Annotated in this window: 99 protein-coding genes, 3 pseudogenes and 1 riboswitch (2 of these 103 running past the window's edge); of the genes and pseudogenes, 47 read left to right on the top strand and 55 right to left on the bottom strand. The window is 71.3% G+C overall.

Annotation, left to right across the window (positions count from 1 at the left end; all coding sequences use genetic code 11):
• Positions 1–1,410, top strand: the 3' portion of a protein-coding gene (locus O7597_RS25780; protein ID WP_269741274.1) for a DUF6493 family protein. The gene continues 1,224 nt to the left of window position 1, outside the view; only the last 1,410 of its 2,634 coding nucleotides appear in the window; its start codon lies off the left edge, out of view; it ends in the stop codon at positions 1,408–1,410.
• Positions 1,411–1,541: 131 nt separating this feature from the next.
• Here O7597_RS25780 and O7597_RS25775 read toward each other — a convergent pair whose 3' ends face one another.
• From O7597_RS25775 to O7597_RS25760, 4 genes are all read right to left on the bottom strand, one after another.
• A complete protein-coding gene (locus O7597_RS25775) occupies positions 1,542–3,803 on the bottom strand; it encodes a catalase (protein WP_281580986.1) in 2,262 nt (753 codons plus the stop codon).
• A gap of 103 nt (positions 3,804–3,906) precedes the next feature.
• Positions 3,907–4,404 carry an SRPBCC family protein gene (locus O7597_RS25770; protein WP_269741272.1) on the bottom strand — a complete coding sequence of 166 codons (498 nt, stop codon included), beginning with the start codon at positions 4,402–4,404 and terminating at the stop codon, positions 3,907–3,909.
• On the bottom strand, positions 4,401–4,763 hold the full coding sequence (locus tag O7597_RS25765) for a metalloregulator ArsR/SmtB family transcription factor (protein ID WP_269741271.1): 363 nt from the start codon (positions 4,761–4,763) through the stop codon (positions 4,401–4,403). The genes O7597_RS25770 and O7597_RS25765 overlap by 4 nt, the downstream gene beginning before the upstream one ends.
• A gap of 21 nt (positions 4,764–4,784) precedes the next feature.
• On the bottom strand, positions 4,785–5,117 hold the full coding sequence (locus tag O7597_RS25760) for a hypothetical protein (protein ID WP_269741270.1): 333 nt from the start codon (positions 5,115–5,117) through the stop codon (positions 4,785–4,787).
• 435 nt (positions 5,118–5,552) lie between these two features.
• Here O7597_RS25760 and O7597_RS25755 point away from each other — a divergent pair, with 435 nt between their 5' ends.
• Both O7597_RS25755 and O7597_RS25750 read left to right on the top strand, forming a co-directional pair.
• Positions 5,553–5,996, top strand: a complete 444-nt coding sequence (locus O7597_RS25755; RefSeq protein WP_269741269.1) for a MerR family transcriptional regulator — start codon at positions 5,553–5,555, stop codon at positions 5,994–5,996.
• Positions 5,969–6,262 (top strand): hypothetical protein, encoded by a 294-nt coding sequence (locus O7597_RS25750; protein ID WP_269741268.1) that lies wholly within the window; start codon positions 5,969–5,971, stop codon positions 6,260–6,262. The genes O7597_RS25755 and O7597_RS25750 overlap by 28 nt, the downstream gene beginning before the upstream one ends.
• A gap of 127 nt (positions 6,263–6,389) precedes the next feature.
• Here O7597_RS25750 and O7597_RS25745 read toward each other — a convergent pair whose 3' ends face one another.
• Positions 6,390–6,548 (bottom strand): hypothetical protein, encoded by a 159-nt coding sequence (locus O7597_RS25745; RefSeq protein ID WP_269741267.1) that lies wholly within the window; start codon positions 6,546–6,548, stop codon positions 6,390–6,392.
• A 199-nt stretch (positions 6,549–6,747) separates the two neighbouring features.
• Here O7597_RS25745 and O7597_RS25740 point away from each other — a divergent pair, with 199 nt between their 5' ends.
• From O7597_RS25740 to sthA, 5 genes are all read left to right on the top strand, one after another.
• Positions 6,748–7,707 (top strand): TIGR03557 family F420-dependent LLM class oxidoreductase, encoded by a 960-nt coding sequence (locus tag O7597_RS25740; protein WP_269741266.1) that lies wholly within the window; start codon positions 6,748–6,750, stop codon positions 7,705–7,707.
• 97 nt (positions 7,708–7,804) lie between these two features.
• A complete protein-coding gene (locus tag O7597_RS25735; protein ID WP_281580985.1) occupies positions 7,805–8,197 on the top strand; it encodes an SCO5389 family protein in 393 nt (130 codons plus the stop codon).
• A complete protein-coding gene (locus tag O7597_RS25730; RefSeq protein WP_281580984.1) occupies positions 8,187–9,332 on the top strand; it encodes an LLM class flavin-dependent oxidoreductase in 1,146 nt (381 codons plus the stop codon). The genes O7597_RS25735 and O7597_RS25730 overlap by 11 nt, the downstream gene beginning before the upstream one ends.
• Positions 9,333–9,353: 21 nt before the next feature.
• Entirely contained in the window at positions 9,354–10,322 is a 969-nt protein-coding gene (locus O7597_RS25725) for an ATP-binding protein (RefSeq protein WP_281580983.1), read from the top strand.
• A gap of 133 nt (positions 10,323–10,455) precedes the next feature.
• Positions 10,456–11,859 (top strand): Si-specific NAD(P)(+) transhydrogenase, encoded by a 1,404-nt coding sequence (sthA, locus tag O7597_RS25720; protein WP_269741262.1) that lies wholly within the window; start codon positions 10,456–10,458, stop codon positions 11,857–11,859.
• Positions 11,860–11,928: 69 nt separating this feature from the next.
• Here sthA and aceB read toward each other — a convergent pair whose 3' ends face one another.
• A complete protein-coding gene (aceB, locus tag O7597_RS25715; RefSeq protein WP_269741261.1) occupies positions 11,929–13,539 on the bottom strand; it encodes a malate synthase A in 1,611 nt (536 codons plus the stop codon).
• On the bottom strand, positions 13,536–14,807 hold the full coding sequence (gene aceA, locus O7597_RS25710) for an isocitrate lyase (RefSeq protein ID WP_281580982.1): 1,272 nt from the start codon (positions 14,805–14,807) through the stop codon (positions 13,536–13,538). Before aceA ends, aceB begins: the two co-directional genes overlap by 4 nt.
• A 217-nt stretch (positions 14,808–15,024) precedes the next feature.
• On the opposite strand from aceA, the gene O7597_RS25705 reads away from it, so the two are divergent.
• Both O7597_RS25705 and O7597_RS25700 read left to right on the top strand, forming a co-directional pair.
• Complete coding sequence (locus O7597_RS25705; RefSeq protein WP_281580981.1) at positions 15,025–16,419, top strand: short-chain fatty acyl-CoA regulator family protein; 1,395 nt, start codon at positions 15,025–15,027, stop codon at positions 16,417–16,419.
• Between the two features lie 58 nt (positions 16,420–16,477).
• Positions 16,478–17,323 carry an endonuclease/exonuclease/phosphatase family protein gene (locus O7597_RS25700; RefSeq protein WP_281580980.1) on the top strand — a complete coding sequence of 282 codons (846 nt, stop codon included), beginning with the start codon at positions 16,478–16,480 and terminating at the stop codon, positions 17,321–17,323.
• 12 nt (positions 17,324–17,335) lie between these two features.
• Here the strand turns inward: O7597_RS25700 and O7597_RS25695 are convergent, their stop codons facing one another.
• The 3 genes from O7597_RS25695 to O7597_RS25685 form a co-directional block, all read right to left on the bottom strand.
• Entirely contained in the window at positions 17,336–18,193 is an 858-nt protein-coding gene (locus O7597_RS25695) for a DUF4253 domain-containing protein (RefSeq protein ID WP_281580979.1), read from the bottom strand.
• A gap of 98 nt (positions 18,194–18,291) precedes the next feature.
• A complete protein-coding gene (locus tag O7597_RS25690) occupies positions 18,292–18,972 on the bottom strand; it encodes a TrkA family potassium uptake protein (RefSeq protein WP_281580978.1) in 681 nt (226 codons plus the stop codon).
• Positions 18,965–20,266: a TrkH family potassium uptake protein gene (locus O7597_RS25685; protein ID WP_281580977.1), complete on the bottom strand. Its 1,302-nt coding sequence runs from the start codon at positions 20,264–20,266 to the stop codon at positions 18,965–18,967. The genes O7597_RS25690 and O7597_RS25685 overlap by 8 nt, the downstream gene beginning before the upstream one ends.
• A gap of 336 nt (positions 20,267–20,602) precedes the next feature.
• Between O7597_RS25685 and O7597_RS25680 the strand changes: the two genes are divergently transcribed.
• Both O7597_RS25680 and O7597_RS25675 read left to right on the top strand, forming a co-directional pair.
• A complete protein-coding gene (locus tag O7597_RS25680) occupies positions 20,603–21,589 on the top strand; it encodes an RNA polymerase subunit sigma-70 (RefSeq protein ID WP_269742734.1) in 987 nt (328 codons plus the stop codon).
• 66 nt (positions 21,590–21,655) lie between these two features.
• A complete protein-coding gene (locus O7597_RS25675) occupies positions 21,656–22,498 on the top strand; it encodes an SgcJ/EcaC family oxidoreductase (RefSeq protein ID WP_269741255.1) in 843 nt (280 codons plus the stop codon).
• Positions 22,499–22,554: 56 nt separating this feature from the next.
• Here O7597_RS25675 and O7597_RS25670 read toward each other — a convergent pair whose 3' ends face one another.
• From O7597_RS25670 to eda, 3 genes are all read right to left on the bottom strand, one after another.
• Positions 22,555–23,112: a hypothetical protein gene (locus O7597_RS25670; RefSeq protein WP_269741254.1), complete on the bottom strand. Its 558-nt coding sequence runs from the start codon at positions 23,110–23,112 to the stop codon at positions 22,555–22,557.
• 148 nt (positions 23,113–23,260) lie between these two features.
• Positions 23,261–24,364, bottom strand: coding sequence for a sugar kinase (locus O7597_RS25665; RefSeq protein ID WP_269741253.1), 1,104 nt, complete (start codon positions 24,362–24,364; stop codon positions 23,261–23,263).
• Positions 24,361–24,999, bottom strand: a complete 639-nt coding sequence (gene eda, locus O7597_RS25660; protein WP_269741252.1) for a bifunctional 4-hydroxy-2-oxoglutarate aldolase/2-dehydro-3-deoxy-phosphogluconate aldolase — start codon at positions 24,997–24,999, stop codon at positions 24,361–24,363. The genes O7597_RS25665 and eda overlap by 4 nt, the downstream gene beginning before the upstream one ends.
• 46 nt (positions 25,000–25,045) lie before the next feature.
• Here eda and O7597_RS25655 point away from each other — a divergent pair, with 46 nt between their 5' ends.
• Entirely contained in the window at positions 25,046–25,822 is a 777-nt protein-coding gene (locus O7597_RS25655; protein ID WP_281580976.1) for an IclR family transcriptional regulator, read from the top strand.
• Positions 25,823–26,222: 400 nt separating this feature from the next.
• Here the strand turns inward: O7597_RS25655 and O7597_RS25650 are convergent, their stop codons facing one another.
• From O7597_RS25650 to O7597_RS25635, 4 genes and pseudogenes are all read right to left on the bottom strand, one after another.
• Entirely contained in the window at positions 26,223–27,599 is a 1,377-nt protein-coding gene (locus tag O7597_RS25650; RefSeq protein WP_281580975.1) for a glycosyl hydrolase family 18 protein, read from the bottom strand.
• Between the two features lie 172 nt (positions 27,600–27,771).
• Positions 27,772–28,938: pseudogene (locus tag O7597_RS25645) on the bottom strand (cellulose binding domain-containing protein).
• Positions 28,939–29,309: 371 nt separating this feature from the next.
• Positions 29,310–30,683: an endo-1,4-beta-xylanase gene (locus O7597_RS25640; RefSeq protein WP_281580974.1), complete on the bottom strand. Its 1,374-nt coding sequence runs from the start codon at positions 30,681–30,683 to the stop codon at positions 29,310–29,312.
• Positions 30,684–30,921: 238 nt separating this feature from the next.
• Positions 30,922–32,592, bottom strand: a complete 1,671-nt coding sequence (locus O7597_RS25635) for a cellulose binding domain-containing protein (RefSeq protein ID WP_281580973.1) — start codon at positions 32,590–32,592, stop codon at positions 30,922–30,924.
• 543 nt (positions 32,593–33,135) lie between these two features.
• Here O7597_RS25635 and O7597_RS25630 point away from each other — a divergent pair.
• The 4 genes and pseudogenes from O7597_RS25630 to O7597_RS25615 all read left to right on the top strand — a co-directional run.
• Positions 33,136–33,735: a DUF4956 domain-containing protein gene (locus tag O7597_RS25630; RefSeq protein ID WP_269741246.1), complete on the top strand. Its 600-nt coding sequence runs from the start codon at positions 33,136–33,138 to the stop codon at positions 33,733–33,735.
• A complete protein-coding gene (locus tag O7597_RS25625) occupies positions 33,732–34,562 on the top strand; it encodes a polyphosphate polymerase domain-containing protein (protein WP_281580972.1) in 831 nt (276 codons plus the stop codon). The genes O7597_RS25630 and O7597_RS25625 overlap by 4 nt, the downstream gene beginning before the upstream one ends.
• Positions 34,563–34,627: 65 nt before the next feature.
• A pseudogene (locus tag O7597_RS25620) lies at positions 34,628–36,238 on the top strand (CotH kinase family protein); the annotation flags it as partial.
• Positions 36,239–36,268: 30 nt separating this feature from the next.
• Positions 36,269–36,733: pseudogene (locus tag O7597_RS25615) on the top strand (cellulose binding domain-containing protein); the annotation flags it as partial.
• Between the two features lie 148 nt (positions 36,734–36,881).
• Here the strand turns inward: O7597_RS25615 and O7597_RS25610 are convergent.
• The 3 genes from O7597_RS25610 to O7597_RS25600 are packed head-to-tail and all read right to left on the bottom strand — an operon-like array spanning position 36,882 to position 39,159.
• Positions 36,882–37,850 (bottom strand): transporter, encoded by a 969-nt coding sequence (locus O7597_RS25610; protein WP_281580971.1) that lies wholly within the window; start codon positions 37,848–37,850, stop codon positions 36,882–36,884.
• A complete protein-coding gene (locus O7597_RS25605; protein WP_281583324.1) occupies positions 37,847–38,743 on the bottom strand; it encodes an ABC transporter ATP-binding protein in 897 nt (298 codons plus the stop codon). The genes O7597_RS25610 and O7597_RS25605 overlap by 4 nt, the downstream gene beginning before the upstream one ends.
• A gap of 11 nt (positions 38,744–38,754) precedes the next feature.
• Positions 38,755–39,159: a GntR family transcriptional regulator gene (locus O7597_RS25600; RefSeq protein ID WP_269741243.1), complete on the bottom strand. Its 405-nt coding sequence runs from the start codon at positions 39,157–39,159 to the stop codon at positions 38,755–38,757.
• Between the two features lie 61 nt (positions 39,160–39,220).
• On the opposite strand from O7597_RS25600, the gene nudC reads away from it, so the two are divergent.
• The 3 genes from nudC to O7597_RS25585 all read left to right on the top strand — a co-directional run bounded on the left by nudC (position 39,221) and on the right by O7597_RS25585 (position 43,715).
• On the top strand, positions 39,221–40,201 hold the full coding sequence (gene nudC / locus O7597_RS25595; protein WP_281580970.1) for an NAD(+) diphosphatase: 981 nt from the start codon (positions 39,221–39,223) through the stop codon (positions 40,199–40,201).
• A gap of 89 nt (positions 40,202–40,290) precedes the next feature.
• Positions 40,291–41,967: an ABC transporter ATP-binding protein gene (locus O7597_RS25590; RefSeq protein WP_281580969.1), complete on the top strand. Its 1,677-nt coding sequence runs from the start codon at positions 40,291–40,293 to the stop codon at positions 41,965–41,967.
• Positions 41,964–43,715, top strand: a complete 1,752-nt coding sequence (locus tag O7597_RS25585) for an ABC transporter ATP-binding protein (protein ID WP_281580968.1) — start codon at positions 41,964–41,966, stop codon at positions 43,713–43,715. Before O7597_RS25590 ends, O7597_RS25585 begins: the two co-directional genes overlap by 4 nt.
• A gap of 24 nt (positions 43,716–43,739) precedes the next feature.
• Here O7597_RS25585 and O7597_RS25580 read toward each other — a convergent pair whose 3' ends face one another.
• Genes O7597_RS25580 through O7597_RS25535 form a run of 10 tightly spaced genes read right to left on the bottom strand, consistent with a single transcriptional unit; the run spans position 43,740 to position 53,906 of the window.
• On the bottom strand, positions 43,740–44,723 hold the full coding sequence (locus O7597_RS25580) for an LLM class flavin-dependent oxidoreductase (protein WP_269741239.1): 984 nt from the start codon (positions 44,721–44,723) through the stop codon (positions 43,740–43,742).
• A complete protein-coding gene (locus tag O7597_RS25575; protein WP_164447174.1) occupies positions 44,720–45,046 on the bottom strand; it encodes a TIGR04076 family protein in 327 nt (108 codons plus the stop codon). The genes O7597_RS25580 and O7597_RS25575 overlap by 4 nt, the downstream gene beginning before the upstream one ends.
• Positions 45,043–45,417, bottom strand: a complete 375-nt coding sequence (locus tag O7597_RS25570) for a nuclear transport factor 2 family protein (RefSeq protein WP_281580967.1) — start codon at positions 45,415–45,417, stop codon at positions 45,043–45,045. Before O7597_RS25570 ends, O7597_RS25575 begins: the two co-directional genes overlap by 4 nt.
• Before the next feature lie 5 nt (positions 45,418–45,422).
• On the bottom strand, positions 45,423–47,096 hold the full coding sequence (locus tag O7597_RS25565) for a DUF885 domain-containing protein (RefSeq protein ID WP_281580966.1): 1,674 nt from the start codon (positions 47,094–47,096) through the stop codon (positions 45,423–45,425).
• Complete coding sequence (locus O7597_RS25560; protein ID WP_269741236.1) at positions 47,093–48,331, bottom strand: amidohydrolase family protein; 1,239 nt, start codon at positions 48,329–48,331, stop codon at positions 47,093–47,095. Before O7597_RS25560 ends, O7597_RS25565 begins: the two co-directional genes overlap by 4 nt.
• A gap of 10 nt (positions 48,332–48,341) precedes the next feature.
• A complete protein-coding gene (locus O7597_RS25555) occupies positions 48,342–49,310 on the bottom strand; it encodes an ABC transporter ATP-binding protein (protein ID WP_281580965.1) in 969 nt (322 codons plus the stop codon).
• The gene (locus O7597_RS25550) at positions 49,307–50,287 is read right to left on the bottom strand and encodes an ABC transporter ATP-binding protein (RefSeq protein WP_269741234.1); all 981 of its coding nucleotides are present in this window, start codon (positions 50,285–50,287) and stop codon (positions 49,307–49,309) included. The genes O7597_RS25555 and O7597_RS25550 overlap by 4 nt, the downstream gene beginning before the upstream one ends.
• A 1-nt stretch (position 50,288) precedes the next feature.
• Positions 50,289–51,206, bottom strand: coding sequence for an ABC transporter permease (locus tag O7597_RS25545; protein ID WP_269741233.1), 918 nt, complete (start codon positions 51,204–51,206; stop codon positions 50,289–50,291).
• Positions 51,203–52,288 carry an ABC transporter permease gene (locus tag O7597_RS25540; RefSeq protein ID WP_281580964.1) on the bottom strand — a complete coding sequence of 362 codons (1,086 nt, stop codon included), beginning with the start codon at positions 52,286–52,288 and terminating at the stop codon, positions 51,203–51,205. Before O7597_RS25540 ends, O7597_RS25545 begins: the two co-directional genes overlap by 4 nt.
• A gap of 10 nt (positions 52,289–52,298) precedes the next feature.
• Complete coding sequence (locus O7597_RS25535) at positions 52,299–53,906, bottom strand: ABC transporter substrate-binding protein (RefSeq protein WP_281580963.1); 1,608 nt, start codon at positions 53,904–53,906, stop codon at positions 52,299–52,301.
• Between the two features lie 310 nt (positions 53,907–54,216).
• Between O7597_RS25535 and O7597_RS25530 the strand changes: the two genes are divergently transcribed.
• Together O7597_RS25530 and O7597_RS25525 are read left to right on the top strand one after the other, a co-directional pair.
• On the top strand, positions 54,217–54,753 hold the full coding sequence (locus O7597_RS25530; RefSeq protein WP_269741230.1) for a cupin domain-containing protein: 537 nt from the start codon (positions 54,217–54,219) through the stop codon (positions 54,751–54,753).
• Between the two features lie 66 nt (positions 54,754–54,819).
• Positions 54,820–55,776, top strand: coding sequence for an acyltransferase domain-containing protein (locus tag O7597_RS25525; RefSeq protein WP_281580962.1), 957 nt, complete (start codon positions 54,820–54,822; stop codon positions 55,774–55,776).
• Here O7597_RS25525 and O7597_RS25520 read toward each other — a convergent pair.
• The 11 genes from O7597_RS25520 to O7597_RS25470 all read right to left on the bottom strand — a co-directional run bounded on the left by O7597_RS25520 (position 55,703) and on the right by O7597_RS25470 (position 70,532).
• Entirely contained in the window at positions 55,703–56,599 is an 897-nt protein-coding gene (locus O7597_RS25520) for a DUF4184 family protein (protein WP_281580961.1), read from the bottom strand. The genes O7597_RS25525 and O7597_RS25520 overlap by 74 nt on opposite strands.
• Positions 56,600–56,706: 107 nt before the next feature.
• Entirely contained in the window at positions 56,707–58,032 is a 1,326-nt protein-coding gene (locus tag O7597_RS25515) for a cellulose binding domain-containing protein (RefSeq protein ID WP_281580960.1), read from the bottom strand.
• Between the two features lie 317 nt (positions 58,033–58,349).
• Positions 58,350–59,573 (bottom strand): low temperature requirement protein A, encoded by a 1,224-nt coding sequence (locus tag O7597_RS25510; RefSeq protein WP_281580959.1) that lies wholly within the window; start codon positions 59,571–59,573, stop codon positions 58,350–58,352.
• 31 nt (positions 59,574–59,604) lie between these two features.
• The gene (locus O7597_RS25505; RefSeq protein WP_269741225.1) at positions 59,605–60,153 is read right to left on the bottom strand and encodes an NUDIX domain-containing protein; all 549 of its coding nucleotides are present in this window, start codon (positions 60,151–60,153) and stop codon (positions 59,605–59,607) included.
• A gap of 40 nt (positions 60,154–60,193) precedes the next feature.
• Complete coding sequence (locus O7597_RS25500; RefSeq protein WP_281580958.1) at positions 60,194–60,727, bottom strand: AAA family ATPase; 534 nt, start codon at positions 60,725–60,727, stop codon at positions 60,194–60,196.
• An 80-nt stretch (positions 60,728–60,807) separates the two neighbouring features.
• A complete protein-coding gene (locus tag O7597_RS25495; RefSeq protein WP_281580957.1) occupies positions 60,808–61,689 on the bottom strand; it encodes a hypothetical protein in 882 nt (293 codons plus the stop codon).
• Between the two features lie 129 nt (positions 61,690–61,818).
• Entirely contained in the window at positions 61,819–63,786 is a 1,968-nt protein-coding gene (locus O7597_RS25490; protein WP_281580956.1) for a copper resistance protein CopC, read from the bottom strand.
• Positions 63,787–63,905: 119 nt separating this feature from the next.
• Positions 63,906–64,928, bottom strand: a complete 1,023-nt coding sequence (locus O7597_RS25485) for a hypothetical protein (RefSeq protein WP_281580955.1) — start codon at positions 64,926–64,928, stop codon at positions 63,906–63,908.
• An 87-nt stretch (positions 64,929–65,015) separates the two neighbouring features.
• Positions 65,016–65,648: a hypothetical protein gene (locus O7597_RS25480; protein WP_281580954.1), complete on the bottom strand. Its 633-nt coding sequence runs from the start codon at positions 65,646–65,648 to the stop codon at positions 65,016–65,018.
• 36 nt (positions 65,649–65,684) lie between these two features.
• Positions 65,685–68,096: a family 43 glycosylhydrolase gene (locus O7597_RS25475; RefSeq protein ID WP_281580953.1), complete on the bottom strand. Its 2,412-nt coding sequence runs from the start codon at positions 68,094–68,096 to the stop codon at positions 65,685–65,687.
• A 75-nt stretch (positions 68,097–68,171) separates the two neighbouring features.
• A complete protein-coding gene (locus O7597_RS25470; protein WP_281580952.1) occupies positions 68,172–70,532 on the bottom strand; it encodes a glycoside hydrolase 43 family protein in 2,361 nt (786 codons plus the stop codon).
• A 355-nt stretch (positions 70,533–70,887) separates the two neighbouring features.
• Here O7597_RS25470 and O7597_RS25465 point away from each other — a divergent pair, with 355 nt between their 5' ends.
• The 4 genes from O7597_RS25465 (at position 70,888) to O7597_RS25450 (ending at position 74,065) form a co-directional block, all read left to right on the top strand.
• Positions 70,888–71,310: a TOBE domain-containing protein gene (locus O7597_RS25465; RefSeq protein ID WP_281580951.1), complete on the top strand. Its 423-nt coding sequence runs from the start codon at positions 70,888–70,890 to the stop codon at positions 71,308–71,310.
• Positions 71,307–72,077, top strand: a complete 771-nt coding sequence (gene modA, locus O7597_RS25460; RefSeq protein ID WP_281580950.1) for a molybdate ABC transporter substrate-binding protein — start codon at positions 71,307–71,309, stop codon at positions 72,075–72,077. Before O7597_RS25465 ends, modA begins: the two co-directional genes overlap by 4 nt.
• Positions 72,078–72,080: 3 nt before the next feature.
• Positions 72,081–72,926 carry an ABC transporter permease gene (locus O7597_RS25455; RefSeq protein ID WP_281580949.1) on the top strand — a complete coding sequence of 282 codons (846 nt, stop codon included), beginning with the start codon at positions 72,081–72,083 and terminating at the stop codon, positions 72,924–72,926.
• A 65-nt stretch (positions 72,927–72,991) separates the two neighbouring features.
• Complete coding sequence (locus tag O7597_RS25450) at positions 72,992–74,065, top strand: ABC transporter ATP-binding protein (protein ID WP_281583323.1); 1,074 nt, start codon at positions 72,992–72,994, stop codon at positions 74,063–74,065.
• A gap of 44 nt (positions 74,066–74,109) precedes the next feature.
• Here O7597_RS25450 and O7597_RS25445 read toward each other — a convergent pair whose 3' ends face one another.
• Positions 74,110–78,318, bottom strand: a complete 4,209-nt coding sequence (locus O7597_RS25445) for a HEAT repeat domain-containing protein (RefSeq protein WP_281580948.1) — start codon at positions 78,316–78,318, stop codon at positions 74,110–74,112.
• 210 nt (positions 78,319–78,528) lie between these two features.
• On the opposite strand from O7597_RS25445, the gene O7597_RS25440 reads away from it, so the two are divergent.
• Complete coding sequence (locus tag O7597_RS25440; protein ID WP_269741213.1) at positions 78,529–79,569, top strand: SCO2521 family protein; 1,041 nt, start codon at positions 78,529–78,531, stop codon at positions 79,567–79,569.
• Here the strand turns inward: O7597_RS25440 and O7597_RS25435 are convergent, their stop codons facing one another.
• From O7597_RS25435 to O7597_RS25410, 6 genes are all read right to left on the bottom strand, one after another.
• The gene (locus O7597_RS25435) at positions 79,570–80,538 is read right to left on the bottom strand and encodes an SCO2522 family protein (RefSeq protein ID WP_269741212.1); all 969 of its coding nucleotides are present in this window, start codon (positions 80,536–80,538) and stop codon (positions 79,570–79,572) included.
• A complete protein-coding gene (locus O7597_RS25430) occupies positions 80,538–81,467 on the bottom strand; it encodes an SCO2523 family variant P-loop protein (protein ID WP_164447204.1) in 930 nt (309 codons plus the stop codon). The genes O7597_RS25435 and O7597_RS25430 overlap by 1 nt, the downstream gene beginning before the upstream one ends.
• Positions 81,468–83,309, bottom strand: coding sequence for an SCO2524 family protein (locus O7597_RS25425; RefSeq protein ID WP_281580947.1), 1,842 nt, complete (start codon positions 83,307–83,309; stop codon positions 81,468–81,470). It lies immediately after the preceding gene.
• 204 nt (positions 83,310–83,513) lie between these two features.
• Positions 83,514–84,308: an SCO2525 family SAM-dependent methyltransferase gene (locus O7597_RS25420; RefSeq protein ID WP_281580946.1), complete on the bottom strand. Its 795-nt coding sequence runs from the start codon at positions 84,306–84,308 to the stop codon at positions 83,514–83,516.
• 229 nt (positions 84,309–84,537) lie between these two features.
• Positions 84,538–85,215, bottom strand: coding sequence for a hypothetical protein (locus O7597_RS25415; protein WP_281580945.1), 678 nt, complete (start codon positions 85,213–85,215; stop codon positions 84,538–84,540).
• Positions 85,216–85,576: 361 nt separating this feature from the next.
• Positions 85,577–86,197: an L-threonylcarbamoyladenylate synthase gene (locus tag O7597_RS25410; protein WP_281580944.1), complete on the bottom strand. Its 621-nt coding sequence runs from the start codon at positions 86,195–86,197 to the stop codon at positions 85,577–85,579.
• Positions 86,198–86,283: 86 nt separating this feature from the next.
• Between O7597_RS25410 and O7597_RS25405 the strand changes: the two genes are divergently transcribed.
• The 18 genes from O7597_RS25405 to O7597_RS25320 all read left to right on the top strand — a co-directional run bounded on the left by O7597_RS25405 (position 86,284) and on the right by O7597_RS25320 (position 103,317).
• A complete protein-coding gene (locus O7597_RS25405) occupies positions 86,284–86,682 on the top strand; it encodes a hypothetical protein (RefSeq protein WP_269741207.1) in 399 nt (132 codons plus the stop codon).
• A 132-nt stretch (positions 86,683–86,814) separates the two neighbouring features.
• Positions 86,815–87,915, top strand: coding sequence for a ThiF family adenylyltransferase (locus tag O7597_RS25400; RefSeq protein WP_281580943.1), 1,101 nt, complete (start codon positions 86,815–86,817; stop codon positions 87,913–87,915).
• Positions 87,912–89,219, top strand: coding sequence for a hypothetical protein (locus tag O7597_RS25395; protein WP_281580942.1), 1,308 nt, complete (start codon positions 87,912–87,914; stop codon positions 89,217–89,219). Before O7597_RS25400 ends, O7597_RS25395 begins: the two co-directional genes overlap by 4 nt.
• A gap of 219 nt (positions 89,220–89,438) precedes the next feature.
• On the top strand, positions 89,439–90,026 hold the full coding sequence (locus O7597_RS25390) for a DUF6879 family protein (protein WP_281580941.1): 588 nt from the start codon (positions 89,439–89,441) through the stop codon (positions 90,024–90,026).
• A gap of 58 nt (positions 90,027–90,084) precedes the next feature.
• Entirely contained in the window at positions 90,085–90,771 is a 687-nt protein-coding gene (locus O7597_RS25385; protein ID WP_281580940.1) for a helix-turn-helix domain-containing protein, read from the top strand.
• Positions 90,768–91,427 carry an arsenate reductase ArsC gene (locus O7597_RS25380; RefSeq protein WP_348650769.1) on the top strand — a complete coding sequence of 220 codons (660 nt, stop codon included), beginning with the start codon at positions 90,768–90,770 and terminating at the stop codon, positions 91,425–91,427. Before O7597_RS25385 ends, O7597_RS25380 begins: the two co-directional genes overlap by 4 nt.
• 23 nt (positions 91,428–91,450) lie before the next feature.
• Positions 91,451–92,194, top strand: coding sequence for an MIP/aquaporin family protein (locus O7597_RS25375; RefSeq protein ID WP_281580939.1), 744 nt, complete (start codon positions 91,451–91,453; stop codon positions 92,192–92,194).
• A gap of 55 nt (positions 92,195–92,249) precedes the next feature.
• Positions 92,250–92,657 carry an arsenate reductase ArsC gene (locus tag O7597_RS25370; protein WP_281580938.1) on the top strand — a complete coding sequence of 136 codons (408 nt, stop codon included), beginning with the start codon at positions 92,250–92,252 and terminating at the stop codon, positions 92,655–92,657.
• A gap of 130 nt (positions 92,658–92,787) precedes the next feature.
• The gene (locus tag O7597_RS25365; protein ID WP_281580937.1) at positions 92,788–93,183 is read left to right on the top strand and encodes a DUF1330 domain-containing protein; all 396 of its coding nucleotides are present in this window, start codon (positions 92,788–92,790) and stop codon (positions 93,181–93,183) included.
• Between the two features lie 90 nt (positions 93,184–93,273).
• On the top strand, positions 93,274–93,849 hold the full coding sequence (locus tag O7597_RS25360; protein ID WP_281580936.1) for a GNAT family N-acetyltransferase: 576 nt from the start codon (positions 93,274–93,276) through the stop codon (positions 93,847–93,849).
• 57 nt (positions 93,850–93,906) lie between these two features.
• Positions 93,907–94,620, top strand: a complete 714-nt coding sequence (locus O7597_RS25355; RefSeq protein ID WP_281580935.1) for a siderophore-interacting protein — start codon at positions 93,907–93,909, stop codon at positions 94,618–94,620.
• Between the two features lie 25 nt (positions 94,621–94,645).
• On the top strand, positions 94,646–95,815 hold the full coding sequence (locus tag O7597_RS25350; RefSeq protein ID WP_281583321.1) for a siderophore biosynthesis protein: 1,170 nt from the start codon (positions 94,646–94,648) through the stop codon (positions 95,813–95,815).
• The gene (locus O7597_RS25345; RefSeq protein ID WP_281580934.1) at positions 95,812–97,434 is read left to right on the top strand and encodes an IucA/IucC family siderophore biosynthesis protein; all 1,623 of its coding nucleotides are present in this window, start codon (positions 95,812–95,814) and stop codon (positions 97,432–97,434) included. The genes O7597_RS25350 and O7597_RS25345 overlap by 4 nt, the downstream gene beginning before the upstream one ends.
• Entirely contained in the window at positions 97,431–99,128 is a 1,698-nt protein-coding gene (locus O7597_RS25340) for an IucA/IucC family protein (RefSeq protein WP_281580933.1), read from the top strand. Before O7597_RS25345 ends, O7597_RS25340 begins: the two co-directional genes overlap by 4 nt.
• On the top strand, positions 99,125–100,282 hold the full coding sequence (locus O7597_RS25335; RefSeq protein WP_281580932.1) for an alanine racemase: 1,158 nt from the start codon (positions 99,125–99,127) through the stop codon (positions 100,280–100,282). The genes O7597_RS25340 and O7597_RS25335 overlap by 4 nt, the downstream gene beginning before the upstream one ends.
• A gap of 137 nt (positions 100,283–100,419) precedes the next feature.
• Entirely contained in the window at positions 100,420–101,517 is a 1,098-nt protein-coding gene (locus O7597_RS25330) for an iron ABC transporter permease (RefSeq protein WP_281580931.1), read from the top strand.
• A 25-nt stretch (positions 101,518–101,542) separates the two neighbouring features.
• Positions 101,543–102,529, top strand: coding sequence for an ABC transporter substrate-binding protein (locus O7597_RS25325; protein ID WP_281580930.1), 987 nt, complete (start codon positions 101,543–101,545; stop codon positions 102,527–102,529).
• Positions 102,526–103,317 carry an ABC transporter ATP-binding protein gene (locus tag O7597_RS25320; RefSeq protein WP_281580929.1) on the top strand — a complete coding sequence of 264 codons (792 nt, stop codon included), beginning with the start codon at positions 102,526–102,528 and terminating at the stop codon, positions 103,315–103,317. Before O7597_RS25325 ends, O7597_RS25320 begins: the two co-directional genes overlap by 4 nt.
• A 79-nt stretch (positions 103,318–103,396) precedes the next feature.
• On the opposite strand, the gene O7597_RS25315 is transcribed toward O7597_RS25320, so the two are convergent.
• The 5 genes from O7597_RS25315 to O7597_RS25295 all read right to left on the bottom strand — a co-directional run bounded on the left by O7597_RS25315 (position 103,397) and on the right by O7597_RS25295 (position 109,243).
• Complete coding sequence (locus tag O7597_RS25315; RefSeq protein ID WP_281583320.1) at positions 103,397–104,392, bottom strand: ribonucleotide-diphosphate reductase subunit beta; 996 nt, start codon at positions 104,390–104,392, stop codon at positions 103,397–103,399.
• A gap of 35 nt (positions 104,393–104,427) precedes the next feature.
• Complete coding sequence (locus O7597_RS25310) at positions 104,428–106,800, bottom strand: ribonucleoside-diphosphate reductase subunit alpha (RefSeq protein ID WP_281583319.1); 2,373 nt, start codon at positions 106,798–106,800, stop codon at positions 104,428–104,430.
• A gap of 141 nt (positions 106,801–106,941) precedes the next feature.
• Positions 106,942–107,148: riboswitch (cobalamin riboswitch) on the bottom strand.
• Between the two features lie 153 nt (positions 107,149–107,301).
• On the bottom strand, positions 107,302–107,649 hold the full coding sequence (locus O7597_RS25305; protein WP_281580928.1) for a hypothetical protein: 348 nt from the start codon (positions 107,647–107,649) through the stop codon (positions 107,302–107,304).
• Positions 107,646–107,795, bottom strand: coding sequence for a hypothetical protein (locus O7597_RS25300; RefSeq protein WP_281580927.1), 150 nt, complete (start codon positions 107,793–107,795; stop codon positions 107,646–107,648). Before O7597_RS25300 ends, O7597_RS25305 begins: the two co-directional genes overlap by 4 nt.
• Before the next feature lie 209 nt (positions 107,796–108,004).
• Positions 108,005–109,243, bottom strand: coding sequence for a helix-turn-helix transcriptional regulator (locus O7597_RS25295; protein ID WP_281580926.1), 1,239 nt, complete (start codon positions 109,241–109,243; stop codon positions 108,005–108,007).
• 207 nt (positions 109,244–109,450) lie between these two features.
• Here O7597_RS25295 and O7597_RS25290 point away from each other — a divergent pair, with 207 nt between their 5' ends.
• On the top strand, positions 109,451–109,990 hold the full coding sequence (locus tag O7597_RS25290) for a hypothetical protein (RefSeq protein ID WP_281580925.1): 540 nt from the start codon (positions 109,451–109,453) through the stop codon (positions 109,988–109,990).
• Between the two features lie 995 nt (positions 109,991–110,985).
• Here the strand turns inward: O7597_RS25290 and O7597_RS25285 are convergent.
• Complete coding sequence (locus O7597_RS25285; RefSeq protein ID WP_281580924.1) at positions 110,986–111,525, bottom strand: hypothetical protein; 540 nt, start codon at positions 111,523–111,525, stop codon at positions 110,986–110,988.
• A gap of 146 nt (positions 111,526–111,671) precedes the next feature.
• Between O7597_RS25285 and O7597_RS25280 the strand changes: the two genes are divergently transcribed.
• Complete coding sequence (locus O7597_RS25280; RefSeq protein WP_281580923.1) at positions 111,672–111,851, top strand: hypothetical protein; 180 nt, start codon at positions 111,672–111,674, stop codon at positions 111,849–111,851.
• A gap of 55 nt (positions 111,852–111,906) precedes the next feature.
• Here O7597_RS25280 and metH read toward each other — a convergent pair whose 3' ends face one another.
• A protein-coding gene (metH, locus tag O7597_RS25275) for a methionine synthase (RefSeq protein WP_281580922.1) crosses the window boundary here: on the bottom strand, positions 111,907–115,343 show its 3' portion. 79 nt of this gene lie beyond the right edge of the window; only the last 3,437 of its 3,516 coding nucleotides appear in the window; the start codon falls outside the window, past its right edge; the stop codon is at positions 111,907–111,909.

Below are 115,343 nucleotides of genomic sequence, written 5' to 3'. Positions count from 1 at the left end.
GACCCGATCAACGACGTGGACGAGTTGACCGAGGAGGTCGCCGCCCTGCTGGGCACGCCGTACCAGGGGGCACCCCTGGAGCGGATCCTCGACGGGCTGGTCCGGCTCACCGCGGCCGACGGGCCCCGGGTACGCGCCGCACTCGACCCGGTGATCGAGCGGCGGCACTGGTCGTGGGCCAACGAACACCGGTGGGATCCGCTCTGTCTCTGCGAGACGGTGGTCGAGGTGTTCCGCAGCGCCGGAGTCAGCCGCACCGACCGGCGCCGGGAGCGGTGGGAGAAACTCCTGACGGCGGTACACCGACCCGGCGCGACACCGGAGCTGGCGGTCACCGATCCCAAGGTGCCACCGGTCCACCGACTGTTGCGGGCCCGGCTGGCCGAGATCGGCGCGTACCTCAATGAGCCGGGACAGTCCGGCCTGCTGGCACTGCCCACCTCGACCAACGGCCTGCTCGACCCGATGGCCCTCCTGGAACGGCTCACCGCGCTCGGTGACCGCGAGCCCGGGCAGTGGGATCTCACCCAGGCGTTGCTGCGGCTACCCACCGAGGCCGACGAGAGCCTCGCCGCGAAGGCGGCGGCGCTCGGCACGGCAGCCGGTCAACGGCTCGCCGCCTGGCTGCGCGACGGCGGCCTGCCCCAGCCGGTCATCCGGTCCCGCACCGTCACCCGCGACCCGCGCCGGGGCAACCGCCACTGGGAGTGGGCGTACATGCCGGCCGAGCGGATCCTTGTCGACCTGACACCACCGGCCGGCACAGTCGACCGGTACGGGCTGCTGACCGCGCCGGCCACTCCACTCGGCGGCGACCACTCCGGGTGGGTGCACCTGTGGCCGTCGCTGCTGCCCAGCCACCGGGGCGCGGTCACCGCGTACGCCCTGCCGCTGGTCGCCGGTGCCGCGGACATGGACGAGCGCGGCGGCGCGGCGGTGCTGCCCCTGCTCGCGGAGGTTGGTGGCCCGGGCGGGGTGGCTCTCGACCTGGCGGTGGCCTACGGGCTCGCGGCCCGGCACGGCCCGGACCGGGTGGCGACGGTGGACGCGCTGCTCGCCCTCGCCGCCGCCGCTGACTTCGACGCCGCCGGCACCGGGGAGCAACTCGGCACGCTGGCCGCCCGGCAACTGGTGAAGCTGTCCCGGGTCGTCGAACCGCTGCGCGACGCGGCGCAGGCAGGCGCGCCGCTGACCGTGTGGCGGCTGCTCGCCGCCGCGCTCCCGGCGGTACTGGCCGCGCCCACGCCACCGCGTGGCGTACCGGACCTGCTGACCCTGGCAGCGGAGACGGCCACCGCGACCGGCGTCCGGATCGAGGTACCCGGCCTGGCCGACGTCGCCGGACGGGGCGGATCGAGCCGCCTGGTCACCGAAGCCCGCCGCCTGCACAAGGCGCTGGCCGAGGCGTGACGCCCCGGAACGCCTCGGACCTGCCGAGCCCAGCGTGGTCGCTGGCACGAGCGTGGACAATGTGAATCGTGGTCCGTGAGCACCCTCCTGGGGGCGCTCACGGACCACGATCTTTACGGCGTGGAGCCGGGTCAGGCGACGGACGCGGGGAAGCGCTGCCAGACGCGGTGGTCGGCCATCAACTGCTGGACGGCGGTCAGGACGTCGGTGGCGGAGTCGGCGGTGACCACGCCGGGTGTGCCGGCGACACCGGCTTGGTCCAGCACCGTGACGCCGGTCCCCCACGCGCCGATGGCCTTGGCGTGCCGCCAGCACTCCTCCACCATCAGCAGCACCCGGGGGTCGACGGTGGCCGAGCCGGCCGCGCCCGCCTTGGCGTCCCGGGCCGGCAACGCGTCCGGTGCCGGCGCGGGCGCCGAGGCGAGCAGGAGCGCGTCGAGTTCGACCGAGCGGCCGGTGGCGAAGCTCCGTTGCGCGGGCAGGTCACCGATCGTTCCGCCGTGCGGCGCGATCAGCAGCGGGACCATGTCGGCGGCGAAGACCGCCTCGCGGGCCGCCCGGACGCTGTCGAGGTCGGCCTCGGGGTCGACGACGATGCCGACCATCCGGCCGTCGGCCGGCCACTGCCGCCCGACCTGGGACAGCGCCGGGCTGGGCTCGACGTCCGCCAACGGCACCGTCGGCTCCGGCGCGGGTAGACCGAGGCCGGTGGCCACCTGGGCGCAGAGCACCGGGTCGATGTTGGCCAGGCACTGGAGCTGTCGTTCCTTGGTCGCCTGGTGGTAGCACTTGCCCAGCTCGAAGGTGTACGCCCGGATGATGTGTTCCCGCTCGACCGGGGACATGCTGAGCCAGAACAGGCGGACCTGGCTGAAGTGGTCGTCGAACGAGGCGGGGTTGGCGCGTACCTTGGGCGCCTGCGCGACCTGCACCGGCACGTCGACGAACGGGTGGTCGTCGTCGCCGGCCGGGAAAGGATTGCCACCGTCCAGGGAGTTCGGCCGGTACGGTGCCACGCCCGCGTGCACGGCCTGCTGGTGGAAGCCGTCGCGCAGCATGTCGTTGACCGGGGCGTGCGGCCGGTTGATCGGGATCTGGGCGAAGTTCGGCCCGCCCAGCCGGGTCAACTGCGTGTCGACGTACGAGAAGAGCCGTCCCTGCAGCAGCGGGTCGTTCGTGACGTCGATGCCCGGCGGCAGGTGCCCCACGTGGAAGGCGACCTGCTCGGTCTCGGCGAAGAAGTTCGTCGGAGTGCGGTTCAGGGTGAGCTTGCCGACCGGCTGCACCGGTGCCAGTTCCTCCGGCACGATCTTCGTCGGGTCGAGCAGGTCGATGCCGGCGAAGGTCTCCTCGGGCGTGTCGGGGAAGACCTGGAGGCCGAGTTCCCACTCGGGGAACGCGCCGGCCTCGATGGCGTCGTAGAGGTCACGCCGATGGAAGTCCGGGTCGAAGCCGCCGAGCAGCTGGGCCTCCTCCCAGGTCAGCGAGTGCACGCCCAGCTTCGGCTTCCAGTGGAACTTGGCCAGCACCGTCTCACCCGCGGCGTTGACCAGCCGGAAGGTGTGCACACCGAAGCCCTCCATCGTCCGGTAGGAGCGGGGGATGCCCCGGTCGGACATGTTCCACATGGTGTGGTGCTGCGCCTCGGTGTGCAGCGAGACGAAGTCCCAGAAGGTGTCGTGCGCGCTCTGGGCCTGCGGGATCTCCCGGTCGGGGTGCGGCTTGCCGGCGTGGATGATGTCGGGGAACTTGATGGCGTCCTGGATGAAGAAGACCGGCATGTTGTTGCCGACCAGGTCGAAGGTGCCCTCGTCGGTGTAGAACTTGGTGGCGAAGCCCCGGGTGTCGCGGACGGTGTCGGCCGAGCCCCGGGAACCGAGCACCGTGGAGAAGCGGACGAAGACCTCGGTGGTCCGGCCCTTGGCCAGGAAGCCCGCCCGGGTGACGGCCTCGGCGGTGCCGTAGGCGGTGAACTCGCCGTGGGCGCCCGCGCCACGGGCGTGCACCACCCGCTCGGGGATGCGCTCGTGGTCGAAGTGGGTGATCTTCTCCCGCAGGTGGTGGTCCTGCAGCAGGACAGGCCCGCGCGGGCCGGCCTTGAGGGAGTGGTCGGTATCCCGTAGCCGGGCACCCTGTGCGGTGGTGAGGAAGGCACCCTGCTGGCCGTTGGCGGTGGCCGGCGCGCCGGTCTCGGCGCCGGTCGGCGTACGGGTCTGCGGGGCGCCCTGCTCGGGCTTCGGCGGCAGCGGTTCGTGTGGTGTGGTCGGCTCGTCGCCTGGCGGCGGTGCGCTGCCCGGCGCACCGGGCACCTGCGGGGTGCCGGCGTCGGTCACCTTCTCCGCCGCGGCTTCCACGACATTCCTTACCGCCTCGGCGGGGTTGCGGGCGTTCATCTCGACGGGTACCTCCCTGGGGCACGAGAGCCAGATGACCAGGGCGGTACCCGGGGTGGACCGAGCAAAACGGAACGAATGGCACGGATATAGGTATCTTCCGTCACTCCGGCCGGAGCTGCTCGTAGTACGCCTTCATCGGCGGGTGGTAGTCGTCGAACGACGGCAGCGCCGTGTCGTCGCGGGCGGCCACCAGACAGTCGAGGTAGTACTCCCAGCCCGGCCCGACCTCGCCGATGCCGGTGGCGTCGTCGAGATGCTGGACGAAGCGCAGCTCGGTGCGCTCGCCGTGCGAGGTCAGCAGCAGTTCCAGCACCCAGTGGCCGTACTCGTCGCGCATGGACACGGCCAGCCGCCGGGGCGGCTCACACGCATCGATCCGCAGGTCGGACCAGGGCGCGTCCTCCTCCATGGCCATCTGGACCCGGACGGTGCGGCCGGGCGCGGCGTCACCCTTCCAGGGCCCGAACCATCGGGCCGTGCGTTCCGGCTCGGTGAGGCTGGCCCACACGTCGTCGATCGGAGCCGGGAAGGTGCGAGTGAGGACCAGGTCGACGCCGTCCTCGGCGCCGAAGAGTCGGCCGGTCGGGATTCGGGTCATGCGGTGCGCTCCTGAGTGGCGGATGGCGAGTCGCCGGTACGGCGGTCGCGGCGGGCACGGTAGACCTCGGTCTCCAGGGCGTCGAGGTGACGTTCCCAGAGGTCGGTCCGGGTGAACGGGGTCAGCCACCGGCTCAGCTCGGCGAGCCGGGTCGGATCCAGTTCGTAGAGTCGCCGGCGGCCGACGACGGTGTCGCGGACCAGGCCACAGTCGCGCAGTACGCGCAGGTGTCGGCTGATCGCGGGCCGGCTGATCTCGAACTCCTCGGCGATCCGCCCGGCCGGCAGCCGACGCTCCCGCAGCAGTTCGAGGATGCGCCGCCGCACCGGGTCCGCGATCGCGGCGGCCACGTCGTCCACGGCCAAAGCGTAACCCATCAGTTACGCTTTCGCTCGCGCTGGGCACCCCGGGCGGCAGTGGCCGGACCACCCACCGTTGCGCAGGCGCCAGCCCAGCGTTCCGTACCAGATCATGAGCGGCAGGTGCAGGAGGTAGCCGAACTGCTCCAGCGTCGCCGACGGCCCGGCCACACCCGTGGTCCAGGGCAGCATCACCGCGGCGAGGCCGACCATGGCGGTGAAGGCACCGACGCGCCGCAGCCCGGCCGGCATCGGTACGCAGACCACGGCGGTTGCCGTGGCGGCGACCCAGAGCAGCCCGGCCAGATTGACGGTCCACTTGGCGGTCAGCAGGATCGCCCCGGCCGCGGCCACGACCGACGGATCGGTGCGATCGGCGGACAGCTGGGTGACGGCCAGGTTCCCCGCGTCGTGCAGCAGACCCGCCAGGGCCAGCCGCGGCCAGCAGTCCGGCCGGCAGCACCGCCAGGTGCTGCCCGGTGCGGACGATGGCGGCCAACGCCGAGAGGGCCGCGCCGGTCAGCGCGAGCCACCCGACGACGTCGAGGGCCAACTCGGTCAGGTGCAGTCCGGCCCGGGCGTGCACGGCGGACAGCGTGGCCGCCGGCTCGGCCGGATTCAGGGTCAGTCCGGATGGCACGGCGACGGCCGCACCGGCAACCATGGTCAGCAAAGAGGTCAGCAGCAGGGCACCGGTCAGCCGGGCCGGATCGATCTGGTGAGCCCATCTCATGGGCGCCGACGCTAGAACCTTGTCGCAGAGGCAAGGTCAAGCCACGAGGAGGACCGGTGTGGCGCATCGGTGAGCTGGCACGGATGTCCGGGGTGTCGGAGCGCACCCTGCGCCACTACGACAAGGTCGGGTTGCTGCGACCTGCGGCGGTCGATGCGACCACCGGCTACCGGTGGTACGGCGTGCCCGAGCTGACCCGGCTGGAACACATCAGGGGCCTGCAACGACTGGGCCTGTCGCTGCGCCGGATCGCCGAGCTGTCGGACGCACCCGACGCACAGCTGCGTCAGGCGTTGGCCGAGACGGTGACGGCCCTGCGCCGCGACATCGCCACCATGGTCGAGACGGTGGCCGCGGTCGAGGACCGGCTCGCGACGGACAGCCCACTGTTGCCCCAACGGGCCCGCGTGGCTCCGCGACAGCTACGCGTACGCCGCGTGGAGGTGGCCGACGCGGTCGAGGTGGCGGCGCTGTGTACGCTGCGCCGGCCACCCTGGTGACCTGGCTGTCCGGTGCCCCTTCCGGCGCCTTCACGGTCGCCGTGACCGACGTGCGGGGCACGACGCTCACCCTGCCGGCCCGCACCGTCGTCCGGGCGGTCGTGCCACCGGGGTGTGGTGTGGCCCGCGCCGGGCGGGACCTCTTCGACTGGTTGTGCCGGCACCGCCTCTCGCCCGTCGGCCCCACCACGGAGGACCATGTCGTCGACGGTGACGGCATGAACGCCATCGTGCTGGAGATCCCGGTCCAGCGTTTGGCCGGTTGAGGTCCCGGGGTTGTCGATGCGCGACCGTGCCGGTGTCGTCACGCCAACGACGAGGAGGCACGGTCACCCGGGTCGCCGACGGACGGTGGGGCGGCATCCACCCCGACGCCACCCACCACCGTTTGCCTCAGCGCTTGGCCTGATGCTTGGCCATCTGCGGCTGCTCACCCTTGCCGACCCGCCGCAGCGCATCACGTAGCTGGTCCTCGGTCATCTTGGAGTTGCCCTCGATGCCCGCGTCGTGGGCCTGCTGCCGCAGGTCGTGCAGCTTCTGCTGGTCACCCATGTCGACCTCCCCGTAGTCGGGTGCCTGACGGACGCCGCCTCCGCACCGGAGCCGTCGCCCCTCCGCACCGCATCTGGCCGAGGATTCCCGGGCCGGTGGCCGACAAACGGCAGCGGCGCTCGCCGGATTTCCTCCTACGAAACGGGCTTACTAGTGCAAAAGTGGCAGAGACGGACTGGTTTCATGATCGGGAGATCTGATGCGGATCGGGTACAAGCTGTCCAGCGAGGGCTTCGGGCCGAACGAGATCATTCGGCAGGCGGTGCGCGCCGAGCAGGTGGGGTTCGACTTCGTCGAGATGAGCGACCACTTCCACCCCTGGCTGGACAGCCAGGGTCACTCGTCGTTCACCTGGACGGTGCTCGGGGCGATCGCCGCCCGGACCGACCGGATCGAACTGGCGACCGGGGTCACCTGCCCGAGCGTGCGGTACCACCCGGCGATCATCGCGCAGGCCGCCGCCACGCTCGCCCTGGTCTCCGACAACCGGTTCACCCTCGGCGTCGGTGCGGGCGAGCGCCTCAACGAGCACGTGGTCGGCCAGGGCTTCCCGGGAGCACGGGGACGGCACGAGCGGCTCCGCGAGGCACTGGAGATCATCCGGCTGCTCTGGTCCGGCGGCTACCACTCGTACGAGGGCAAGCATCTCCAGTTGGACGACGCCCGGGTGTTCGACCTCCCGGAGGAGCTGCCCGTCATCGCCGTCGCCGCCAGTGGAGAGGTGTCCGCGACCATCGCCGCGGAACTCGGTGACGGCCTGTTCGCCACCGAACCCGAGGCCGACCTGGTGCAGACCTACCAGCGGCTCGGCGGACAGGGCCCCCGCTACGCCGAGGTTCCGCTGGCCTGGGCACCCGACGAGGCGCAGGCCGTGCAGGCGGCCTGGCAGACCAGCCGCTGGTCGGTCACCGGTTGGAAGGTGATGAGCGAACTGCCGAACCCGGTGAACTTCGACGCGGCCTCGCGCACCGTCACCGAGGACGACATCCGCCAGCAGTTCGCCGTCGGTCCCGACCCGGACGTGCACGTCGAGGCGGTGCGGACCTACGTCGACGCGGGCTTCGACCACGTGGTGCTGCAGAACGCCGGCCCGGACCCGGACGGCTTCCTCGACTTCTTCCAGGACACCCTCGCCGTTCGGTTGCGCGCCCTCGGCTGACCGGGTCCGGCGCGGCGGCATTGACACTGCCGACAGTGACGTGATGTGCTCGGCACGTAGCGGTAATGACAACCGTGATCGTTAGCCGAGGAGGAGCATGTCTCTCACCGTGCCGCCGAGCCTGCTGCGGGCCGCCGAGTCCGGCCCCGTCGACGACGAGGCATTCGCGGCCTGCGTCCGCGAGTCACTGCCCTACGCCTGGCAGACGGTCAGCCGGGTGGCGTCGGAGCTGGCGTCCTCCGACGCCGAGTTCGCCGACAACCAGGTGCCGCCGCCAAGCGAGGCGGAGCGGGGCCAGCTGTTGCGCGCCCTGGCCAGTGACGCCATCCGGTCCAGCCTGGAGCGTCACTTCGGCGTCAAACTCGCCTTCCAGAACTGCCACCGGATCGCGGCGTTCCGACTGTCCGCCGTCGACTCCGACACCTACCGCCGGTTCACCTCGACGCGGGGCCAGCTGCTCAACCAGTCCCCCGAGCTGCGTGACTGTTGATTCCAGCGGAGCCCGGCGGGCCGGTCGGGGCGTACGCGCGCACCTGTTCCTGCTCGCCGGGCAACGCCCCGGTGACTCGCACACCGAGGCACTGCTCACCGCCCACCACTACGGCCACGCGGCCGAGGCCGCCGGGTTCGCCGGGGTGTGGATCGCCGAGCACCACTTCATCTCCTACGGTGTCTGCCCGTCGGCGACCACCTTCGCCGCGCACCTGCTCGGGGCCACCCGCCGCATCACGGTGGGCACCGCCGCGTGCATCCTGTCCAACCGGCACCCGGTGGCGTTGGGTGAGGAGGCGGCGCTGCTGCACGAGCTGTCCGGCGGCCGGTTCCGGCTCGGCGTCGGCCGGGGTGGCCCCTGGGTGGATCTGGAGGTCTTCGGCACCGGGACGGAGCGGTTCACGAACGGGTTCGACGACTCGCTGGAGCTGTTGACCCGCTGGCTGTCCGGGCAGCCGACGGTGGCCGGGAACCGTCATTTCCCGTTCCGTCCGGTGCCGGTGGTGCCGCGACCGCCCGGCCGGCTGCCGGTCTGGGTCGCGGCGACCTCGACCGGCACGGTCGATCTCGCCGCCCGGCACGGCCTGCCGCTGCTGCTCGGCCTGCACGCCGATCTCGCCGAGAAGGTCGAACTGCTCGACCGCTACGCCAGGGAGGCCGAGGCGCACGGGCAGGATCCCGCCGACATCGAGCATGCCAGCGCCCATCTCGCCCAGGTGGCGGAGACGGACGCGGAAGCGGCCCGGCTGGTCGGCAGCGGACTTCCCCCACTGCTGGCCGGCACCCGGGAGTACGTCCGACTGGACGGCGCACCGGCCGGACCACGGGATCCGGCCGGCTACGTCGAGCATCTGATCGACATCCATCCGGTGGGCGCGCCGGACCGCTGCCGACAGGCGGTCGCGCGGGCGGCGGCGCTGCCCGGCGTACGCCACCTGCTGTTCATGGTGGAGGCCGGCGGCGGCCCCGAGGTCGGCGTGGCCAACATCCGCCGGCTGGCCACCGACGTGCTCGATCTCGCACCGGTCGGCGATGACGGGCGGGACACACCGATGCCGGCGAGTCAGGCGGGTTCGGCGTCGGGCGACGCGATGGCCCGCTACCATGCCTCTCATGGAAACGGTTACCGTTAGCAACTGGGTGGAGGGGTGCCGATGAAGATCGCCTTCGTCGGCAAGGGTGGCAGTGGCAAGACCACCCTCGCCGCGCTCCACGCCCGCCAGCTCACCGCCGAGGGGCGCCCCGTGCTGGCCATCGACGCCGACATCAACCAGCATCTCGCGGTGGCCCTGGGTGGTCCGGGCGCCGTGAGCGCGGCGCGGCCGTTGAGTGAACACCTGCCGGCGATCAAGGAGTACCTGCGCGGCGACAACCCGCGCATCGTTTCGGCGAAGCAGATGGTGAAGACCACCCCGCCCGGACGGGGTTCCCGGCTGCTGCGAATGGCGGAGGAGAACCCGATCTGGGCCGAGTGCGTGACCACCGTCGGCGACGTCCGGCTGGCGGCGACCGGCGAGTTCAGCGCCGAGGATCTGGGGGTGGCCTGCTACCACGCCAAGGTCGGCGCGGTGGAGTTGCTGCTGAACCACCTGCTCGACGGGCCCGGCGAGTACGTCGTGGTGGACATGACCGCCGGTGCCGACTCGTTCGCCTCGGGACTGTTCACCCGCTTCGACCGCACCTTCCTGGTCTGCGAACCGACGGTGCGCAGCGTCAGCGTCTACCGGCAGTACGCCGGCTACGCCCGCGACTACGGGGTGGCCCTGTCGGTGATCGGCAACAAGGTCGAGGACGCCGCCGATGTGGCGTTCCTCCACGAACACGTCGGCGCGGACCTGCTCGCCTGGATGAGCCGATCGGCCTACGTGCGCCGCGCCGAGCGTGGCACGGTCGGCCCGCTGCACGACCTCGAGAACGCCAACCGCGCGGTGCTGGGCCTGATGACCGACGCCGTCGACGGCACCACGCAGGACTGGGCGGCGTTCACCCGGTGGGCCCACGAGTTCCACCGGCGCAACGCCGGGGCCTGGGCCAACGAGCGCACCGGGGTGGATCTCACCACGCAGATCGACCCGGACTTCCAGATGGGACCGGCCGCGCTCGCCGGCACCACGGCCGGCTGAACGGTCGACGACGGTGCGCTGCCGGGCCAGGTGCCCGGCAGCGGCACCGTGTTTGTTCCAACCTGGTTAACGTCACCTGCCGGGTACGCGACGGGTCTGGTGCTGGCCGCGACATCTTGCGACGCTGGTGATCGTGTATGACTACGACCTGTTGGTGCTGGGCTCCGGGCCCAGCGGTCAGAAGGCCGCCATCGCCGCGGCGAAGCTCGGCCGGCGGGTCGGCCTGGTGGAACGGCGCGACATGCTCGGCGGGGTGTGCATCAACACCGGCACCGTGCCGTCCAAGACCCTCCGCGAGGCGGTGCTCTACCTGACCGGCCTCAGCCAGCGGGACCTCTACGGCAGCAGCTATCGGGTCAAGGACGAGATCACGGTCAGCGATCTGGCCGCCCGGACCCAGCACGTCATCAACCGGCAGACCGACGTCATCCGTAACCAGCTGGCCCGCAACCGGGTCGCGATCATCACCGGCACCGGGCGGTTCGCCGACGCCCACTCGGTCTGGGTCGACGGCGATTCGGGACGCGAGTCCAAGGTCACCTTCGACAAGGCCATCATCGCCGCCGGCACCCGGCCGGCGCGCCCGGAGAGCGTCGACTTCGACGACCGGACCATCGTGGACTCCGACGGCGTCATCAACCTGCAGGCCGTACCCCGCAGCATGGTCGTGGTCGGCGCCGGCGTGATCGGCATGGAGTACGCCTCGATGTTCGCCGCGCTCGGCACGAAGGTCACCGTGGTCGAACGACGCGAGCGGATGCTCGACTTCTGCGACGAGGAGGTCGTCGAGTCGTTGAAGTACCACCTGCGGGACCTGTCCGTGACGTTCCGCTTCGGCGAGGAGGTGGCCTCGGTCGAGAAGCACCAGACCGCCGCGCTGTGCGTCCTCAAGAGCGGCAAGAAGATCGTCGCCGACACGGTCATGTACTCGGCCGGCCGGCAGGGCCAGACCGACGGGCTGGACCTGGCCGCGGCGGGGTTGACCGCGGACCGACGCGGTCGCATCGAGGTCGACGCCAACTACCGCACCGCCGTGGGGAACATCTACGCCGTCGGCGACGTCATCGGTTTCCCGGCGCTGGCCTCGACGTCGATGGAGCAGGGGCGGTTGGCCGCGCAGCACGCCTGCGGCGAGCCGGACCGCCCGATGCACGAGTTGCAGCCCATCGGCATCTACACCATCCCGGAGATCAGCTTCGTCGGGAAGACCGAGGAGGAGTTGACCGACAGCGCGACGCCGTTCGAGGTGGGCATCGCCCGCTACCGCGAGCTGGCGCGCGGCCAGATCGTGGGTGACTCGTACGGCATGTTGAAGCTGCTCGTCTCGCCGGAGGACGGCCGGCTGCTCGGCGTGCACGTCTTCGGCACCGGCGCCACCGAGATCGTGCACATCGGGCAGACGGTGATGGGCTGCGGCGGCACGGTGGACTACCTGGTCGACACGGTGTTCAACTACCCGACACTGGCCGAGGCGTACAAGGTGGCCGCCCTGGACGCCTCCAACAAGATCCGCAACATCACCCGGATCGACGGCTGACGGGACGCGACGGCGCCGGCCGGGGGTCCGAGCCCCCGAACCGGCGCCGTCGCGTCGGGACGATCAGCCTCAGCCCGCCGCCAGCGCGAGCGCCCGCGCCGGCCCCAGGTGCCGGGCGTACGCGCTGGTGGTGAAGAACGACGGGAGGTCCTCGCCGAGCGCCGTCTCCTCGACGATCCGGGCGGCCTGCTCGGCGCGTTCCCGCTCGGCGTCCGCCCGCCCCTCGGTCACCGTGGCCAGCTCCTGGGCGAGCATCGAACGGACCAGTTCCTCGGTCACCGCTCCCCCGCCGGCCAGCGGGGTGCCGTGGTGCAGCCACTGCCACAACTGGCAGCGGGCGATCTCGGCGGTGGCCGCGTCCTCCATCAGGTTCCACAGCGCCACCGCCCCCGCGCCGCCGAGCCAGGCGTCGATGTAGCGCAGCGCCACCGCGACGTTGGCGCGCACCCCCGCCTCGGTGACCTGTCCCGGGGTCTTGTCCACCGAGAGCAGCTCGGCGGCGGTCACCGTCACCTCGTCACGACGCCGGTCGAGCTGGTTCGGGCGCTCGCCCAGCACCCCGTCGAAGACCTCGCGGCAGGTCGCCACCAGGCCGGGGTGGGCGACCCAGGAGCCGTCGAAGCCGTCGCCGGCCTCGCGCTGCTTGTCGGCCCGCACCTTGCCCAGCGCCATCTCGTTGACCTGCGGGTCACGAGCCGGGACGAAGGCGGCCATCCCGCCGATCGCGTGCGCGCCACGCCGGTGACAGGTGCGCACCAGCAGTTCGGTGTACGCACGCATGAACGGCACGGTCATCGTCACCTCGGCCCGATCCGGCAGGACGAAGTCCGGCCACTGGCCGAAGTTCTTGATGATGCTGAAGATGTAGTCCCACCGCCCGGCGTTCAGGCCCGCCGAGTGCTCGCGCAGCTCGTAGAGGATCTCCTCCATCTCGAACGCGGCGGTGATCGTCTCGATCAGCGTGGTGGCCCGGATGGTGCCCTGCGGCAGCCCCAGGTAGCGCTGCGCGAAGACGAAGATGTCGTTCCACAACCGCGCCTCGCGGTGGCTCTCCAGCTTCGGCAGGTAGAAGTACGGACCCTTGCCGGCGTCGAGCTGCCGCCGGGCGCAGTGGAACAGGTACAGCCCGAAGTCGACCAGGCTGGCCGAGATCGGTCGGCCGTCGACCACGATCCCCTTCTCCACCAGGTGCCAACCGCGCGGTCGCACCACGATCGTGGCCAGGTCGTCGCCGAGCGCGTACCGCTTGCCCCGCGCGTCGGTGAAGTCGATCCGGCGGTCCAGGGCGTCGATCAGGTTGAGCTGGCCGCCGATGACGTTCTGCCAGGTCGGCGCGGTGGCGTCCTCGAAGTCGGCGAGCCACACCTTGGCGCCGGAGTTCAACGCGTTGATGGTCATCTTGCGGTCTGGTGGCCCGGTGATCTCGACTCGCCGGTCCTCCAGGCCGGGTGCGGGCGCCGCCACCTGCCAGGTCGGGTCGTCGCGGACCGCCGCGGTCTCCGGCAGGAAGTCGGGCAGCTGGCCGGTGGCGTAGCGGTCGCGGCGGGCCCGGCGGGTGTCCAGCAGGGCCACCCGGCGGGCGGCGAACTCGCTGTCCAGCGCGACCAGGAAGTCCAGCGCCTCGCCGGTGAGGACCTCGTCGAAGCGTTCGGCCATCGGGCCGATGATCTCGTATCTCATGCGAACTGCTCCTCTTCGGTGGAGCCACGCAGCGCGGTGGTCTCGGCGGCCGGGTTGAGCACCGTGCTGATCAGGTCGAAGTAACCGGTACCCACCTCGCGCTGGTGCTTGACCGCGGTGTAGCCGGCCGGCTCGGCCGCGAACTCGCGCTCCTGGAGCGAGACGTACGCCGACATCCCGTCGGTCGCGTAGCCCCGGGCCAGGTCGAACATCGAGTAGTTGAGGGCGTGGAAGCCGGCCAGGGTGATGAACTGGAACTTGTATCCCATGTGGCCGAGCTCCCGCTGGAACTTCGCGATGGTCGCGTCGTCGAGGTGCTTGCGCCAGTTGAACGACGGCGAGCAGTTGTAGGCGAGCAGCTGGTCCGGGTACTCCGCCTTGACCGCCTCGGCGAAGCGGCGGGCGACCTCCAGGTCCGGGGTGCTGGTCTCCATCCAGAGCAGGTCGGCGTGCGGCGCGTACGCCAGGCCACGGGCGATGCACGGCTCGACGCCGTTGCGGACCCGGTAGAAGCCCTCGGCGGTGCGCTCGCCGGTGACGAACGGCTGGTCCCGCTCGTCGACGTCGGTGGTGAGCAGGGTGGCGGCCTGGGCGTCGGTGCGGGCGATGACCACCGACGGCACGCCCGCCACGTCGGCGGCCAACCGCGCCGCCTCCAGGGTGCGGATGTGCTGGCCGGTGGGGATGAGCACCTTCCCACCGAGGTGACCGCACTTCTTCTCGCTGGCGAGCTGGTCCTCCCAGTGCACGCCGGCGGCCCCGGCCGCGATCATCGCGTTCATCAGCTCGTACGCGTTGAGCACACCACCGAAGCCGGCCTCGGCGTCGGCGACGATCGGCGCCAGCCAGTCGATGCCGGACGGGTCACCCTCGGCGGTGGTGATCTGCGCGGCGCGCAGCAGGGCGTTGTTGATCCGACGCACCACCGCGGGCACCGAGTTGGCCGGGTACAGGCTCTGGTCGGGGTAGGTGTGCCCGGCCAGGTTCGCGTCGGCGGCCACCTGCCAGCCGGAGAGGTAGATCGCCTTGAGCCCGGCCCGGACCATCTGCACGGCCTGGTTGCCGGTGAGGGCACCGAGGGCGTGGATGTAGTCCTCGCTGTTCAGCAACCGCCACAGCCGGTTCGCGCCGTGCCGGGCCAGGGTGTGCTCCTCCTGGATCGCACCACGCAACCGCACCACGTCCTCGGCGCGGTAGCTGCGTCGCACACCCCGCCAGCGAGGGTTGGTGTCCCATTCGTGCTGCAACTGCTCGACCGCGGTAACCATCGTTTCTCATTCCCTTCGAATTCCGTCGTCACCTGGTGACGCTGCGCGAGACGCCGGGCCGCCGGGTGTGCAGCCAACGGTCACATGGCAGGCCGGAGCTGGTCGAGGGACGGAAAAAGCCAATTATTGAAAAGTCAACGGGCGATTCTGCGAAGTTGTGAAAGCGGCCATTCGCAGCAGTGCTAATGTGACCGGACCCGGTCGCCGGAGCAGGGAGGTGAGGACGGTCGCCAGGACGTTCGCCGGCGCGCGGCTGCGCCGGATGCGTGAGGAGCGCGGGCTGAGCCAGACGGAGCTGGCCCGGCACCTCAGCATCTCCCCGAGCTACCTCAACCAGATCGAGCACGACAGCCGCCCACTGACCGTGCCGGTGCTGTTACGCATCACCGAACTGTTCGGCGTCGACCCGACCGTGTTCGCCGCGCACGACACCCCTCGGCTGGTCGCCGGGCTACGCGAGGCGCTGCCCGGACGCGCCGGCCTGACCGAACTCACCGAACTGGCCACCCGGCTGCCGGAGGTGGCGGCGGCGGTCATCGAGCTGCACCGGCGCTACCAGCAGGCCGACGAGCAGCTCGCCGAGCTGGTCGGTGACCGCGAGCGGATCGGCCGCAGCCCGCACGACCAGGTCACCGAGTTCTTCTACCGGCGGCAGAACTACGTGCCGGATCTCGACGAGGAGGCCGAGCGGCTGGCCGGACGGATGGAGCTGCGCCGCGGCGAGGTCCGCGCCCTGCTCCGCGACCGGCTGGCGCAACGGCACGGCGTGCACGTGGCCCGCGAGGACGCCGCCGCCCTCGGTGGCGAGCTGCACCGGTACCGCCCGCAGACCCGCACCCTGCACCTGTCCACGTCGCTGCGCGCCGGGCAGGAGGCGATGCGGATGGCGGCACAGATCGCACTGCTGGAGTTCGCCGACGTCATCGACGAGATCGTCGAGTCGGAGGAGTTCGACGATGTGCAGACCCAGATCCTCACCCGGGTCGGTCTGGCCAACTACTTCGCGGCGGCGCTGCTGCTGCCGTACGAACACTTCCTGGCCGCCGCCGAGCAGCGTCGGTACGACATCGACCTGCTCACCCAGCACTACGCGATGGGCTGGGAGACGGTCTGCCACCGGCTCAGCACGTTGCAGCGGCCCCGGGCACGCGGCGTGCCGTTCTCCTTCGTCCGGGTCGACCGGGCCGGCAACATGTCGAAACGACAGTCGGCCACCGGCTTCCCGTTCTCGCGCACCGGTGGCACCTGTCCGTTGTGGACGGTGTACGAGGCGTTCGGGGCGCCGGGGCGGGTGGTCACCCAGGTCGCCGCCATGCCGGACGGGCAGCGTTACCTGTGGATCGCCCGCACCATCACCCGCCACCACGGCGGCTACGGCCAACCCGGCAAGGTGTACGCCATCGGGCTGGGCTGCGAGGTGCGGCACGCCAGCCGGCTGGTCTACTCCACCGGGATGGACCTGCACGCGGCCGAGGCCGCGACCCCGATCGGACCGGGCTGCAAGACCTGCGAGCGGATGACCTGCCCGCAGCGGGCCGCGCCCCCGATCAGCCGGAAACTCGACGTGGACGAGAACCGCAGCACCTTCATCCCGTACCCGCTGCGGACCTGAGCGCCGTCCCGCCGGTACGGATACACTTTCAGCCCCTCCGCGAGCCCAGGGCTGGTGCATGGTTTCTCGTCCGACAGTTCCGCGGCCACTGGTGGCCGCCGCCGCCCTGGTCTCGGTCGCCGTCCTGCTGGCCGGCTGCTCCGTCGTCGCACCGGTCGCGCCGGCACCGCTGCGGGTGCTCCAACTGAACCTGTGCAACAGCGGCATGGCCACCGGGTGCTACACGGGTCGCGCGGTGGCCCGGGCCGCCGAGGTGATCCGGGCCGAGGCCCCCGACGTCGTCACCCTCAACGAGATCTGCTCCGGCGACGTGGACACCCTGGAACGGGTGATGACCGACGTGCACGCCGGCACGGTGGTGGCCGCCTTCCAGCCGGCACGCAACGGCCGCACCGGCGAGCCGTACCGCTGCGTCAACGGACAGCGGTACGGCGTCGGAGTGCTGACGCACATCGCCGCGCCCGACGCCGGGCACGAGGTGCACGCCGGCATCTACCCGGCACAGGACCCGGCCGACCCCGAGCAACGGGCCTGGCTCTGCGTCGAGGCCCGCACCCTCTTCTTCGCCTGCACCACCCACCTGGCGTACACCAGCTCGACCCTGGCCCTCGCCCAGTGCTCCCACCTGGTCGGCACGGCGATCCCGCAGCTGCACGCCGACGGCCGCTACCAGCCCACGGTGATCAGCGGCGACCTCAACCTGCGGCAGGGTGGCACACCCGACGTGCGTTCCTGCGTACCGGCGGACTACCGGCACCGGCACGACGGCGGGGTGCAGCAGTTCATGGCCACGGCGGACCTGCCGATCGAGTCCACCAGGTCGGTCAGCATGGAACGGACGACCGACCACGCGGCGTTCCTGGTGACGCTCACGCTGCCCGGTCAGGGCGACCCGGCCCACTGAGGACCACCCGGGTCAGTCCCACCAGAAAGCCCAGGTCGGCGCGTCGACGATCCGTTCGGCGTACGCGGCCAGGGTGCATGGTCGCTGCCCCTGCCAGACGTTGTCCGGGCAGAAGGCGAAATGCTCGGCGGCCACCCGCAGCGCCTCGGTGGCCTGCTCCGGCGGCGCGGCGACGCTGAGGTACAGCTCGGCGAAGCCGACCCCGATCACCCGGGCGCCGAACCGGTCCTCCCAGCTGCGCAGCACGGCCGACAGCCGGCCGGGATCGGCTGTGTGGTTGATCGCGCCCAGCCAGCCGAGGACGGCCAGGGCGTCGCTGCCCCGCTCGGCGGGAACCAGGCCGAGGCGCATGGCCGGTTGGGCCAGCCGCAACTGCTCGGCCCAGTGGTCCGCGTGCCGCTGCGGCGTCGTCCACGGCTCGCCGGGCGGCGCCAGCCCGGGCCAGTCCCGCCCGTACGGGGCGGTGACGGCGGCCCGCCGGTCGTTGGACAGCTGGTCGTCGCCGTCGTAGGGAGTCGTCTGGTCGGCCCACCAACCGGCGAGCAGCCGCTCCGGATCATGCTCGGCCGGCGACGACCCGCGCCCGGGCCAGAACTCGCCGTCCTGCCAGGGCCGCGTCGGCTCACCGTCGTAGCCGTCCAGCAGCAACGGCCACAACCCCGACTCCCGGTGGGCGGCGTGCAACCGCGGCCACAGCCCAGCCGGAGGCGGGTCATCGCTGAGCCACAGCGTCGGCCGGTCGGCGCCGCCCTCATCGCCGCGGACCGTCCGGCCGGGCGGGAGCGGCACGGACAACGTCCGGGGGCGCGCAGCGGCGTCCGCGAACAAGTCCAGCAGGTCGGGCGGCATCTCGTTCAGCTGTGCGGTCACGACGCGTGAGGATAGTCGCCAAGTCCGACAATCCTCCGCAACAGGCCGGTCGGTGGACGCAGCGGAGAAGTCGGACCGCCGTCAAGTGTTGGGCCCGCTCACTCCGCAGCGGCGAACCTCTCGACGTTGTCGACCGGGCCGACCACCAGGATCAGATCTCCGTAGCTCAGCACGGTGTCGGGGGTGGCGTGGGTGAAACCGGGCCGTCGTCCGCCGACGGCCGCTTCCGGCTTCACCGCCACCACGGTCACCCCCCACCGGCTGCGCAGCCGGGACTCGCGCAGTGGCATGCCCACCACGTCGCCCGGCGGTTTGGTCTTGATGACGGCGAAGTCCGCGTCCACCTCCACGTAGTCGAGGATGCGGCCGGTGAGCAGGTGGGCGGTGCGTTCGCCCATGTCGTGCTCGGGCGCGATGACGTGGTGGGCGCCGACGCGGGTCAGGATGTTGCGGTGCTGCCCAGTGATCGCCTTGGCCCAGATGTCGGGGATGCCGAGTTCGGCGAGCAGGCTGGTGGTCAGGATGCTGGCCTGGATGTCGGTGCCGATCGCCACCACCGCCCGGTGGAAATCGCCCACGCCGAGCTGCCGCAGCGCCTCGATGTCGGTCGAGTCGGCGGTGATCACATGCGGAAGCTGCCCCACCATGCTCTGCACGATCTTCGGCTGGCTGTCGATGGCGAGCACCTCGGTACCCCGCCTGGCCAGTTCGAGAGCCAGCGCGCTGCCGAAGCGGCCCAGACCGATCACGACGACCGGCTCGTTACGGATGTCAGCCAACGATCGTCCTCTCCTCGGGTAGCTCGAAACGCCGGTTACGGTCCCGCAGCGCCAGCGCGGAGGCCAACGTGAGCGGTCCGATCCGGCCGGCGAACATCAGCATTACGAGCAGCACGTCGGCCTGCGGCGGCAGGTCAGCCGTGATGCCGGTGGACAGGCCGACGGTGGCGAAGGCCGACACCACCTCGAACAGGACCGCGTCGAGCCGGTACGGGGTGATGGCCAGGAGCACGAAGGTGGCCACGGCGACCGCGCCGGCACCGAGCAGGACGATCGCGAGGGCCTGCCGCTGGTTGCTGGCCGGAATCCGCCGGTGGCCGACGTTGACCTGGGTCTCGCCCCGCATCTCGGACCACAGGACGAAGGCGAGCAGCCCGAAGGTGGTGACCTTGATGCCGCCGGCCGTGCCCGCGCTGCCACCGCCGATGAACATCAGCACGTCGCTGGCGAGCAGGCTCTCCGGACGCATCGCACCGATGTCGACGTTGTTGAAACCGGCGGTACGGGTCATCGCGGAGGCGAAGAACCCGGCGAGCAGCTTCTGCGGACCGTCGAGCGGGCCGAACGTGGCCGGGTTCGAGTACTCGGCGAGGGTGAACGCCACCGTGCCGAGGGCCAGCAGTGCCACGGTCAGCGCGACGGTTATCCGGGTCGTCACCGACCAGTACGCCGGGCGCCGCCAGGAGCGGACCAGCTCGAACACGACCGGGAACCCGAGGCCACCGAGGATGACCGCCACCGCGACGGTCACGGTGATCCAGGGATCGGTCACGTACCCCATCAGGTTGTCCGCGTACGTGGAGAAGCCGGCGTTGTTGAACGCGGAGATCGCGTGGAAGACACCCTCGTAGAGCGCGGCGCCGAACGGGCGCTGGTACGTGGTGGCGAGCCGGATGGTGAGCAGCGTGGCCACCACCGCCTCGCTGACCAGACTGAACACGACGATGCGACGCACCACGCCGCGCACGTCGCCCAGGTTGAGGCTCTTGGTCTCGGCCTGGGCGAGAAAGCGGGCACGCAGCCCGAGCCGACGGGACAGCAGCACGGTGAACAGCGTGGCCAGGGTCATGATGCCGAGGCCGCCGATCTGGATGAGCAGCAGGATGACCGCCTGCCCGAAGCCGGACCAGTAGCTGCCGGTGTCGACCGTGACCAGGCCGGTGACGCACACCGCCGAGGTGGCGGTGAACAGCGCGTCCACCAGGTCGGGCGGGTCTCCCGATCGGGTTGCCCAGGGCAACGACAGCAGACCGGTGCCCACCACGATCGCACCGGCGAATCCCACGGCGATCATCTGCGCGGGGTGTCGGAAACGGTCACCGCGTCGCTGCCACGCGGGCCGCCGGGTCACCGGACGCACGGCGGCCCGCCCGATCCACCCCGTCCGGCCCACCGTGCCGTCGGCCGAGCCGGGATGCCGACGACCCAACCGACGGACCGGCCCGCCGGTCGCGACTGGCCAGCAGCGATCAACACAGGGCGCATCGTCGCACGGTCGTACCAGCCCGGGTCCGGCACCCGGCAGGCGGAGTGACCGACACACCGAGGCTCGGCGGCGTACCGTGCCGGTGTGGAGCTGGATCGGACGCCCGGGCAGCGACCGCGCCGGGCGGACGGGTCGGACGCGGAGCTGCTGGCGGCGGCGCGGGCCGGCGATGGTGAGGCGTTCGGTCGTCTCGTCGGGCCGCTGCGGGACGAGTTGCGGGCGCACTGCTACCGGATGCTGGGCTCGCTGCACGACGCGGAGGACGTCGTACAGGACACGCTGGACCGGGCCTGGCGCGCTCTGGAACGCCTCGACGACCACGCCGGGATCCGGCCCTGGCTGTACCGGATAGCGACAAATCGGGCGCTGACGCTAATCGGGCTGCGACGGCGTCGGGAACTGCCCACCGACCTGCGCGCCGACCCGGCGACCGAGGTGGCCTGGTTGGAGCCGTACCCGGATCGGCTGATGGCCTGGGCCGACCAGCTGAACCCAGCGGCCCGGGTGATCGCCCGGGAGAGCGTCGAGCTGGCGTTCGTCGCCGCGCTGCAACATCTGTCGGCCCGGCAACGCGCGGTCCTGCTGCTGCGTGACGTGCTCGGCTATCCGGCCCGCGAGGTCGCCGGACTGCTGGACACCACGGTCGTGGCGGTCAACAGCGCGTTGCGGCGGGCCCGCGCGATACTCGCCGGCCTGCTGCCGGACCGCAGCCAGCACCGGGCCCTCGGCACGCTCGGCGACCGGGCGCGGCGCGATCTCGCCCGGCGGTACGCGGCTGCCTGGGAGACCGGCGACGTCGAGACCCTGGTAACGATGTTGACCGACGAGGCGCGGTACTCGATGCCGCCACAGCGGGTCTGGTACCAGGGCCGCGACGCGATCCGCGGTTTTCTCGTCGAGGCGGTCCTGGCCCACCGCTGGCGATTTCTGCCGGCCCGGGCGAACGGGCAGCTCGCGTTCGGCACCTACCTCTGGGACGTCACCCGGCGAAGTTACCGGCCAGCGGGTCTGGACCTGCTGGCGCTCGACGGTGCCCGGGTCACCGAGGTGGTCTCCTTCCTCGACGCCCCGTTCGCGACTTTCGGCCTGCCCGACCGACTTTCCGAGGACGAAACCGCCGCCCGGCGGTGAGTTTCCGCTCCGGCCGGGGTTGTAGGTGTGACGGAGCCGATCAACCCCGGAAGGACCGAGCCGAGCATGGCCACCGATGAAGAACAGATCCGCGAACTGATCGAACGCTGGGCCAGGGCCGTACACCAGGGGGACCTCGCCACAGTGCTCGCCGACCACGCCGAGAACATCGTGATGTTCGACGTGCCGCCGCCGCAGCAGGGGGTGCGTGGCCTCGACGCGTACCGGCAGACCTGGCCGCCGTTCTTCCGCTGGCAGGCCCAGGGTGCGTCGTTCGACATCGAGTCGCTGGAGGTCACCGCCGGCGACGACGTGGCGTTCGCGTACGCCCTGCTGCGCTGTGGCACACCGGCGGACCTGGCCGAGGCGCCTGACCGGCGGTTGCGCCTCACCCTGGGCCTACGCCGTGACGACGGTCGGTGGGTGGTCACCCACGAGCATCATTCGTTCGCCCTCGACCCGGTGGCCGACCGCAACTCCGCCGCCGACGAGAGGGAACTGCACGAGCTGCACGAGCGGTGGTTCGCCGCGACGGCGGACAAGGACCTCGACGCCCTGATGGAGCCGATCGCCGCCGACGTCGTGTCGTACGAGCACGAGGCGCCGCTGCGGTATGTCGGCGAACCGGCGGTACGTGAGATCTGCCAGGCCGGCCTGGACGCGTCGGGTGATGGCGCGGTGAGCTGGGAGGTGCCCGACCAGACGCTCGTGGTCGACGGTGATCTCGCCGTGTCCTGGGGCCTGAACCGGGTACGGGTGACCCCGCCCCGTGACGGGACCGTCGAGAGCTGGTCGCGCGGTACCCGGGTCTTCGCGCGCCGCGACGGCCGTTGGCAGCTGGTGCACCAGCACCTGTCCTACCCGTTCGACCCGGCCACCGGTGCCGCCCGGACCGATCTGCTCCCCTGAGCGGACCGGTCCGGTCCCGGGTGCGGCGTCTACCGTCCGCTGGACCTGAAACCAGGCTAGTTGCCGGGCTGCTCCGGGTTGAACAGGTACACGATCTTGCCGCTGGCCCAGGCGTCGATGACCGTCGACAGGTCCTGGCCCGGATACCGCTCGCCGGTGTCGGAGTACGAGAAGAGGTTCAGCCGGATGGCGCTCTTCGTGAACTCCTCGAGCGCCTCCCGGCGGTTGATCGCGTCGGAGCTTCGCGGGATTCCGCCACTGACGCAGGCAGCCACGAATTCGACCTGGTCGCCCCGCTCTCCGCCGTCCGGCCGTGGCACCCAGCTCGGCAGCCTGATGAGCGTCTTGTAGAACAGTTTGTTCAGCTTCTCGTTGCCGGGCCCCCGGAAATAGAGATTGTCCCGGAGTCCGTCGATCAGCTCCTCGACCGACCTCCGATCCTCCACATCGCGGGGCCTGTCGACAAAGTAGACGTCGGCCTTCTGGAAGTACTCCTGGAGAAGCTCCCTGGAATAGGGTTCTCTCGCCAGGCCGGCGAGCGCTTCCGGGGGCAGCAGCTCGATGACATCGAAGCGAAGTTCCTCGGGTACGCCCATGATGAATTCGTCCGGCATGACCGGCACTCCTCTCCGGAGGTCGGTCAATCGAATGACTTGTCACTCATGCAGCTCATCGTTCGGCCGTCCGGCCGGGACCACAACACGTGTGTCAATTTCCGCACTGACGCCAACCGAACACGAATGGCGCTCCGAAGCGACCGGGTCAGCGTCGCACCCGGGCGCCGGCGCCACGCACCAACGCCTCCACCTCGGCCAGGCTGGCCATGGACGTGTCGCCCGGCGTGGTCATCGCCAGCGCGCCGTGGGCGGCACCGTACTCCACCGCGATGGCCAGATCGCCGTCGCGTTCGAGCAGGCCGTAGATCAGCCCGGAGGCGAAACTGTCACCGCCGCCGACCCGGTCCAGGATCTCCAGGCCGGGTCGGTGGGTGGCCTCGGCGAACGCGCCGCCCGCCCAAGCCACGGCACCCCAGTCGTTCACCGTCGCGCTGCGTACCCCGCGCAGCGTCGTCGCCACCACCTTGAAGTTGGGGTACGCCTGCACGACCGACTCGATCATCGCCTTGAAGTTGCCGGCGTCCAGCGCACCGCTGTGGATGTCCGTGTCCGGCACCGGGAAGCCCAGGCAGGCGGTGAAGTCCTCCTCGTTGCCGATCATCACATCCACCAGCCGGGCGAGCCGGGTGTTCACCTCCCGCGCGCGGTCCTGGCCGCCGACAGCCTTCCAGAGGCTGGGTCGGTAGTTCAGGTCGTACGAGACGAGGGTGCCGTGCCGACGGGCCGCGGTCATCGCGGCCTCGGCGGTCTGCGCGGCCGTGTCGGACAGGGCGGCGTAGATGCCGCCGGTGTGCAGCCACCGCACCCCGAGCGTGCCGAAGAGGTGGTCCCAGTCGACGTCGTCCGGCTTGAGCTGGCTGGCCGCGGAGTGGCCCCGGTCGGAGGTGCCGACCGCGCCACGGACGCCGAAGCCGCGCTCGGTGAAGTTCAGTCCGTTGCGGACGGTGCGGCCGATGCCGTCGTACGGCAGCCAGGTGATCAGGCTGGTGTCGACGCCGCCCTGGAGGATCAGATCCTCCAGCAGCAGGCCGACCTCGTTGCGGGCGAACGCGGTGACCACCGCGGTCCGCAGGCCGAAGCAGCGGCGCAGACCCCGGGCGACGTTGTATTCGCCGCCACCCTCCCAGACCCGGAACTGACGGGCGGTGCGGACCCGACCCTCACCGGGGTCGAGCCGCAGCATGACCTCACCGAGCGAAACCAGGTCGTACCGGCAGTCGGCCTTCGGCCGGGGGTCCACCGCGCTCACGCCGCACCTCCGGCCGCTGCCAGTGCCGCCCGGGTGCGGGTGGCGATCTCGTCCCACTGCTCACCGGCGATCAGGTCGGCCGAGACCATCCAGCTCGCTCCGACCGCCAGCACCGCCGGCAGGGCCAGGTAGTCGGCGATCACCTCGGCGGTGATGCCGCCGGTGGGGATGAACCGGACGTCGCGGAACGGTGCCGCGAGAGCCTTGATCATCGCCGCGCCGCCAAGCTGCTGGGCGGGGAAGAACTTGACCACGTTCAGGCCGGCGTCGAGGGCCATCTGGATCTCGGTCGCGGTGGCCGCGCCGGGCACCACCGGCACGCCGGCCTGCTGGCAGGCGCGGACCACGGCCGGCGCGAAGCCGGGGGTCACCACGAACCGGGCACCGGCCCCGATCGCCCGCTCGGCCTGCTCGACGGTGAGCACCGTGCCGGCGCCCACGGTCAGGTCGTCGCGGGCGGCGAGCGCCGCGATGGCGTCCAGCCCGGCGGCGGTACGCAGGGTCACCTCGACGGCGGTCAGACCACCCTTGACCAGGGCGTCACCGAGCGGGTCGGCGAGCCGTGCGTCGTCGAGCACCACCACGGGCAGCACCCGACCGACCGGCAACTGTTCAGAACTATGAACGTTGGTCACGTACGTGACCTTACTGGAGGGGTACGCCCTTCGCTAGAGTGGCCGCGTGCCCACCGCGCCCGAGGATTTCCAGCCCGTGAAGTCGGCCGGGCGCACCCTCGACCTGCTCGAACTGCTCGCCGAGCGGCCACAGCACTGGGCGCTGGGCGACCTGGCCCGCGCCCTCGGCATACCGAAGAGCAGCCTGCACGGCCTGCTCCGGACGCTCGTCGGTCGCGGCTGGGTGCAGACCGACGAGAGCGGCACCCGGTTCCGCCTCGGCCTACGCGCGCTGCGGGTCGGTGCCGCCTATCTGGACGGCGACGAGCGGGTCGGCCTGCTGTCCGGCGTGCTGGACGAGCTGTCCCGTCGCTTCGGCGAAGCCGTGCATCTCGGCCGACTCGACGGCGACCAGGTCGTCTACCTCGCCAAACGGGAGTCGGTGCACCGGCTGCGGCTGTACAGCGCGATCGGCCGCCGGCTGCCGGCACACGCCACCGCGCTGGGCAAGGCCCTGCTGGCCGAGCATCCGGACGCCGACGTCGACCGGATGCTGACCTGGCCGCTGGCTCGCCTCACGCCGCACACGGTCACCGACCCCGAGTCCCTGCACGCCGCCCTGGCCACGGTGCGGACCACCGGGCACGCGGTCGACCGGGAGGAGAACGCCGAGGGCATCCGCTGCGTGGCGATGGCCGTACCGCTGGCCCGCCCGGCGGTCGACGCGGTGAGCGTCTCGGTTCCGGTCAGCCGACTGAGCCCGGAGCTCGAAGCTGCGATCGTCGCGGCGTTGCGGGAACTGGTGGGTGGACTCGCCCAGGCCCGGAGCATGCTGACCCGTTAGGCCGACCGCCGCACCATGGCCGCTTCACCCGATCGCCAGCCGCCCATGGTCAGCCTTCGCCGCAGGTGACTCAGTATCCGTCACGGTCAGCAACTTAATCTCGCCCCTCCCCGTACGTCCTCGACGCCTTTGCTCTGCTTCAACCCACGCAACGGTTACCTTCAGTGTCCAAGCTGGGCCTCCGCCGGCTCCTGTTCGGCCGCATCGTCGCAGCTCAGCTGCCAGTGCGTCGGGTGAAGCAGAGCAAAGGCGGGAAAGGGCAAACCTGGGGGTCAGTGGCATCCTCACGTTCCGTCACTAATCGCGACGACGCCGGCTGCTGTGACGAAACGTCACTGTCGGGAGCGGCCGGCCAGCGTCCTCACTGGCCGGCCGCCGGTCGGAACCTTGCCGCGGAGGCTCAGGCCGGGAGACGCCAGACCTGGTTGGCGCCGCCGAAGCAGTCCCAGATCTGGAGCCGGGTGCCGTCGGCGGAGCTGTTGCCGGTGGCGTCGAGGCACCTGTTCGACACCGGGTTGCGTAGCGTGCCGTTGGACTGGGCCTGCCAGGCCTGGGCGCCGGTGCCGTTGCAGTCCCAGAGCTGGATCGGGGTGCCGTTGGCGGTGCCGGCGCTTGTCACGTCCAGGCACTTGCCGAGGGCGCGCAGGGTGCCGTCGCCGGCCACGGTCCAGCGCTGTGCGTTGGTGCCGTTGCAGGTGTAGAGCTGGATCGCGGTGCCGTTGGCGGTGCCGGCGGCGGCGACATCGACACACTTGCCGGCGATGCCGGTGATCTGGCCGGTCCGACCGGCCGGCGGCGGGGAGCCGCCCATCACGGTGTCGTAGATCGCGCTGACCAGCGAGGTCGAGCCGCCGGTGTCCTGGGTCAACTCCCAGTTCATCATGCCGCCGGCGTTCGCCATCGCCCACTGGGTCTTGCGCTTGACCGTCGGTACGCCGTTGTAGCACTGCTGGGCGCCGCCGACGGTGGTGCAGTCCCGGTTGGCGTTGGCCGGGTCCATGCCGACCAGCTGGGTGTAGGTGTAGTAGCCGGGCCGGCTGTAGAAGGGCACGCCCAGGATGGCCTTGCTGGCCGGCAGGCCCCGGGCCTTCCAGCCGTTCACCGCGTTGATCGACCAGTCGTAGTTGGCGTGTGGGCTGCCGCCGTCGTACGCCATGATGTTGAGGAAGTCGACGTGGTTGAAGACCGACGTCGGTACGCCGTCGCGGTAGTAGCCCTCCGCGACGACCGCCGCGGTGAGCAGCTTGCCCTGCGGGCGCAACGCGTTGCTCAACTGCTGCATCAGCAGGCTGAAGTTGTTGGCCGAGGCGCCCGGGTCCGGGTACTCCCAGTCCATGTCGACGCCGTCGAGGCCGTACTGGTTGACGAAGTTGACCACGCTGTTGACGAACGTGGTGCGGGTACCGGCGTTGGCCGCGAGGGCCTCGAAGGCGGAGTCGTCGCCGTCGTTCCAGCCGCCGACGGCGATGGAGACCTTCACGTTGTTCGCCCGGGCCAGCGACACCAGCGAGGTGAGCTTGCTCGGGTTCTCCACCGCGCGCAGGGTGCCGTTGCTGTTCGGTAGCACGAAGGCGTAGTTGATGTGGGTGAGCTTGGTGTACTGCACCGAGTTGACGTTGCCGGTCCAGGACGGCAGATAGCCCACGCTCTTGAAGTTGTCGGGCAGCACCACCGCCTGGGCGGCGGTCGGGGTGACGGCGAGAGTGGCACCGGCGGTGACCAGCGCGAGCAGACCGGCGGCCAGGGCCGAGCGCGGCCGGGGACGTGGTGAGGACATCGAGGACCTTCCCGTGGCAGGTGCGGGTGCCGTGCCGCCACGGCCGGTCGTTGTGGAGCCGCCGATGACCGGCCGTGGCGTACGGTGCTGGGTTCCTCGAGGCAGCCAAATCTTAAAGAGTGTTAACGGTAGCGGTCAATGATGTCCTTCGATCAGCACCCATCGGTCCGGTTCAGCCGACGGTCACCTGGTACGACGTCGTGTTGACCTCGCCGCTGCCGGTGAAGATCTCCGGTCCCGCCTGGACACTTGTCAGGTACTTCGAGCTGCTCATCCAGCCCCGGGAGACCACGTCGTTGGTGAAGTCGCGGAGGTTGAGGGTCGCGCTCGTGGTGTTGCTGGTCCGCACGTAGGAGTAGACGTTCTAGGCGCCCACGTAGCCACGCCAGACCTCCCAGGTGGTACCCGCGATGGTGACGGTGCCCTGGCGGCTGCCGGCCGGCGACGCGTTGGAACGGTAGAGCCAGATCATCAACTCGTCGGTGGGCTGGTCCGCGGAGCCTGGATCGGCCATCGGATGGAACCACATGTCGTACGCGACGTTCATGTTCGACGAGCCGTTGGTGGTGACGTTGAACCGCCAGTTGGTGGTCACGTCACGGTTCGCCGAGATCTGCACCGGCAGCCCGGTGTTCGGCCGCCGCCAACCCCAGTGCCAGCCGAGGATCGCCGCCGCGTACGACTTGACGCTGCTCGGATCGCCGCTCCACGTGTAGCTGGTCCCCCAGTAGATGGGGTTCCCCGGGCCTCCGTTGGACCAGATGCACTGGCTGCCGGTGGCACCGGTGGCGCCCCACTGGTTGTTCGGAATCCAGTACTTCCCGATCTCGATCAGATCGTCGCTGTCGCACAGCCGACCGGTGGGGGGATAGTCGGGTATCGGCGGGGCGGTGGTGCGGGTCGGCGTCGGGGTCGGACCGGGGTTGCCGGAGCCGGTGCAGGTCACCCCGTTCAGCGCGAACGCGGTCGGCACCGGGTTGCTGCCGCTCCACGAGCCGGTGAGACCGAAGTTCGCGGTGCCGTTGCGGCCGATCGTCGCGTTGTACGGCATGTTCGCCGCGGTCACCTGCGCGAGGTCCTGCGTCACGGTCGCGTTCCACGCCTGCGTCACCCGCTGTCCGCCGGCGTAGGCCCAGGTCAGGCGCCATGACGACACCGGGTCGCCGAGGTTGGTGATGGTCACGTCGGCGTTGAATCCGCCCGGCCACTGGGCGGAGACCGTGTACCGCACCGCGCAGGCGACCGTCGCGGCGTGTGCCACCGCGACCCCGACGACGGCGGTGACGAGCGTGCTGGCCACCGCGGCGGCGAGCAGGGCGATGCGCTTCCGTTTCACCATTTGCTCTCTCCTTCAGTCCTGGCCGCGGTCGGGGCGACCGGAACTGTTCGCGTTCACAACCGGATCCTGCCGGGCAGGTTGTGATCACGTACCGAGGCGGCAGCCGGCAGCGGCGTGTGCGTGGCCGGACCGTGCCTGCGGCGCTGGCCCGGCCGTCGCGGCCCATCGCGCCCGGCGACCGTGCCCTGGAAGTCGCCCGGCGGACACGGGCGCCGGCTCGGTCGCCCTGCCCATCATCGATGGCTGACGCTGCGACGGTATGACGACAGCCAGACGGCCGTCAATGAACTGCTCCGGATCACCGGGCTCGCCGGACAAAGCACACCGGCCGTGCGGGGCAAGCCCCGCACGGCCGGTGTGGCTCGACCAGGTCAGCCTGCGGTGCAGGACCTGATCTGCGGTCGGGCGCTGGAGTTGCCGTTCATCATCGTGGTGAAGCCGAACGTGTTGCCGCTGCCGTTGGAGCGCATCGTCATCACGTTGCCGCTGCTGTCCCAGGTGGGGCTGCCGCTCCAGGTGGCGGAGATCTTCTGCGGCGCGGTGATGGCGACGACCACGGACCAGGTGCTGGCCCCACTGACCGTCACGGAGGTGTTGTAGCGGTCACCCCAGACCTGGCCGGGCGTCACCGTCGCGGTGCACCCGCCACTGGGCGGCGGAGTGGTCGGGTTGCCGGTGGGCGGCGGAGTGGTCGGGTTGCCGGTGGGCGGCGTGGTGCCGTTGTTCAGCGCGGCGAGCACGGCGTCGTACGCCGGCTTCTTCTGGCCACTGCCGTTGAACAGCAGCGGGTTCTCGCTGGAGCGCCACGAGTCGGAGTCGCGGATGCCCCACACGGTGATGCCCTTGCAGCGCGCGACGGCGAGGCAGTCGTTCACCACGTTGCGGTACGCGTCGGTCGGGGCGTTGCGGATGTCCAGTTCGGTGATGTGCACGTCGACGCCGAGGGCGGCGAAGCTGGACAGCGTGGTGCGGTAGTTGCTCGGGTAGTTCGAACCGCCGGTGAAGTGCGACTGCAGGCCGACGCAGTCGATCGGCACGCCGCGGCTCTTGAAGTCCTGGACCATCCGGTAGACGGCCTGGGTCTTGGCGTCGTTCCAGTTGTCGATGTTGTAGTCGTTGTAGCACAGGTCGGCGTTCGGGTCGGCCTGGCGAGCGGCCCGGAAGGCCGCCTCGATCCAGTCGTTGCCGGTGCGCTGCAGGTTCGAGTCGCGCCGCGCGCCGCTGCTGCCGTCGGCGAACGCCTCGTTCACCACGTCCCACCACTCGATCTGGCCCCGGAAGTGGGTGGCGACCTGGGTCACGTGGTTGAGCATCGCGTTGCGCAGGGTGGTGCCGGACATGTTCTGCATCCAGCCCGGCTGCTGCGAGTGCCACGCCAGAGTGTGTCCGCGGACCAGCATGCCCTGGCTACGGGCGTGCTGGACCAGCCGGTCGGCGTTGCCGTAGTTGAACTGCCCCTGGTTCGGCTGGAGCGCGTCGATCTTCATCTCGTTCTCGGCGGTGACCTGGTTGAACTCGCGGTTCAGGATGGTCGTGTACGCCGAGTCGTTGAGCCTGCTCACCGCGACCGCGGTGCCGAAGTAACGGCCGCGCTCCGCCGCGGAGGCACCGAGGGTGCTCGCGGCGCTGGCGCTGCCGGGCAGGACCACGGCGCCCGCGGTGGCGAGCAGGCCGACGGCAGCCGAGACGACGAGCGCGGCGCGCAGTCGCCTGGACCGTCCGGGTGCTCGGGAAGAGTTGGCCATGACGCTCCTTCCGGGGTCCGGTGGCCCGCGCTGGGCAGCATGAATCCGGACGCGTATGGGCGAAAAGGATGAGTGAGGCGTATCCCGGCCAAAGGGATCGCATCGGCCTTACTGGGCCGAAGTATTGCAGCGAGGTTTCACGCACGTCAATGATTTCCGGAAGTTCTCCCGGAAGTTTCGGAGAGTTACTGGACCCGCGACCTTCGCCGCCGCGCCCTCACCTGCGGCGGTGCCGCGGCTACCGGGCCGAGCAGGCGGGGACCATCCCACCACCGGTGCCGGTGCCCTGGAAACCGAACTCGGTCGACTGCCCGGCGGCGATGGAGCCGTTGTAGCTGACGTTGCTGAAGGTGACCGCGCCGCTGGAGCCGCTGCGCTGGGCGTTCCAGGCGTTGGTGACGCTGGCACCGGAGGGCAACGTCAGGGCCACCGTCCAGCCGTTGACCGCGGCGGTGCCGGCCGTCACCCGTACGGTGGCGACGAAGCCACCCGTCCACTGGTTGATCGACACCGACGCCGAGCAGGCACCACTCGACGGTGGCGTGGTGGGCGGGGTCGTCGGCGAAGTCGTCGGAGGCGTGGTGGGTGGCGTCGTCGGCGGCGCGGAGGTGGGCGGCGTGGTCGGCGGGCTGGTCGGGCCGTCGGCGAGGGTCGGCGTCTGCCAGTCCCGCCACTCCGACAGGCTGCCGGCCTTCCGGCTGGAGATCCGGAACACGCCCGTCGAGCTGCCCGTGTTGAGCAGGAACTTCTGGATGTTCTGCTGCAACGGGGTACGCCACTCGGGCCGGGAGGCGCAGTGCGTGCCGTCCTGGACGTCGGACCAGTAGCTGATGTTGTCACCCGCGCCGAGTGCCCGGTAGACCTCCGCTCCGGCCAGCGCGGCGACACTGGAGGATCGGGCGGCCAGCCAGTCGATGTGCGGATTGTCCATGATGAGCAGTCCACGCGGCGCCACCAGGGCCACCGTCTGGTGCGTGTCGATCGGCAGGTTCGCCGGGTTGCCGGTGTACGACCCGAAGGCGTCGCCCAGCCACGGCTGCTCGCCGTACGCGCTGCTCAACGGCTGGGCGCCGGCCTCGCCCGGGATGCCGCGGAAGATCGGCGAACCGGCACTGCCCGACTCGATGGGCATGGTCAGGGCGATGCGCTGGTCGAACGCGCCCGTCACGAAGGCACCCTTGCCGTAGCGGGAGCAACCCGTGACGCCGGTCGCGTCCGCGCGCAGGATGGTGCCGCCCGACTGCTCGATCACGTCGATGATCCGGCTGACCCCCCAGGCCCAGGCGACCAGCAGCCCGGTGCTGCTGGACGAGCCGTAGATGCTGTAGAAGGCGCCCTGCTTGTTGCTGCGGGGCGTACCCTCCCGACCGACCGCGAGCGGGTCGTAGCTGATCACGGCAGCGCCGGCGGACCGGATGGTGGCCGTGTCCGCGCCGAACCCGCCCAGCACCACCACGGCCGGATACGGCCCGCTACCACCGCTGGGCAGTTGCACGCTCGCGGAGAAGCTGGCGGTACGGCCGTTGTGCGACACGTTCACCGTGATGCTGGTGCTCGAGACCGTACCGCTGACGGTCTGCGGTTTCGCCGGCTTGTCGCCGTAGACGTACCGCTGCGCCAGTTGCTTGGTCTCCGCCCGGTGACAACGCCAGTCGGACCTGGCCGAGATCCGGCTGCCGTCGAGCCGCCGGAACGGGTCGGGCAGTCTGGGATTGGCCGAGGGCGTTCCGGGATTCGACGTCGGGCAGTCGACACCCTCGTCCTCCACCGACGAGACGGTCGCGAGGCCGGCGGCGGCGCGGGCCGCACCGCCCTCGGCCATCGACCAGGTCGCCGCCACGAGGGTGAGTGCCGTCACCGCCAGCACCAGCATCGAACGGTTACGGGAGCGGCCCAACCTGCTGATCATTCGGGCCCCCTTCCGGGAGACGGCGAGACACCATCGGACTCAATCGATCAACGTCGATAGACGTTGGGTAAGTTTCGAACACAAAAACGAAACATGTCAATACGGTTTCGGTGATTATCGGTCCCCGCCACCCGGTCGGTCCACCCGGTCGGGGACTCGCGGCACGCCCTCGCGGGCCGACCGGAACGACGACCCACCGGCGCGGCCCGGTGGCTGGCCGGACGCACCCGCGACGAACGGCGTGCCGCCAGGGTTGTTTACCCTCGATTCACCCCTGGTACATGATGGGTTCACCTGCGGGCGATCCACCGTCGGGCCGGGCGACCAGTCGCGAGCCGCCGACCACGACGGCGTCGAGCGCGCCAAAAGTCCAGGTTGGCACGACATGACCATTGACCTACTTCAATGCGTGCCATTACGCTTCCCGGAATAGTTCCCGCAAGTTTACCGAGATTTTCGGTTGCGTTCGGTCGCCTGACCGCAGCTCGTGCCGACGAGATGAGACGGGGCCGGCGCGACAGCGATCCAGGAGGAAGACAGCAGATGTCGCAGCTCATCCTGTTCGCGATCGACATCGGCGCGGTGGTGCTACTCGTCTTCGGGCTCTACTTTCCGAGGCACCGCCGCCGCGATCTCGTGGTCGCCTACCTCGGCGTCAACGTCGGTGTCCTCGCGGTGGCCAGCGCGCTCAGCGCCAGCAACGTCGGCGCGGGGCTGGGGCTCGGGCTGGCGTTGTTCGGCGTACTGTCGATCATCCGCCTGCGGTCGACGGAGCTGGACCAGCACGAGGTCGCGTACTACTTCTCCGCCCTGGCGCTGGGCATCCTCGGCGCGTTGAGCACCACCTCGATCTGGCTCAGCGCCGGACTGATGGGTCTCCTCGTCGTGGTGATGTTCCTGGGCGACCACCCTCGGCTGCTCCGCCACTACCGGCACCAGATCATGGTGCTCGACTCGGCGGTGACCGACCACGTGACCCTCGTGGCCCAGTTGGAGCAACTGCTCGGCGCCCGCGTGCACGTCGCCACGGTGCAACGACTCGACCTGGTCAACGAGACCACCGTGGTCGACGTCCGGTACTCGGTCAAGGGCCGCGCCACCAGGGCGTCCGCGACTCCGGCGACGGCGGGAGCCGCCCGATGAGCATCCAGCCGATCACCGCGCCGCTGACGGCCATGGACCCGATCGGGCTGGCCGAACTCGTCGACCGGGCCGCGCTGCAGACCCGGGTGGACCGCAAGTACCTCGTCCCCCTCGACCGGTTGCCCCACCTGCTGGACCAGCTCACCCCGTACGCGCGGGTGTTGGACATCGACGGCGCGCGCAGCTTCCGCTACGAGTCGGTCTACTTCGACACCCCGCTGCTGGCCAGCTACCACTGCGCGGCCTACCGGCGGCGACGCCGCTTCAAGGTGCGTACCCGCACCTACCTCGACTCGGCGCAGTGCTGGCTCGAAGTGAAGATCAGCGGAGCGCGCGACAGCATTACCAAGCACCGGTTGCCGTACGAGCCGCATGACCGCACGACCGTGGTCCCCGGCCGCGAGTTTGTCGACGAGGCACTCGTGCGGGAGGCGATCTGCCCGCCCACCGGCAGCGCCCTCGATCCGGTGCTGGTCACCAGCTACCGGCGGGTGACGCTGCTGCTACCGGCGACCGCCAGCCGGATCACCATCGACACCGGGCTCTCCTGGCAGGCCGGTGACACCGCACTGCACCTACCGGACCTGGCCGTGGTCGAGACCAAGACCAGCGCCGCCGCGTCGCCCGCCGACCGGCTGCTGTGGCAGCGAGGGCTGCGCCCGGCCCGCATCTCCAAGTACGCCACGGGCCTGGCGGCGCTGCGCCCGGAGCTGCCGGATTCACCCTGGCGCCGGACACTCCGTCGGCACTTCCGCACCACCCCGTCGGTGGGCACGGCACCGACCGCCACCACCCACCGTCCCGTCCAGGAGGCATCGTGCGTCTGACCGACCCCAGCGTCGGCACCTCGACGGCACCCCGCTTGCGCATCGCGGGGATCGCGGCCGTCGCCATGCTGGTCACCGCGTTTCTCGTCCCGTCGCCGGCACCGGCCGGTGCCGAACCCCTCGCCGACACGTCGAGTTCCACCACACCGGTCGACCGGACCGCCGCGGACGCCGCCGCCGCTGCGGACGCCGCCGAGGACCTGGTCGGCGACATCGGCTTCTCGGTACCCAGTGGCACCTTCTCCGGTGAGGTCTCGGTGTCGCTGAGCACCACCGTCAGCGGTGCCCAGATCCGTTACACCACCGACGGAGCGCTACCGAACGCACAGTCGCCGCTCTACTCCGGATCGGCGTTGCGGTTCACGCGTACGACGCAACTGCGGGCCCAGGCGTTCGTCGGGCAGACCGCCTCGGGTGCACCCGGCACCGCCATGTACGTCGCACGCAACACCAGCACCGCACACGACCTGCCGGTCGTCCTGATCGACTCGTACGGTGCCGGCCGGCCGGACCGGGAGTACTTCGACGCCACCACGATGATCTTCGAGCCGGGTGGCGGCAGCACCTCCCTGGCCGCCGCACCCACGGTGGCCACCCGGGCCGGGTTCCGGCTGCGCGGGCAGTCGTCGGCGATGTTCGCCAAGACGCCGTTCCGGCTCGAATTCTGGGACAACGCCGACGACGACGCCGACTACCCGGTCCTCGGTATGCCGGCCGACTCCGACTGGGTACTGCGCGGGCCGTTCAGCGACAAGTCCCTGATCCGGGAGGCGTTCGTCTACGACCTCGGCCGGCAGATGGGCCTGCCGGCGCCCCGGTACGCCTTCGCGGAGTTCTACCTGAACACCGACGCCGGCCCGGTCGGTTCCGACGACTACATGGGTGTCTACATGATCGTCGAGACGATCAAGAACTCCAAGGACCGTCTCGACCTCAAGCAGCTCCGCGAGGACGACCGGACCCTGCCGCGGATCACCGGCGGCTACATCTGGAAGTTCGAGTGGATGGCCGCCGAGGAGCCGACGCTGCCCTGCACCGGGCCGGCGGCTAGCTGCTGGAACTACCTCGAGGTCGCCGACCCGTCGCCGCTGCAACCCGAGCAACGCGACTGGCTGCGCAACCACATCCAGGAGTTCCACAACGTGCTGCGGGCACCCAACTTCGCCGATCCGACAACCGGCTACCGGGCGTACATCGACGTGGGCTCCTTCATCGACCAGCTCATCATCAACGAGCTGAGCCGGGAGATGGACTCGTACATCCGCAGCGCCTACTTCTACAAGGACCGCGACACCAAGATCTTCGCCGGGCCGCTCTGGGACTACGACCTCAGTTTCGGGGTGGGCGGCTTCTTCCAGAACGACCAGACCGCCGGCTGGCAGTACCAGCAGGTCCGCCAACCGGTGGCCAACGACTGGTACCCGCAGTTGATGCGCGATCCGGCGTTCGTCAACGAGGTGCGGCTGCGCTGGCAGACGCTGCGCCGGGGCCCGCTGTCCGACGCGTCGCTGCAGTCGCGGATCGACGCCCTCACCGGGCCGCTGGCCAACGGGGCACAGCGCAACTTCCAGCGCTGGCCCAACCTCAGCACCCGAATGGTCGGCCCGTTCATCACGCCGACCGCGCCGACCTGGCAGGGGCAGGTCCAGTTCATGCGGGACTGGATGCTGCGCCGCGCCGCCTGGCTGGACTCGACCGCCGGCTGGGGCGGGTCCACCACTCCCCCGCCGACCACTCCCCCGCCCACCACGCCTCCGCCGACCACTCCCCCGCCCACCACGCCTCCGCCGACCACTCCCCCGCCCACCACGCCTCCGCCCACCACGCCGCCGCCGAGCAGCCCACCGCCCACCACGCCGCCGCCCGGCGGTAGCGGCTGCACGGCGACCTACACGGTGACCAACCAGTGGTCCGGCGGCTTCCAGGGCGAGGTCCGGGTCACCGCGGGTGGCTCGGCGATCCGTGGCTGGACCGTGACCTGGACGTACCCGGCCGGGCAGACGGTCACCCAGGCATGGAACGCGACCGTCACCAGCCAGGGATCGACGGTGACCGCCCGCAACGTCAGCTACAACGGCAGTCTCGCCGCCGGTGCCAGCACCTCGTTCGGTTTCCTCGGCGCCACCACCGGCACGCCGAGCACACCGACACCGACCTGCACGGCCAGCTGATCGACGTAGCCGTCCGGCACCGGTCCGTCCAGCGGACCGGTGCCGGACGTCGGGGTGGACGGTGGTTACGTCGCCGCGATCCTGCCCTGACCGCACGGCGGTCCGTGGGTCCGGTTGGTGCCCCTCGTCGGGGGCACCAACCGGATGCTCAGGCGATCCGACGGACCCGCCACACGGCGAGACAGAGCAGGATCGCGGCAAGCGCGACGAAGACCCCGGTCTCGATACCCTGGAACAACCAGTACCGGTCGGCCGGTTGGTAGAGCACCCAGTTGTACGCGCCCGCGCCGAACTCACCACCGCACGGCCCGCCTGTCGGCGCGGTGGCGCCCGGTGGACACATGATCTGGGCGCCCGGCGCCACCATCGCTCCGCTGCCATCCCGGATGCCGTTCGAGATCGTCCAGGCGCCCCGCAGGGCGGTCTCGTCCAGGCCGGCGGCGGAGACGAGCGGCGTGGCGTGTTCACGGCCGGGAAGGTAGTGCGGCCGGGCCAGGACCGTCAGCGCCACGCGTACGGCGGCGAACCCGGCCAGGGTCACCGCCATGGCCGGCAGCATGCGGGGCCACACGGTCCCGGCGAAGACCCCGAGCGCGACCGCGAAGAGGGTGTAGCCGATCGGTGCCACGCCCTGCATGTCGAAGAAGAGCACGTCGAAGCGGCTCCGGCCACCGCCCGCCACCAGCGGCGACAGCCACCACGCAATGCCCAGCCCGTACCCGACGGCCGCGCCCAGCGTGAGCGCGCCGACCAGCCCGAACTTGGTCGCCGCCCACCGCGTTCGGCTGACCCCCTGCGTCCAGACGAACCGGTGGGTGCCCTGCTCGACCTCCCGGGAGACCAGCGGCGCGCCCCAGAAGAGCCCGACCAGCAGCGGCAGTACGAGGAAGAGGATGCCGACCAGGAGCGTCGTGTCGTGCTGGCTGTTGAACTGGTTGAAGGCCCGGACGCACTCAGCCGTCTCGGCGTCCTTGCGCAGACACTGCGGCAGGCCGAGTTCGGCGAACCTGCCCCGGATCGCCAGCCCTGTCGGGACCAGCACGGCAGCCAGGACGGCGAGCCCGATCAGCGTGACCAACGCCTGCCTGCGGTGCTGGCGCCAGGCGACCCACATCATGCCGGAACTCCCCACGCCTCGTGGCTGGCCGACGCCGTCTCGCCATCGGTGAGATAGGCCAGGATCAGGTCCTCCAGGGCGACGTCGCGGACCGTCCACTCCGGATCGATGGGGTCTCCGTCGCCTCTGACCAGCAGGGTCGACTGCCGGTCGGTGTGACTGGCCCGTACCACCGCCGCGACCCCGGCGATCGGACGCTCACCGGCCGCGCGCGGCCCGGTCAGCTGCCGGTGGTCGTCGAGCAGTTCCTCCACCGGGCCGGCGAGCTTCACCTCTGCGGAGTGCAGCACGATGAGGTAGTCGCAGACCCGTTCGAGGTCGCCGAGGATGTGCGAGGAGAGCAGTACCGTGGTGCCGGACTCGGCGACACTGCCCATCAGTGACTGCATGAACTCGCGGCGGGCGAGCGGATCCAGGCTGGCTACCGGCTCGTCGAGCAGCAACAGCCGGGGCCGCTTGGCCAGCGCGAGGGCGAGCGCCACCTGGGCCCGTTGCCCACCGGAGAGCTTGCCGACCGGCCGACCGGGCGGGATGCCCAGTTGCGCGAGCCGGGTCCGCACCAGGGTCGCGTCCCACCGCCGGTTGAGCCTGCCGCCCATGATGACCAGCTCTTCCGGCGTGAGGTCCCGATAGATCGGGGTGTCCTGCGCGACGAATCCGATTTCCGCCAGCAGCTCCGTGTTGCCGTACGGCACCTGACCGAAGACCCGTACCTCGCCGGCGTCCGGCCGGGACAGGCCAACCGCGAGGTGCAGCAACGTGCTCTTGCCGGCCCCGTTGGGCCCGACGAGCGCGGCGACCCGCCCGGCCGGCAGCCGCAGCGAGCAGTCGCGCAGCGCCCAGGTGCCGCCATATTTCCGGCCGAGCCCGTCGGCCTTGAGCACCAACTCCATACTGCTTCCTCTCACGCGGGTTCCTCCGTCACCGAGGCGGGAAAGGTGGCCCGCATCGTCGTCGCCACCAGGGCGGTGACCTCCTCGGCCGTGAGCCCCACCGCCTGCGCCCGACGCACCCAGTCGACCAGCTCAGCGCGCAGCTCGGCCTGATTGACCAGCGCCTCACGATGCAGTGACGCGGTGATGAACGTGCCGACACCTGGCCGCCCCTCCACCAGTCCTTCGAGCTCCAACTCGCGGTACGCCTTGAGCACCGTGTTGGGGTTGATCGCCAATGACTGCGCCACCTCGCGGACCTTCGGCAGCTGGTCGCCGGGCGCCAGCAACCCCACCCGTAACGCCTGTTTGACCTGCTGCACCAGCTGTACGTAGGTGTTCACCTTGGTCCGGCCGTCCAGTACGAATTCGATCACCGACGCTCCTTTACCTCTTGTACTACGTCCATAGTACAGGAGGTAAAGGAGCGTCGAGCCGGTGACCGTGCCACCAAAGGCGTCCGGCACGATCGGCAGCATGGTGTTTCACGGGCTCGCGTACACCGCGACAACGCACGACCGGGCGGCGAGCCGGCGCGCCGACCCGGCTTGGGTCGCCGACCTGCTCGGCCGCGACGACAGCCAGGTGCTACCGATGTGGCGCGATCGGCCACTGCTCACGGCCGACGGCAGGCCGGTGCGGCTCACCGGTCCGCCCGCCCGCACGCTGGTGGCGGCGGCCGGTCAGACCGCCCTGCTCGGCCTCGACGGCGCCACGGCGAGCTTCGCCGCCGATCTCAGCGAGGTCGAGGAGACCGAGGCACTGCGCCTGGCTGCCGCGCACGGCAGCGCTGACCTGCGCCCGCTGGCCACCACCCTGCCCGAGCCGCTCGCCGCGACCCTGGCGTACGCGCGCGGCCTGCTCCACTGGAACCGGCACGCCAGATACTGCGGCACCTGCGGCGCGACCACGGTCAGCGCCGACGCCGGTCACCTGCGGGTATGCCAGGGCGCCGACTGCGGCCGGCAGCTGTTCCCCCGGATCGAGCCCGCCGTCATCGTGCTGGTGGAAGACCCCGGCCCGCAGCCACGCTGCCTGCTCGCCCGCCATCACGGTGCCGGCCCGGACGGCTTCTCGCTGCTCGCCGGCTTCGTCGAGATCGGCGAGAGCCTGGAGGGCGCCGTCCGCCGCGAGGTCGGCGAGGAGGCCGGGGTGACGGTCAGTGTGGTCACCTACCAGGGTTCCCAGGGCTGGCCCTTCCCCTCGGGTCTGATGGTCGGCTTCGTCGCCCGGGCCGTCGACGACACGATCGCCGTGGACGGACGGGAGCTGACGGAGGCCCGGTGGTTCACCCGCGCCGAGATCGTCGAGCGGGTCCGTAACGGTCCCGGCTCGGGGCCGGCCGACTCCATCGGCGGTCGGCTGCTGCGCTCCTGGGCCGGGCTCGACCGGCCGCCGCTTCCGCACTCCGAGGTCTGAGACCTGGGCAGCACTGTGCACCCCGCGAATGGCGATCAGCGAGGACAGCAGGTTAGCCTGCCCTAACTCATCGAACGTGAGGCGGGGGCATGACACGGACCACGGGGCGACTGATCCGCCGGATGTTCTGGCGGCAGCGTCGCGACACCGCCCTGTGCGCCGCCTTCTGGTCACTGCACCAGCTGTGTGAGGCGCTGGTCCCGGTGGCCATCGGCCTGGTCATCGACCAGGCCGTCGGAACCGGATCGACCTCGGCGATGCTCTGGTCCGTGCTGGGCATCTTCGCGCTGTTCACCGCCCTCACCATGGGCTGGCGGTCAGGCTTCTGGTTCCTGTCCCGGGCGGTCACCGAGGAGTCCCACGAGCTGCGGATGCGGGTGGTCCGGCGGGTGGTCGGTGGTCACGGGATCAAGACCAGCCGCCAGAGCGGGGAGCTGCTCTCGATCGCCACCTCCGACACCCAGTCCGCCGCCGAGCTGCTCGAACTGGGCACCCGGGGGGTGAGCGCGCTGGTCGGGCTGACGGTGTCGACGGTCGTGCTGCTGCGGATCGACTGGTCGCTCGGGCTCGGCCTGGTTTTCGGCGTGCCGATCCTGGTGCTCGGGCTCAATGCGCTGGGCCCGGTCGTGGGACGCCGCACATCCGCGCAGCAGCAGGCGGTCGGTCGGGCCGCCGCCGTCGCGTCGGACCTGCTGCGCGGGCTGCGACCGCTGCGCGGGTTCGGTGGCGTCGACGAGGCCGTGCACCGCTACCGCACGGCCAGCCGGACGTCGCTGCGCGCCGGCATCGGCACGGTCAAGGCCGGTGCCACCTTCGTCGGTGCGTCCACGTTCACCACCGGCCTGCTGATCACCGCCGTCGCCGCTCTGGCGGGCTGGTACGCCCTGGCCGGGCGGATCACGGTCGGCCAGCTCATCACGATCGTCGGGCTGGCCACCTTCCTCACCGACCCGGTGCTCAACCTCGCCGACTGCGTCTTCCGGCTGGCCACGGCACGGGCCAGCGCGGCCCGCGTGGCCGAGGTGCTCGCCGCACCGGAGCGGGTGCCGTCCGGGACGCTCCCGGCCCGGCCGGGGGCGTTGCGCCTCGACCGGGTGCACGCGCCGGGCCTGGACGGCGTCGACCTCGCCGTGGCCCCCGGAGAGCTGCTCGGCATCGTCACCGCGGAGACCGGCACCGCCGACGACCTCACCGATCTGCTCGCGGGGGCACGGTCGCCGGAGCGGGGCGAGGTGCGGCTGGCCGGCACGCCGATGCGGGAGCTGGACCTCGCCTCGGTGCGCCGGACCGTGCTCGTCGAACCCCACGGGGTCGACCTGTTCGGCGCCACCCTGCGGGAGGTGCTGCAGACCGGCGACGACCGGGACGACGCCGCCCTGCGCGCCGCGCTGGCCGCGGCCTCCGTCGGTGACCTGCTCACCGACGACGCCGGATTCGACCGGGAACTCGTCGACCACGGCCTGAACCTCTCCGGCGGCCAGCGGCAGCGGCTCGCCCTCACCCGAGCGCTGCTGGCCGATCGACCGGTCACCGTCTTCCGGGACCCGACCACGGCGATCGACGCGGTCACCGAGCACGCCATCGCCGACGGCATCCGGGCGTACCGCAGCGTCGACGACCGGGCGACCGTGCTGGTGACCACCAGCGCGCCGCTGCTCGAACGGTGCGACCGGGTGGTGTTCCTCCGCGCCGGCCGGGTGGTGGCGGTCGGGCGGCAGCGCGACCTGCTCGCCGACTCGGCGTACGCGGAGGTGGTGCTGCGATGACCTCCGCTGCCACGATCCTGCCGGTGGCGACCGGCCGGGTGACGTTCGCCGCCTTCTGGCGTGCCCTGCGGCGCTACCCGACGCTCGCCTGGACGTCGGTGGCGGCGGCGACGGCGGCGAGTGTCGCGGCCGTCGTCGTGCCGATCCTGCTCGGCCGGCTGGTCGACCTGGTGGTGGCCGGCGGCACCGTCGGCTCGTTGCTGCTCACCTCGGGGTTCATCCTCGGCGCGGGCCTGGCCGCCGCGGTCCTCACCGGCACCGCCAACTGGCTGGTCACCGAGTGGGGCATGCGGGCCTGCGCCGATCTCCGCGAGGAGGTGCTGGACCGGGCGCTGCGGATGGACGCGACCCGGTTGGAGAGCGCCGGCTCCGGTGACGTGGCGTCCCGGGTCACCGAGGACGTGGAACGGGTGACCGACTCGGTGCGGCTGGCGGCCGGCATCTTCACCGCACTGGTCACCGTCGTCATCACCTTCGCCGGGTTCGCGACGCTCGACTGGCGCATCGCCGCCGCGTTCCTGGTCGTCTTCCCGGTGTACGTGCTGAGTCTGCGCCGTTTCGTGCCGCAGGCGAAACGGCTGTACGCCGCCGAGCGGGAAGCCGCGGCGGTGCGGACCCAGAGCCTGCTGACCACCTTCACCGGTGCCCGGACCGTGCACGCGTACGGCATGCAGGACCGCCAGAGCCGACGGGTCGAGCAGACCTCCCGGCAGGCGGTGGTGGCCCGCCTGCGCGCGGTGCGCGGTTTCCTCTGGTTCGCGAACACGATGAACTACGCGGAGGCGCTCGGACTGACCGCCGTGCTGCTCACCGGCTTCCTGCTGGTACGGGCGGGCGACAGCACGGTCGGCGACGTCACCGCCGCCGCGCTGCTGTTCCACCGACTCTTCGGCCCGCTGGGCCTGTTGCTGATGTCGTTCAACGACGTCCAGTCGGCCGGCGCGGCGCTCGCCCGGCTCGTCGGTATCGCCGGGCTCGACGTACCCCGGTCGCGGCCGGCCGGACCGGTTTCCGGACGGCTGCCGACGAGCGTGACCGCCAAGTCGGTGTGGCACCGCTACCCGGGCGGTCCCACCGTCGTGCGGGACGTCTCGATCGAGATCGCCGAGGGCGAGTCGTTGGCGATCGTCGGCGAGAGCGGTGCCGGCAAGACGACCCTCGCGGCCATCCTCGGTGGCGTCTTCCCCGCCGCCGAGGGTGAGGTGTGGCTGGGCGACCGTCCGATCGGTGAACTGTCCGCGGTCGAGCTGCGCCGCACCGTCGGCGTGGTCACCCAGGAGGTCCACGTCTTCGCCGGCACCCTCGCCGAGGACCTGCGGCTGGCCGCTCCGGACGCCGCCGACGAGGAGCTGCACACCGCGTTGCGGCTGGTCGGAGCCGACGGCTGGGTCACCGCCCTGCCCGACGGGTTGGCCACCCGGGTCGGCGACGGCGAACACCCGCTCACCGCCGGTCAGGCGCAACAGCTGGCACTGGCCCGGATCGCGCTGACCGATCCGCCGATCGTCGTCCTCGACGAGGCCAGCGCCGAGGCCGGCAGTGCGGGAGCCCGGCAGCTCGAACAGGCCAGCGCCGCTCTGACCCGGGGCCGCACGGCGGTGGTCGTCGCCCATCGGCTCAGCCAGGCGCACGCCTGCGACCGGATCGCCGTGATGGCGCACGGCCGGATCGTCGAGATCGGCACGCCGGAGGAGCTGATCGCGGCCGGCGGCCGGTACGCGGACCTCTGGTCGGCCTGGCGGCACTGAACCTCCGGCCCGCGGGGTCGACCGTCAGGTGCGCAGCAGTGGCAGCACCCGCCGGCCCAGCAGGTCGATCCCGCGCTGCGGGGTCAGGCCGTGCGGGGTGCCGAACTCCACCCGGCTCGCCCCGGCGTCGAAGACCGCCGCGGCCTGCGCGGCGACCTGCTCCGGGGTACCGGAGAACGCGAACAGGTCGAGCAGGTCGTCGCCGATCAGCGCGCCGGCCAGGTCGTCCTCGCGGCGGGTGACGTGCCGCTGGATGCGGGCCAGCAGCTCCGGGTCGACCTCGACGGTGGGATCGAGGGCGGCGACCACCGCGAGGTACATGGCGACCTCGGTCCGGGCCATCCGCCGGGCCAGCGCCCCGTCGGTGTCGACCACGGTGACCGCGCCGAGCACCACCCCGGTGTCCCGGCCCGAGGCCGCCTCGTCCAGCCACGCCCGCATCGTCTTGGCCATCGCCGGGTTCGCCGACCCGCCGACCTTCACCTCGTCGGCGAACGCGGCGGCGGACCGGGCGGTCTGCTGGCCCCAGGTGCCCACCAGCACCGGCACGTCCGGCCGGGCCGGGGTGTACCGCAGCGCGGTACCGGGGGCCACGGTGAACTCCCGGCCGACGAATCCACCGTCGTCGCCGGCGAGCAACCGCCGGACGATCTGCACCGTCTCCGCGATGCGGCGCAGCGGCCGGGTCTGCGCCACTCCGACCTGCTGCAACCAGGTGCCCCGGGCCAGGCCGAGGTACGCGCGGCCGTGCGAGGCCAGGTCGAGGGCGGCCACCTGGCCGGCCACCTCCACCGGGTGCAGGGTGAACGGGTTGAGGCAGGCCGCGCCGAGCCGGATCCGTCGGGTGTGCCGGGCGGCCACCAGCAGGGGGAACAGCGGCGGTTGGTACATCAGGTCACCGAAGACGGACAGCACGTCGAAGCCGTGCCGTTCGGCCAGCTCGGCCAGCACGGCGTACTCGTCGGCGGACTTGTCCGACTGCAGGCCGATGCCCACCAGGCGGGTCACGTCAGCTCCTCGGTGGGGATCTGCCGCCGGCCGGTGCGTTCGATACGCATGATGAGCCGCTCCTCCGGGTCGGGGCAGGCGACGTGGCTGTCCCGGGCCATCCAGTCCCCGTCGTCCAGGGCCCGCTGCTTGGCCGGCAGCAGCGGCAGGCAGGCGGCCAGCGCGTACAGGCAGAAGTGCTGGCCCTCGGGGATGCGCAACCGGCACGACTCGGTCAGCTCCACGTGGTCGCCCGGCTTCATGCCGCACACCGAGCGTCCCTCGATGCGTTCCACCACGACCCGCAGGTCGTAGACGTCGGTGGTGGGCTGCTCGTCGCTCATCGCACGGCCTCCGCGTGGTGGTGCACGATCCGCCAGCCCGCGTCGTCGCGCCGCAGCACGTCGGTGACCCGGAAGCAGGTGTCCGGTCGGTCGTCGGCGTGCCGGGCGCGCAGCACGTACCGGACCAGCCCGGTGCCGTCCCACGACTCGGCGCGCAGCTGTTCCGGGGCGACGGTCACCGGTGCCGGGCCGGTGGCCTCGGCGGCCCGCCGGTCGCGCAGCGCGTCCAGGTCGGCCAGGCCGGTGAGCAGCCGGTCGGCGTCGGACTCCCAGATGGTCAGGTCGGGGTGCAGGTGGGTGTCGAAGGCGGACCGATCCCCCAGTGATCGGTACATGTCGGTGATCGTGGCGGTGAGTTCGTCGATGCTCATCGGGGTCACTTCCGGTCGAGGGAGTCGGCAGCGGGTCGGAACGTCTCGGCGAGGCGGTCACGCAACGGGTCCAGGCCCATCGGCCCGAGCGCCAGCGCGGTGTGGTGGAACCGTTTGCGGTCGAAGGCGGCACCGGCGCGGCGCTCCGCGTCCCGGCGGGCCTGCTGCCACAGCCGCGCGCCGACCTTGAAGGCGAGCGCCTGCGCCGGCCAGCCGAGGTAGCGGTCGACCTCGAACCGGGCGGTCGCGGCGTCCAGCCCGGCGACCCGGGTGAGCAGGTCCACGGCCACCGGGTGGCTCCAGCGGGACGCGTCGGTGAACCCGTTGCCCGCCGGGATCGGCAGGTCGAGATGCAGGCCGAGGTCGACGACCACGCGGGCGGCCCGCCACATCTGCCCGTCCAGCATGCCGAGCCGTTCCGCCGGGCCGGCGTAGAGGCCGAGTTCGTCGGCGAGCCGCTCGGCGTAGTGCGCCCAACCCTCGGCGTACCCGTGCACCTGGCAGAGCGTGCGCTGCCACGGGTGCAGGTCGGCGGTGGTGAGCGTGATGGCGTGCTGGAGGTGGTGGCCGGGCAGCCCCTCGTGGCAGAGCGTGCCGACGTGCCGCCACACCGGCACCGTCGACTCCCCCGGCGGCACCGACCACCAGATGCCAGCGGGTCGGGTCAGCCGCGCGTCGGGTGGGGTGTAGTACATGACCCCGGAGGTGGCCGGACTGATCCGGCACACCACCCGGCGGGTGGCGGCGGGGATGTCGAAATGCGTCCCGTCGAGCAGGTCCGTCGTCAGCGCGGTCCGCCTGGTCAGCCACTCCTCCAGGGCGGGACCGACCGGCACCCGCCCGTCCGGGTCGGCGTCCAGCGCCGTCCGGGCGGCGGCCACGTCCGGATGGCCGCAGTCGGCCGCCGCCGCCCGCAGTTCGGCGGCGGTGCGGGACAGTTCCGCCCAGCCGTACGCGTACAACTCGTCCAGGTCGACGGTGGCGCCGAGGAAGGCGCGCGCGGTGACCTGGTAGAGGTCGCGGCCCACGCCGTCGACGTCGGTGGCGGCGGGAGCCAGGTCGGTACGCAGGAACGTGGCGAACCCCGCCGTGGCGGCGGTGGCCCGCCAGGCCCCCTCGGCCAGCCGCTCGGCCAGCGGCCCGCCCCGGTGACCGGCGACGAGACCGCCGAAGAAGTCGGCGTCGACCCAGGCGGCGCACTGATCGGCGACGGTCAGCACCTGCCGGCGGGCGACCACCTGGCCACGCCCGGCGGAGCGCCGCAGCGTGGCGGCGTACTGGTCGAGGGTGGTGGGCAGCCGGTGGAGGTGCTCGGCGACCACGGCCCAGTCGTCGGCGGTGGTCCGGGGCAGGTTGTCGAACACCTGCCGGGCCAGGTGCACCGGGGTGGCCAGCGGGGCGAGCAGCCGGGTGGTGAAGCCGGCGTCGTGCAGCGCCACCTCGCTGGCCAGCCGGTCGGCCAGGGCAGCGGCGAGGGCACGCTCGGCCGGGGCGGTCACCGTGGCGGTGGCCACGGCGGTCGCGGTCGCGCGGGCCAGCTCCGCGCGGGCGTCGAAGCCGTCCGGCGACAGGTCGGCCAGCCGCCACTGCGGCGTACGTCCGGTTGCCTCGGCGGCCTCCGGGTCGAGCGTGGCGAGGGCGCGCAGGTACCCGTCGGCGACCGTGGTGACGTCGGTCATCGGGGCACCCGGACGCGGTGGTGGTCGTCGCGGTAGACGACGCCGCCCTTGATGACCGCGTGCAGGGTGCGCAACGCGGAGACGGAACGGGTCGGGTCGTCGCGCAGCACCAGCAGGTCGGCGTGCTTGCCGGCCTCGACGCTGCCGAGCGTGTCGGCCTGGTCGAGCCATTCGGCGGGACGGATGGTGGCGGCCTTCAACGCGTCGGCGACCGACATCCCGGCGTCCACCATGAACTCCAGCTCACGCACGGTCGCGCTGGTCTCGTCGTAACCGGCGTGCGGCGGCATGTCACTGCCCAGGGCGATCGGCACCCCGTTGCGGATGGCGTGCTGGAGGCTCTCCCAGTGCCGGGGGCCGGCGGCGAGTGCCCGGTCCATCAACCAGCCGGGCACTCCGGAGTCGCGGAAGAACTGTTCGCAGCGGCTCACCACGATGGTGGGCACGTACCAGACGCCCCGGTCGGCCATCAGGCGGGTGACCTCGTCGGTCAGCTCGTAGCCGTGTTCCACGCAGTCCAGGCCGAGTTCGACGGCCCGGCGTACGGTGTCGGCCGGCCCGGCGTGCGCGGTGACCTTGCGCCCCCAGTCGTGGGCGACCCGGATGACGGCGGCCATCTCGTCGTCGAGCAGTTGCGGGGTGTCGATGGCCTCGAACTGACCGGCGATCCCGCCGGAGACGCACACCTTGATCAGGTCGGCGCCGGCCCGGATCTGCGCCCGGGTGAGCCGGCGGAAGCCGTCGGCACCGTCGGCCTCCAGGGCGTCGGCCTCCCAGCCGTGGCCGCCGGTGCAGCACAGCGCGTGCCCGGCGGTGAAGATCCGGGGGCCGTCCACCGCGCCGGCCTCGATGCCCCGGCGCAGCGCGAAGTCGGCGTAGCGTCCCTCGCCGACCAGTCGGGCGGTGGTGACCCCGGCGTGCAGGGTACGCCGGGCCGAGTCGGCCATCAGCAGCACCAGTTCGGCCAGGTTGGACCGGTGCACCGTGTCGGCGAGGTGGCCGGGCAGCCCGAGGGAGAGGTGCACGTGCATGTTGGTCAGGCCGGGCATCACCACGTCCCCGCCGAGGTCGACCACGCGGGCGTCGCCGGCCTCGGCGAGCACGTCGTCGACGGCTCCCACGGCCTTGATCATCCCGTCGGCGCCGACCCAGACTCCCCGGTCGGGTTGGAGGTGGTCGGCGACGCCGTCGTAGAGGGCGAGGTTGACCAGGACCTGTTCGGTGGCGGTGTGCATGACGACGTCCTCAGTTCGCGGGCACGGTGGCCGGGGCCATCGTGGGGTCGTTGAGCCAGCAGGCGGCGCTGCGGCCGCCGAGGTCGAGGGTTGGTGGCTGGTCGCCGCAGGGGGCGAAGGCGTGCGGGCAGCGCGGCCGGAACCGGCAGCCGGTGGGGGCGTTGGCGGGGTCGGGCACCTCACCGGCCAGGGTGGCGGGCAGCCGTGGGGTGGGGCCGATGCGGGGCACCGCGTCGATCAGCGCCCGGGTGTAGGGGTGTCGCGGACTGCGCCACAGCTCGCGGGTGGGCGCGCTCTCCACGATGCGGCCCAGGTACATCACGGCGGTCACGTCGGCGATCTCGTGCACCAGGGCGAGGTCGTGGGAGATGAACAGCATGCCCATGTCGAGGTCGCGGACCAACCCGACGAGCAGGTTGACCACCTGGGCCTGGGAGGAGGCGTCCAGCGCGGTGACCGGTTCGTCGGCGATGATCATGCGGGGTTGCGGGGCGAGCGCCCGGGCGATGGCGAGGCGTTGCCGCTGACCGCCGGAGAACTGGTGCGGGTACCGTTCGGCGGCCGTGCTCGGCATGCCGACCCGGTCCAGCAACTCACGCACCCGGTTTCCGCGGGCCGCCGCGCCGGTCACCGTCGCCGGGACGCCGTCGAGCAGTTGCGCGCCGATGGTGCGCCGGGGATTCAGCGACGCGTACGGGTTCTGGAAGACCATCTGCAGGCCGATCTCGGTGTCCGGTCGGCGCCGCCAGCCCAGCGGGGTGACCGGCTGCCCGGCGAAGCGGACCGCCCCGGCGCTCGGCGGGGTCAACCCCACGGCCACCCGGGCCAGTGACGACTTGCCGCAGCCGGACTCGCCGACCAGGCCGACGATCTGCCCGGCCGCCACGTCCAGGCTGACCCCGGCGACCGCGAGCACCCGGCCGCGTCCCCGTGAGCGGTACTCGACCTCGACGTCGCTGATGTCCAGCAGGACGGTCATCGGGCTGTCACCTCCAGGTGCGGGCGGACCACGCAGGCCACCGACCGGTCGGCCGCCACCGGAGCCAGGGGCGGCGGCGCGGTGCCGCAGGTCGGCTCGGCGTGCCGGCAGCGGGGTTGGAACGGGCAGCCCGGCGGCGCCTCGCCCGGGGCCGGTGGGGCGCCGGGGATGGGCCGCAGCGTGCCGACGGCCTGGGTGCCGTGCGGCCGGGCGCCCAGCAGCGCCGCCGTGTACGGGTGGGTGGGTGCGGTGAGCAGCGCCCCGGTGGGGCCGGTCTCCACCACGCGACCGGCGTAGAAGACGTAGCCACGGGTGGTCAACGCGCTGAGCACCCCCAGGTCGTGGGTGATGAAGGCGACGGCCAGCCCGGTCTCGGCGCGCAGCCGGTCGAGCAGGGCGAGGATGCCGGCCTGCACGGTGACGTCGAGGGCGGTGGTCGGTTCGTCGGCGATCAGCAGTCGGGGCCGCGCGGCCAGGGCGATGGCGATGGCCGCCCGTTGCCGCATGCCGCCGGAGAACTGGTGCGGATAGGCGCGCAGGGCGCGCTCCGGGTCGGGGATCCTGACCTGGTCGAGCAGTTCCACCGCCCGGCGGGTCGCGGACCGCCGGTCCATTCGCAGGTGTACCCGCATGTGTTCGGTGAGCTGACGGCCGACGGTGAGCATCGGGTGCAGGGCGGCGGACGGGTCCTGGAAGACCATGGCGATGCCCGCGCCCCGGATCCGCTGCCAGCCCCGGTTGTCCAGGCCGAGCAGGTCGGTGCCGGCGAACCGCGCCGTGCCGGTGACGGTGGCGCCGGCCGGAAGCAGGCCGAGCAGGGTCTGCGCGGTGAGGCTCTTGCCGCAGCCGCTCTCCCCGGCGATGCCGACGAGTTCACCCTCGTCGACGCTGAGCGACACGTCGTGCAGGATCGGCAGCGGCCCGCGCGGGCCGGGCAGGGTCACCGCGAGGGAGTCGACGTCGAGCAGCGGCGCCATCTCAGCGTCCCTTCGCGTAGCGGGGGTCGAGTCGGTCGCGCAGCGCGTCGCCGAGCACGTTGAAGGCCATCACGACGGTGAGGATGGCCAGGCCCGGGAAGACGCTGACCCACCACATCGACAGGTCCTGGGAGCCGAGCGCGACCATCGAGCCCCACTCGGCGGCCGGTGGGCGCGGCCCGAGCCCCAGGAAGGAGAGCGCGGCGAGCAGCAGCACCGCGTTGCCGAGTTCCAGGGTGGCCAGCACGATCGCCGGACCGATGCTGTTGGGCAGCACGTCGCGGCGCAGTGCCCGGACCGGTCCGACGCCGAGCAGACGGGCGGCGTTGAGGTAGTCGTCGCCCCGCATGCTGAGCACGGCGCTGCGGATGACCCGGGCGTAGACCGGCCAGGAGACGATGACCAGCGCCAGCACCGCGTTGCGGGTGTTCGGGCCGAAGGCGGCGGTGACCGCCATGGCGAGGATGATCTGCGGGAAGGCGAAGACCAGGTCGGTCAGTCGCATCAACGCCTCGTCGGCGAGCCGGCCCAGATATCCGGCGACCAGCCCGAGCAGACCGCCCACGAGCAGGGCCAACGAGACGATGGCCAGCGCCAGCGGGATAGACAGCCGCGCGCCGTACACGACCCGGCTGAAGATGTCCCGGCCGAGGGAGTCGGTGCCGAACCAGTGCACCGCCGAGGGTGCCACGTAGGTGTCCGCGCTCTGGGCGAGCGGGTCGTACGGGGCGACGAGCGGGGCGAGGATCGCCACCAGCAGCCAGCCACCGAGGATGGTGAGCGCGACCACGGCGATCGGCTGTCGCCAGACCGGCCGGCCGGTCGAGCCGCCGCGCAGTCGACCGAGCCAGCGACGGCGGGTCAGCGCCCGGTCCACCTTCGGGTCGGGGGCCACCGGATCGGGTGCGATCATCGTCATGACAGGCGGATCCTCGGGTCGATGAGCCCGTACAACAGGTCGACGGTCAGGTTGACGAGCGTGTAGACGAGCGCCACGAACAGGCTGACCCCGAGAATCGCGGGCAGGTCGAGGGCGGTGGCGCTGCGGTAGGCGTACTGACCGACGCCGGGCCAGCCGAAGATGCTCTCCACCAGCACCGTCCCGGACAGCAGTGAGGCGAAGGCCAGGCCGGAGACGGTGACCACCGGGACCAGGCCGGCGCGCAGCAGGTGCCGGCGCAGCACCACCCGGGCCGGCAGGCCCTTGGCGTACGCGGCCCGGATGTAGTCCTGCTGGAGCACCTCGAGCATGGCGGAGCGGACGAAGCGGACCAGCAGCGCCACGGTCAGCGAGGTCAGCACCAGCACCGGCAGGGTCAGGTGCTGTGCCGCGTCCCAGGCCACGTCCCACTGACCGGCCAGCGCCGCGTCCACCGTGTACATGCCGGTGACCGTCGGCGGCGGGCTGAACCCGGTGGAGAGGCGGCCTCCGCTGGGGGCCAGACCGAGTTGGTAGAAGAACACGTAGAGCACCACGAGCGAGAGCCAGAACGGTGGCGTGGAGAGCCCGAGCAGGGCGCCGACCCGGACGAGTTGGTCGGTGACCCGGCCGTTGCGCACTGCGGCGAGCATGCCGACCCCGGTGCCGATCAGCAGCGCCAGCACCATTGTGGGGATGGCCAGTTCCATCGTGGCCGGCACGTACCGGACCAGGTCGTCCAGGACCGCCCGGCCGGTCTGCTGGGAGATGCCCAGGTCGCCGCGGACCAGGTTGCCCAGGTAGTGCAGGTACTGCTGCCAGAGCGGCTGGTCCAGCCCCCACTTCTCGCGGAAGGCGGCCACCGTGGCCGGGTCGTTGAGGGCCTGGTCGGACAGGTTGGCGGTGACCGGGTCGCCGGGTACCACGTTGACCAGTCCGAACGTCACCACGGTGACGCCCAGCAGCAGTCCGGCGGTGATCGCCAGCCGCTTGGCCAGAAAGGCGAACAGTGGATGGGCGCGGCGGGGCCGGGGCGCGGTCGTGGTGACCGCGCCCGGCTCGCCGTTGTGGACCGTCGTCATGGTGCTCCGACTACCGACGACCGACCGCGGCCACGTCGACCTGCCAGCCGGCGGCGGAGTAGTCCGCGCCGGTCAGGTCGGCGGTCGCCACCACCGTGGAGGAGTTGCTGGCCAGCACGATGTACGGGGAGGACTGGTTCATCAGCCGCTGCCACTCCTGCATGGCGGTGGCCCGGGCGGCGAGATCGAGGGTCTCGTTGACCTTCTCACCGGCGGCCACGATCGCCGGGTCGGCCCGCTCGACGGTCCAGCCCGAGCGCAGCGCGGTGGCCTGACCGGGTGCCATGTTGTTGATCAGTGAGTCGGCGACCGGGTAGTTCAGGCTCTGCGGGGTGAAGCCCAGCGGCGACTTACCGCTGCGCATCTCGTCGAGGAAGGTGGTCAGCGGCTGCGGGTTCAACTCGAGCGTGATGCCGGCCTCGGCGGCGTCGCCCTGCACCTTGGTCGCCACGGTGCCCAGGTCCACGCCCTTGTAGGTGATGGCCGGGTAGTTGAACTTCACTGTCGGGTCGGTCAGCCCGGCCTCCGCGAGCAGCGCCTTGGCCTTCGCCACGTCCCGGGTCGACGCCTCGCTCGCCGGCAGGGTGCCGGGGAAGGCCGGTGCGACCAGACCGGCGCCGGGCGCGGCACCCTCGCCGTACAGGGCGGCGATGCCCTGGTAGTCGATGGCGGCGCGCAGCGCCTGGTTGAACTTCGGGTTGGCGGTCACCGCCGACACCGCCGGGTCGGCGTTGAGGAAGAGGAAGTAGACGGTGTCCTGCACGCCGGAGGTCTGCAGGCTCTCCGGCAGTCCGTCGAGCAGCTTGCCGGAGATGTCCAGCGAGATCTCGGCGCTCTCGGCGCGCTGCATGGTCAGCTTCTGGGTCTGCACGTCCATGTTGCGCAGCACCACCCGCTCGAACTGCGGCTTGTCGCCCCAGTAGTTCGGGTTGGCCTCCAGCACCACCTGCGACTCCGGCTCGTACGACTTGAGCACGTACGGGCCGCTGCCGATCGAGTTGGTGTCGAGGTACTGCTGGGCGGTGTCGCCCTGCGCGGCGTCCGCGCCGTCCTTGGCGCCGTTGTCCCGGGCGACCTCGGCGTTGAGCACACCGGTGGAGGGCATCGCCAGCACCACCGGCACGTTCGGGTTGGGCGTGGCCGAGGTGACCACGACGGTGCTGTCGTCGGTCTTGCTGACGCTCAACTCGCTCACGGTGACCGCCGGGCTGCCCTTGATGTTCTTCAACCGGTTGAGGGAGAACACCACGTCGTCGGCGGTGAGCGGGCTGCCGTCGGCGAAGGTCACCCCGGAGCGGAGCTTGAAGGTGAAGGTCTTCGCGTCCGGGGACGCCTCGTACGACTCGGCCAGCGCCGGGACGGGGGTGCCGACGTCGGAGCCTTCGAAGGTGAGCAGGGTGTCGTAGAGGGCGTGCACGGCGGTCAGGCCGGTGGCTTCGTAGACGCGGCCGGGGTCGAGGGTCTTGAGCACGAACGACGTGTTGACGGTGAGGGTCTTGGCCTCGCCGCCGTTCGCGTTGCCACCGCTGCCGCCGGCCGTGCAGGCGGTGGTGGAGATGATGGCCAGCGTCGCCAGAGCGAGCGCTCCGGCGCGGAGCCGGCGGGGGGACACCGACATGCTGTTCCTACCTTCGTATGGCGCGGCCCGCTGCGCGGGATCCGCGGGGCATCGACGTCCGGCGGCACCACCACCGGCCGGGCCCAGACGGCCGATGCCGGTGTTCCGGGTTCTCTCGGGGTGCGTCGGGTTCTCGGGGTGCGTCGTCGCAGGGTTGGATGTAGCCGGACTCGCATTCGTCCGGTTCATGTCTGGACGCGGCGTGTCCACCAGTACCAAACACTGCCGCCCTCGTGTTTGACCACCCTAAACACGGCCGTGTAGCTTGGTCAAACATTTTTAGCCACACTGTTATCGGATCGAGGTTCACATGCTCGGTGACCGGCTCCGCGTCCTGCGCCAGCAGCACTCCCTCACGCTGCGGCAGCTCGCCACAGCCGCCGACGTGTCACCCGCCCTGCTGAGTCAGATCGAGAACGGGGCGACCGACCCGAGCCTGGCCACCCTGCGCAAGCTCGCGCAGGTCTTCGACACCTCGATCGCCGAGCTGTTCTCCGAACCGGAGGCACCGGCGGTGCACATCAGCCGGGCCGGCAGCCGCAGCCTGCTCACCGCTCCCCCGGGCCAGATCACCTACGAGCGCCTGACCCCGGGGCGCGGCGATCTGGAGGTGCTCCAGGCCCACCTCGCCCCGGGCGACGCCAGCTCGGCCGAGCCGTGGGCACACCCATCCACCGAGTGCGCCATCGTCATCAGCGGCGAGGTGGTCGCCGACATCGGCGGCGAGGCGTACACCCTCACCACCGGCGAGGCCGTCACCTTCGACTCACGCCTGGCCCACCTCTACCGCAACGCCAGCGACCAGCCGGCCCACCTGATCATCGCGGTCACCCCGCCCAACCCCTGACCAGGCCCCGGGGCAGCGCGGGCGGGGCCTGTCGCGGCGGCCGCGCCGGTCGCTAGTGTCGTCCGCGTGAATCTGGACGACATCGCCACCCGGCTCGGCGTACCCGTCGGGGACATCGACCGCGTGCACCGGCTCGCCGGCGACCACCCGTCGGCGCCGGTGCCCGCCCGAGCCGACGCGCCCGCGCTGCTCGACCGGCTCGCGGTGCGACCGGACGACGCCGCCGAGATCCTGGCGGGCTGGCCCGACCCCGACTCCACCCAGTGGACCCCCGAGCTGCGCTGGCTGCTCGACCGCTCGATCGCCCTGGTCCGCGCGGATCTCGGGGGCCACGAGTGGCTGCCGCCCGGTCCGGCGCTGCCACGCGAGCGGGGGCCCGCCTGGCGGCACCTCTACGTCTACGCGTACCTGGCCCTGGTCGAGGTGGTCCGGGAGTACCACCGTGACCACGGTGTCCCCGACACCGTCTCCTGGGTGACCCTCGCGGACCTGGGCCGCAACCTCGCGATCGACCGACGGATGCGGGGCGAGGGTTGGTCGGTCATGCAGAGTTGGCTGACGCTGCACGTGCGCGGCAGCGTCTACGAACTCGGCCGGCTCCAGCACCATCGCGGCGGCACCGCCATCGAACTGCACATCCCCGACTCGGGGCCGCTGACCCCGGCGGCGGTCGAGGCGTCACTCGACGAGGCCCGCGCGTTCTTCCCACGCCACTTTCCCGACGAGCACTACCCGGCCTTCGCCTGCGGCTCCTGGCTGCTCGACCCGCAACTGCGGGACTACCTGCCGGCGGACTCCAACATCGTCCGCTTCCAGCGACGATTCGAGCTGGAGCCCTACCAGGAGCCGGACGGGCTCGACGCCGACGTCGAAGTGGTGCGGTTCGTGTTCCGTACCCTGACCACTCCGCTGGACCAACTGCCGCGCGACACCGTGCTGCAACGCGCCGTCATCGACCACCTGAAGGCCGGCCGCCACTGGCGGTGGTGCCGCGGCCGCTTCCCGATCGAGCCGAATCGCTGACGCGGCGGCAGTTCGACTCAGCACCTGCTTGCGGTGCGTGCGACGATCCGGCGTCGGCTCCCGGCCGCCCGTGACCCGCACCGGATCGCCGGGACCGGATCCGGACTGCGATGGCGCCGGCCACCAGAGCCAGACCAGCGACGTGCAGCGACCGGACAATCGTCGCGGCGAGGGCGCTGGCGCCGGGCAGCAGCGGTACGAGCGCCAGGCCGGCGGCGGCCACCAGCGCGGCGACGCTCCAGAACAGCGCCGGACGGCGAGGCGACGGTGCGACCCGACAGACGCCGACCTTCGCCGCTTCCCGCCGGCCGAGGCGCGCGGCGAGCACGACGGCGAGCAACGCACCGACGAGGGTGCTCGTCAGATCCGAGACGGTCCACCAGGCGACGTCCGTGACGCTCGACCACTGGAGACCGAACACCCCCCGAAGCCAGCCGTCGGTGTGGGTGAGCCAGTCCCAGCCGAGGTGGCTCGCGGCACCGAGGAGCGCCGAGCTGATCGTGATCCACCAGCGGTACGGCCACCGGGTCAGGGAGCCGTGCCCACCCCAGCCGAACCAGGAATCGCCGGGCAGGTGAGCCAGGATGGCGTCGGCGCAGGACCGGAAGACCGCGGCGTACGCCAGCGCCACCGGCAGACACCACCAGAGCAGCGCCGGCCAGGAATGGGTGTCGGCGAAACTCCGGCCGGTCGGGCCGGTGGTCAAATAGACGACGTCCGGCGACATCGCGCCGGTGCTCAGCGTCACGCCGTCGAACCACCGGGGCCGCCACAGCTTCAGCGCCAGCACCGGCGCGAGATGCGAAGGGAAGGTCAGCGGCACGTGCGGAGCATAGAGCTCGTCGTCCTCGTCGTCGGCCCGGAACCGGATCGGCGGCCGGGTCCGGGCGCGGACAGGGATGGGATCCGCGCCCGGACAGGCCGTACCGGTCAGCCCACGGTGCAGGCCGCGCCGTTGAGGGTGAACGAACCCGGTTCGGCGGTGTTGCCGGTGTGGGTGGCCTGGAAGCCGATGCTGACCGACGCGTTCGGGGCGATGGTGCCGTTGTACGACACGTTGCGGGCGGTCACCTGCCCGGAGGTCGGTGAGTAGCTGGCGTTCCAGCCGCCGGTGATGGTCTGCCCGCCGGGCAGCGTGAAGACCAGCGACCAGCCGTTGACGGTGACGCTGCCGGTGTTGGTGATGGTGATCTGCTCGGTCAGCCCGGTGTTCCAGGCGTTGACGTCCGCGGTGACCCGGCACGCCCCGCCACCCGGCGGCGGCGTGGTCGGGCTCGGGGGCGGGGTGGTCGGGCCCGGCGGCGGGGTGGTCGGGCTCGGCGGCGGGGTGGTGCCGCCGAACTGGGTGAAGAAGCGCCAGGTCTCGCCCGGCAGCCAGGTACGGGAGCCGCTGTCGCCGGGTGCGCCGTCCTGCGGGGCGGCGATGTGTCCCTCGTCGAAGGCCGCCCAGACCACCGGGTAGCCGGACGCGCAGCCGGAGTACGTGGTGCTGCGGTGGGTGAGGCTGCCCTGCGACGGTTCCGGCGGGCTCTGCGCGGTGCAGCCGTTGTTGCGGACGAACCGGTCCCGCAGCGACCGCCCGTTGGAGATGTTGAGCACGCTGTCGCGGATGCCGTGCGCCCCGAAGTAGGCGACCGGCTGGGTGCCGCCACTGCATCCGCTCAGCTGCGCACCGCCGTAGACGGCGACGGCGCGGAAGATGTTCGGCCGGGCGCAGGCGAGGGCGTAGCTCATGGCGCCGCCGTAGCTGAATCCGAGCGCGAAGCGCTGGGTGGTCTCGACGCAGAGGTCGCCCTCGATCTGCCGGAGCATGTCGTCGACGAAGGTGACGTCCTCGCCGCCGGAGTTGGCCCAGCCGCTGTTGAGGCCCTGCGGCGCGACGAAGATGGTGCTGTTGTTCGACAGGGGCAACAGGCCGTAGTAGGCCCAGGTGTCGCGCTGCACGGTCTGGCCGGTGGCGACGTCGGTCGCCGAGCCGTTGAGCCAGTGGAACCCGAACACCAGTCGGTACGGGTGGTTGTTGTTGTAGTTGTCCGGCACCCGCAGGATGTAGCTGCGGTTCTTGCCGCTGCTCTGGATGGTGTGCGTACCGCTGCGCAGGGTGGGTGCCTTGCCGCAACCGGCGGTCGCGGCAAGAATGCCCGACTGCGCGGCCGGGACACTGCCGGGGTTCGCGCTCAGCGCCGTGCCGGCAGCCGCCAGCACCATCAGCGCCGCGAGCGCGACCGGCCCGAAGATCGATCTACGCCTGGACATCGTGACTCCATTCCGCGCCCGGTGTGGACGCGCGGTGGTGCGGCGCATCGCGGTGGTGGCTGCCGGGAACGGCCGGCGTACCGCGGGACGCGCCAGGGTACGGTGCTGCGCCGGACCGGGTGGTCAGGTCGGGTGGGCGCACCCGGGCGGCGGTCGTGCGACGTGTGCCAGGCTCCCGCGCGTACCGTCAGCCGCCCGGACCGGGCGGGGGACGTCGGAGCGTGCCCTTCGCTCCTGCCTCCGCAACGTAGTAGGTGAGCGATAACATCGCAAGATGTAAATGTATCTACTGCACCGGAGCGAGTTGCGCCTGCCCCTCAGCGCGGCCCGGTGCCGCGTCCTGAGCCGGTCACGGGACGACGGGAGGCACGGCCGGCACCGTAGGCGCGTTCGTAGCCGACGAGTATGACGAGCAAGGCGGCGAGCAGGCCGAGAGCGGCCAGGCCGGGCAGGTACCGACCGACCGGCAGCAGCGCCAGGGCCACCGCGGGCGCGAGCAGTTGCGCCGGAGACACGGATCGGACGCTGAGCCCACGGAACAGCACCTCGCCCGCGAGATACAGCGCCACCCCGCCGAACATCGCGACGGCCGAGGTCCAGGGCAGGCGCGACCCGGCCGCAGCCCATGGCTCGTGATGCGCCAGCGGAGCAATCACCTCGTGCACCCCGAGGGCCAGGTAGATCGTCCCGGCGATCAGCGCGAAGTGGCCGCCGCTGTAGGCGTTGGCCGCGAGCCGGTCGCGTCGCGGCCCGCGCTCGGTCATCAGCACCTCGCCCGCCGCCTCCGAGTTCAGCATGTAGAGCCGAAACAGGCAGACCGTGACGACGAGGGTGAACAGCGTGGCCAGCACGGTCGGCCCGTTGATCATCTCGGATCCGATGCCGGCACCGACCGAGATCAACGTCTCGCCGAGCGCGATGATCACCACGAGGGCGTGCCGTTCGGTGAAGTGTTCCGAACTACGCAACGGCCACCCGCTCAGCATGGAGGCGATCAGTCCGCCGGCGAAGTCGACCGCGACCGCCGCCGCCCAGAGCAGCAACTGTGCGTCACCGCCGACGACGGCACCGAGGACGAGCGGGATCCAGGACAGCGCGGTGGTCGCGGTGTAGATGCGCAACGTGCGGTGCAGCCGCCGGTCGCCCTCGGCCGCCCGGCGGTAGAGCGCCAGGTGGACCGCCCGCACCACGAGGTACGACAGCACCAGGATCAGGCGCGAGCCCAGGCTCGGTTCCCAGACGTTCGGGACGACCACGGCGATGAGAAAGATGGGGCCCATGACAGCGGTGGTGCCAGCCCGGATCAGCCCGATGTCGGCACGGGCCTGGTTGCCCAGCCAGGCGTAGATCAGCCAGGAGATCCACAGCAGCAGCAGGACGACCAGTCCCTGGATCAGGGTCAGTGGCGAGGCGTCACCCGCCATGTAGGCGGTGATCCGGGTCAGGGCGAAGACGAACACCAGATCGAAGAAGATCTCGTACCGCGTCGTCCGATGCGTCTCCGTGGTCGTCTCGACGCGCCCTCGGAGGAACAGCCCCATGGGTCCATCTTCATGGTCGCGGCGGTCGCGCTCACGACGATCGGCCAAGCTCGGCCCAGGGTGGCACCTGCCGCAGGTAGCGATCGAGGGTGACCCGCCCGTCGGGGACGAACGGCCAGGCCGGGTCGGCGAGCCGGGCGACCAGCTCGGCCAGGTCGAGCCACCACCCGTCGGCGACCTCGCTGGGCTGATGCACCACCGGGCCGCAACGGCTCCGCTCGTAGCGGGCCTCGAAGACGTACGCGAGGTAGTTGGTACGCGCGTCGGCGTACCAGTAACGCAGGCAGGGCCGGATCTCGCAGTTCGTGACGCCCAGTTCCTCGGTGAGTTCCCGGGCCGCCGCCTCGGCCGGATCCTCGCCGGCCAGCACCACGCCTCCGGCGAAGGCGTCGTGCATGCCCGGATAGACGTCCTTCGTGTCAGTACGGCGGTGGACGTAGACGCGGTCCCGTTCATCGCGCAGCAGCACCGCCGTCGCGGCGTGCGGCAGGTTCGCGGCCCGTACGGCGCTGCGTGGCGCGGTGCCGGTGACGGTCCCCGAGGTGTCACCTTCGAGATAGAGCGCCACGAGTTCGTCCATCCGCCCACCGTAGCGTCGACCTGCTCCGCCATCCGGCCCCTCACCGGGGTGGTAGGCCGGCCAGCCATTGTTCGAGCGCCTCCGGAGAGTCGAGCAGCAGCACCGGCGGCCCGCTCGGGTCGGCGTGCCAGGCCCGCAGTCGACGCCGTTCCCGACCGAACTCGGTGAGATGCCATATCAGCACCGAGTCGGTGGACAGCACGCTGCCCAGCGACTCGCGGTTGCCGTTGCAGATCTCCTCCCCCGTCGACAGCCGGCGCAGCGTGCGCCGCAGCAACCAGCGGAAGGACACCCCGCGCGGGTAGTCCAGGCCGACGACCAGGTCCGCGCGGGCCAACGGCACGTCCCGCCAACCGTGGTACGCCCCGTCGAGGATCCAGCGGTCCCGTCGGCAGATCGTCTCGATCCGGCTGCGTTGCCGCGCCACCGGCACCTCGACCCAGTTGGGTTCCCAGAGCAGGTCGTCGACCGGGTACCAGGGCAGCCCGAGCCGCTGCGACAGGCGCTGCGCGAGGGTGGACTTGCCGGAGCCGTGGACCCCGTAGACCAGGACGCGGGACAGCCTCTTGCTCATCGCGCGGCAGCCTAACCGGCCGGTGCCAGCGACCCGCCGGAGGCGGCCGGGCGGCCGGTGACCGACCGCCCGGACCAGGATCAGCGGTTGCTGGTCAGGTCGCCGCAGTCGGTCTCGTCGGGCAGCAGCGGTCGCAGGGCCACCGTCCACCGCTTGCCGTCTGAGACCCACGGGGTGGCCGCGTTCGCCGCCGCCGCGGCGGTGAGCACCTGCTTCGCCTCGCCACCGGTCGCCGTGACACAACCCAGACCCAGGCCCTCGCCGAGTTCGGCGCCCGGCAGCGCCGGCCCGGGCCAGGCCACTTCGGGCTGCTCGCCGGCGTCGGCGTTGGCGACCCAGGGCTCGGCCACGGCGGCGACGGCGGTCGGCGCGTACGGCTGCGTGTCCGTCTGCGCGTCGCCGAGCGGACCGGACTCGACGCTCAGCGAGTCGGCGAACTCCCGCAGCGTCTCCCGCTTCGCCCGCTGCTCGGCGGTGAGCCCGGTCTGCGCCCCGCCCGACTCGGCCAGGGCGTACACCTCCAGTTCCTCGACCCCGTTGTCACCGAGCACGGTGAACCGGGTCGTGGGGGCGTCGGCGACCGGCGGGGTGCCGAGGTCCGAAGGGCCGCCCACCCCGGCGGCCCGGGCCGCCTTGAGCAGTTCCTCCACCTCGGTGGCGCTGATCGTGCCCACCTGGAGGTTGGGCAGCGCCGGGCCCGGATAGATCAACGGCACCGGCCCCTGGGTGATCACGCGGCCGTCACCGTAGACGCTCACCGTGGGCACGCGGGTGGCCAGCATGGCCGGCGTGACGAACCCCCCGGTGTGCTCCATCCGGAACACCACCGTGTCGGCGGAGTAGGACCGCTCGGGTGAGTCCGCCTCTCCCGACCCGGTGCCACCGGCCTGCTGGCCGCAGGCCGCGGAGGTCAGCAACAGCAGGGGGACGACCGCCAGTCGCCCGCTTCGACGAATGCTCATGCCGATCGGACGTCGGCGGGCACCGGCCGGTTCCGTGCGACCGGCACCGGCGCGGTCCGCCGCAGCCCCCGGCGTGCCGCCCTGGCGCTGCTGATCCGGCGCCGGCGGATGTCCGGGTGGACGGGGACGTCAGGCCAGATTGATCGTGAACGCCGCGGTGTGCACCTTCCCGTCCACCTGGAAGTCGAAGAACGCCCGGTAACGGCCGGTGCTCGGCGCGGTCAGCCAGAACTTCACCGTACCGTCGACCAGCTCCGGCTCCGGGTGGACGTGCAGGAACCCCAGGTCGCCCTCGCGGACGACGACCAGATGCCCGTACGCGCCGAGGTAACGCTCCAACTGAACCGGCCCGGCCGCCCCGTCACGGTCGACGCGAAGGGTCAGCGGGACGGTCATCCCGATGGTGGGCGTGCCGGCCATGGACACCACGTACGGCCCGGTGGTCGTCCGCGGCTGCGGCGGAGGCAGTCCGGCGGGGTCATAACCGCCCGGCACCTCGTGGTCGACGCCGAGCACCAGCGGCAACCCCTTGCCGTCGGCGGTGGTGACGGTGAAGTCCGCGTAGATGCGATAACCGCCGGGTCGGGTGAGTTCCAGCGGCACGCTCCAGGTGCCGTCCGCCGCCATCGTCGGGTGCAGATGCTGGTATCCACCGAGGTCACGGCCGACCACGATCATGTGCAGCGGCTTGTCGTGCACCACCGCGAAGCGGGTCACCGGCTGCCCGTCGACCCCCACCACCCGGAACCGGTAGTCGGTGGTCGCGCCGGCCGGCTGGGAGCGCAGCACCGGCTTGAGGGTGTACCCGGCCGCGCTCACGGTCGTACCGGTGGCCTGGTCCTGGCCGTCACCCGGATGCGTGTGCGGGCCGATACCCGCCGGGTGCTGATGGCCGTCACCTGCCGTCACCGCCTGCGCCGCGTCCCGGCTGCCACCAACCGCTGCCGCGCCCGGCGGTTGCGCCACGGAGGTGGGTTCGTCGGAGGTGTCGATCCGGCCGAGCGCGAAACCGGCCAACAGCGTCAGCACGAGTCCACCGACAAGCAACGCGAGCCGGGTGTCGCCCCGGTGCCACCAGCCGGTCGGCCCGGAGCCGTCCGCTGGCGTCCCGGGCGCGGCGAGTGCGGCGGCTTCCGCGGGTTCGGCGGGTGCCACCGGGGTGGTGGCCACCGCCCGCTGGGCCGGGGCCGCCGCCGATACCGTGGCAGCCTTCCGGCCTCGCCGGGCGGCCGGGCCTGCCGCGGTGCCGCGGCGACCCGTGGCGGCTGCCGTGGTACGGCCTCCCTTGCTGCGGGTGGTGGGTTTGGCGCGAGGTCGGGTGGCACCGGACCGGCGTGCCGCCGTGCGACTCCGGTCGACGCGAGCCGGACGGTGCTGCCAGGCGAAGAAGCCGGCGACCGCGACCACGGCCGCCACCAGTGCGGCCCAGCCCAGCGCGCCGATGCCGCCCGAGTCGTCGGAGGCGGGTGGCGCGGCGGCGACCGACGGGACCGGCGCCGTCGGGGCGACAGGGGTGGCATCGCCGGACCCCGCCTGCGATCCGGTGTCCCCGTGCTGCTCGGCGGCGGCGAGCAGCGACGGATCCGGCTGGCCGGTGGGCGGTTGCCAGTTCGGCGGCGCGGCCGTCGGCTTACCGGTGTACCGGAAGGTGACCGTACCGCGCACCGGGTCACCGTCGGAGGCCACCGACAGGTAGCTCACCGAGTACTGACCGGCGGCGGGCAGGTGTGCGAGGGTCACCACCGCAGGAAATCCGGTGGTGTACTCGCGCGGCTCGAACACGCCGTCGACCAGGAAGTACTCCCGCACCGGGCGGTCGAGTTCCCGGGGTTCGCCATGCGTCCAGCCGTTGTCCACCCGGCCACCGCCCGGCGCGGTGACGGTGAAGTACGCGTCCTCGCGGACCCGCTCGGTGAAGTAGAGCTGCACGGCCGTCAGGGCCTCGTCGACGGTGGCGCCCTCGGCCGGTGTGGACGTCGCGAGGGTGCCGTGTGCCGAGGCTGGTGTGGCCGGCCCGAGGAGGACGACGCCGGCGGCGAGGACCAGTGCGAGCAGACCGGCGGCGACGCGGCCCCGAGCCCGAGGGAGATGACGCATCGAAACATCCTCGCAATGACGCCGCTTTCCGCAATAGGTCGTCATCTTTTTGTTCATATTGGAAAAGTTCTGGCCGTACTGACCGATTGCCGGGTCACCGTCCACGTGTCGTTTCCGGCTCAGTCGCCGGCGAGCACGGACTCGCGGCCCTCGGCACGGGCCTGATCGAGCATCCGGGTGAGCTGCCGGCGACGCCGTCGGGCGACGGTCCGCCAGCCCAGCAGCAGGATGCCGACAAGTATCCCGAGGACCAGTTGTGGCCACGGCACCGTCCACCCGGTGACCGTGATGCCGGTCGGCCGGACCTGGGCGCCGGTCGGGTCACCGGAGACGACCGCCGGGGTCACCTCGACGGTGGTGGAGTAACGGCCCAGCCCCCAGACCCCGCCGACATGAGCCTCGACCTGTCTGCTGTCGCCCGGTAGCAGCTCCGGCACCTCGGTGGATCCGTTCCGGCCGGTCAGGCCGAACAGCTCGCTGACCCGCACGGTGCCGGCACCGGTCACCGCGACGTTGCCGCTGTTTCGCGCGGTGAACGTCAGGTGGACACCGCCGGAGGCGAACGGATTCCACGACCGCTCGTGCCCGACGGCCAGGTCCTCGACGGTGACCGCGGCGGTGACCGTGCCGCTGGCCCGCAGCATCACCCGGAACCCGACCCGGCTCTGCACCGCCACCGTGCCCCCGGCGCTGGTCACCGTGGCCGCGACGCCGGCCGGATGATCTCCCGGCGTCGCGTCCGGCGGCACGGTGATGGTGAACGGCACCACGGTCGTCTGTTTCGCTTCGACGGTGACCGTCTCGGGCAGCGTGATCCAGGTGCCACCGTCCACCGACTCCTGGCCGGCGGTCAGCATGTTGAACCGCCCCTTGTCGGTCAGGTAACCGTCGGCGGCCTGCAACGCGAACACCACCGGCGCGTCGCCGAAGTTCCGCACCGCCAGGTGCTCCGTCAGCACCGTACCCGGATCCAGCGTGTGCTCGATCCACCGACGGCCGTCCGGTCCCCGCGCGTCCGCCGGCTGCACCGCCCAGGTCACCGTCGCACCGGTCGGCTCCGCCGACGCGGCGACCGGTGCGGGCAGCACGACGGCCGACATCGCGGCCAGCACCGCTGCCCACCGCGGCAGGAATCGGGTCATCACAGTCCTTCGTGGTCGGGAAGGGAACGACCCCGGGGGCCGCCGGGCGGCGACCCCCGGGAGGTGCGGTGGCCCGGCCACCGAACCTCACTCGAACAGCGACAACGTCACCGTCGAGGTGTAGGAACCGGCCGCCACGTCGGCCGGGGTGCGCAGGAAGAGGTCCGCGTCGACCGAGTACGCGTCCCCGGCCACCGTGCCCGAGTCGAACGTCGAGACCAGCAGTTCCTGGTCGACCAGACCCACGTTGTTTCCCGGCTGCGTCGGCTCGTCCAGCACGGTGACGACCTCCTCGCCGGCGCTGACCAGGCCGGTGTCACCGCCGTCGAGCAACCGTGGCCGCCAGCCCAGATGCTCGGCACCGATCGGCGCCTGGCCGGCGCTGCCGACGAAGTCGGTCGCGTTGCCCAGCACCGCCCACGCCGCGCCCTCGGGCAGCTCGTCGGCCGTACGCGTGTCGGTGACGGTGACCGTCGGCAGCCCGCCCACGAACTGGCGTACCAGCAGCGTCGACCCGTTCTCGGTCAACGCCACCGAGTCACCGGCGATCGACATCGCCAGCACTCCCGGCTCCTGGATCTCCTCGATGTCGACGGTGACCTCCACCTCGCCGCTGTCACCCGGCTCGGCCCGCGCCGGCGACGGCAGCGCCGCCGACCCGGCCAGGAGGACGCCCGCAGCCCCCGCCGCGACCAACCGCTTGCGATTCCGTGTGCTCATCCGGTGCTCCGTTGTCGTTGGTGAATGGACGGCAGGTCAGTCGCCGCAGTCCGCGGCGGGGTATTCGGCGGTGCGTACGGTCGTGCCCTCGACACCCTCGGCGGTGACCCGAACGGTGGCCACTCCGGCGGAGACGGCCGGGGTGCGCGTCTTGAACTGCTGGTACGCGTTGGCGCCGGGTGCCACGCCGGTCACCGACCGCTGCCCGTACGCCGTCTCGAGCACCACGTCCACCGGCGCCTCGTGGTCGTTGCGCGCCCGCACCGCTACATACGCCTCACCACCCACGCACCGTGCCTGGGCGCTGACCGTCACCGGCACCTCGGACCCGGCTCCGGTCTCGAAGTCCCAGGTGTCCAGTTCGAACAGGTCGGCGCCCTGCGGCCCGGCGTAGGTGAAGTACACGTCGTGCACCCCCGCGACGCCGTCGAGTTCGGCGGTCAGCTCGGTCCACTCGCCGAGGGGCGCGTCGACCGGGATGGTCGCGACCACCGGTGCGGTGACCCCGTCCAGGCGGATCTGGATCGAACCGCCGTTGGCCAGCGGCCGCACCTTCGCGGTCACACTGCGGGCGCCGTCACCGAAGTCCACCGACGACAACGCCGTCCAGTCGCCGTTGTCGATGTCGCGCACCACCAGGTTCGGTGCCGCGTCGCCGAACTGGGCGGACCCGCCGGCGACCTTGGTGGTCGCGATGCCCTTGCTCCAGCCGAAGGTCTCGGCCTCGAGCACCCGGTACGGGTCGAGATCGCGGACCTGGTCGACACCGGCGTAGGTGCCGACCACCTGCTGGATGGTGCCGTCCGGGTTGAAGGTCAGCTCCTGGATGTGTGGGCTGCGGTACCCCTGGGTGGTGGTGCCGTTGATCCGCTTGTTCAAGGTCGGGGCGTGGTACGTGAAGTAGTACCTGCCCTCGAATTCGAAGACCGACTGGTGGTTGTTGCCGCCGGTGCCGGCACCGAAGAACTGCGACTGGTTCGGGAAGAGCACGCCCGCGTAGGTCTCCTTCGGCCAGTCCATCGGGTCGTCGGAGATCAGGTAGCCGATCTGACCGCCGCCGGGGTAGCCGGGCAACGGGGTCTGGTTGCCACCGAAGTCGTTGCCGCCGAAGTGCGACGAGTACGACAGGTAGTACCGGCCGTCACGCTCGAACACCTGGGCCGCCTCGAAGGCCACCGGGGCGTCCACCACCGCCGCCGTACCCTCGGTCGACACCATGTCGTCACCGAGCCTGATCACCCGCAGGTTCTTCGGATTGTTGAAGCGTTCGGCCGGCGGCATGCTCGTCGACGCGGGACCACCACCGAAGTACAGGTACGGCTCCCCGTCGACGTCGACGAACGGCGCCGGATCGAACTTCCAGGCCACGTCCTCGGCGCCGGGGGTACGGCCGTCGATCAGCGTGCTGGTGCGCTCGCTGCGCCACGGGCCGAGCGGCGAGTCACCGGTGATCACGTTGCTCGAACTGCCGTTGTTGGCGTAGTAGAGGAAGAACTTCTCCTCGCCGTCGACCACCTTCCGGGCCATGCCGGGGGCCCAGGAGTTGGCGGTGAACGGCGCCACGCCGTTCGGGCCCGCGACCTGGATCTCGCCGTGGTCGGTCCAGTTCACCAGGTCCGCCGAGGAGATCACCGTGATCTGGTTGATGTCGCCGTAGTTGATGCCCGGCGAGACACCGGTGACCGGGTCGGGCGCGTAGCCCTGGGTGTCGTTGGTCAGGTACAGGTACACCCGGCCGTCGTGCACGAAGCCGAAGCCGTCGGCGCCGAACTTGTGCCCGATCAACGGGTTGTGCTCGCCCGGCAGCTTGCCGACGACTTCGATCGTCTTCGACGGCGCGGGCGGCGGCGCGGCGCCGACCACCGACACGCCGTCCAGCTTGAAGTCCATCAGGTGCACCTCGGGGTCCGCGGATGGCGTGCTCGTCCACGGCGTCTCGAAGAACAGCCGCGCCGTCGACACGTTCTGCCCGGCCGGGATGGTGAAGGTGCCGTTGAACTGTGCCCACTGCCCCTTCGTGGCGACGACGCTGACCAGGTTGGTGTAGGTCGCCGCGCCGTAGTGCATCGTGGCGAAGAACTGCTTCGTCGCCGGTCCGTTCGGGTTCTCGTACTTGATCCGGGCCGTCAGGGCGTAGGTCTGCCCGGCCTGCACCCGGCCGCTGAGGTCCTGCATCGGGCCGGATCCGGTGGTCGCCCGGTTGGTGACGAGCACGGCGCTCGACCCGGTGTGCGCGTCCGCCGTCAGCGACAGCGTGGCGCTGTCGGTCGCGTTGCCGTTGTTGACGAACCAGCCGGTGAGACCGTCCTCGAAACCGCCGTTGACCACGAGATCGGTGTCCTCCGCCTGGGCCGGCGACGCGGCGACGAGCCCGGTGGCCAGCATGAGCCCGACCGTGACGACAGCGGCGGCCCTGCGCAGGGCGGCCCTTCGCACGCGATGTGTCACTGACATCCTCCTTGATCACTGCGGTGGATCCGGGGGTTCGGGTGCGACCGGCCCGTGCGGTCCAGCCGTGGCGGGTCAGCAGTCGGCGGCCGGGTGGTTGGTGGTACGCACGGTGGTCACCGTCCGGCCGTCGACCGTGCCGGTGACCCGGACGGTCACGGTGCCGGCGGGTAACGCCGAGTCGCGGGCGTTGAACTGCTGGTACGCGTGGGCACCCGGGGCGACATCCGGCACCGACCGGGTGCCGTACGCGGTCTCCAGCACGATGTCGACCGGCGCGTCATGGTCGTTGCGGGCCTGCACGGCCAGGTGCGCGCGGCCCGCGACACAGCGCGCCCGTACCTCGACGGTCACCGGCAGTTCGGCTCGCAGTACGCCGAGCCGGGCGAGCTGGTAGCTCAGCGCCCGCTCGGGTGCGTCGATCTGGTTCTGGGTGCCGAACCCGCCGTCCCGCGCCGCCTGGGCCTCGGCCAGCCGGGCGAGCATCGTCGCCCAGGCGTCGGCCGGATGGTCGGCCTCGTCCAGCGCGGCGGCGTACGCCATGGCGGCGTCCAGCCGGCTGGTGTCCAGCGGCCGTCCCTGGGCCGTCAGGGTGTCGCTGAGCAGGAAGTGGTCGAAGTCGACGTGCCCGCCGGTCTGCTCGGTCGCGTAGTTGAACAGGCCGACCCGGTGCCCCATGAAGTGGGCGAGGCTGCCGTCCAGCGTCTGCGGGCCGACCCGGCTGCCCAGTTGGGACCACTGGCGACCGTCGAGGCTGTAGTGGAAGGTGGTCCAGAGTTGGCCGGTGGGCGAGGCGAAGTCGAGGTCCGCCTTCAGGTGCACCTCGGTCGCCTCGCCCAGCGGCACGGTGCTGCCCGGCAGGAAGTTCTCCAGCGTCGTCTGGTCCAGGTCGACGGCGAACGGTTGGCCCCGGTTCACCACGCCGAGGGTGTTGACGCCGCCGGTCCGCCTGACCGCGACGTACGAGAATCCTCGGTTGTAGGCGGCCAGGCCGGCGACGTCGCCGTCTGCCATCCCGGAGATGTCCATCCTGGTCTCCACCGACTGCCGTGGCCCGAACGTCCGCTGCGACAGGGTGTTGCGGGCCTCCTCGAACCAGGCGAGTTCGGCGCGGTTGGCGAGCTTGGTGTAGACGTAGTCGCCGGTCACCACCTTGCCGGCGGTCAGTCGCAGCCAGCCGGCGCGATCGGTGAGCGACCAGTACCGGTTGTCCGGAGCGTGGTTCCACTGCCACGCGAGGTCCAGTCGCGACCCGTTCGGCGCGATCTCCGCCGCGTCGCCCGGCGGTGCGGTCCACTGTTCGTCGAGGTAGGGCCGGTGTGGCGCGTCGTTGGCGAAGTCGTCGGAGACCACGATGCTCTGCTGCCGGGCGAACAACTCCTCGGCAGGGCTGAGCCGGATCGGTTTGGCGAAGGTGCCGTCGACCGCCACCACCCCGTTGTCGCCGAAGGTCGGCCAGCCGTCGGACCAGGTTGCCGGGATGAGCGCCGGGATGCGGCCGATCGGGAACGTGTCCCGGAAGAACATGCCGTACCAGTCCGTCGTCCCACCGTCACGGGTGATGGGAACCAGGCTGCCCTGCGCGAATCCGTTGGAGTTGAGCACGCCGCGCGCCTCGTAGGTGTTCACCCCGCCGGCGGCGGTGTAGCGGCCGAGCAGTTCCCGGGAGCGGAACATGACCACCTGCCGCCCCTGACCCGAGGGCCAGGTGATGATGACCGCGTAGTACCAGCCGTCGATGTGGTGGAACTGGGCCCCCTCGAACAGCCCGCCGATGAACGGCTGGCCGGCGTAGTCGGCCGCGGTGAAGATGTTGGGGTAGTCCGCGGTGATCGCGGTCAGGTCGGCGTTGAGCCGTACGGCACTGGTGCCGCCGGAGCCGTGGAAGATGTACGGCGTGCCGTCGACGTCGAAGAAGAGCGAGGGGTCGTGCAGGCCGCGACCCAGCGCCGTGCGCTGCCACGCGCCGTTGTCGATGTCGTCGGTGCGGTAGAGGTACGCGCCGCCGAGGTTGTTCGTGTTGAACACGACGTAGAAGACGCCGTCGTGGTAGCGCAGCGACGAGGCCCACTGGCCCTGCCCGTACGAGTTCTGCCCGTTGCGCAACGAGAACGCGTCGCCGACACTCGCCCGGTTGAACACGTAGTTGACGATCTGCCAGTTCACGAGGTCGTACGACTTCATGATCGGCGCGCCCGGGCTGAGGTGCATCGTCGTGCTGATCATGTAGTAGACGTCGCGGCCCTCGTCGCTCTCGGCGGCCGGCACCCGTGCCACGCTGATGTCCGGCACGTCGGCGCGCAGCAACGGCACCCGGTACGTGCCGTCCCCCCGGTCGGTCGAGGTGTAGGACGACGGCGGCGACCACTCGTCGGCGGCCTGGGCCGCGCCGCCCGGGGAGATGGTGGCGGCGCAGAGGAGCACGCCGGCCGTCACGAGCGGGATCCGTCGTGGTGGGCGTGAGGCCGGAGGGCCGGCAGACACCTGCATGGCGGGGCTCCAGACGCGAGCGTTACGGGAGCCTCCATGCTGTTAGCGTTAACATAGATCGTCAATACCCTGACCGAGATCGATCCGAAATATTCGTGAAACAGCGGCCGGCTGCCGGCGACCCCGATGCGGCGCCGCGGCGTCCAGACGGGACGGGCCCCGGACACACGAGATGGGAGCGACCGGCTGGGCGATCCGCGGTCAGGGGCGGCAGCTGCGGCGTCACCCACCGTCTTCCAGCCGCAGATGCGAGACTATCTCCGCTGTTGACCTCGCAACTGCATGCCGTAAGGTGCCTCGCGTGACGATGTTTCGCATGGGCGAGGCGGCCGAGCTGCTGGGGGTCAGCGCGGACACCGTGCGGCGCTGGGTGGACGCCGGCCGCCTCACCGCCGGGCGCGACGAGCAGGGACATCGGGTGATCGACGGCGTCGAGCTGGCCGCCTTCGTCCGGACGCAGGCCGGCGACCCGGACGAGCGCGCCGACGCGTCCTCGGCCCGCAACCGGCTCCGGGGCATCGTCACCGCCGTGGTCAAGGACGCCGTGATGGCCCAGGTGGACATCCAGGCCGGTCCGTTCCGGGTGGTGTCGCTGATGAGCCGCGAGGCCGTCGACGACCTGGGACTGGCGGTCGGGTCGGTGGCCATCGCGGTGATCAAATCGACCACGGTCGTCGTGGAGCGACCCCCTAGCAACGCGGACAGCAGGAGAAACGGCTCATGACGACCCGGCGCCTGGCCCTGTTCGCCGCCATGACGACGCTCGCGCTGGCCGGCTGCGGCGGCGAGAGCGACCCACGACCGCAGGGTGGTGCCGTGACCGGCGACGTCACGGTGCTGGCCGCCGCCTCGCTCACCGAGTCGTTCACCCGGATCGGCGAGGACTTCGAGGCGGCGAATCCCGGGGTCCGGGTCGTCTTCAGCTTCGCCGGCAGTTCCGCCCTCGCCAACCAGATCGACCAGGGCGCGCCGGCGGACGTGTTCGCCTCCGCTTCGCCCGCGAACATGACGACCGTCGTCGACGCCGGCAACGGCGACGGCAACCCGCGTGTCTTCGTCCGCAACCAGCTCGTGATCGCGGTGCCCGACGGCAACCCGGACGGGGTGAGCGGCCTGACCGACCTGACCCGACCGGACGTCAAGGTCGCGCTCTGCGCCGAACAGGTCCCCTGTGGCGCGGCGGCGCGCCGGGCGCTCGACACGGCCGGGCTGCGGCTCACCCCGGTGACGCTGGAGCAGGACGTCAAGGCGGCCCTGTCCAAGGTACGGCTGGGCGAGGTCGACGCGGCACTGGTGTACCGCACCGACGCGCGGGCCGCCGACGACGTGGACGGCATCGACTTCCCCGAATCGGGCGGGGCGATCAACGACTATCCGATCGTCGTGCTGAGGAACGCCCCGAACAAGCCGGCCGCCCGGGCGTTCGTCGACCATGTGCTCTCCGGCCCGGGCCAGGCGGTCCTCACCGCGGCCGGATTCCAGGCCCCGTAGCCGATGTCCCGGCACGACGACATCACGGCCGTGCCCGCCCGGTCCGGGTCGCCCCCGCGGTCCCGGCGCACCGGTCGGGTGCCCCTCGCGCTGCTGCTGCCCGCCGTGCTCGGTCTGCTCTTCCTGGTCATGCCCCTGGCCGGCCTGCTGATCCGGACGCCGTGGAGCACCCTCCCGCAGCGGCTCACCGAGCCGGGGGTGTTCGGCGCGCTGCGGCTGTCGGTCCAGGCCGCCACCCTCGCCACGCTGCTCTGCCTCGTGCTCGGGGTGCCCCTGGCCTGGCTGCTCGCCCGCGTCGACTTCCCGGGCCGCCGCCTCGTGCGGGCCCTGGTCACGGTGCCGCTGGTGCTGCCGCCGGTGGTCGGCGGCGTGGCGCTGCTGCTCGTCTTCGGCCGACGCGGCATCCTCGGCGGCTGGCTCGACAGCACTTTCGGGGTGACCCTGCCGTTCACCACCGCCGGTGTGGTGCTCGCCGAGGCTTTCGTCGCGATGCCGTTCCTCGTGATCGCCGTCGAGGGCGCGCTGCGCGGCGCGGACGTGCGGTACGAGGAGGCGGCGGCGACCCTCGGTGCCGGCCGGTGGACCACCTTCACGCACGTGACGCTCCCGCTGGTCGCGCCGGGCATCGCCGCCGGAACGGTACTGTGCTGGGCCCGGGCGCTCGGCGAGTTCGGCGCCACCATCACCTTCGCCGGCAACTTCCCCGGCCGGACCCAGACCATGCCGCTGGCGGTGTACCTCGCCCTCGAAACCGACCTGGAGGCGGCGATCGTGCTCAGTCTCGTCCTGCTCACCGTCTCGGTGGTGATCCTGGCCAGCCTCCGCGACCGCTGGCTCGGCAGCTCGTGACTGCCGATCCGAACTCCCCCGATGTCGATCCGATCCCGCCGGGCGATCCACCACCCGGCCGTGCGGTGCTCGACGCCCACCTCGTCGTGGACCGTGGCACCTTCCGACTCGACCTGCCGCTGACCATCCGCCCCGGCGAGGTCGTCGCGCTGCTCGGGCCGAACGGCGCCGGCAAGACGACCGCGCTGCGGGCCCTCGCCGGTTTGCTTCCGCTCACCGACGGGCACCTCAACCTCACTGGTCGCCATCTCGATCATCCCGGCCGGCGGATCTGGATCCCGACCGAGCGGCGCCCGATCGGCGTCGTCTTCCAGGACTACCTGCTCTTTCCGCACCTGACCGCACTGGACAACGTGGCGTTCGGGCCACGTCGACAGGGCCTCGACCGGCAGCGGGCCCGACAGCGGGCAGCGGACTGGCTGGCCCGGGTCGGGCTCGCCGAACACGCCCGGCGCAAGCCCCGGCAGCTCTCCGGCGGGCAGGCCCAACGGGTGGCCCTGGCTCGCGCCCTCGCCGTGGCACCGGCGCTGCTCCTGCTCGACGAGCCACTCGCCGCCCTCGACGCTCGCACCCGGCTCGACACCCGCGCCCAGTTGCAACACCACCTCGCCGGCCACCCCGGTGCCACGCTGCTGGTCACGCACGACCCCGTCGACGCCGTCGTCCTCGCCGACCGGCTGGTCATCATCGAAGACGGGCAGGTGGTGCAGGAGGGCGACGTCACCACCGTCACCGCCCAGCCGCGCACCGACTACGTCGCTCGTCTGGTCGGTCTCAACCTCTACCGAGGGCACGCGGACGGGCACCTCGTCCTGATCACCGACGGGTTCCCGCTCGTCACCAACGACCGGCAGGACGGTGACGTCTTCGTCGCCTTCGCACCGTCGGCCGTGGCGCTGCATCCGCAGCGCCCCGAGGGCAGCCCCCGCAACACCTGGCCGGCCATGGTCGTCGGCGTGCAACGCCACGGCGACAACCTGCGGGTGCAGCTCGACGGCCGGGTCACCGTGGCCGCCGACATCACCCCGGCCGCCGCCGCCCACCTTCGACTGGCGCCCGGGCAGACGCTCTGGGTAGCCGTCAAGGCGGCCGAGACCCGGGTCTATCCGGCCGCCGCGGCGACCACCGGCACCGGATGAGACCTACCGGCCGCACCGTTGACCACCGCCGTCGCGGCGGTGCGTCACGGGAAGTCGTCCGGGCTGGTGTTGGGTAGCGTCGCCAGCAGTTGACCGGCGAGGCCCCGTACCGTGGGGTCGGGCTGGCCGGCCAGCCGGACGAGCAACGGCCGGGTGCGGGTGTCCTCGCCGTAGTGCCGGGCCAGCGCGAGCAGCGCGGTGCGGCGGATCTCCCAGTCCTCGTCGTCGACCAGCCGCATCAGCAGCTCCCGCACCCCCGTCCGGTCCGCCAGGTTGGCCGCGAGCTGCGCCGCGGCGCGGCGGCGCACCTCCAGCGCCGGATCGTCGCGCACCAGCCCCACCAGCAGCAGCCGGACCTCCGGGTCGTTGCCGAAGTGCTCGCCGAGCGCGGCCGCGATCCGGGCCCGGATCGCCGGATCCCGGTCGGCCAGCCGGCGCATCAACCGCAACGTCACCGCCATGGCGGTCTCACCGCGCGCGATCAGGCAGCACACCGCCGCGTCGAAGGCCGCCGGGTCGGTGTCGGACTCGAGGCACTCCAGCAGCACGTCGGTCACCACGCCCGGATCGCCGTACGCGCTGAGCGTCTCCACGGCGGCGAGTCGGATGCCGGCGTAACTGTCCCGCCGAGCCCGCCGCGACAGCGTCTCCACCAGCCCGTCGGTGCCGCCGTCGCGGGCCAGCGCCTGCGCGGCGGCGCGCAGCACGTTCGGATCGGGATCCCGCCGGACCTGCTCGGCGAGGCACTCCACCACCGTCGGGTCGAGCGGCTCACCGAGGCGGGCCAGGCTGCGGGTGACGCGGAGTCGGACGATCGGATCGCGTTCCTCGGCGGCGCGACCGATCAGCAGGTCCCGCGTGGCGGGCCCGAGCAGCGGTCGGCCGGTGAGCAAATCGACGGCGGCGAGTCGGACACCGGCGGTGGGATCCTGACGGGCCCGTTCCAGCAGCAGCTCGCCGGTGCGGTGATCCGGGTACGCCTCGGCCAACGCCCGGACCGCGGCCAGCCGTACCGTCGCGTCGTCGTCCGTGCGCGCCGCCCGCGCGGCCACCGCCCACCCGCTGTCGGCCACCCGGTAGCGGTCCGTCAACGCCACCACCGCCGCCGCCCGCACCGAGGCGTCCTCGTCCTGCTCGATCCGGTCCACCAGCCGGTCCCGGCACCGCCCGTCCGGGTCGTTGACCAGCACCAGCCGCTGTACGGCGACCGCGCGGACCCGCGCGGAGGCGTCCGAGCCGGCCAGTTTGAGCAGCAGCTCGGTGCCCTCCGTGCCGCCCCGCCCCGGCAGCAGCTCGCACACCAGGCAGCGCCGCACCCCCTCGTGCGGATCACCGGTGATCCGGGACAGGGCCCGCCCGCGGGCCGTCTCGCTCTGCTCGGCGACGGTCAGCAGGCAGCGCAACGCGGACTGCACCACGCCGGGATCACTGTCGGTGGCCAGCAGTCGGTGCAGCGTCTCGGTGACGTCGGGCAGGTGGAGGCAGCGTGCGGCGAGCACCGCCACGGCGGCCCGCCGCACGCCGGTGTCCCGGTCCTCGGTCGCCCGGGTCAGCAGCAGCCGCCGAACGTCGTCGGTCAGCTCGGCCCGTCCGCCGAGGGACTGCACGGCGATGGCCCGCACCGCCGCGTCGGGAGAGCCGGCGAGGTCACGCAGCGCCGCGAGCAGATCGCCACCCGCGCCGAAGTTGGCGACCAGGGCGCGTACGGCCGCCTGGCGCACCGCGGTCGAGCCTTTCGCCTGGGCCTGTGCGAGCAGCAGCTCCTGGCAGTGCCGGCGACTGCGGGTGGTGCTGTCCAACCTCCCGGCGGCCTCGGCCAGCCCGGCGACCAGCGCGATGCGCGCCTGCCGCTGGCGGGCCTGCCCGAGTTCCCGGACCAGCACCTCCTCCAGTTGCTCGTCGGCCGTGGACAGCACCGCCGCCGACCGGGTCGCGAAGGTCGAACCGGAGAGCCAGCTGGTACGCACCCCGCGGCGGCGATACCAGTGCAGGAAGACGGCCCGGCCGGGCCACTGTGGTCCGAGCGCCCGGATCGACGGGAGCAGTTCCTGCTCGGTCACCTCGACGACGTTCGGGTCGTCGGCGGAGATGCCGTGTTCGACCAGGAGGACGACCTGGCGTAGCACCGCCTCGCCGGCACCGGCCAGCCCGGCCGGCTGCGGCGCCTCCGCCACGCACTGCGCGGCCAGCACCAGGTTCCATGGTGGACCGGCCAGGTTCAGCGGCGGCCACGGCCGGTTGACCTGGGTGGCCAGCAGGGTCACCAGATCGTCGGCGACCTCGGCGGGCAGCGCCCCGGCGACCAGCCGCAGCACCTCCCGCCAGGACGGATCTGCCCAGTTCTCGCGGAACAGCGCACGCAACTGGTCGATCCCCCAGGTGTCCGGGTCGTGATCGAACCTGTCCACGATCTCCTCGGCGCAGAAGTATTCCAGAAACGTGCGATGCACGAACCCGAAAAGGCGCAGTCCGTACCGTTCCAGGATGAAACTGCGCTGGCGCAATTTGTCGATCATCGAGTACGCCATGGCGTGCGCGCGCTCGTTCTCGAAACCGTAGAACTCCACCAGGTGGTCGCGGAAGATCCGCGAAAGTTCGTCCGCCTCGATGTAGTTCCCGGCCGGTCCCGACTCCCGGCACTGCATCCAGAAGGCGAGGTGGCGCAGCAGCCGCAGCTTCGCCTGCGGATCCAACGGCGGTACGTCGCCGTGGCTTTCCCGCAGTTGCTTGGTCACATCCCATTCCGAGATCAGCACGTCCGTGACGTGCGCGTAGAGCCGGCGACGGTTGCGGGGCAGGGGACGATCCCGACCGACGATCGCCATCAGCATCAGCAGCAACGGATTGCCGGCGATCTCGTGCATCGCCCGGGACCGCCGCACCACGTCGAGGATCTGCCGCCGCTGGCGGTCCGCCTCGACCGACGGGGTCGGCATCACGTACCGGTACCAGTTGCCGAGGAACCGGGCGATGCGCTCGTCGTCGAGATCCTCCAGGGTGAAGTGGTCGAACCCGGCGTTGGCGAAGGTGTGCCGCAGGTACCCGGCCGCCCGCGAGGTGACCACCGTGCGCACCCCGGGGTACTCGTTGGCGAAGGTGGCGATCTGCGCGGCCATCTCCTCCCGTTGCGCCGGATCGAACACCTCGTCCAGCCCGTCGAAGAGGAACAGCGCCTGACCACCCTGCCGCAGGTACGCCTCCAGCACGTCGCGGTCGATGCCGGCCAACCCCTGCTGGTGCCGGTGTCCGACGTAGTCCAACAGGCCGTCGCACCGGCCGTCACCACGATGCGCCGCGTACGACCGCAGCTCGACCAGGACGGGAAGGTAGCGGTCCAGCGCCGCCAGCCGGGGTTCCTCGCAGACCCCGGCCAGCGCGAGGGCGAGGTAACGCGCCGCCGCCGACTTGCCGGAGCCGGGATCGCCGAGCAGCACGATGGCCCGCCGGGCCGGATCGCAGACCACGTCGAACAGCGGCGACGCCTCCTTGGCCGCGTACTCCTCCCAGAGCCGCTCCACGTCCCTGGGATCCACCACGCCGGGCAGCGCGCCGGGGTCACCGTCCGGGCCGGCACCCGCCCAACGCCACCAGGCCAAGGGCATCTCCGGCCGGGCGTCCTCGTGCACCCGCGGCTCGACGAACACGTTCGACAGGCCGACGGTGAGGTAGCCGATGGTGGGTCGGGGTGAGACCGCGTCCAGCGGCACCGCCTGGTACCGCAGCCGAAGCTGTTTGTGGTACTGGCTGCGGACCGCCTCCGGCAGATGGGTGTCGGGGTCGCCGGGCTCACGCGCCGGTGACCGGCCGCTGCGCATGTCGGCCAGCGCCACGGTGACCTTCGCCGACAGGTCGTCCACGCTGGAGAAGAAGGCGCACAGGTGGCGTTCCTTCAATTCGTTGCGCAACGCCACGATCTGCTGCCGATTGCGATCGATCATGTCAGGCGGCCAAGGCATGTCCTCGGCGAGCAGAAAGATCAGGCACGGTTTGCCGGCCGCGAGTGCCTCCCGGTATTCGAGCTCGGTGATCGAGGACTCCTGGCCCGGTGGGCGGTATCCGTAGCGCCAGGCGAAGAGTCCGACGTAGAGATCACATCGGCGGACATCGGTCAGACAGCGCTCCAGCGGCGGGCGCACGTCGGCCCCGTACGCCTCCATTGCGACGTCTTCGATCTCCAGACGACGCGCCACCGCGTGCACGGCCGCGCGGTATTCCAACAGGTCCTTCTGGGTGGCCGAAATGTAGACCTTCATCGACGGCAAACTCCAGGGGTGGCTGGCGACCGCATTCTTAAAATATCAGTCGTCGTCACATCCATCGGACCCGTGCGGCCCGCCGCCCGGGCACATATCGGCTTTCCCGCCACGGATGGGCCTATGATGGCCGCGGGACGGATTCGGTCCGGTCACCGGCCGCTGGCCCATGCCCGCCGGTGTCCCCCGTGGTGCCGATGCGGAGGAACCATGCTCACGGTGGGCGAGGTGCACACCAGCCTGCTACAGCACAGCACGGCGCTGGCGCAGGACCAGAGCGCCGAGGTGCTCAGCCTGGTGGAGGGCGAAGCCGTGCTGACCTCCCGGCGACCGTCGCTGTACGCGGTGTCGCCCGACGTGCGTACCGGTGTGGACTGCTGGCTGCCGAGCGCGAAGAACCGCCAACTGCGCGGGGTGGGCGCGGTGGTCACCCGGGCGGTCATCACCGGCGGCCGGATCGTGCAGGCCTCCTCCATCATCCAGGTCGTGGCCGGCGAGCGCCGCCGCCCGTGGTCGCACTACCTGGCCAACTCGGGGGTGCTGGAGACGGTCGGCAAGCTGGACGCGGACGATCTGACGAACGGCTTCCTGCACGGCAACGCCGCCGACGTGCTGAATCTGGACGCGATCACCGGCCGGGTGCTGGACAGCGTGCAGATGTCCGACCTGTTGGACCGGCGTCCGCCGCTGCGCGCGGCGCGCACCCGGCTGCGGTGGACCGCGCAGGTGCATCAGCAGCCGGGTGCCGACGCCACGGCCGACGTCGCGGTCGACTCGCCGACGCTGCGCACCGTGCGACTCACGGTGAGCCCCCAGGACGTGCCGGCGGCGGTCGCCGGCCTCTGCGAGGATCTCGCCCTGCACGACTGGCTGCTCACCATGCTGTCCGCGCTGGTGGAGGCCGCGGTGACCCGGGCCGGCTCGACGCAGGAGCACATCGAGCGGTTGCGGCCGGTGCTGGAGCACCTGTTGCACCTGTGGTTGCCCGGCGCCCGGGTGGACCCACGGCTACGGCCGATCTGGGACCGGTTGGAACAGGTACCGGGGTTCAGTCGGCAGTGGCAGTCCTCGGTCAACTGGATCCGTGATCAGATCACCGTCGGCAACATGGCCATCCTGCGCGACCTGGCCGGCCGGGCGGCGGTCAGCCAGCCGTGCGGGTCCGCCACCGTCGCCGAACCGTTCTCGACCGCCAACCGTGGCCCGGCGGACCGCAGGGTCGGTCGCGGTGCACAGGCGCCGCGCGGCTGATCACTCCCCGATGAACACGTAGCTCAGCCGGTCGACCAGTTCGTCGGGCAGTTCGAGACCCTCACTGCCGGCCCGCTTGGCGACCTGGCGGGCGACCGCGGGTGGCACCGCCACCTGCCCGAGGATGGTCCGTACGGCCAACTCGACCGGCAGGTACCGGGTGTCCATCAGGGTCACCGTGCGGTACCCACAGAAGGGTGTGGCGTCCGGGTTCAGCTGGACGATAGCGGGTAGGCGGTCCCAGTCGGTCGGCAGCGGCTCGTCGGGCGGGAGCTGGTACGGCTGGGTGATCGTCTGTCCCCGGTGCCGCAGCACGCCCAGCCGGGTCATCTGCCAGACCGAGGCGAGCAGCGCGCAGGCCCACACCCGGCGGTCCGGCTCGTCGGACCACAGTTCGATGTCGACGAAGATGGAGTGCGGCGCGTCGCCGGACTGCAACGGCGGGGACCACGGCAGCGGCAGCGTCATCGCGGGCGCGTCGGCGTGCCCCGGCGACCGCTTGCCGTTGGACAGCCAGCCCGACTCGCTCAGTGGTGGGCGACTGCCCGTGGTGTGCCGTGGCGGCTCCACGACTAGCGTGTCCACCACCAGCCGGGCCAGTTCGACGTCGTCGTACCGGGCGAAGCTGGATTCGCGGGCCACGTAGTCGAGCACCAGCCCGTGCTCCGCCGCGGCCTGCTGCACCTGCGGGATCACCTCGCGGGGTGTGGCGAACCGGTGGAAGTAGTCGTCGACCAGGAAACACGTGCTGATCCGGGGTTGCCGGTGGGGACGCAGCCCGCGGCGGGCCAGCGCCGGGATCGCCTGCGCCCAGTCCGCGATCCGGGCGAACTTGCGCCGTAGGTTCCGACATCCGTCGCCGAAGTCCTCGGCGTACACGTGCCCCAACTCCACGGACAGGTGCGAGTACGGCACGCTCTCCGTCCGACGCACCGCGGCTGCCTCCTGAAACCTGACATCCACGCTCATCACACGGTCTCCCATGCGGTCTCGTCGAAGAGCTTCTCGGTCAGCTCCACGAAGGCGTCCACGGTCCTGGCATTGGCGATCTTGGTCTGCACGTCGTTGTCCGAGATCAGCTGCTCGCGCCACTGCAGCAGCGGGTCCAACGGCACCGCACCGAGCAGCGTGGTGCGGCCGGTGCCCTTCCGGCGGGCCAGTTCGCCCAGTTCCGCGTCGCACCGGCGCAGGAACGCCTGCTGCGCCAGGTCGAGGTGTCCCACCTCCGGCCCGCGTGAATCGATCACCGCGGTGCGCACGAACCGCAGTGACTCCCGTAGCCGGTCCGGCTCGTGGCCGTACTCCTTGCCCATGGCCAGGATCCCGCCGGCCTCGAACGCGAGATCCGCCGCCGCCATCACGTGCTGCGGCGTCCAGCGGTGGAAGACCAGCCACCGCACGGTCACCTTGCGCAGCGTCCGGTTCGCGGTGGCCGCCAGCGCGATCTGACTGGCGTACGAGCGACCGGCGCTCAGATCCACCAGGGTCAGGTCGAACTCCTCCTCCAGCCGGAGGAAGAGTTCGGCGCAGCGCCGGCCGATGTCGGCGGTGAAGCCGAACTCGCTGCCGTTGCGCTGCCCGGGCAGCAGCACCAGCGAGCCCGAGCCGGTCGGCCGTTGGCGCAGGCTGACCCGTTCCGAGGTGCCCCACACGTCCAACTGCTCCGGGGACGGGATCTCGCCGCGCAGGTACCGGTGCAGACCACCGCCGTTCGGGCCGGCACCCTCGATGCCGTTGGTGGCCTGGGGAATCTGGAACGTGATGCCGGCCGTCGGCGAGCCGAAGTCGTAGTCCAGGTAACAGGTGGAGCGGCCGGAGAGCGCGCTGCGGTAGGCGATGTTCGCCGCGGTCACCGAGCGTCCGGTGCCACCCTTGTGCGACGTGACGAAGACCAGCATTCAGATCCCCTCGCTGGCCTTCTGTTGGCCGGTGGTGATGTCGTTGAGCTGGAGCAGCAGGGTGCTGGCCAGGGCGGCGGACGTGCCCGGCTGGTCGTCCACCAGCGACTGCGCGCGGCGCAGGGTCGCCCGGATGCTGCGCATGACGCGTTGCATGGCCTCACCGGCGAAGGTGCCGCTCATCAGCTCACGGTCGAACACGTACTCGGCCTCGTCGATGAGATCCTGGGCGTACGTGGCAAGGCTGCCGGCTCGGGGAAACGGCCGCTCCCACAGCAGCTGACCCGCGTTGACCAGCGCCTGCACGACCCGCTCGGTCAGGTACCAGGAGGGCGCCTCGGGCAACGGAGCCAACTCGGGGAACGCGCCGCCGGCGTGATCCCACAGCCCTCGGTGCCGGCCCTCGGGGATGCGCCGCAGCAGGAGGTGCTCCCAGACCTCGTCCGCGAGTTCGAGCAGCTCGCTGCGGCGCCGGGCACTGTTGAGCAGGCCGGCGACGGTGGTGGCCCGCTGCAGCAGCACCGTGGAGAACTCGTTGACGTTCCACGTCATGATCGGCTTCGAGGTGGCGTCGTTCAAGGTCACCTGCTTGCCCGGGGCGTGCACGACCAACGCGGGCTCGTTCGGCGAGGCGCGTCGGGTGATCCGGCCCCGCTGCGCCAGTTCCACCAGCACGTTGCCGATCCGGCCGAACTCCTCGTCACCGCCCCGGCCGCTGGCCACCAGCCCCTTCACCGCCAGCGACGTGGCCTGCAGGGTGTAGTAGTCGGTCCGGTCGCCGTCGGTGGTACGCCAGGGAATGTCCTCGATCGGCCACCGGCGCCGGTTGCCGAAGGTCGCCACCGTCGCCCAGTAGCGGCGGGTCAACTCCCAGCGCAGCTGGAGAATCCGGAACAGCCGCTGCTGCTCCTCGTTGAGCAGGCCGAGCAGGCGGGTACGTTCGGAGTTGAGATCGTCGATGGCGTCCACCGCGATGACGGTGAAGTAGAGATAGGGGGCGTTCTCCGCCGAGCCCTCGCGCTGCACGCCGATCGGCTCGGTCGTCTCCACCTCGTCGGCGCCGGCGATCGTTCCCCACGACCAGCCGCACTCGAAGAGCATCTCGCTGTTGTCCAGGTCCTCGGTCACCTGACCGGACCCGACCACGACGTTGCGCAGGCTCGCCATGGTGTCCCGCAACTGCGCCCGCAGCGCGGCCACCACCTCGCGGCGCGGCAACTCGTCCTGGTTGACCATGTCGCACAGCCGGATGCCGAACTCGTCGGTCGCGGCGAAGACCGAGGTGCTGAAGCTACGGAGCAGACCGACCATGGCCGCGGTGAGCCGGAGGCTGGCCATCTCCTCCAGCTTGTCCAGCTGGGCACGCAGATCGGCCCGCTGGGTGGAGGGCCGGTAGATCTTGACGAAACCGATGGTCGCCAGGGTGAGCGTGACGGACACCGCGAACGAGTCGACCACGTCCATGGAGCGCTGCTCGTCGGTGAGGTCCGGGCCGCCCTGGACCGGGGTCAGGTAGCTGCCGCCACCGAAGGTCGGCGCGCCACTGTCGTCGGTGTAGCGGACGAAGTACTCGGTCATGATTTTGACCAGGCGACGGGGAATCTCAATCGCGCCGCCGATCGCGCCGAGGGCCTCGATGACCTCCTCGTCGATCCGGTCCGGATCGTCGAGCGACAGCACCGGGATCTTGGTCGCCGGCAGCAGCATGGTCAGCAGCTGTTCGGCGTCGCTGATGGAATTGGAGCCGCTCCGCCCGCCCCAATCCCATTCGCCGTTGCGGAGACAGCTGCGCACCGTGGCCCGCCAGATGTCGAGAATCTCCTGGCGCGGCTGCATCCGCATGGTCCACCACCGTCTGCTGTAGTCGTCGAAACGGAGCTGATTCCGCCTGGCCCGCGATGATCCACGATGACGTGCACCCATCATCGTATCCCTGCCGGAGCGTGACCTGAATGGCCGCGCGTACCGATCTCCCGGAGCAGTCAGTCGACCCAGGAGCGCAGGTGAGCCCGGGTTTGCGAATCCGGAGCGGACATTGGGGCGAGCTCAGCCGCGGCTGCGTCCGGTCACCAGCAGCATGCCCAGATAGCCGTCCCGCAGCGCGGGCCTGGGACGCACCTCGTGCATGTCCACGTCGTACGCACCGGCCGCGATCCTCGCCACCACCTCCGCGCGGTGCAGTCGCACGGCCGGGAACCAGTGCTGCCCGACGCGGTAGCCGTTCGAGCCCAGCATGAACGCCGCGGCGAACGGCGACCCGGGACGCAGCGCGCCCAGGAACCGGCCGATCGCGTGTTCAGCCTCGGCCCGGTCGGCGGAGATCGAGCAGGCCACGAAGAACATGGTGCCCGCGCCCCAGGCCCGTCTGGGCAGGTCGAAGACGCTCAGCTGGGACACCCGCCCCACCCGGGCCAGGTGGCCACGGGGGTCGGTCAGCGGCGCGTACGCCGAGTGCTCCGCGCACACCTGCCAGTACGCGTCCCAGCACTCGTCATAGCCGTTGATCTGGTTACGCAACCAGCGCACATTCGCCGTGGAATATTCGCAGAGTTCGACACTGCGCGCGAATGGCAGAAGCGCCAGTGCCGGGTAGAGGTTTGCGCCCGATCCGACGTCGACACAGTGTGCGCCGGCAATCTTCGCGCCGCCGAAGAAGTCTCTTATCCGACAGAGGATTTCGCGATCATCGTCGCGCAGGACGGAGTAGTTGTGCTGGACGTAGGCACCCGGGTCGAAGCCGTCCCACTCGACCTCGGAATTGACCGTTCCCGGAGGCTCGACTCGTGGTGGCGGGGTCGACGGCCCACTACAGCCTGCACCAGCCGCCGGAATCAATGCCATGGAGGCGCCTCCATTGAAGTCGGCAGATCACTTGGTCCCTGCCCCGACGCGCGCAGCCCGTTGCCCATTATGCATCGGATGCGATACCGATTCGCAAGTGTCGAGGTGACGTGAATCGATCACCGAGTCAGGACCGTGCCAACGATTGATCGCCACCGACCACAACGGATCCGGCGGTCAGCCCGGACCACGATCAGATGCCGGACGCGACCGCCCGACGTCGCGGCGGTCAGCCGCCGGCACCCTCGGCCGAACCGTCCGGACCGAGCGCACCCTCCACGTCGCCGACATCGAGGTGGACGTGCTGGTGGCCCTGTCCGGCGTCGATGTTGACCTGGTCGAGCTGGGTCGCGGCAACCGACCACGTGGTGACGGCGAGGGTCGCCTGGCGGGCGGCCAACTGCATCCGGTCCGCCCGCCCCGCGGTCGGGCCGGTCAGCGCGAGAGCGACGGAGTCGACCGCGACGGCCGCCTGGTCGACGGCGCTGCGCAGCCCACCACGGGCGACGTTCGTGGCGGTCATGCCCGACGGCGGGTCGGCGAACTGGGCGATCAGCCGCTGCATGGTCTGCTGCCACTTGTCGACCTGGGCCCGCTCGGGCGTGCGCCCCGCCTCGGCGTCCTGCCGGACGGCGCGGACGATCGGCGCGAGTTCCGCGCCCGTGCGATGAGCCAGCTCGGTGAGCTCGACGATCTGCTGCGCGTCCCGCTCGGCGTCGGCCTGGCGCAGCTTCGCCACGTTCGCCTCCGTCGGGTCCGGCCGGCCGACGGCGTGCCCGACCAGCCCGCCGGCCGGGGCGGCCACCAGGACCGCCGCCGCGGCGGCCGCGACGATCCACGTCCTCGTCCGTTGCCGCTTCGCAGGCGGGGCGGCCAGGTAGGACGGCCTTCCGGTTCGACGGGACATGACACCCCTCGCATCGACGGCTGTTTGCCTGGGAGCGTAGCCCTTACCCCGAGCGACGTCGATAGTTTCAGTACTGACGGCCGAACTTTCGCCGGAGCCGCCGAAAGCTGTACGGGCTAGGCCGGCACACCCAGCCGGGCGAGCGCGGCACGGGCGCGGGCCTGTTCCTCGGGCCGGTCGATCTCTGTGGCCAGGGCGCGATGTCGCGATATCGCGTACGGATTCGTTTGGACTTCGTCTGCGGACGAGCGGGTCGTGTTGGGATCGGCCGGGGTGACGGCCGCCACGGGGTACGGGGGCGTGGCGGCCAGCAATCGTCGGGCCACCAGCACCGTCGGCGTCGGGCCGGCCCGCCGGAACGTCAGGCGAAACGGCCCGGATCACCGGCGCCCACCCGGACGATCTCGGGTTCGCCGTCGGAGAAGTCCACCACCGTGGTCGGTTCGGTGCCGCAGTCGCCGGCGTCGATGACCGCGTCGACGGCATGGTCGAGCCGCTCCTTGATCTCCCAGCCCTGGGTCATCGGCTCCTCGTCGCCGGGCAGCAGCAGGGTGCTCGACAGCAGCGGCTCGCCGAGCGCGTCGAGCAGTGCGCGGGTGACCGGATGCGCGGGGATGCGCACCCCGACCGTCTTCTTGCGGGGGTGCCACAGCCGCCGGGGCACCTCCTTCGTGGCGGGCAGGATGAAGGTGTAGCGGCCGGGGGTGGCCGCCTTCACCGCCCGGAACACCGCGTTGTCCAGCTGCACGAACTGCCCGAGCTGCGCGAAGTCCTGGCACACGAGCGTGAAGTGGTGTCCGCTGTCGAGGTGACGGATCTCCCGGATCCGGTCCATGCCGTCCTTGTTGCCGAGCCGGCAACCCAGGGCGAAGCAGGAGTCCGTGGGGTACGCGATCAAACCCTCACCCCGGATGATCTCGACCACCTGGCCGATGGTGCGCGGTTGCGGGTTGTCCGGGTGCACGTCGAAGTACCTCGCCATGGGCCGAAGCTTAGGCCGCCCGCCTCCGCTGTCGCGTTGCCGACAGTGACTCAGCCGAACAGACGTCGACGTCCATCGTTGTCCCTATGGTCGTACGCGCATCCGGCGGCGGCTACGGGGACCACCTCCGGCCCCACCCGACGCCGACCCCGGTCCGGGTCACCGTGCTCGCGTTCGCACTGCTGTCGCTGCTGTTCGCGCTCGCGACGGCGCACCGGTCGCTCGCCACGACCGGCTCCCTCGGCGCGGTCGCCTTCTTCGCCGTGATGGCCGGCGCGTGCGGGCTGGTCGCGATCAGCCTGGCGGCCCGCCGCCGCTGGGCGCCCTACCCCGCGTACGCGCTGGCGGGTCTGCTGGCCGCCGCCTCGCTGGGCCTCTTCGGCGCGATCACGATCGTCGGTCTGGGCCTGCTGGCCTGGGTGGTCCTGGCCCTCAACACCCGATCCGCGCGGGACTGGTTCGGCCGGCCCGGTCGGCTGCGCTGACCGGCCGGACCCGGCCACGCCACCGCGACCGCGGCGGGCGGACGGTCCTAACCGGATTGACAGGCGCGCCGGACCCTCGGCAGGCTGGGCGGGCAGGACGTTGTCAGCCGGAGTGGCACACGGGGAGAGGCCATGAGGCGTCCACGCGTCAAACCTGAGCACGCGCCCTACCGGATCGCCGACGGCCGGATCCGGATCGGCGGCCCGACGTACGGCATCGCCGCCGAGGTGGCGGATCCCAGCGGCGCCGTCTGGTGCCTGCTGGAGAACATGGACGGCAGCCGCAGCGCGGCGGAGATCGTGCGTCGGGTGCGGACGGCGCATCCCGACCATCCGGTGACCGACATCCGCGCGGCCCTGCAACTCTTCATCGACTCCGGGTACGTCGAGGAGGCCGACGCACCCGATCCACCCGAGCTCAGTGAGCGCGACCGGCAGCGGTTCGACCGCAGTCGGGCGTACTTCCGCTGGCTGGACCTCGTCCCCCGGGACAGCACCTGGGAGCCGCAGGTCGCGCTGAGTCGCGCGGCCGTCACCGTGATCGGGCTCGGTGGCACCGGCGGGATCGCGGCCATGGCGCTGGCCGCGAGCGGGGTCGGGCGGATCCGCTGCGTCGACCCGGACGTGGTCGAACTGTCGAACCTGAACCGCCAACTGCTCTACGCCGAGCAGGACATCGGTCGGGCCAAGGTCGACGTGGCGGTGGAACGGCTTCGGCAGCTGAACTCGACGGTCGAGGTCACCGGGCTCCGGCAGCGCGTCACCGGCACCGAGCAGGTGGCCACCCTCGCCGCGGAATGCGACGTCCTGGTGCTCGCCGCCGACCAGCCGCCGGCGCTGCGGCAATGGACCAACCGCGCCTGCCTGGCCACCGGCACCCCCTGGGTGGACGCCGGCTACCACGGCCCGCTGGTGCAGGTCGGGCGGTACGTGCCGGGCACCGGACCGTGCTGGGAGTGCGTCCGGTGGGCCGACGCCGAGCAGCGCCACGCGATCGGCGTCCGACCCGCCGACACGGTACGGCGCAACGCGGCGGTCGCGAACGCGGTTGCCGCACCGACGGCGGGGATCTCGGGTCACCTGGCGGCACACCATGCCATGGCGTTGATCACCGGCGTACCGGCGCTGCCGGCCGGGCGGGTCGACGCGGTCAATCTCCTGGCCCCCGACGCGACCTTCGTCCGCGACGACCCGCGCCGACCGGACTGCGCCGCCTGCGGGACGCCGGCATGACCGGCCCCGGGGTGGACGGACGCGTCACGCCCGGGGCAGACCCGTCCGCGCCGCAGGTGTCCGACACGATGCCGATCGCCGACCGCAGTCGGGTCCGGCTGCACCGGCTCCACCTGCGTCCGGAGGGCGGTTCGTGGGTCGTCGGCCGGATCGACACCGGGTCGTTCGTCCGACTACCGCCGATCGGGCACCGGGCCATCACGCTGCTACCGCACACCACTGTCGGCGACGTGCGAACCACGCTGCGGGAGGAGAGCGGCGACGACGTGGACGTCGCCGAATTCGTCTCCGACCTGGCCGACCTCGGTTTCGTCGCGGAGATCGACGGTCGACCGCTGCCGACGGTGCCGGCGCCCAGACCGATGCTGCCGTGGCTGCGTCCACGGCACGTCCGCTGGCTGCTGCATCCGGTGGTCCCGCTGATCGCGGGCGCCGTGGTACTTGCCGCGGCGGTGGCGATCGGCGGCGATCCCATGCTGGCACCACGCCACCAGGACCTGCTCTGGAGTGACAGCGGCGGGCTGATCCTGCTCGGCAATTTCGGGATCGTCTGGACGCTGATCGGCCTGCACGAGCTGGCCCACCTGGTCACCGCCCGCGCGGCCGGGGCACCCGGTCGGATCAGCCTCGGCACCCGTCTGCAGTTCCTGGTCGCGCAGACCGATGTCAGCGGCGTGTGGGCGGCGCCCCGCCGCGACCGCCTGGCCGTCTACCTCGCCGGTATCGCGACGAATCTGGTGATCTACGCCGGCACGGTGCTGGTGCGGGCCACCGGTGCCGCGGGCCCGGCCGACGGCCTGCTCGCGGCGGTGGGCCTGCTCTCGCTCGGTCTCGTCCCGGTGCAGTTCCTGGTGTTCATGCGCACCGACATCTACTTCGTACTGCAGGACGTGACCGGCTGCGCCAACCTGTACGCCGACGGCTCGGCCTATCTGCGACACCTGGCGCGCCGGCCGGCGCGCCGGTTCCGGCGGGCAGCCGACCCGGGCGGGGACCCGAGCCGGCGACTCACGGCCCGGGAGCGCCGGGCCGTGCGGGCGTACGCCGTCGTGCTGGTCGGTGGGACGGTCGCCTGCCTGGCGGTGGCGGCTCTGGTCACCCTCCCGGTGACGGTGACCGTGCTGACCTCGGCGGTCGGCACCATGCTGGCCGGTGGCCCGGCCGGTGACCTGGTCGACGCGGGCGCGGTAGCCGCCATCAGCGTCGTCTTCGTCGTCCTGTGGACCCGCGCCTGGTGGCATCGACACGGGCACCGGGTCCGACGGGGGATCAGCCGCCCACGGCGGCAGACCGGAAGGAGGTGAACCGCATGAAGAAGACGGACGGCCGCAAGGCCGACAAGCCGCAGGCCGGCAAGCTCGACAAGATCGAGATCCGCAAGCTCGACAAGATCGAGACGACCGCGCTGAGCAGCAACCCGTCCGGCTGATGCCGACGGGACCGCCGGCTCGACGCGATCCCGGTCGCGCCGAGCCGGCGGCACCCGGTGAAGGTGACGGTGTCGAGACGGAGAGGGGGGGGCCGTGCGGGATCTGCTCGATCAGGCGACCGGGAGGCGGCTGGGGCGAGAGGAGTACCTGACGGACTTCTGGGAGCGGTTCTGGGCCGTCGACGGCGCGCACATCTGGAAGCTGGAACGACGGCAGCACTTCCAGGAGCCGGGCTACCGGGTGTGGGAGGCGTTCGCCCGGGGCGACTGGTCGGAGTCGATGCGGCTGCTTCGGGTGGACCGGCAGCAGATCGCCGCCGAGCACCGGCGGATGGCCCGGCACGCGATCAGGCTGCACTGGGTTCGGGTGGTGGAGCCGCCGCTGAGCGAGTACGTGCGCTGGAACCTGCACGTGCTGCGGATCAGGGCGGAATGCGGCACCGACGCCCGGATCGTCGGGCCACCACAGGTCGCACCGCTGGAAGGCGGTGGGCCGCTGCCGGAACTCGTCACGGTGGCCGACGACACGCTCTACGAGGTGCGGTACGACGTCGACGGCGTACTCGTGGGCGCGGACCGCTACACCGACGCGGACCTGGTCCGGGCGTGCCGGCAGGTGCTCACCGACCTGCATCGGGCGGGCGAGCCGCTGGCCGACTACTTCCCCCGCGAGCTGGGCTGACCGACGGGTCGACGGCCGACGCTTGACGGACCCGGATTAGTCAGCAATAGTTGAGTCTATGGAGGTTGAGCTTTCTTCGTTGGCTGCGCGGGCGCGTACCCACGCGGCACTCGGCGACCCGGCGCGCCTGGCGATCGTGGACGCGCTGACCCTCGGCGACGCCTCGCCCGGCGAGATCGCCAACCGGCTCGACCTGCCGACCAACCTGGTCGCCCATCACGTCAAGGTCCTCACCCGGGCCGGCCTGGTGGTCAAGGTCCGCTCCGAGGGCGACCGGCGGCGCACCTACCTCCAGCTACGTCCCGAGACACTCGCCGCCCTCGCCACCCCCCGGCTGACCGGGGTCGGTCGGGTCGTCTTCGTCTGCACCCACAACTCGGCCCGCTCGCAGCTGGCCGCCGCGCTGTGGCGACACCGCACCCGCCGCGCCGCCGCCTCGGCCGGCACGCAACCGGCGGCCCGGGTCCACCCGCGCGCCGTCGCGGTGGCCCACCGTCACCAACTCGACCTCGACCCCGCCGGCACCGCACACGTCTCGGACGTCGTGCGCGGCGACGACCTCGTCGTCGCCGTCTGCGACAACGCCCACGAGGGACTGACCGACCGGCTACGCCCCCGGCTGCACTGGTCGGTTCCCGACCCGGCCCGGGTGGACACCGACGAGGCGTTCGAGTCCGCCTACGCCGACCTCGCCGACCGGGTCGCCCGGCTCGCGCCCGCCGTCCTACCCGGAGACCCACGATGACCAGCCTCGCCCGCAGCTCCCGCCCCGACCTCTCGGTCGATCAGCACCTGGCCCTGCGCACGGCCGCAACCCGCCTCGCCGCGGAGTTCCACGGCACGTACGGCCCGGAGACGATCGAGCGTTTCCTGCACAGCAGCTACGACCAGTTCGCCGTCGACGGTCGGATCCCCCACTACCTGCCCCTACTCGCCGAACGCTTCGCCCGCCAGCGGCTACAGGCACTGGCCCGCGTCGAGGGCCACCACCGGGACGGCCGGCCCGTCGTCCTGTTTCTGTGCACCCATAACGCGGGTCGCTCGCAGATGGCACTCGGGTTCCTCACCCACCTGGCCGGTGATCGGGCCGTGGCCTGGTCCGGTGGCAGCGAGCCGGGCACCGAGATCAATCCCGCCGCGGTGGCGGCCATGACCGAACGCGGTATCGACATCTCCGACGAGTTTCCCAAGCCCTGGACCGACGAGGTGGTCCGCGCCGCCGATGTGGTGGTCACCATGGGCTGCGGTGACGCCTGCCCGGTCTTCCCCGGAACTCGCTACGAGAACTGGGACCTCGCCGACCCTGCCGGCCTCGACGTCGACGACGTCCGGCCGATCCGCGACGAGATCGAGCGGCGGGTACGGCGTCTCCTCGACGAGTTGAACGTCCCCGCCCGATAACCATCGAGGAGAAGCACAACAAGATGACCATCGCACTCTGGCGGCGGCTGCTGGCCGAGTTCACCGGCACCGCCCTGCTGGTCACCGCCGTGGTCGGCTCCGGCATCATGGCCGCCGATCTGTCCCCGGGCGACGTCGGCCTGCAACTGCTGCAGAACTCGATCGCCACGGCCTTCGCTCTCGGTGTACTGATCCTGATGTTCGGGCCGGTCTCCGGCGCGCATTTCAATCCGGTCGTCTCCGCCGCCGACTGGCTGCTCGGCCGCCGCTCGGGCACCGGGCTCTCCCCCCGGGAACTCGCCGGCTACGTCGCGGCGCAGGTGACCGGGGCCGTCGCGGGGTCGGTGCTGGCGAACCTGATGTTCGACCTGAGCGCGGTCAGCTTCTCCGGCAGGGTCCGCGGCGGTGGCAACCTGTGGCTCGGCGAGGTCGTCGCCACCGCCGGCCTGGTCCTGCTGATCTTCGCGCTGGCCCGGTCCGGCCGCGCCGTCGTGGCGCCGGCCGCCGTCGGCGCCTACATCGGGGCGGCCTACTGGTTCACCTCGTCCACCTCGTTCGCCAACCCGGCGGTCACGGTCGGCCGCGCGTTCACCGACACCTTCGCCGGCATCGCTCCCGGTTCCGTGCCGGGCTTCGTGGTGGCACAGGTCGTCGGTCTCGCCGTCGGTGTCGGCCTGCTGGCGGCCCTGTACCCCGACGCCGGTGCCGCCGCCGACCAGGTGGTCGTGCCGGCCGACGACCAGGCGACCGTGAGTCGACGCTCATGACCTGCCCGCACGACCGACCGCCAACCACGAATCCCGTACCGCAGAAAGGCCCCTCGTGACCGACAAGCCCAGCGTCCTGTTCGTCTGCGTACACAACGCCGGCCGTTCCCAGATGGCCGCCGGCTGGCTGCGTCACCTCGGCGGCGACGCCGTCGAGGTCCGCTCCGCCGGCTCCGCTCCCGCCGCGACCATCAACCCGGCCGCCGTCGAGGCCATGCGCGAGGTGGGCATCGACATCACCGACCAGACCCCCAAGCTCCTCGAGTACGCGACCGCGGAGTCCTCCGACGTGATCGTCACCATGGGCTGCGGCGACGCCTGCCCTGTCTTCCCCGGCAAGCGCTACGAGGACTGGAAGCTCGACGACCCGGCCGGCAAGGGCGTGGCGGCGGTCCGCCCGATCCGCGACGAGATCCGTACCCGGGTCGAGGCGCTCCTGGCCGATTTGCGGAGGGCCGGCTGAGGCCTGCCGCGCGCCCGGACGGACACGGTCGGCAATATGCACCGTGAGTGCAAAATCCTACTGGGTTTTCGTTGACGAGCCCGACCTCGATGCCGGAATACTGCTTCCAGTCCCGAGATCGGAGGCAACGATGACGGCGGATCCACACGGCGAGCTTCCCACCGGATTTCTCGCCGACGGACCTGACGAACCGGTGGTCATGCTCAACCTGCTGCGGTTCACCGACGGCGGCCGCGCGCGGTACCAGCAGTACGCGAAGGCTTTCGCCACGACCGTCGCGCCGCGCTACGGAGTCGAGGTCGTCTACGCCGGCGACGGTGACGACGCCCTCGTCGCCGCGGCGGGTCAGCAGTGGGACGCGGTCCTGCTGGTGCGCTATCCAACCCGCCGGGCGTTCAGTCAGATGATCGCCGACCCCGCGTACCAGCAAATCGCCCACCTGCGGCGGGAGGCGTTGCGCGATGCCGTGCTGCAACCCACCCGCCCCTGGGGACGGACGCCACGAGACGACTCCAGACAGCCGTGACGGGCGCGCTCGCCGCGCCACGATACGGAGACTTGCCCGATCGCCGACCGGCTGGTTAGGTATGCCTAACCAAAGTTCGGGGAGGGTTCCATGTCATCGCCCGCTGTGGCCGAGGCGATCGGCGGCCGGGACAGTGCTGTCGTCGTCACCGACCAGGTCGACATCGAGGCGCTCGCCGAGGTCTACCGCCGGGTGCACGCCGCCGACCTGCACCTGGTCGACCACACCGTCCCGACGGTGGCGCAACGCCTGCGGTGGACCGCCGAGGCCCCCGGTTTCTCGGCGGCGCTCGGGTACGTCGACGACCGGCTCGTGGGCACGGTCATGGGTTGCCCGCTGCCACCGGAGACCCTCTGGTGGCGTGACCTGACCTCGACCAGGGATCCCGACCTCGCGGTGGAGTGGCCGGGCCGCACCTTCGCGGTGTGCGAGGCGTTCGTCCTGCCCGAGTACCGCCGGCACCGCCTCGGCTTCCGGATGACGGTCGAACTGCTGGCCCGACGGCGCGAGGAGCGGGTGTCGCTCGCCGTCGCCGAGACCAACACCCGGGTGTGGCACGCGCTGCAACGCAGCGGATTCGACCACGTCGGCGATCTCGTGCCGTTCCCCGGCTGGCGCTCGCACCGGATGCTGGTGCGGGACCTGCCGCTGGCCGGCCGGCCCTGAGCCGACGCCCCGTCCACCGGCTCACCGTCACCCGAACGCATCCACAGTGGAGAATGTGTGAAACGCAACTGGGAAGCCCTCGTCCTCAAGGCCTTCGGTGGCCGGAACTTCCAGCTGACCGTCCTGGAGAACGAATCCGTCGGCGACCGCTACCAGCGGCTGCTCGTCGACGGGGGTGACCTGCTGCGCGCCTGCGGCGTACACCCCACCATGTGGATCCGGCTGTGGTTCGACAACGCGGGCCGCCCCCACCAGCGGGCGTACACCCTCGTCGATCCGGACCCGGACAGCGGGCGCTTCCACCTGGTGTTCGCCCTGCACGACGGCTGCGCCGCGCGTTGGGCCACGACGGCTCGGCCCGGAGACACCATCGAGGCGACCGTGCAGGGCAGTTCCTTCACGCTCCCCGATCCGGCGCCCGGCCGGCTGTACCTGGTCGGCGACGCGGCCTCCCTGCCGGCGGTCAACAGCCTGCTCGACGCCGCCGGGCCGGTGTCGGCGCGGATCTGGCTCGAGTACGCCCACGACGGCGAACGGGACCTGCCGCTGCGTACCCGGCCGCACGACGAGGTGGTGTGGGTGCCGCGCCGCGACGAGGGCCAGCACCTGGTGGACACCGTCACCACCGCCCTGACCGACGCCCAGCAGGACGGCCTGTACTGGGTGGCCTGCGAGGCGGCCAGCACCCGCGGCATCGTCAGGCACCTGCGGCGCGGGCTGGGCGTCGGCAAGGAGCAGGTGGCGGCGCTGGCCTACTGGCGCGCCCGGTGACGGCTGGGCACCGCGCCGGCTCGTGATGCTGTACCTGACCGCTCTCAACCCGACCGACTCCGTGCTGGACGGCCTGCTGCCGGCGGCCGACGCGCTCGGCGTGCCGGTGACCGTGCTGACCGACCGACCCGACGACTGGCCCGCGACGGTGCCGAAGCAGGGCTGCCCGGTGCGGGATCCGCAGGCCGTCACGGAGGTGGTCCGGGCCGGACCGGCCGCGGTGGGCCTGTTCTCCAACAGCGATCACCTGCAGGCCGCGACGGCGCTCGCCGCCCACCGCCTCGGCCTGCCCGGCAAGGAGCCCGAGTCGGCGCGGCGCTGCAAGGACAAGGCCGCCACCCGGCAGGCCCTCGCCGACGCCGGACTCGACGTCGTCCACGCCCGGATCCTCGAACCAGGGCGGCCGCCGACGTTCGACCTGTTTCCCGCCGTGGTCAAGCCCCGCGACGGCGTCGCCAGTGAGGACGCCTACCTGGTCACCGACGCCGACGAGCTGGCCCGGCGGGTGAGCGAGATCCGCTGTCGCCGACCGGACGCGCCACTTGTGGTGGAGGAGTACCTGCCCGGCGACGTCCGCACCCACGACACCCTCGGTGACACCGCGACGCTGGCCGTGCTCGGCGGCTGGCGTACCACGCTCGGCCCGCCACCCACCTTCACCGAGCTGTGCCTGGAATGGGCGCCGGCAGCCCCGGCGACGGCCGAGCGGCTGCGGGCCCAACTCGACGTGCTCGGCGTCCGGTTCGGCCCCTGCCACACCGAGTTCGTCGTGCACCGGGAACGACCTCGGCTCATCGAGGTCAACGACCGGCTGATCGGTGACCGGATGGATCTCGTCCTGGCCGAGCTGCTCGACGTGCCGCTGTTCGAGTACGTCATCCGGCTGCACCTCGGCGAGTCCGTGGCCGACCTCGGTCTGCCCGACCCGGCCACGATCGAACAGACCGCCCGGGTCGAGTACGTCTGCGCCGACCGCGGCGGCACTCTCGTCGCCGCCCCCGGGCCCGTCGACGCGGTACGCGACGGGGTCCGACTCGGCTGCCGCCCGCTGCGGGCGATCGGCACCACCGCCGAGCACACCGGCACCAACCGCGACTACCTGGCCGTCCTGCACGCCATCGGGCCGGACCCGGACGCCGTGAGCCGCGCGCTCGTCGAGTTCCGCGCCGGACTCGACTGGGTGATCGCGACGTGACCGATCCGGTGGAGCAGCGGCTGTTCCGCCGGGTGCTGGACGCCCTGCTGCGCGAGGACCATCTCGGCCTGAGCAGCGGTGGCGCTCCGGACGGCCCCGGCTGGTGGCAGGCACCACACCCCGCCGGCCGGTTACGCCTTCCGGTTCGTCCCGACGGCTTCCAGCACACCGTCCGCCTCGCCCGCGCCGAGCTGCACGTGCACCCGCCCGGTCGGACGCCACGTCGGGTGGACACGCTGGCGGGCCTGTTGGCGCTGCTCGCACCGGACGACGACGCCGACGCCGAGCAGGGGTGGCGCGCCTTCGTCGACGAGTGCCGGGAGGACCTGCTCGCCCGGCGGCTGGCCGAGGCGACCAGATCTCACACCTACGCCCGAATCGCCGCCGCCCGGGTCGACCCGCCCACCGGGTTCGGCGGTGCCCTGCTCGACGACGTGCTCGCCGCCCACGCCGGCCATGCCGTCTACCCCACCGACCGGTGCCGCCACGGTCTGGACGCCACCGAGCTGCTGCGGTACGCGCCGGAACACGCGCCCACGTTCGCGCTGCGTTGGCTGCCCGTACCGACCCGGGCTCTGCGGCTGCACGGCCGGCTGCCCGGCTGGTGGCCGACGACCGGCCGGGCGGGGCAGGTGCTGCTGCCGGTGCATCCGCTGACCGCCGACCGGTCGGCGCTGCCCGTGTTCGACGGACCGGACATCACCGTGCGGCCCACCCTGTCGATGCGGACCGTCGCCCTGGCCAGCGACCCGACGACGCACCTGAAGCTGCCGCTGCCGACCGCGAGCCTGGGTGCCCGCAACCGCCGTACCCTCGCACCCGACTCGCTGTCCGACGGCGCGGCGGTGGCCGCGTTGCTCGACCGCATCGCCGCGGAGCAGCCGCGCTTCGCCGACCGGATCACGCACGCCGACGAGCGCGTCTTCGGTCACCGTGACGGCGACGAGCTGCTGTCGTTTCTGCTGCGCCGGCTGCCCACCGGGTTGGCGCGGGCGACCGTGGTGCCCGTCGCCGCGCTCGCCGCGGCGGATCCCACCGCCGGCACGGTCGCCCAGCGGATCGGCGGGGACGACCCGGGTCAGCTCCTCGGGTCCTATCTGGATCTCCTGCTCGACTGGCATGTCTGCCTGTGGTTACGGTACGGAGTGGCGTTGGAAGCACATCCGCAGAACATCCATCTGGTCCTGCCGGCCACCGGTCCGGTTCGGCTGCTGTACAAGGACAACGACGGTGCCCGGCTGGACCCCCGGCACGCCGGCTCGGTCCGGCTGCGCGACAAGCGGATGTGGATTCGTCAGCCGGCGGAGTTGGCCGACGTGTTCGTCACGATCACCCTGCACCTGGCGGCGGCGGCACCGCTGCTCGCCCTGGCGGAACAGGGCGTCACGGTGCCCTCCCCCGCCGAGGCGCTCGCACCACGGCTGCGCGCCGCCCGCGACCGGTGGGGCGACACACCCGCCCGGCGCGAGCTGGTCGACCGGGTCCTGACCGCCGACCGGCTGCCGGTCAAGGCGATGCTCACCGCCGGCACGCTGCTGCCCAAGCACCGGATCGGCTGCACCGACGTGAACAAGTTCTACCGTCGGACCGGACCCAACTACCTGCGGAGCGGCTCGTGACCCCGCAGACCGCCGAGGCCGCCGCCCGGCCGGCCGAGCGCGCCGCCGACCTGGCCGCCGCGCACACCCTGCTCGCCTGCTACCTGCGCGAGGTGGCCGCGCCCGACGGGACGGCCGAGACCGTCGACGGGCTGCTGCGGATCCGGCTGCCGCACCTGGGTCTGCTGCTCTCCTGCCGGCTGGCCCGGGTCTCCCCCGTGCTGGCGCACCGCTACGTCGGCCCGGTCCGCTGCCGGCCGGTGGCGGCAACGACCGCGAGCCGTCACCCGGCCGTGCCGGAGCCGCCGACCGCCGGCACGCCGGTCGGTGGCGGACCGACCGCCGGCGCCCTCGTCGACGACGTACCCGCCGTCGACGCACCGGTCGACGTCGGACGACTCGCCCGGCTGCTCGCCGCCGAGCTGGCCGCCCGCACCGGACTGGCCAACGACGAGTTCGTCGAGCAGGTGCTCGGTAGTCGCGACGCGCTGGCCACGCTGTTGCGCGACCGCCCGCCCCACGACCCCACCCCGACCGGCGACCCGGTGGTGGACGGCTACGTCGACTCCGAGCACTCCCTCGTGCACGGGCACCCGCACCATCCCAGTCCGAAGTGGCGCAGCGGCGATCCGGCGGGTTGGCGTCGCCACGCCCCGGAACTGCGCAGCACCTTCCGGCTGAGCTGGCTCGCGGTGCCCGCCGATCTGGTGGCCGGCGACGGGCCGGTCGACGAGCTGATCGCACCGCTGGATCCGCCGGACGCACCACCCGGACACCACCTGTTGCCGGTGCATCCGTGGCAGCTGGACCTGATGCCGCCGACCGACCCGAGGGTGCGCGGGCTGGGCCCGGCCGGCGTACCGGTGCGGCCGACCGCGAGCGTCCGCACGCTCTACGCACCCTCGGTGGACCTGTTCCTCAAGACCAGCCTGCACGTACGCATCACCAACTGCCTGCGCAAGAACGCCCGGTACGAGTTGACCGGAGCGGTGGCGTTGACCCGGTTCCTGGACCGTGTGCCGCTACCCGCGCGGGTCGGGTTGCTGCGGGAACCCGGCTACCGGACGGTCGACCTGCCCGGGGCTGACGAGGCGTACGGCACGATCCTGCGGACCGGGCTGCGCGAGCATCTGCGGGCGGACGAACGGGTGGTGTTGGCGGCCGCGCTGGCCGCCACGCCGCTGGCCGTGCCGGACCCGTTCGACTGGTGGCGGGCCTACGTCGACCTGCTGGTGCCCGGCGTGCTGCGACTGTGGCTCCGTCACGGGGTGGTCCACGAGGCGCACCTGCAGAATGTGCTGGTGGTGCTGGACCGCGACGGCCGCCCGGTCCGCCTGATCCTGCGTGACCTGGAGGGCACGAAGTTGGATCTCGGCCGGTTGCCGGCCTGGCCGGACGAGGTTCCCCGGCAGTCCGCCTACACTCCGGCGCAGGCGGTCCAGCGCGTCGTCTACTGCCTGTTCGTCAACCATCTCGCCGGCCTGGCCGGTGCGCTCGCCGACGGTCACCCCGGCATCGAGCCCCGGCTGTGGCGGACGGTCCGGGAAACCGTCGAGGCGACGTACGCGCAGCTGGGTGAGCCGGCCGAGCTGCTCGCGCTGCTCGACGGCGCTCCGCTGGCCGCCAAGGCGAACCTGCTGGTCCGTTGGCACCGGGCCGCCGACCAGCAGGCACCCTACGTCGCGGTGCCCAACCCGCTCGGCGATGCCGGATGACCCGACCGACGTACGTCTACGACCTCGCCGACCTGGCCACGCACGCCGCCGCCGTCCGGGCGGCGCTGCCCGAACGGGTCGAGCTGCTCTACGCGGTCAAGGCCAATCCCGATCCGGGGATGCTGCGCACCCTCGCGGCCACTGTCGACGGTTTCGAGGCGGCCAGTCGCGGCGAACTGCGTCACCTCGCGGCCGTGCTGCCCGGCCGGCGGGTGGCCGCCTTCGCCGGTCCGGGCAAGACCGACGCGGATCTCTCGGCCGCGCTGGCCGCCGACGTGCACCGGGTGCACGTGGAGTCCGCCGCCGAACTGCACCGGCTGGCGGCCCTGGCCCGGGCCGCCGGGCGTACCGTCGACGTGCTGCTGCGGGTGAACCTGCCGGTCGCCACACCGGGGGCGGTCCTGGTGATGGGTGGGCAGGCGAGCCCGTTCGGGATGGACCCACCGGAGGCGGTCCGGCTCGCCGCCGACCCGCCGGAGGGCGTCCGGGTCCGGGGCGTGCACGCCCACCTGGCCAGCGGGCTCGACGCGGCGACCGCCGCCGTGGTGGCGCGCGAGGTGACCGACTGGGCGGTGCGGCAGGTGGGCGCGCAGGAGGTGAACGTCGGCGGCGGCATGGCCGTCGACTACCGCCACCCGCAGCACCGCTTCGACTGGCCCGGCTACGGTCGGCTGCTCGGCGAGGTGGCGGACAGCTACCCGACCGTCCGGCTGCGGATCGAGCCCGGCCGCGCCGTCGCGGTCTACTGCGGGTCGTACGTGACCGAGGTGATCGACGTGAAGCGGTCCCGGGGTCAGTGGTTCGTGATCGTGGCCGGCGGCACCCATCACCTGCGGACTCCGGCGGCCAAGGGACACTCGCAACCCTTCGTCGTGGTGCCCCGGGGCGGTGCCGGGCCACGGACCGACGGTGGCCCGGTCACGGTCGTCGGCCAGCTCTGCACACCGAAGGACGTACTGGCCCGCGACGCCGTCAGCGGCCCGGTCGCGGTCGGCGACGTGCTGGTGTTCTCGATGGCCGGCGCCTACGCGTGGAACATCAGCCACCGCGACTTCCTGATGCACGATCCGCCGCACTTCACCACCGGCGACCCGCTCGACGTGGCCCGGAACTGGGGCCGTCGACCGGCAGATCCGGCCGGCAACCGCTGTTGATCACCATGATCCGGTGACGCTCTCAGCTCGGCAGGCCGACACCGGACATGACGACCCGGACCACGCCCCCGCTTCCCGCTGCCCTGATCTTGCTGGTAGCTTATTGCCAGAGTTTTGCAATAGCTAAGGGAGTGCAGATGGGTGCGGTGACCGCCACCGCCCGGTCCGGGAGCCGGCCGGACCTGCTCGGCGTGGCGGCGCAACGCCGCCGGACCGGGATCTGGCTGGTCGCGCTGACGGTCGCGCTGGTCCTCACCGGGGTGACCGCGGTCGGCTCCGGCGCGATCGGCATCCCCCCGGCGACGGTGGCGCGGATCATCGGGCATCACCTCGTCGGCCTGCCCGGCGAGGTCACCTGGACCGCACCGCAGGAAGCCATCGTCTGGCAGGTCCGGCTGCCCCGGGTGCTGCTCGGCATGCTCGTCGGTGCCGGGCTGGCCGCCTGCGGAGTGGCGTTGCAGGCCATGGTGCGCAACGTGCTGGCCGACCCGTACCTGCTGGGCATCAACTCCGGCGCCTCCAGCGGCGCCGCCGCCGCGATCCTGTTCGGCGCCGGCGCCGGCTTCGGGCAGTACGCCCTGTCCAGCAGCGCCTTCCTCGGCGCGCTCGGCGCGTCGCTGCTGGTCTTCCTGATCGCCCGCAGCGGCGGACGGGTGACCTCGATCCGGCTGCTGCTGTCCGGCGTCGCCGTCGGCTACGCCCTCTACGCCACCACCAGCTTCCTGATCTTCGCCTCGGGGTCCGCCGAGGGGGCCCGGTCGGTGATGTTCTGGCTGCTCGGCTCCCTCGGACTGGCCCGGTGGAACGCCCTCCTGCTGGTCGCCGCCGTCGTGCTCTGCGGCATGATCGGATACCTGACCGTCGTCGGGCGACGCCTCGACGTGCTGGCCATCGGCGACGAGACCGCCCAGACGCTTGGCGTGTCACCCGACCGGTTCCGCCTGCGGCTGCTCGTGCTCGTGTCGCTCAGTGTCGGCGTACTGGTCTCGGCCGCCGGCAGCATCGGCTTCGTCGGCCTCGTCGTGCCGCACCTCGCCCGCCGCATCGTCGGCGCCCCGCACGTGCGCGTGGTGCCCGTGGCCGCGCTGCTCGGCGCGATCCTGCTGGTCTGGGCCGACGTGCTCGCCCGGGTGCTGCTGGCCCCCCAGGAGATCCCGATCGGCATCATCACCGCCCTGCTCGGCGCCCCCTTCCTGCTGGTCCTGATCCGTCGTCTGCACGCCACCGGCGCCTGAGCGCCCGATGAGCCGAGGAGCACCGATGAAGGCAACCCGTCTCGCCGTCACCGCGACCATGTCCACTCTCGCGCTGCTGGTCGCCGCCTGCGGCGGTGCCGCCGACGAGCCGGCCACCGCCGCCCCGGGATACCCGGTCACCGTCACCAACTGCGGCGTGGAGGTGACCTTCGACGCCGCGCCGGAGCGGGTCGTGCTGCTCAAGAGCGCGGCCGTGCCGTACCTGCACGCGCTGGGCGTGCTGGACCGGGTCACCGCCCGGGCCGGGCAGTACCCCAGCGAGTACTACGACGCGGAGACCCTCGCCGAACTGGACCGCATTCCGCTGCTGACCGACAAGACCGACACCAGCGGGCACCTGCAGATCTCCAAGGAGGTGGTGATCAGCCAGCAGCCCGACCTGGTGCTCGGTGAGGTCGACAACCTGTCCCGCGACACCCTCACGGCGGTGGACATCCCGCTGCTGGAGGAGCCGGCCATGTGCCCGGACAACACCGCCACCCCCAGCTTCGACGACATCTACCGCCAGCTGGAGACCTACGGTCGGGTGTTCGGCCGCGAAACGGAGGCGGCCACAGCGGTCGACGCGCTCCGGCAGCGGATGGCGAAGATCCAGGCCGGCGCTTCGGCGGCGTCCGGTCGTACCGCCGCCGTGCTGTACCCGACGGTCGGCGGCGGCACCACGTACGCGTACGGCACCGCCAGCATGGCCCACCCGCAACTTGAGGCCGCCGGCTTCCGCAACGTCTTCGGTGACACGCCGGAGCGGGTCTTCGAGGTCACCGTCGAGGAACTGCTCGGCCGAAACCCCGACGTGCTGATCCTGCTCTACAGCGACGGTGACCCCGCCGCCGTCGAGCAGGGCCTGACCGGCCTGCCCGGCGCCGAGAAGCTCAACGCGGTACGCGACGGCAACGTGCTGACCCAGCTGTTCAACTTCACCGAGCCGCCGACCCCGCTGTCGATCGACGGGCTGGAGCGCATCGTGCAACGGTTCGGGGCCGACTCGTGATCCAGGCGACCCGGGTGTCCTGGCGCTACGGCGCCAACCCGGTGATCGACGGCGTCAGCGTCACCGCGCGACCCGGACGGGTGCTCGGACTGATCGGCCCCAACGGCAGCGGCAAGACCACGCTGCTGCGGCTGCTCTACGGCGCGCTGCGCGGCGGCACCGGACGGGTCGCCGTGGACGGCGACGACCTGGGCGCGCTGCCGCCGCGGGAGGCCGCGCGCCGACTGGCCGTGGTGGTGCAGGAGACCGGCGGCGAGACCGCCCTCACCGTGGCCGAGTTGGTGTTGCTGGGCCGCGGTCCGCACCTGACCACCTTTCAGCGCACCGGCCGGACGGACCACGAGATCGCGGCGCAGTGCCTGACCCGGGTCGGTGCCGCCCACCTGGGGTCCCGGGCGTTCGCCAGCCTCTCCGGCGGCGAACGCCAGCGGGTGCTCATCGCCCGGGCGCTGGCCCAGCAGGCCACCCACCTGCTGCTCGACGAGCCGACGAACCACCTCGACATCCGCTACCAGCACGAGATCCTACGGCTGGTACGCAACCTCGGCACCTGCGCCGTCGTCGTGCTGCACGGCCTGAACCTCGCCGCCCGCTACTGCGACGACCTGGTGCTGCTCGGCCAGGGTGGAGTCGCCGCCGCCGGCACCACCGAGCAGGTCCTCGACCCTGCCGTTCTCGAACCCGTCTACGGCATCGGGATCCAGCGCCTCGACCTCGACGGCACCATCCACCTGCTGTTCCACCCGAACGACCAGCCCGCCGTCGAAAGGACCGCCAGCCGGGTCTGAGACCGGCCGGCGGCCCGGCTCGGCGACGATCGGCAGGATCATCGCCGGGCCGGCCCTCGGTCAGCGGATGGGACCGCCGTCAGAAGTCGTCGTCGAAGGCGACCGTGCCGGAGACTCCGACCTGGTAGGCCGACACCCGCCGTTCGAAGAAGTTGGACAACTCCTGCACGTCCTGCAACTCCATGAAGGCGAACGGGTTCTTCGACCCGTACCGCGGCTCGATCTCCAACTGCGCCAGCCGGCGGTCGGCGACGTGCTGGAGATACTCGCGCATGTCGGCCAGGGACAGCCCGGACACGCCCTGTTCGAGCAGGTCGGCGGCGAACTGCACCTCGCACTCGACGGCCTCGGCGAGCATGTCCCGGACCTGCTGGCGCATCTCGTCGTCGAACAGGTCCGGCTCCTCGGCGCGTACGGTCTCGACCACGTCGAAGGCGAAGGCCATGTGCATCGACTCGTCCCGGAACACCCAGTTGGTGCCGGAGGCCAGGCCGTGCAGCAGACCCCGGGACCGCAGGAAGTACACGTAGGCGAAGGCACCGTAGAAGAACAGTCCCTCGATGCAGGCGGCGAAGCAGATCAGATTCAGCAGGAAGGCGCGCCGGTCCGCGCGGGTCCGCAACTCGCGCAGCTCGAAGATCGAGTCGATCCACTTGAAGCAGAACTCGGCCTTGCGGGCGATCGACGGGATGTTCTCCACCGCCGCGAACGCCGCGAACCGTTCCCGCTCGTCCGGCACATAGGTGTCCAGGAGGTTCAGGTAGAACTGGACGTGCACCGCCTCCTCGAACAGCTGCCGGGACAGGTAGAGCCGGCCCTCCGGCGAGTTGACGTGCTGGTACAGGTTGAGCACGAGGTTGTTGGCCACGATGGTGTCGCCGGTGGCGAAGAAGGCGACCAGCCGGGACACGAGGTGCTGCTCCGCCGGGGAGAGCTTGGCCAGGTCGGCGAGGTCGGCGTGCAGATCCACCTCCTCGACGGTCCAGGTGTTCTTGATGGCGTCCTTGAACCGGTCGAAGAACTGCGGGTAGCGCATCGGCCGCAGGGTCAGGTCCATGCCGGGATCGAGCAGCATCTGCCGCTGGCCGGTGTCGGGTTCGGAAACGGTGGTCACTGGCACGCCTCGCAGCTCTCGGGGTTCTCCAGGGAACAGGCCAACGCCTCGTCGTCGCTGACCGCGACGACCGGCTTGATCGCCGGGGTGACGGCGACGGTGGCCTGCTGGATCCGGGTCGCGGGACGCGACCGCAGGTAGTAGGTGGTCTTCAGCCCGGCCTTCCAGGCGTACAGGTACATCGAGGAGAGCTTGCCGATGGTCGGCGCGCTCAGGAACAGGTTCAGCGACTGCGACTGGTCGATGAACGGGGCCCGGGCGGCGGCCAGGTCGATCAGCGCCCGCTGCGGCAGCTCCCACGCGGTACGGAACAGCTCCCGCACCTCCGCCGGCAGCTCGGCGATGCCCTGCACCGACCCGTCGGCCCGCTTGATCTGCTCCCGGATCGGCGCCGTCCACAGCCCGCGCGCCTTCAACTCCCGGACCAGGTACGTGTTGATCTGGAGGAACTCACCGGACATCGTCTCCCGCTTGAACAGGTTGGACACCTGCGGCTCGATGCACTCGTAACACCCGGCGATCGAAGCGATCGTGGCGGTCGGCGCGATGGCCACCAGCAGCGAGTTCCGCAGCCCGTGGCGGGCGACCCGCTCCCGCAGCGCGGTCCACCGCTGCGTCTGCGTCACCTCCGCGCCCCACAGGTCGGGATGCAGCTCACCCTTCGCGGCCCGGGTTTCGGCGTACGCAGGATGCGGGCCGAACCGCTCGGCCAGCCCGGCCGACGTCTCCAGCGCGGTCAGGAAGATCTCCTCCTGCACCCGGGTCGACAGCTCCCGTGCCGACGCCGAATCGAACGGCAGGCGCAGGGTGAACAACGCGTCCTGCAGCCCCATCAGCCCGAGCCCGACCGGTCGCCAGCGCGGGTTCGACACCGCCGTCTGCTCGGCCGGGTAGTAGTTGATGTCGATCACCCGGTCGAGGAACACCACAGCCGTGCGTACCGTCGCGCGCAGCTTCTCCCAGTCGACGCCGTCGGCGGTGACGTGCGCGCCCAGGTTGACCGAGCCCAGGTTGCACACGGCCGTCTCGGTGTCGCTGTTGACCTCCAGCATCTCCGTGCACAGGTTCGACAGGTGGATCGTGTTGCCGGGCGCACCGGTCTGGTTGGACAGCCGGTTCGCGGCGTCCTTGAAGGTCATCCAACCGTTGCCGGTCTGCGCGAGCGTACGCATCATCCGGCCGTACAGGTCGCGGGCCTTGACCGTCCGGACGGCCTTCTTCTCCGCCGCCCGGTACGCCTCGTCGAACGCCTCGCCGAACAGGTCCGGCAGCTCCGGCGCGTCCGACGGGTCGACCAGCGACCAGTCGCCGTCGGCCTCGACCCGCCGCATGAACTCGTCCGGGATCCAGTTGGCCAGGTTCAGGTTGTGGGTACGCCGGGACTCCTCCCCGGTGTTGTCCCGCAACTCCAGGAACTCCTCGATGTCCGGGTGCCACGGCTCCAGGTAGACGCAGGCCGCGCCCTTGCGTCGGCCACCCTGGTTGACCGCCGCCACCCCGGCGTCGAGCGTCTTCAGGAACGGCACGATGCCGTTCGACCTGCCGTTGGTGCCCCGGATCAGCGCACCCCGACCCCGCACCCGCGACCAGGAGATGCCGATCCCGCCGGAGAACTTCGACAGCTTCGCCACCTGGTGGTAACGCTCGTAGATCGAGTCGAGTTCGTCGCGCGGCGAGTCGACAAGGAAACACGACGACATCTGCGTGTGCCGGGTACCCGAGTTGAACAGCGTCGGTGAACTCGGCAGGTAGGCCAGGCTCGACATCAGCCGGTAGAACGCGATCGCCTCGCCCGGCGTCTGCGACAGCCCGCAGGCCACCCGTAGCAGCCAGTACTGCGGCGTCTCCACCACCAGCCGGGTCTGCGGATGCCGCAGCAGGTAGCGGTCCGCGACCGTACGCAGCCCGAAGTACTCGAACCGCAGGTCGCCGTCCGGGTCCACCGCGTCGTCCAGCTTGCGCGCGTTACGGGCCACGAAATCGGCCGTGGCGTCCCCGATCAGCCCCAGGCCGTGCGCGTACCGGATGGACTGGCTGAAGCTCGCCACCTGCTGCCCACGGACCTCCTTGTCCACGTACGCGGCCAGCAGCCGCGCCGCCAGCTTCGAGTACTGCGGCTCCGCACCGATCAGCTCGGCGGCCGTCTGGATGGACAGCTTGTCCAGCTCGGCGGTGGTGGCACCGTCGTACAGACCGCTGATGGTCTTCGTGGCCACCCGCAGCGGATCCACCTCGTCGAGGTCGGCAACCCACCGCTCCACCGCACGGACGATCTTGTTGACGTCCACCGGTTCCGTGGCGCCGTCGCGCTTGCGGACCTGCATCACCTGCCGGCGCTGCTCCGACACAGCTGGGCCGGAGGCCGCCATCTCCCGCACGACCGTCACGTCTCTCTCCTCGCGCCGTCACCGAGGGCCTCGGACACGCGGGAGGACGCCACGGGATCCGCGCAGGCGGCACGGCCCGTTCCTGGCGTCGGCCGTCCCACGCGGCCTGCGGCCGCCGCCCACGAGTGCGGGCGGCGTGCTGGCAGGTCTTCGGACTCGTGGGCGTGCTAACGCGCTCCTACTGGCCGTCGCTTCCCAGGCCGTGGCCCAGTGCTTCGTGACGGCTGTCGTTCCCACTCACCGCTGCGGGGCAGCCCCGGATTCCCACCGGGTTCCCTCTTGCCTCGGCCGCCCCGGATGGGCGCCCGAACCAGCTACGGGTGACACCATATATGGGTGGCCCACGAACGCAAGACACCAGATGGTGTGTCGGCGTGTCCTGCAACGTGGGTCACATCCGGCTATGCCGGTCCGTGCTTGACCGGTCGCAGGCAGGCAGGCGTACGAAAAGGACGGCGGATGCGACGGGATGCTGATCGTCGGTCACGCCCCGGCGCGGCTACCCGCCCCGCAGGTGCACCGCAGCCACGCGAGGAACCGGGTGGTCAGCTCGCCGGGATCCTCGCGCGGCAGGTCGTCCAACGCCGCCGTCAACAAGGCACCCGCGTACATCGACAGGCCCACCCGGTCCCGGCCGTACGCCTCGGCGAGTCGCACCCGCGCCGGAGCGCACGGCCACACCGGTTCGCCGTCGCAGGTGCCGCACGTCCACTGCGGCCGGCGTGGTAGGTGCTGGTCGCCGAGGCGGCCGGGCAGGGCGTCGACAGCGCGACCGATCCGGATCGCCTCAGCGGCCATAGCGTCGCGGTAGCGCACGGGTCGCCCGGTCATGCCAGCCACCGGGCGCTGCTCCGGGCCTGGTCGAGCAGGCGTTGCCGGGCGGCCTCCTGCTCGACGGTCTCCCGCCACTGCCTGCCGTCAGCTAGCGGCCTCGGCCGCCGCCGCAGCCACCACCAGAACCTGCGCCACCTGCTCACGTCATCACCTCCGCCATGTTCAGGAAGGCGGCGGCGGGTTCCCCGCACCGGGTGGGACGCGATAGACACCGCCGCCGCCGCAGATGCCCGGCGCAGGGGGACCACGCCCGGCATCTCCCGCCCACCGTCCCGGTTAGACCGACGAACTACCAGGGACGTCAACGACCAGACGCGCAGGTCAGCGGTGTGACTGGTACGTGGTGTACAGGTCAGAGCGTGCAGCCGACGAGCGTGGCCAGCTCGGACAGTTCTGTCGACATCGCCCGACGGCGCCCGTTGGTGATCTGCTGCACGATGTCGCGAGCGTACCGCTGTTGCCGCAGCCACGTCGGAGCCCGATCCCGCAGGTCCAACAGCACCCCGGTGGCGTCGGCATACTGCCGTTGCTGGACGTACGCCCACGCCACATCTAGCCGGTGCCGCTGCCACGACGTGGCCACCGTGGCCACCGTGGCCCCGACCGGCACCCGCTCGGCCATCTCCAACACCCGGCCGGCATCCCCCGCAACGGCCGCCGCCTCCACCCGCATCATCTCCACCCGGGCCGCGCGGAATCCGCCAAGGATCGCCAGGTGCCCTCCGCCCACCGGCCGGTCCGCAAGCCGCGCCGCGCCAGCCGCCGCCGCGTCGAGCAGCGCGTTCGCGTCGTCGGCTCGGTTGTCCCGGGCGGCAGCAGCGGCGGCGGCGAGCAGCAGCCAGCCCCACACCGCCAGCTCCGCCGGCTCCGCCCGCCGTAGCCGCGGCTCCACTGCGTCTGCCGTGGCGATGGCCACCTGCTCGGCCTCGTCGAGCCGACCCTGTCGCAGCAGCAGCCACGACGATCCCTTGACTGTGGACGCACCGAGTACTGGGTCACCGGCCACCTCGGCGGCGTCGAGGGCTCCGGCCACAGCCGCATATGCCAGATCCCCGGCCCGAAGCTGGATTAGCAGCTCGCCGGCCAGATAGCGGGCCTGCGCCAACGTCACGTACGCACGGATGCGCTCTGGGTCGGCGACGGCCATTGCCGTGTGCTGCGCGTCCTCGATCAGCCGGGGCATGCCGGTCAGGGCTGCCGCATAGTCGCCTCGGTGGTAGGCCGCGTCGAGGTCGCCCAGGCGACGGCGGACAAAGTCTAGGGCGGGCGGCGGTCCGGCCGGCGTGACGGTGACCGGGCCGCCCAGCCCTCGGGCCGGGGTCAGTGTCCGCCGGATCGCCGCCAGGGACAGCGGCCGGTGGTCGGGTTCGCGTCGGGCTGCGGCCTGCGAGGTGTCGCCGAGCAGCGCGGTGGTGGGCACGTCCAGGGCGCGGGCGAGCGCGTGCAATGTCGCCATGCGCGCGGAGGCCCGTTCGCCGCGCTCCAGCTTGCGGATGGTCTCGACCGACACATCGGCACGCTCGGCGAGTTGTTCTTGCGTGAGGGTGGACTGGCGACGGATACGGGCGAGGTGCTCCCCGATGGTCGGCATGGTCGATCGTCTCCCCAGGTGGAGGGCCGGGCGGTGACCTGCCGGCCTGCACACCGGCGGGCCGCCACAGTCGACGGTACCCGGCACCGGGATGCCAGACAGCGCCCGACAGGCGAGTCGTGCCGTCGGCGGAGGTGGTCAGTCGACTGGCCGAGACTTATTCGGTGCGCGGTGCCGCCAACTCCCATTGTGGGATAGACATACCCCATGCGCTTCACCCTGACCTACGACGGCGTGCTCACCCCCGACGCCAGCGCGAAGCACAAGATGGACGTCCGCCGACGCTTCCATGGACAGCTGGCGGAGTTGTGGACGCACGAGCCACTTAAGCAACTGGCGAGAGCCGCTGAGCCTGACGGCACCAACTACAAGACCATCGCCGGACATGGCTTTACTGCGGTCGTGCACGACGCGTACAACCTGCGAGCAGACCTAGACATCCTGTTGCTGCGGGAAGCCGCGCCGGGAAGCGTCCTCAGCAGGGCAGACATCGATAACCAGCTCAAGACCCTGTTCGACGCACTGACATGGCCGCAGCAAACGCAGCAGGTTCCATCAGACTGGGCCCCGGAGGACAGTGAAAAGCCGCTGCACTGCCTGCTCCAGGATGACCGGCACATCACCCGCCTCCGATTGGAGACTGAGCGCTGGCTCGGCGCACCCGCCCCTCAGCACGTTCGTCTCTTTCTCCGGGTCCGAGTCACCAGCGCCTCCCCCACACATGCCTCCGTCCTACTGGGCGTCTGACGGCCAGCAGGCCGCGAGGGATCCAGAGGAAATATCGGACGGCGCATTGGGCGGGGGTTACAGTCTTCAACCACGTTTGTTGGTTGCTGTGCGATCACAACTGAATTAAGTTGCAGAAGCGAACCCACCAGTCATAACGAAGGGCAGACAAGTGTTAAAGTCGGAACAGAAGAGATGCCTCTTCTGCGAAAGCACTCGTGAGATCAGCAAAGAGCACGTACTACCCAAGAAATGGCAGAAGATATTTGGCGGCGACCCTTTCGAACGCATTGACGAGGGTTGGCGGTTGAACGCGGCGGGGATAGCAGTTTGGGCAAACCAGAATGTGCACGCGAGACCCTTTAGTCGCTGGGTACGTGAGGTTTGTAAGTCATGCAACGGTGGATGGATGAGCCGACTCGAAGAGTCGCAAGCCGGCCCACTGGTCCAGGATATGGCCAAGGGCCTAGAAAGAGAGCTTTCAGCACGAGAGTTGGGGCATATAGCTAGATGGGCCGGCAAGACGGCGATCGTGATCGAGGCACTAACACAAATGCGACGGGCATCCGGTCAGGATCAGCGCAACGCACTGAGGAGAGGCGAGACTCCACCCAGACTCCAAGTCTGGGCACTACCTTTCCCGCAGGGAGACTCTGTCTACTATCACGCCACAGGCGAGGCTTTGATAGCCCGAGACGGAAAAGCATTCCCTTACTTTATTACCTCAATAATAATCTTCAAAGTTCACTTCTTAATCGTACATTACTCGGAAGGGCTTGAGTCTACATTCCTCCACATTAACCTAGTCGAGCATCTGGGGGCCCCCTTAGGAAACGCTACACGCGCTCAGACGTGGCCGCCCCCGCCCATCGAAAGAGAGACTCTACCAATGCTCAGGCACCGCAAAATCCAGTACCACCTCATGACAAGCACGGTTAGCGGGCCAGCATCGACGCACGTCCAACCTTACCCGCGTCGGCAGTCACCCAGTTAGCCACTCAGCTAAACGAGCCCCCTTAACGCGCATCATCGGTGTCCCCAGGGATTCCGAGATCCTCTCGGATCATGAGTAGCAGCTTGAACTCAGCTTCGTCATATCGTTCCTGACCGTCGTAAAACATCGGATCGTCAAGGTCGTCGTGCTTGCAGTACTCACCCCACCGCCAAGCTGCGTTGTACGCTGTAGCTGCCGCCATAGCGACGGCCGGCCTTCCATAGATCCTCAGGCGGTTCAGGCGAGCGAATGTCTGAGCATTCCAGTCGCGAGGCAGCACAGGGTCGCTGTGGAAGCCGTAACCCTTTTCATAGGCCATTAGAGCCATGGCCTTGAGGGACTCGTAAAAGCTGACATATGACTCCCGTCGGTGCTCGAATGTTCGATCCTCATCCTCGCGAGCCCAGCGTTCCTGCTCCCGCTGACGGTCACGCTGCCAAGTCTTGTCGTCCCGCCGGTCTGAACGACGTTGTGTGATGAGCACGCCGGCCACACCCGCAGCTACAGTTCCTATTACGCCGATCACCGCCACGATCAGCGGAACCCAGAGTGGAGTCTGCACGGTTCGATGGTGCTGTTCCGGTCAAGTGGAGCGCTACCCCAGAGACCAGCCAGGTATGCCATCACTGTCTGCCGGCGACCCGCACTTCAGGGGGAACGGGCCGCTGCCCGTTCCCCACGTCAAGCGCACCTTGACACGCCGCTGGCGTGCTGCGGCGGCCCACCGGGCTTCCCCTGTCCGCCGCGTACCTGGGGCACTCCGACCCCGGCTTCACCCTCCGGATCTACACGCACCTGCTGCCAACCAGCGAGGACCGCACCCGTCGCGCGATCGACCACGCCTTCGCCGACGATCCGCAGACACCGGACGGCCTGGAGACGGCATGATCATGCATCACGGCCATTCCAGGTGCTCCACCGCAGGTCAGAGCGCCTGCGGTGGTCACTTGGCGTTGAAGTAGCTGGCCTCGGGGTGGTGGACGACGATGGCGTCGGTGGCCTGCTCCGGCATCAGCTGGAACTCCTCCGACAACTGCACACCGATCCGCTCGGCACCGAGCAGCTCCACGATCTTCGCCCGGTCCTCCAGGTCGGGGCAGGCCGGGTAACCGAACGCGTACCGGCAGCCCCGGTAGTCGGTGCGCAGCAGGCCGGCCAGGTCGGCGGGGTCGTCGTCGGCGACGGTACGGCCGTCGGGCAGCCGCAGCTCGGCCCGGACCCGCTTGTGCCAGTACTCGGCGAGGGCCTCGGTGAGCTGCACCGACAGGCCGTGCACCTCCAGGTAGTCGCGGTACTCGTTGCGGGCGAACAGCTTGGCCGCGTACTCGCTGACCGGTTGGCCGACGGTGACCAGCTGCAACGCGACCACGTCCAGGTCCTCGCCGCGCGGGCGGAAGAAGTCGGCCAGGCACAGCCGCCGCTCCTGCCGCTGCCGGGGGAAGGTGAACCGGGCCCGCTCGGCGTGCCCGTTCTCGTCCAGGACGACCAGGTCGTTGCCCTCCGAGTAGGCCGGGAAGTAGCCGTACACCACGGCCGCCTCCAACACCTGGTCGGCGATCAGCCGGTCCAACCAGTAGCGCAGCCTCGGCCGGCCCTCGGTCTCCACCAGCTCCTCGTACGACGGGCCCTTTCCGCCGCGCGCACCGCGCAGCCCCCACTGGCCCATGAAGGTGGCCCGCTCGTCCAGCAGCGCCGCGTAGTCGGCCAGCGGCACCCCCTTGACCACCCGGGTGCCGTGGAACGGTGCGACCGGCACCGGCACGTCGACCGCGACGTCGGAGCGTACCGAGGTGTCGTGCAGTTCCGGCAGCGACTCGGCGACCACCGCACGCTGCCGTTCCCGGCGGGCCCGCCGGGCCGCCAGGGCCGCCTCCCGCTCGGGGTCCACCACCGGGGCGCCGCCACGCTTGGCGGTCATCACCCGGTCCATCAGGGAGAGCCCCTCGAAGGCGTCGCGGGCGTAGTGCACCTGGCCGGGGAACATCGACCGCAGGTCGTCCTCGACGTACGCCCGGGTCAGCGCCGCGCCACCGAGCAGGACCGGCCAGCGCTCCGCGACCCCGCGCGACGCCATCTCGACCAGGTTCTCCTTCATGATGACGGTGCTCTTGACCAGCAGACCCGACATGCCGATGGCGTCGGCGCGGTGCTGCTCGGCGGCGTCGAGGATGGCGGAGATCGGCTGCTTGATGCCGATGTTCACCACCTCGTAGCCGTTGTTGGACAGGATGATGTCCACCAGGTTCTTGCCGATGTCGTGCACGTCGCCCTTGACGGTGGCGAGCACGATGCGGCCCTTGCCGCCGTCGTCGGCCTTCTCCATGTGCGGTTCGAGGTACGCCACCGCGGTCTTCATCACCTCGGCGGACTGCAACACGAACGGCAGCTGCATCTGACCGGAGCCGAACAGCTCACCGACGACCTTCATGCCGTCCAGCAGGATGTCGTTGATGATGAGCAGCGGGGCGGTGCCGGCCGCCATCGCCGCGTCGAGGTCGGCCTCCAGGCCGTTGCGCTCGCCGTCGATGATCCGCCGCTTGAGCCGCTCATTGAGCGGCAGGGCCGCCAACTCCTCGGCCCGGGTGGCACGTGCCGAGGCGGCGTCCACACCCTCGAAGACCTCGATGAACCGCTGCACCGGGTCGTAGCCCTCGCGACGCCGGTCGTAGACCAGGTCGAGGGCGATCTCGCGCTGCTCGTCGGGGATCTTCGACATCGGCAGGATCTTGCTGGCGTGCACGATCGCCGAGGTGAGCCCGGCCTGCACGCACTCGTGCAGGAACACCGAGTTGAGCACCTGCCGGGCCGCCGGGTTCAGTCCGAACGAGACGTTCGAGATGCCCAGGGTGAAGTTCACCCCGGGCCAACGGCGGGCGATCTCCCGGATCGCCTCGATCGTCTCGATGCCGTCGCGGCGGGTCTCCTCCTGACCGGTGGCGATCGGGAAGGTCAGCGCGTCGATGAGGATGTCCGCGCGGCGCAGCCCCCACCGGCCGGTGAGGTCCTCGATCAGCCGCTCGGCCACCCGTACCTTCCACTCCGCCGTGCGGGCCTGGCCCTCCTCGTCGATGAGCAGCGCGACCACGGCGGCGCCGTGCTCGGCGACCACCGGCATCACCCGCGCGTAGCGGGAGTCGGGGCCGTCGCCGTCCTCGAAGTTGACCGAGTTGACCACGCACCGGCCGCCGAGCATCTCCAGGCCGGCCTCGATCACCGCCGGCTCGGTCGAGTCCAGCATGATCGGCAGCGTAGAGGCGGTGGCGAACCGACCGGCCAGCTCACGCATGTCGGTGGTGCCGTCCCGGCCGACGTAGTCGACGCAGAGGTCCAGCAGGTGCGAGCCGTCGCGGGCCTGGCCCCGGGCGATCTCCACGCAGGACTGCCAGTCGGCGGCGAGCATCGCCTCCCGGAACGCCTTGGAGCCGTTGGCGTTGGTCCGCTCCCCCACCATCAGCACGCTGGCGTCCTGCGCGAACGGCACGTGGTGGTAGATCGAGGAGACACCCGGATCGGTACGCGGTTCGCGGGCCACCGGCCGGGCCCCGCCCAGCCGCTCGGCGAGCAGCCTGATGTGCTCCGGGGTGGTGCCGCAGCAGCCGCCGATCAGGGAGACGCCGTACTCGGTGACGAAACGTTCCATGGCGTCGGCCAACTCCACCGGAGTCAGCGGGTAGATCGCACCGTCGGCGGTGAGCTGTGGCAGGCCGGCGTTCGGCATCACCGACAGCGGGACGGTGGCGTGTTGGGAGAGATAGCGCAGGTGCTCGCTCATCTCCGCCGGACCGGTGGCGCAGTTGAGCCCGATGAGATCGACGCCGAGCGGCTCGATCGCGGTCAGCGCGGCACCGATCTCGCTGCCGAGCAGCATGGTGCCGGTGGTCTCCACGGTGACGTGACAGATCAGCGGCACCTTGCGGCCCAACTCCGCCATCGCCCGGTGCGAGCCGACCACGGCGGCCTTGACCTGAAGGAGGTCCTGGCAGGTCTCGATGATCAGCGCGTCCGCGCCACCCTCGATCAGCCCGGCCGCGTTCTCCTGGTAGGCGTCGCGCAGCGTGGCGTAGGCGGCGTGCCCGAGCGTGGGCAGCTTCGTGCCGGGACCGACGGACCCGAGCACGAACCGGGGCCGCTCAGCCGTCGAGTACGCGTCGGCGGCCGCCCGGGCGATGCCGGCACCGGCCGCCGACAGTTCACGAATGCGGTGCTGGATGTCGTACTCGGCGAGGTTGGCCAGGTTCGCGCCGAAGGTGTTCGTCTCCACACAGTCCGCGCCCGCCGCCAGGTACGCCTCGTGCACGCCACGGACCACGTCCGGCCGGGTGACGTTGAGGATCTCGTTGCACCCCTCCAGACCGTCGAAGTCGTCCAGGGTCAGGTCCG

This window comes from Verrucosispora sp. WMMC514, from assembly GCF_027497295.1.
GTDB classification, from domain to species: domain Bacteria; phylum Actinomycetota; class Actinomycetes; order Mycobacteriales; family Micromonosporaceae; genus Micromonospora; species Micromonospora palythoicola.
This window is presented reverse-complemented; position numbering and strand designations above follow the sequence as displayed.

What these genes read in the sequence shown, in the direction of transcription:
- O7597_RS25775 (WP_281580986.1), bottom strand. Translation starts at nt 3,803, where the DNA reads ATGAACGCCCGCAACCCCGCCGAGGCGGTAAGGAATGTCGTGGAAGCC.
- O7597_RS25770 (WP_269741272.1), bottom strand. Translation starts at nt 4,404, where the DNA reads ATGACCCGAATCCCGACCGGCCGACTCTTCGGCGCCGAGGACGGCGTC.
- O7597_RS25745 (WP_269741267.1), bottom strand. Translation starts at nt 6,548, where the DNA reads ATGGGTGACCAGCAGAAGCTGCACGACCTGCGGCAGCAGGCCCACGAC.
- O7597_RS25740 (WP_269741266.1), top strand. Translation starts at nt 6,748, where the DNA reads ATGCGGATCGGGTACAAGCTGTCCAGCGAGGGCTTCGGGCCGAACGAG.
- O7597_RS25735 (WP_281580985.1), top strand. Translation starts at nt 7,805, where the DNA reads ATGTCTCTCACCGTGCCGCCGAGCCTGCTGCGGGCCGCCGAGTCCGGC.
- O7597_RS25725 (WP_281580983.1), top strand. Translation starts at nt 9,354, where the DNA reads ATGAAGATCGCCTTCGTCGGCAAGGGTGGCAGTGGCAAGACCACCCTC.
- aceB (WP_269741261.1), bottom strand. Translation starts at nt 13,539, where the DNA reads ATGAGATACGAGATCATCGGCCCGATGGCCGAACGCTTCGACGAGGTC.
- aceA (WP_281580982.1), bottom strand. Translation starts at nt 14,807, where the DNA reads ATGGTTACCGCGGTCGAGCAGTTGCAGCACGAATGGGACACCAACCCT.
- O7597_RS25700 (WP_281580980.1), top strand. Translation starts at nt 16,478, where the DNA reads ATGGTTTCTCGTCCGACAGTTCCGCGGCCACTGGTGGCCGCCGCCGCC.
- O7597_RS25685 (WP_281580977.1), bottom strand. Translation starts at nt 20,266, where the DNA reads ATGATCGCCGTGGGATTCGCCGGTGCGATCGTGGTGGGCACCGGTCTG.
- O7597_RS25675 (WP_269741255.1), top strand. Translation starts at nt 21,656, where the DNA reads ATGGCCACCGATGAAGAACAGATCCGCGAACTGATCGAACGCTGGGCC.
- O7597_RS25670 (WP_269741254.1), bottom strand. Translation starts at nt 23,112, where the DNA reads ATGCCGGACGAATTCATCATGGGCGTACCCGAGGAACTTCGCTTCGAT.
- O7597_RS25650 (WP_281580975.1), bottom strand. Translation starts at nt 27,599, where the DNA reads ATGTCCTCACCACGTCCCCGGCCGCGCTCGGCCCTGGCCGCCGGTCTG.
- O7597_RS25640 (WP_281580974.1), bottom strand. Translation starts at nt 30,683, where the DNA reads ATGGCCAACTCTTCCCGAGCACCCGGACGGTCCAGGCGACTGCGCGCC.
- O7597_RS25635 (WP_281580973.1), bottom strand. Translation starts at nt 32,592, where the DNA reads ATGATCAGCAGGTTGGGCCGCTCCCGTAACCGTTCGATGCTGGTGCTG.
- O7597_RS25630 (WP_269741246.1), top strand. Translation starts at nt 33,136, where the DNA reads ATGTCGCAGCTCATCCTGTTCGCGATCGACATCGGCGCGGTGGTGCTA.
- O7597_RS25625 (WP_281580972.1), top strand. Translation starts at nt 33,732, where the DNA reads ATGAGCATCCAGCCGATCACCGCGCCGCTGACGGCCATGGACCCGATC.
- O7597_RS25610 (WP_281580971.1), bottom strand. Translation starts at nt 37,850, where the DNA reads ATGATGTGGGTCGCCTGGCGCCAGCACCGCAGGCAGGCGTTGGTCACG.
- O7597_RS25605 (WP_281583324.1), bottom strand. Translation starts at nt 38,743, where the DNA reads ATGGAGTTGGTGCTCAAGGCCGACGGGCTCGGCCGGAAATATGGCGGC.
- O7597_RS25590 (WP_281580969.1), top strand. Translation starts at nt 40,291, where the DNA reads ATGACACGGACCACGGGGCGACTGATCCGCCGGATGTTCTGGCGGCAG.
- O7597_RS25585 (WP_281580968.1), top strand. Translation starts at nt 41,964, where the DNA reads ATGACCTCCGCTGCCACGATCCTGCCGGTGGCGACCGGCCGGGTGACG.
- O7597_RS25575 (WP_164447174.1), bottom strand. Translation starts at nt 45,046, where the DNA reads ATGAGCGACGAGCAGCCCACCACCGACGTCTACGACCTGCGGGTCGTG.
- O7597_RS25570 (WP_281580967.1), bottom strand. Translation starts at nt 45,417, where the DNA reads ATGAGCATCGACGAACTCACCGCCACGATCACCGACATGTACCGATCA.
- O7597_RS25565 (WP_281580966.1), bottom strand. Translation starts at nt 47,096, where the DNA reads ATGACCGACGTCACCACGGTCGCCGACGGGTACCTGCGCGCCCTCGCC.
- O7597_RS25560 (WP_269741236.1), bottom strand. Translation starts at nt 48,331, where the DNA reads ATGCACACCGCCACCGAACAGGTCCTGGTCAACCTCGCCCTCTACGAC.
- O7597_RS25555 (WP_281580965.1), bottom strand. Translation starts at nt 49,310, where the DNA reads ATGACCGTCCTGCTGGACATCAGCGACGTCGAGGTCGAGTACCGCTCA.
- O7597_RS25550 (WP_269741234.1), bottom strand. Translation starts at nt 50,287, where the DNA reads ATGGCGCCGCTGCTCGACGTCGACTCCCTCGCGGTGACCCTGCCCGGC.
- O7597_RS25545 (WP_269741233.1), bottom strand. Translation starts at nt 51,206, where the DNA reads ATGACGATGATCGCACCCGATCCGGTGGCCCCCGACCCGAAGGTGGAC.
- O7597_RS25540 (WP_281580964.1), bottom strand. Translation starts at nt 52,288, where the DNA reads ATGACGACGGTCCACAACGGCGAGCCGGGCGCGGTCACCACGACCGCG.
- O7597_RS25535 (WP_281580963.1), bottom strand. Translation starts at nt 53,906, where the DNA reads ATGTCGGTGTCCCCCCGCCGGCTCCGCGCCGGAGCGCTCGCTCTGGCG.
- O7597_RS25530 (WP_269741230.1), top strand. Translation starts at nt 54,217, where the DNA reads ATGCTCGGTGACCGGCTCCGCGTCCTGCGCCAGCAGCACTCCCTCACG.
- O7597_RS25515 (WP_281580960.1), bottom strand. Translation starts at nt 58,032, where the DNA reads ATGTCCAGGCGTAGATCGATCTTCGGGCCGGTCGCGCTCGCGGCGCTG.
- O7597_RS25510 (WP_281580959.1), bottom strand. Translation starts at nt 59,573, where the DNA reads ATGGGGCTGTTCCTCCGAGGGCGCGTCGAGACGACCACGGAGACGCAT.
- O7597_RS25505 (WP_269741225.1), bottom strand. Translation starts at nt 60,153, where the DNA reads ATGGACGAACTCGTGGCGCTCTATCTCGAAGGTGACACCTCGGGGACC.
- O7597_RS25500 (WP_281580958.1), bottom strand. Translation starts at nt 60,727, where the DNA reads ATGAGCAAGAGGCTGTCCCGCGTCCTGGTCTACGGGGTCCACGGCTCC.
- O7597_RS25495 (WP_281580957.1), bottom strand. Translation starts at nt 61,689, where the DNA reads ATGAGCATTCGTCGAAGCGGGCGACTGGCGGTCGTCCCCCTGCTGTTG.
- O7597_RS25490 (WP_281580956.1), bottom strand. Translation starts at nt 63,786, where the DNA reads ATGCGTCATCTCCCTCGGGCTCGGGGCCGCGTCGCCGCCGGTCTGCTC.
- O7597_RS25485 (WP_281580955.1), bottom strand. Translation starts at nt 64,928, where the DNA reads ATGACCCGATTCCTGCCGCGGTGGGCAGCGGTGCTGGCCGCGATGTCG.
- O7597_RS25480 (WP_281580954.1), bottom strand. Translation starts at nt 65,648, where the DNA reads ATGAGCACACGGAATCGCAAGCGGTTGGTCGCGGCGGGGGCTGCGGGC.
- modA (WP_281580950.1), top strand. Translation starts at nt 71,307, where the DNA reads ATGACGACCCGGCGCCTGGCCCTGTTCGCCGCCATGACGACGCTCGCG.
- O7597_RS25455 (WP_281580949.1), top strand. Translation starts at nt 72,081, where the DNA reads ATGTCCCGGCACGACGACATCACGGCCGTGCCCGCCCGGTCCGGGTCG.
- O7597_RS25445 (WP_281580948.1), bottom strand. Translation starts at nt 78,318, where the DNA reads ATGAAGGTCTACATTTCGGCCACCCAGAAGGACCTGTTGGAATACCGC.
- O7597_RS25440 (WP_269741213.1), top strand. Translation starts at nt 78,529, where the DNA reads ATGCTCACGGTGGGCGAGGTGCACACCAGCCTGCTACAGCACAGCACG.
- O7597_RS25435 (WP_269741212.1), bottom strand. Translation starts at nt 80,538, where the DNA reads ATGAGCGTGGATGTCAGGTTTCAGGAGGCAGCCGCGGTGCGTCGGACG.
- O7597_RS25430 (WP_164447204.1), bottom strand. Translation starts at nt 81,467, where the DNA reads ATGCTGGTCTTCGTCACGTCGCACAAGGGTGGCACCGGACGCTCGGTG.
- O7597_RS25425 (WP_281580947.1), bottom strand. Translation starts at nt 83,309, where the DNA reads ATGCGGATGCAGCCGCGCCAGGAGATTCTCGACATCTGGCGGGCCACG.
- O7597_RS25420 (WP_281580946.1), bottom strand. Translation starts at nt 84,308, where the DNA reads ATGGCATTGATTCCGGCGGCTGGTGCAGGCTGTAGTGGGCCGTCGACC.
- O7597_RS25415 (WP_281580945.1), bottom strand. Translation starts at nt 85,215, where the DNA reads ATGTCCCGTCGAACCGGAAGGCCGTCCTACCTGGCCGCCCCGCCTGCG.
- O7597_RS25410 (WP_281580944.1), bottom strand. Translation starts at nt 86,197, where the DNA reads ATGGCGAGGTACTTCGACGTGCACCCGGACAACCCGCAACCGCGCACC.
- O7597_RS25405 (WP_269741207.1), top strand. Translation starts at nt 86,284, where the DNA reads ATGGTCGTACGCGCATCCGGCGGCGGCTACGGGGACCACCTCCGGCCC.
- O7597_RS25400 (WP_281580943.1), top strand. Translation starts at nt 86,815, where the DNA reads ATGAGGCGTCCACGCGTCAAACCTGAGCACGCGCCCTACCGGATCGCC.
- O7597_RS25395 (WP_281580942.1), top strand. Translation starts at nt 87,912, where the DNA reads ATGACCGGCCCCGGGGTGGACGGACGCGTCACGCCCGGGGCAGACCCG.
- O7597_RS25385 (WP_281580940.1), top strand. Translation starts at nt 90,085, where the DNA reads ATGGAGGTTGAGCTTTCTTCGTTGGCTGCGCGGGCGCGTACCCACGCG.
- O7597_RS25380 (WP_348650769.1), top strand. Translation starts at nt 90,768, where the DNA reads ATGACCAGCCTCGCCCGCAGCTCCCGCCCCGACCTCTCGGTCGATCAG.
- O7597_RS25375 (WP_281580939.1), top strand. Translation starts at nt 91,451, where the DNA reads ATGACCATCGCACTCTGGCGGCGGCTGCTGGCCGAGTTCACCGGCACC.
- O7597_RS25365 (WP_281580937.1), top strand. Translation starts at nt 92,788, where the DNA reads ATGACGGCGGATCCACACGGCGAGCTTCCCACCGGATTTCTCGCCGAC.
- O7597_RS25360 (WP_281580936.1), top strand. Translation starts at nt 93,274, where the DNA reads ATGTCATCGCCCGCTGTGGCCGAGGCGATCGGCGGCCGGGACAGTGCT.
- O7597_RS25350 (WP_281583321.1), top strand. Translation starts at nt 94,646, where the DNA reads ATGCTGTACCTGACCGCTCTCAACCCGACCGACTCCGTGCTGGACGGC.
- O7597_RS25335 (WP_281580932.1), top strand. Translation starts at nt 99,125, where the DNA reads ATGACCCGACCGACGTACGTCTACGACCTCGCCGACCTGGCCACGCAC.
- O7597_RS25330 (WP_281580931.1), top strand. Translation starts at nt 100,420, where the DNA reads ATGGGTGCGGTGACCGCCACCGCCCGGTCCGGGAGCCGGCCGGACCTG.
- O7597_RS25325 (WP_281580930.1), top strand. Translation starts at nt 101,543, where the DNA reads ATGAAGGCAACCCGTCTCGCCGTCACCGCGACCATGTCCACTCTCGCG.
- O7597_RS25315 (WP_281583320.1), bottom strand. Translation starts at nt 104,392, where the DNA reads ATGCTGCTCGATCCCGGCATGGACCTGACCCTGCGGCCGATGCGCTAC.
- O7597_RS25310 (WP_281583319.1), bottom strand. Translation starts at nt 106,800, where the DNA reads ATGGCGGCCTCCGGCCCAGCTGTGTCGGAGCAGCGCCGGCAGGTGATG.
- O7597_RS25305 (WP_281580928.1), bottom strand. Translation starts at nt 107,649, where the DNA reads ATGACCGGGCGACCCGTGCGCTACCGCGACGCTATGGCCGCTGAGGCG.
- O7597_RS25295 (WP_281580926.1), bottom strand. Translation starts at nt 109,243, where the DNA reads ATGCCGACCATCGGGGAGCACCTCGCCCGTATCCGTCGCCAGTCCACC.
- O7597_RS25290 (WP_281580925.1), top strand. Translation starts at nt 109,451, where the DNA reads ATGCGCTTCACCCTGACCTACGACGGCGTGCTCACCCCCGACGCCAGC.